Origin of the sequence: Serratia sp. 201, assembly GCF_037027545.1 — a bacterium.
GTDB lineage: Bacteria > Pseudomonadota > Gammaproteobacteria > Enterobacterales > Enterobacteriaceae > Serratia > Serratia bockelmannii.
Window position 1 is genome coordinate 661,409 of the sequence record NZ_JAXCHC010000001.1, and the last position, 109,094, is coordinate 770,502.

Consider the following 109,094-nt stretch of genomic DNA (forward strand, 5'->3'; position numbering starts at 1 on the left):
GCTGCTCGATCAGGGGCGCGTGGTGCAACAGGGCACGCCGCTGGCGCTGTTGACCGCCCCGGCCAACGACTTCGTGCGCGATTTCTTCGGGCGCAGCGATCGCGGCATCAAGCTGCTGTCGCTGGGTACGGTGGCGGAGCGGGTGCGGCCCGGCGTCGCTGGGGGCGAGCCGATCGCCGCCGCCATGAGCCTGCGCGAGGCGCTGTCGGTGTTCGTGGCGCGCGGCAGCGACTGCCTGCCGGTGGTGGATGAACGGGGCGAAGCGTTGGGGGTTCTGCACTTCCACGATCTGATCGCCGGGCAGGCGCTGTCATGAGCGGGCGCATCGGGCGCCTGCTGCGCGATCCGCTGCCCTGGACGTTGGCGCTGCTGTTGGCGCTGGTGTTCGGCATGGATCATCTGCGCGGCCTGTTCGCCGCCTGGTTCCCTGATTTGGAGCGGCCCATTTATCAGCAGGACAGCTTTATCGCGCTGGTGGGGGCGCACCTGTCGCTGGTGGCGATCTCCAGCCTGATCGCGGTGGTAATCGGCGTGGCGGCGGGCGTCGCTGTGACCCGACGCAGCGGCCGGGAGTTTCGTTCGCTGGTGGAAACGGTAGTGGCGGTGGGGCAGACCTTCCCGCCGGTGGCGGTGCTGGCGGTAGCGGTGCCGGTGATGGGCTTCAGCGAGCAGCCGGCGATCATTGCGTTGGTGCTGTACGGCCTGCTGCCGATCCTGCAGGGCACGCTGGCGGGCATCGAATCGGTACCGCCCGCCACGCGCGAGATCGCCCGCGGCGTGGGGATGAGCGCCTGGCAAATTCTGTGGCGGGTTGAACTGCCGCTGGCGGCGCCGGTGATTGTCGCCGGGATCCGCACGTCGGTGATCATTAACATCGGCACGGCGGCCATCGCTTCCACCGTCGGTACCAAAACGCTCGGTTCGCCGATCATCATCGGCCTGAGCGGGTTTAACACCGCCTATGTGATCCAGGGCGCGGCGGTCGTGGCGTTGTTGGCTATTATCACCGATATGCTGTTCGAACGTTGGGTGCGTTATCTCACCGCCTGGCGCCAGCAGACGCTGGCGACCACTCCGGCGGGGTAAGGGGGAAATGATGCAGGTGTCTCTACCGATGTACGGCGTTGGCCGGGAGCAGGCCGAATCCTTCTGGCAGGTCTTGCGCGGCAAGCTGCTGCGGCTGGGGTTGCCGGCGGCGCCGGAACGGCTTAGCTGGCCGGACGATCTGGCGCAACACTGGCGGCGCGAGGATCTGCTGCTCAGCCAAACCTGCGGTTATCCGTTGGTCAGCACCTTGCCGCAGGTGCAGCTAATCGGCACCTACCACTACCGGGTGGAAGGGTGCGACGGGCCGAATTACCGCAGCTGGCTGGTGGTGCGCGCGGACGATCCCGGCGAGCGGCTGGCGGATTTTCGCGGCCGAACGGCGGCGTATAACAGCACCGATTCCCAGTCCGGCTACAACGGCCTGCGCGCGCTGATCGCGCCGCTGGCGCAGGACGGGAAATTCTTCGGTGCGGCTATCGCCTCCGGCGCGCATTATCAGTCGCTGAAGCTGATCCGCAGCGGGCAGGCGGATATCGCCGCCATCGATTCCATCAGCATGGAACTGCTGCGCCGCGCGCAGCCACAGGCGCTGGAGGGACTGAAAATCATCGGCCGCACGGCGGCGGTGCCCGGTTTGCCGCTGATCACCGCAGCCGGCACGCCGCCGGAACAGGTGGACATCCTGCGCGCCGGCGCCCGAGCGATGCTGGATGAGGCGGTCAGCGACCGCCTGCTGATCGGCGATTTCAGCCTGGTGCCGCGCTCGGCCTACCAGATTATCACCGTGCTGGAGCAGCAGGCCGCCGCACAGGGCGTGACGGCGCTCTAGCCGCCGTTACAGCAGGCCGCCGCCGTCGATGTCGATCACGCTGCCGGTGACGAAACCGTTCTCCATCGCCAGCAGGTAACCCGCCGCGACGTCGGCCGCCTGGCCGATCCGGCCGACCGGCAGGCTGCCGCTTACGCGCTCGAACAGCGCCTGACGCTGCGCGGCGCTCATGCCGTCGTAGGCTTCGGTGGCGGTGATGCCGGGGCTGACCACGTTCACCCGCCGCGGCGCCAGCTCCTTCGCCAACTGTTTGCCGACCGCTTCCAGCGCGGCGTTGATGCCGGTTTTGATCAACTGACCGCCAAGGTATTTACGCGACAGTTGGCCGGAGGTCAGGGTGATGGAGCCCTGCGGCGCCAGCGTCGGCAGCGCCGCCTGCACCGCGCGCAAACTGCCCCAGAATTTGACGTTGAAGTCGGCCTGCGCCTGCTCAAAGGCAGTCTCCGCCAGCGGCTTCGCGTCCACCAACGGCCCGGCGGTGATCACCAAATGATCGAAAGCGCCGACGGCGGCAAACAGCGCATGTAGTGATGCTTCATCGGTCAGATCGGCCTGCATCAGATGCAGCGCGTCGTTTTTCTCCCCGGCGTGGGGAAGGCGACGTGAAGCCAGCACCACTTCAGCGCCGCGCACCGCCGCCGCGTAGGCCACCGCGGCGCCAATGCCGCTGGTGCCGCCCAGGATGACCAGCTTTTGTCGTTTCAGGGGGGAGTCGGGAATCGTCATGTTAAGGCCTCTTTTTAGGTAAGTTTCAACGGGATCTATCTTTCCTGATTGAAAATGAGGAAAAAAGCCCGCCTAATAGCAAACACTTGTAAATTAATATTAATAATTGATTGGGCTAAAAAGAGGGGAAATACATGACCTCATTTGTCGATCTCGAGGTGTTTGTCCGCACGGTGGACGGCGGCAGTTTTTCCGCCGCGGCGCGCTCGCTGGACATGACGCCGGCGGCGGCCAGCATCGCGGTGAAAAGGCTGGAGCAGCAGCTGGGCGCGCGGCTGCTGGTGCGTTCCACCCGCAGCCTGAGGTTGACGGAGGAGGGCGCCCGCTATCTCGACAGCGCGCGCCTGGCGCTGGGCGCGTTGGCCGAAGGAGAGCAGGCGATCCGCGAGAAGCATCAGGGGCTGTCCGGGGTACTGCAGATTTCCGCGCCGTCGGATTTTGGCCGCAATTTGCTGCTCTGCTGGCTGGATGAGTTCCGCCTGCAGCACCCGCATATTCAGCTGCAGCTCCTGATCAACGATCGGCAGGCCGATCTGTTTCGCGAACCGGTGGACGTGGCGCTCCGTTTCGGGCCGTTGGCCGACTCTTCGCTGGTGGCGCTGCCCATTTTGCCGCAGCACCGGCGGCTGATCTGCGCCAGCCCGGATTACCTGCGGCGGCATGGCGCGCCGCAAACGCCAGCCGATCTGGCCCGGCACAGCATTCTGGTGTATCAGCCCAGCGGCAAACGGCAGGTGGAATGGCGGCTATGGCGCGGTGAGGAACTGATCGAAGTACCGCTGAACGGCAGCTATTTTACCGATGACGGCGAAGTGGCGCGGCGCTGGGCGCTGGCCGGACACGGCGTGGTGCGCAAGTCGGCGATCGACGTGGTGGCCGACATTCGCGCCGGGCGGCTGGTGCAGCTGTTACCGGAATGGCGCAGCGACGCGGTGCCGATCAATCTGGTCTGCCCGCATCGCTCGCAGGTGTCGGAACGCGTCAGGCAGCTGCAGCGCTTTTTACAGCAGCGCTGTCAGCGTTGGATGGACGATCACTTGGCCTGAAGGGTTTCGGTTTGCGCCGGCGTGGCGGCGGTATCCCCGGCAGGCGCGCTTTCTTCATGCGGGGTGGTGGAACGGGTGTAGATGTTCAGCCCGGCGAGGAATACGCCGCCCAGAGAACCGAAGGCGCACAGGGCGATGACGATGAGGAACGCTTTTTTCAGCATAGGAATAATTTCGCAGGTTGCTTGGAACAGCGGGAATTATAGCCCCTTCGCCGGGTGAAACAAGAATCGTTTTTAACGGCGGCCCGCAGACCGCCCTTTGTGATCACCGCCGTTCGCAGTCGATGGCCTGTACGTTGGCCGGGCGGGCGAACAGGTATTTTCCCAGCGTCACCAGCACCACCGCCGCCACGATGATCACCAGCGCCAGCCACTCGCGCGGCGCCAGCGATTCACCGGCGAAACCGATGCCGAGCAGCACCGCCACCACCGGGTTGACGTAGGCGTAGCTGGTGGCGACCGCCGGGCGCACATTCTTCAACAAGAACATATAGGCGCTGATCGCCAGCATCGAGCCGAAGACAATCAAGTACCCGAGCGCCAGAAAGCCGCCGGTGCTCGGCATCTGAGCCAGGTGCTCGCCGCTCAGCCGGCTGGCGACCAATAACACCACGCCGGCGACCAGCATCTCCGCCGCGCCGGCCATCGGCCCGGCCGGCAGCGAGATGCGCGATCCCAATACCGAGCCAAAGGCCCAACTGGCCGACGCCAGCAAGATCAACAGCGCGCCGGTCGGGTTGCCCACCAGGTTGTTGCCGGTGTTGAGCAGCACGATGCCCACTAACCCGAGCGCAATACCGGCCCATTCCAGTTTGGTGTTGCGCATGCCCCACAGCAGGCTGAAGCAGAGGGTGAACAGCGGCACCGTCGCCACCATCACCGCGGCGATGCCGGACGGCACATGTTGGTGTTCCGCCACCGTCACCAGGCCGTTGCCTACCGCCAGCAACAGAATGCCAATGGCGCCGGCGGCCAGCCACTGCTTCGGCGTCGGCAGCGCGTGGCCGCGCCAGGCCAGGAAACTGAACAGCACGATGCCGGCAATCAGAAAGCGAATCCCGGCCATCATCAGCGGCGGCCACTGCGCGACGCCGAGGCGAATGACGAAATAGGTGGAACCCCAAACGATATATAACGTGAACAACGCCCCGATCAACGGCAGGACGCTACGGCTTTGTTGGCTAAGCATAGGGATGTGTTTTTGCAGGGATGATTATTATTAGAACGCTCAGTAAACCCGATTGGGCAACCGATAAGCAATGGCTTTCGGCATTATTTTTCCCGACTGCCGCAAGCCGTTCAGCTGTTCCGCCGCTTCCACTGCAGCCAACTGACGGCCGGCAGGTAAATCGACCAGCCGACGGCCAGCAACAGCAGCATGAACTCCGGCGGCACGCCGGGCAGTAACACGCCCAGCTTCCAGGAGACGGCGTAGGCGAAGGGACCGACGGCGGCGCCCAGCACCGCCAGCGGCCAGGGCGCCGCTCTGACCACGTCCAGCAGCCAATACCACCAGCAGCCGAAGCCGATCCACAGCGCGAGGGTCCAGAGCGGCAGGCCGTGTTGCCCGCTGTAGTGCAGCACGCCGCTGTAGCTCCATAGCCCATCCATGCCGATACCGCCCAGGGCAGCCAGAGCCGCGCCCTTACGGCGGGTGGCAGGGGTAAAGATCAGCGCCAGCGCCGCGCCGGCCAGCAGTAGGCCGTTGAGCCGATCGCGAGTCAGCAGCGCCAGCAGCCAGCAAACGCCCAGTCCCAGCGTCGCCAGCCAGAATCCGGCATGCGGCTTCTTCATCGTTCAACTCCCGTGGGGTTACTCTGCCGCTGCGCGCTTAGCGCCGACGGATTTGCCAAGCGGGCGCGAGGCCCGCTGTTTGCCTGAATGTTCGTTAATTCAACCTTAGAAGGGAAGGTGTGGGGTGCACAAGCAGAATAATCTGTACCGGTTGAAAACGTGGGCAAAAACCGGTGTTACAGGAGCGAAATCCGGTAGGCGCAGCGGCGCGAGCCGGCCAGAATGTGTTCGGCGCGCTCCACCTGCGCCTGCAGCACTTCGGTGAAGATACTCAGCTCCGCCCGGCAGAAGCCCTGGCAGACGGTGGCAGCGGCGCAGATCGGGCAGTGGTTTTCCACCAGCAGATAGGCACCGTCCTCCTCCTGGCGCCATTCGGCCATATACCCTTCGCGACAGCGGATCTCGGTCAGGCGTGCCACGCGCTCCTGCAGATCGGCGGCGCCAATCATCGCCTGCTTGTAGTTGATGCGGTTTTCCTGCTCGCGGGTTTCGATCAGCACGTCGAGCGCCTGTTCGCCCAGCTTGTCGCGCACGGTGCGCAGCAGCTGAACCGTCAGGTCCGCATGGGTATCGGGAAAGCGCGCATTGCCGGCCGAGGTCAAATGCCACAGCTGTACTGGGCGGCCTACGCCGCGCGTTTCCGCCACCGCTTCGACCAGCCCCTCTTTCGCCAGCTTGACGAACTGCTGGCGGGCCGCCTCACCGGTGGTGCCGAGCACCTTTCCTGCGTCAGAAGCTTGCTGCGGGCCGCGGGTTTTCAATAGCGTCAGCAAGCGGTCACTGACCGATTGTGCGGTCTTTCCGCTATTTTCCAAGTTTATTCTTGACATATTTCTCCGCCTCGCCCTAACTTATTCCAAGATAACTCTTGTTAAATTTAACGCAATCTTATGATCAACTCAATGCCATTCCTCTGAAAACAGGACGACAACCGTGATAACCCATGACGATAGCCGCTGGAGCGACCTTTTCTCTGGCAAAAATGCGGCCAGTGCGATCGCGCTCTCGCTCGGCGTGGCGCTGCATGCCATCAATATTCTGGTCGCCACCACCATCTTGCCCTCGGTGGTGCAGGATATCGGCGGGCTGGATCTCTATGCCTGGAACACCACGCTGTTCGTGGTGGCGTCTATCCTCGGCTCCGCGCTGTCGGCCCGCTTGCTCAGCGGCTACGGTGCGCGCAGCGCCTATCTGGTGGCTTCGCTGTTCTTCATCGCCGGGGCGGCGCTGTGCGCGCTGGCGCCGAGCATGCCGGTGATGCTGATCGGCCGCACGGTGCAGGGCTTTGGTGGCGGGCTGATCTTTGCGCTCTCCTACGCGATGATCAATCTGGTATTCGAGCAGCGGCTGTGGCCGCGCGCCATGGCGCTCATCTCGGCGATGTGGGGCATCGCCACCCTGGTGGGGCCGGCGGTAGGCGGTATTTTCGCCGAACTGAACGCCTGGCGCTGGGCCTTCGGCATTCTGCTGCCGATCATGGCGCTGTACGCCGCGTTTACCTTCCTGATCCTGCCCAAGGGCAAAGCGCAGCAGGCGGCCGCACCGTTGCCGACCGCACAGCTGCTGTTGCTGACCGTGGCGGTGCTGGTGGTGTCCGCCGGCAGCCTGGCGCACAGTGCCTGGATCAACCTGGCGGGCATCGCGCTCTCGCTGGTGCTGATGGCCTGGTTGCTGAAGCGCGAAGCGCACTCGCGCGCCCGCCTGTTGCCGCACGGCGCACTGCGGCGCGGCTCATCGCTGGCGGCATTGTACATCACGACCGCGTTGCTGGTGATCGGCATGACCAGCGAAATCTTCGTGCCTTATTTCCTGCAGCTGCTGCACGGCCAGTCGCCGCTGATCTCCGGCTATATCGCCGCCGCTATGGCCGCCGGTTGGACGTTGTCCGAGATCCTCAGCTCCGGCTGGCGCGGAGCGGGCATTCGCCGGGCGATCGTCAGCGGGCCGCTGTTCGTGCTGGTGGGCTTGCTGGCGCTGGCGATCCTGATGCCGATGCCGTCCGGCGGCCACTGGCAGGCGTTGGCGCCGATCGTCATTGCGCTGTTGCTGGTGGGATTCGGCATCGGCTTCGGTTGGCCGCACCTGCTGACGCGCATTTTGCAGGTGGCACCTGAAGCGGACAAAGATATCGCCGGCGCTTCAATTACCACGGTGCAGCTGTTCGCCACCGCATTCGGTGCGGCGCTGGCCGGGATGATCGCCAACCTGGCGGGGCTGAACGATCCGGGTGGCGCGACGGGCGCGGCATCGGCGGCGCGTTGGCTGTTCCTGGCGTTCGCGCTGGCGCCGCTGCTGGCGGTATTCAGCGCCTGGCGCTGCGCAGCGATCGCGCCGCCGGGGGCCGAGACGGGCAATTTTGTACAAAACCCGCCCTCGCGCGAGTGCTAGAATGCCTCTCATTCAGCGGAGGTAGGCAAGATGAAGGCGGAAGGCATAGCGCGCAAAGCATCCCGGGAGCAGGCTCATTTTATGCACGTCGACGATCTTGGCGGGCTGGAAGTGCTGCAGGCCACCTACCGCCGCCAAACCTTCTCGCGCCACAGCCATGAAGGCTTCTGCGTGGGCGTCATCGACGATGGCGCCCAGCGCTTCTACCGCACCGGCGGCGAACACGTGGCGCCGCTGGGCAGCATCATTCTGGTCAACGCCGACGATATTCATACTGGCAGTTCCGCCACCGAAGAGGGCTGGTCGTATCAGGCGATGTACCCGGCGCCGGAGCTACTGGCCTTTTTATCGCGCGATCTGAAAACCGGCGCCGGCGCGACGCCTTATTTTCCCAACCCGGTGGTGCACGACGTCGGCCTGGCTGGCCAGTTGCGCATGGCGTTCAGCCTGCTGCGCAGCGATGAGAACCGGCTGATGAAGGAGACCATGGTGTTCTCGGCGCTGACCTGGCTGATGCTGCGGCACGGCAAAAGCCGTATCGATCCTGCGCCGCAGAGCCGGGCGCAAAGCCAAGTGGCGCGGGTGAAAGCCTTTCTCGACGATTTCCCCGAGGCGGACATTTCGCTGCTGGAGCTGGCGGAGCGCGTGGCGCTCAGTCCTTATTACCTGCTGCGGCAGTTTCAGCAGGCCACCGGCCTGCCGCCGCACGCCTATCAAATTCAGGCGCGGCTGCGCAAGGCGCGCGGCATGCTGAAGGCCGGCAACAGCGTGCTGGACAGTGCGTTGAGCTGCGGCTTTCACGATCAAAGCCATTTCCACCGCCATTTTCGCAAGTCGATGGGCGTCACGCCGGGCGACTACGTCAAATCGCTGAAATAGCCGGGCAATCGGGTGCAATACCCGTGTACGCCTGCGCCGTAAGCTGGCTTCTTCAACTCAAGGAGAAGCCCATGACTGATTCAATCCCCCTCATCACGCCGCCCTCCGCCCGCCTGCGCCCCGCGCTGCAGGGCGGGGTGGCTATCTTGCCGCTGTGCCTGGCGGTGGTGCCGTGGGGAGTACTGGCGGGCTCGATGGCCCTGCAAAGCGGCCTGACGCCGGCGCAGGGCTGGGCATGTCGGCCATCGTGTTCGCCGGAGCGTCGCAGCTGGTGGCGATGGGCATGATCAAGGGCAGCGCCGGGCTGCTGGCGATCCTGCTGTCGACCTTTTTCGTCACCGCCCAGCATTTTCTTTACGCGCTGCGGCTGCGGGAGCGTATCGCGCCGCTGCCGTTGCGCTGGCGGCTGGCGCTGGGATTCTTGCTCACCGATGAACTGTTCGCGCTGACCGGCGAACAGACGCCGGCGCGTTTCAACCGCTGGTATGCGCTGGGCGCCGGGCTGACCTTTTACCTGTGCTGGTTTCTCTCCACGCTGCTTGGCATCGTGGCCGCCGGCAGCGCCGGCGATCTGGACGGTTACGGGTTGGATTTCTCCATCGCCGCCACCTTTATCGCCATCGTGGTGCCGCTGGTGCGCAGCCTGCCGGTGTTGGCCTGCGTGCTGACCGCGCTGCTGCTTTCCATCGTGTTGCACCATTTCCAGACGCCGGGCGCATTGGTGATCGCCACCGTGGCGGCGATGCTGGTCGGGCTGCTGTGCAGCGGGGGGCGCCGATGATCTGGCTGACGATCGTTTTGATGGGGCTGGTGGTGTTTTTCAACCGCTACTGTTTTCTGGCGCCCGGGTTGCCGCTGCGTCTGTCGCCGCGCGTTAAAACCCTGCTGAGCTTTTCCGTGCCGGCGGTGCTGACGGCGATCTGCGGGCCGATTGTCGCCTTCAGCGGCGACCAGCTGCGTGCCGCGCCGGATAACCCTTACCTGTGGGGGGCGGTGTTAGCGGTGATACTGGCGTTCTTTCTACGCAATATGCTGGCGGTGGTGTTGCTGAGCATGCTGATTTTCATCGCGCTGCGCGGCATTTTTTAAAATTCGCTTGCCATATCTCTAATTTGAGATTATTTCTCTTATATGGGATTTTTAAGCGGAGTATGAACGATGGATAACGGTTTGGAGATGGCCGACCTGAGGTTGGCGCAGCGGCTGGCGGATTTGCGCCAGCAGCGGGCGTGGTCGCTGGAGGAGTTGGCGCAGCGCACCGGCCTTAGCCGGGCGACGCTCTCGCGGGTGGAGCGCGCCGAGACCAGCCCGACGGCATCGTTGCTGAACCGGCTGTGCGCCGCCTACGGGTTAACCATGTCGCGCCTGTTGAGCGAAATCGAAGACGAACCGCCGGAGCTGCTGCGGCCGCCGCAACAGCCGGTGTGGGTCGATCGGGCCAGTGGTTTTCACCGTCGCTCCGTTTCCCCGCCCGGCGCATTGTATAAGGCCGAGTTTATCGAAGCCCGGCTGGATGCCGGCGCGCAGATCGATTACGACCTGCCGTCGATTCCAGCGCTGGAGCATCACCTCTGGCTGTTGTCCGGGCAGCTGGAATTGACCCTGGAAGGGCGCGTTTTCCGGCTGTCGCCCGGCGACTGCCTGCGCTACCGCCTGTTCGGCGCCTCCCGTTTCCATGTCCCCGGCGATGAGCCGGCCCATTACACGCTCGTTATCTGCAGGCCATAGCCATGATTGAATTGCAACAGTGGGACGCCGATGCGGCGCAAAGTGCCATGGCCGAGTTGGCCGAGATGCTGCACGCCAGCGTGGCGCACGGCGCCAGCATCGGTTTTGTCATGCCCTTTACGTTGGAACAGGCGCAGGCGTTTTGGCTGGGGCTGCTGCCGGCCCTGGTGCGGGGAGAGCGTGCGATGCTGGTGGCGCTCGAGAACGGTCGGCCGGTCGGCACCGTGCAGCTGCTGTTGGCGATGCCGGACAACGGCCGTCACCGGGCGGAAGTGGTCAAGCTGATGGTGCATCCGCAGGCGCGGCGGCAGGGCATCGCCCGGCTGTTGATGCAGGAAGTGCAGGCGCTGGCGGCGCGTCATCGGCGCAGCCTGTTGGTGCTGGACACCCTGAGCGGCAGCGCGGCGCAGGGATTGTACCGTCAATTGGGGTTCGAGGCGGCGGGCGATATCCCGCAATACGCCCGCGCCAGCGATGGCGGGGCGTTGGAGGCCACCTGCTATATGTACAAACTGCTGTGAGGCTTAGCGCCCGCGCCAGGCTTTGATCGCCTGTTGGCGCACCTGCAGCTTCTGCTGTGGCGTCAGCTTGTTGTAGTCGCGGGCCAGGCCGCTTTCCCAATCGCCGTACAGCGGGTTGGGCAGCACGATGAATTCGGTGCCGAACTTGTTCTGGTTCTCGCTGACGAACGCCCGGCGCTGCGCATTATCCTGGTGGTAAGTCGCGGCGCCGAAGTCGTTCAGGTTGTCGCCCGCGTACACCACGATGTCATAGCCGGCTTGTTTGATGGCGTAGAAGCGCGCCTGCTTATTGGAAGTGTCGGTACTGAGCAAGACGGTCTTTTCCGACATGCCGGTGAAGCCGAGTTTCTGCATGTTGGCCACCGTGGCAGCGTATTCGCTCTGCTTGCGGTTCGAGACGTAGAACATTGTTCCCTGATGAGCGTTAACGTAGCGGGCGAACGACACGGCACCCGGCACCGCGCCGGCCTGTTCGGCCTGCGTCCACTGGGCCCAGGTGGCGCCGTCGTACGGCTGGCCCTGCTGCGCCTGCCAGCCGGAGTAGGCGCTGTTGTCCAGCAGGGTTTCATCCAGATCGACCACCACCGCCTTTTTGCGGCCCGGTGCGGCCTTGGCCTGATCGAAGGCGCGCTGCGCGCTGTTGAACGCCTGATGCGCCAGCGCCTGGTATTCACCGGACTGTTGGAACCAGTTCACCGCCAGCACCGACTGATCCGCCAGCCGCTGCTGGGCCTGAGCGTCGGTATGCGGCGGCTGCGCGCAACCGGCCAGCGTCAGCAGCGCGACGCCAACTGCCGCGCCAAGGGTGAGTTTCCTTGCCTGTTTTCCTGCCATCGTTCTCTCTCTCGGTTTTAGTCTTGTGGGCTGTCCAGCAGCATATCCATCTCGAACTGGCGCAGGGGCTCCTGACGCCAGCCAAGATGCGTAAAGAAGGGGGCGGCCACCTCGGGCACAAAGACGTTGGCGGTCAGCGGCAAAGGGGCGAACTGCGCTTGCAGGGCGGCCAGCAAGGCGCGGGCATGCCCCTGACCGCGGTGCTGCGGGGGCACGTAGATCAGGCGCAGCCAGCAGTGCTCGGCGCCGGGCATCACCACGGCGTAGGCCTGACGATTGAGCGTATAGGCTCGCGGTGTGCCCGGCAGCTTGAACAGCGATTCGGGGGCAATCAGCCAGGGCAGGTCGGTGGCGCCTTCCGCCGTCAGGCAATGGCTGACGGTCAACGTATCGACCGCCTGCAGCACCGCCGTGCCTGGCGGCACTTCCGCCGGCGCCTGGTGGCCGGTCAGGGTGCGCACGATGCGCAGCCCGGCGCGATGGTACAGCGCCAGCGCGGCTTCGTTGCCTTCGATCACTTCCAGCGACAGCCGATGGTCGCCGCGCTGACGGGCATCCGCCACCACCCGCTGCATCAGCGCCTTACCCAGCCCCTGACCGCGCATCTCGGGGCGTATGGAAAAGGCCGCGACCCGGCTGTGTCGGCCGCGACGGGCGATCAGCGCCACCGCCACCGGTTCCTGGCGATGGGTGACGATCAAGCTGTCGTTCAGGCTGAGGTCTTCGGCGCCGAAGCGGGCGGCGAAGGCCGGCCCGTCGAGCACGAAGCGTACAATGTAGTTTTCAAAACAGTGGGTGAGGATATTGGCCAGCTCGTCGCTGCTGTAGCGCACGGCGTTGTGGAAGTCGAAGCGTCCGTCGTTGTGCATGGCTGATTCCGCTCGGGGGAAAGCTATACATGTAGACCCGTTTGTTTTGCAAGGCAAGCGGGGGGATTCGTTGGCGGGGAAAATAAAAACAAAAAAGCCGGACGCAGCCGCCCGGCGAAATAAAACTCTGGGTATCAAGTGACGCTAAAGTTTGCAGTGGTGGTTATTCATTCATCACATCAGAACTGGTAGGTCAGGGCGAGAACAACGACGTCGTCGTTTTTCAGGCCCAGCTTGTTGTCGTCATCGAGCTGGTTGATTTTATATTCGACATAAGTGGACATGTTTTTGTTGAAGTAATAGGTCGCCGCCACGTCGAAATATTTCACCAGATCGACATCGCCGATGCCTTCAATATCTTTGCCTTTCTGCTGAACGTAACCCAGCGATGGGCGCAGACCGAAGTCGAACTGATATTGCGCGACCAATTCAATCCCTTCCGCTTTATTGGCGAAGCCGCTAACGGAAGTCGAATTGTTATTGATGGTGGCGGTGCCGGAAATAGGCGCAATATTGCGGCTCTGCGAATAAGTCGCGGCCAGGTAGACGTTGTTGTTGTCGTATTTCAGACCACCGGCCCAGATATCGGCCTTGTCGCCTTTACCGAAGGTGCCCGCTTTTTGCGTGGCGGTGCGGTTGGAAGAGGCATAGGCGGCACCCACGCTCAGACCGTCGATGATTTCGTAGCTGGAGGAGAGGCCCCAACCGTCGCCGTTCGCCTTGCTGGCGGAGCGGCCGTCGTTTTCGTTCTTGCCCTGGTACTGCACGGCAAATTTCAGGCCGTCAACCAGACCGAAGAAGTTGTTATTACGGTAGGTGGCGACGCCGTTGGTGCGGCCGTTCATGAAGTTGTCGGTCTTGATATAAGCATCGTCGCCGAATTCAGGGATCATATCCGTCCAGGCGCCGACGTCGTAAATGATGCCGTAGTTGCGGCCGTAGTCAAAGGAGCCGAGATCCTTATATTTCAGACCGGCGAAGCCCAGACGCGTTTTGGTGTCTTTAGTGCCGTCGGATTCAGTATGGTTGGCGGCGATCTGATATTCCCACTGGCCGTAGCCGGTCAGCATATCGTTAATCTGAGTCGCGCCTTTAAAGCCGATGCGGACGTAAGTTTTATCACCGTCGTTGCCGGCATCATCGGAGAAATAATGCAGGGCTTTTACACGGCCGTAAAAATCGAGCTTGTTGCCGTCTTTATTGTAGATTTCTGCTGCCTGTGCCGCTTGCGCAAGTAAAAGTGCCGGAATAATAACGGCCAGAAGATTACGTTTCATGGGTTACCCTGCTTTATTCGATTGAAAGACGCTTATCATCAGTTGCATTGCTGTTTCACTGTGCCGCCTGATTGTTGGCGGCGGAGAATTTTTACCGTAGTAATGTGATCCATTTATGACAAAAAATTCATTTTCATGTCGAACGATTAAAAAAGTCGCGCAAAGGGTGAATTTTTTCTTCAGCCGACGGTCGGCGGCTGGTCTACAGTTATCGATACCTTGTTCCGCTGCGGGAGGAATCATGCACGATACTTATACTTTGTTCGGCACGCAGGGTTGCGGTTCGACGATCGTGGCCGCCGCGTTGGCGTTGACCGCGTTCCCCTGGGGCTATGAGGAGGTGGACTACACGCAGGACGGCCCGGAGCGCGATCGCCTGCTGGCGCTAAACCCGCTGGGCCAGGTGCCTACCTTGGTGTTGCCCAATGACGAAGTGATGACGGAGAGCGCGGCGATTATCCTGCTGCTGCACGATCGCGCACCGCATGCTGAACTGGCGCCGCCCGGCGGCTCGCCGCTGTTGCCGCGTTTTCTGCGCTGGCTGCTGTTCATTAACGCGGAGATTTACCCCACCTTCACCTATGCCGACCATCCGCAGCGCTGGCAGCCGCAGGCGGCGGGGGCGGAGCAGCTGAAAAATGCGGTGATGGATTATCGCGAGCGTTTATTGCAGCAGCTGAACGCCGCCGCCGGCGCAGCGGGCCCGTGGTTTCTCGGCAAGAGCTTCAGCGCGTTGGATCTGTACGTGGCGGTGATGTGCAACTGGCGGCCGGGCCGCGCATGGTTCCGGCAGCACTGCCCGCGGCTGTACGCCATCGCCGAACGGGTGGAGCAGCGGCCGGAGCTGAATGCGCTGCTGAGCGCCCATTTCGACGGCGTTGCCCCACTGGAATCGTGAAACCTCCCCGCTGCCCGGCGGGGAACCCTCCCGTTTTTCTGAATCGAGACTGCCGAAAATCCCGATTTTCACTCGCTGCGGCGGCGGGTAGCGTAAGGCTATCCGCAACTGACAGGAGAGTGTGATGCCATCAGAATCCCAGGCCGGGCAACAGGCGTTCGGCGATATTGCCCCCAAGCTGGCGCAGCTCAGCGACAACATATTGTTTGACGATGTCTGGCAGCGGCCAGAGCTGAGCCCGCGCGAGCGCAGCCTGATCACCGTCGCCGCGCTGGTGGCGCTCAACCGCGTGGAACAGCTGCCGTTTCACCTGCAGCTGGCGCAGCGCAACGGCGTGGCGCGTCAGCAACTGGCCGAGCTCATCACCCATCTGGCGTTCTACGCCGGCTGGCCTGCAGCGGCATCGGCCGTGGCGCGCCTGCGCGAGCTGGAACCGGAGGCGCCCCATGCCGTTTAGCCGCATCGCCCTGCATCAGGGCAAATCCGCTGACTACCTGCAAACCTTGTCCGACAGCCTGCATCAGGCGCTGGTAGAGGCGTTCGAGGTGCCGCCGACGGACAAATTTCAGGTGATCGATCAATACCGCCCCGGTGAGCTTATCTACGATCGCGACTATCTCGGCGGGCCGCGCAGCGCGGATTTCGTGCTGTTTTACATCACCGCCGGGCGGCCGCGCGACAGCGACACCAAGCGGCGTTTCTACCGACGGCTGGCGGCGTTGCTGATGGAAAAGCTGCGGCTGAACCCCGAGGATGTGATGGTGGTGATCGCCACCACCCAGTTGGACGAGTGGTCGTTCGGCGGTGGTCGCGTCTCGATGATCGAGCCGCAGGCGTAACTCGGGCTGACGTCGCCGGCGGTCTGTGGGACAATAGCGCCATCATTTCGTTTAGATAAGAGTTGAATGGCGCTCTCCTCCGCAGTTAAAGATCAGATTGGCCAGTGGTACAAAGCCCTGCAGCAGCAAATACCGGATTTCATTTCCCGCGCGCCCCAGCGTCAGATGATCGCCGAGGTGGCGAAGACGTTGGCCGGTGACTACCCGCGCCATCTGGCGATCGAGGCGCCGACCGGCGTCGGTAAAACGCTGTCTTATCTGATCCCGGGCATCGCCGTCGGGCGGGCGGAGAGCAAGCCGCTGGTGGTGAGCACCGCCAACGTGGCGCTACAGGACCAGATCTACAGCAAAGATTTGCCGCTGCTGAAGAAGATTATCCCCGATCTGAAATTTACCGGTGCCTTTGGCCGCGGGCGTTACGTCTGCCCGCGTAACCTGGCGGCGATGAGCACCGACGTCAGTCAACAGGGCGATCTGACGCTGTTCCTCGACGACGAACTGGCGCCGTCCAGCGGCGAAGAGCAGGCGCTGTGCCAGAAACTGACCAAGGCGTTGGCTCGCTTCGAGTGGGACGGGCTGCGCGATCACTATCAGCAGAGCATCGACGATCCGCTGTGGGCCAAGCTGAGCACCGACAAGGCCAACTGCCTGGGGCGCAACTGCCACTACATTCGCGAATGCCCGTTCTATATTGCCCGCAAAGAGATCGAGAGCGCCGACGTGGTGGTGGCCAACCACGCGCTGGTGATGGCGGCGCTGGAGACGGAATCGGTGCTGCCGAACCCGAAAGAATTGCTGCTGGTGCTGGACGAAGGCCATCATTTGCCTGAGGTGGCGCGCGACGCGCTGGAGATCGACGGGGAAATCACCGCGCTGTCGACCAACCTGCAGTTGGACATGATCGTGCGCCAGGTCGAGCAGTGCATGACGCAGTACCGGCCGAAGAATCCGCCGGGGCTGGCCAACAGCGAACGGCTGAAAAACCATTGCGAGGAGCTGCGCGAGCTGGTGCAGATCTTCGAGCATCAGGTCAGCGCCTACCTGCCCGGCGATAGCGTGGCGGCCGAGCACCGTTTTGAAATGGGCGAGCTGCCCGCGGAGATGGTGGAGAGCTGCGCACGGCTGTTTAAACTGACCGATGCATTACGCGGGCTGGCGGAGTTCGTGCTTAACGATCTTACCGAGCAGACCGGCAAGCACGACATCGTGCGTCTGCATCGCGCGATCATTCAGATGAGCCGCACGCTGGGCTATCTGGAGGCGATGAGCAAGCTGTGGCGGCTGGCGGCGCTCGACAAGTCGTCCAACGCGCCGATCTCCAAATGGGTCACGCGCGAGCTGCGCGATAACGTTACCCATCTGTATTTGCACTGCGTCGGCATCCGCGTCAGCGACCAGCTGGAGAAGCTGCTGTGGCGCAAGGTGCCGCACGTGGTGGTCACCTCGGCCACGCTGCGTTCACTGAACAGCTTCGCGCGTTTGCAGGAGATGAGCGGGCTGAGCGAGAAGGCCGGCGATCGCTTCGAAACGCTCTCTTCGCCGTTCAATCACGTCGAACAGGGCAAAATTGTCATTCCGCAGATGCGCTATGAACCGGCGCTCGCCAACGAGGCGGAGCACCTCGAGGAGATGGCGCGGTTTTTCCGCGCCGAGCAGGCGAGCGGCAAGCACAAAGGCATGCTGATCCTGTTCAGCAGCCACCGGGCGATGCAGACTTTCCTCAGCTACGTGACCGATCTGCGGCTGATGCTGCTGGTGCAGGGCGACCAGCCGCGCTACCGGCTGGTGGAAGAGCACCGCAAGCGGGTGGAGAAGGGCGTCGCCAGCGTGCTGGTGGGGCTGCAATCGTTCGCCGAAGGGCTGGATCTGAAAGGCGAACTGCTGACCCAGGTGCATATTCACAAAATCGCGTTCCCGCCGATCGACAGCCCGGTGATCATCACCGAAGGCGAGTGGCTGAAATCACTGAAGCGCTATCCGTTCGAAGTGCAGAGCCTGCCGAGCGCCTCGTTCAACCTGATCCAGCAGGTCGGCCGACTGATCCGCAGTAACCAATGCTACGGCGAGATCGTGATCTACGATCGCCGGCTGTTGACCAAAAACTACGGTTCGCGGCTGTTGGCGTCGCTGCCGGTGTTCCCGATTGAGCAGCGCGCGGTGCCGGAGGCCGACAAGGCGCATCTGGCGGCGCTGAAATCCGCCGCCGACGCGGCCAAAAAAGAGAAGAAGCGCGGCAACCCGTTCGCCCGCAAACGGCGGCGTTGATCAGAGCAGCGGCGGCAGGCGGCGCTTGACCGGCGTGGTTTTCACGATCGAGGTGTTGCTCTGCGCATGCTCGGCCAGCCGATCGAGGGTATGGTCGAGCTGTTCCATCGAGTGCGCCACCAGCCGCACGATAAAGCAGTCTTCGCCGGTCACCTTATCGCATTCGACCACTTCCGGGATCGCCTGAATCAGCTGCTCGACCTTCTTCAGCATGCCCGGCAGCGGCTTGATGCGCACCAGCGACTCGAAGGCATAGCCTACCGCCTGCAGATTGACGTTCAGGGTATAACCCTGGATCACGCCGCTTTCCTCCAGCCGCCGCAGTCTTTCCGACGTGCTCGGCGACGACAGCCCCACCTGCGCGCTCAGCGTCTTCAACGATGCACGCGCATCTTCCGCCAGAATGGTCAGGATTTGGCGATCGATATCATCCATAACGCCTCCGTTAGGTATTTTCTTTATTATAGCTGCGATAAAAAGGCAGTTAAGCATATCTGCCTTTTTTATGCTATGGAAAGCCGCCCCGCGAAGCCGCAAGCTATGTCTCTGGGCAAGCTTCGAGGAATGCAGAATGAATGCAGAGATAAAACGCGGATCGCTGGAGATGGCGGCGGCGATGTTGATTTCCGGCTCTATCGGCTGGTTTGTGTTGATGTCCGGCCAGCCGGTTATCAACGTGGTGTTTTGGCGCTGCGCGGTAGGCGCGCTGGTGCTGCTGGCGGTGTGCGGCGTACTGGGGCAGCTGCGACGCGATGCGCTGACGCGCGCCACGCTGCTGCTGGCGATCGCCGGCGGCGTCGCGCTGGTGATCAACTGGCTGCTGCTGTTTGCCGCCTATTCCTATGCCTCTATTTCCATCGCCACCGCGGTGTATAACACCCAGCCGTTTATGCTGGTAGGGCTGGGGGCGCTGTTTTTGGGGGAACGGCTGACCGCCCGCAAGCTGCTGTGGCTGGGGCTGGCGTTCGGCGGCATGATGCTGGTGGTGCTGGCGCAGCCGCGGCAGGCGGGGGAGCAGAGCCATTATCTGGCGGGCATCGCGCTGGCGCTCGGCGCGGCGTTTTTCTACGCCCTGATGGCGCTGGCGGCCAAGCGGCTGAAGGGCACGCCGCCGCATCTCATTGCGCTGATCCAGGTGACGGTAGGGGCGGTGATGCTGTTGCCGCTGGTGGATTTCCATGTTTCGGCTAGCGTTGGGCAGTGGGGGATGCTGGCGACGCTCGGCGTGCTGCACACCGGCCTGATGTACGTGTTGATGTACGGTGCGCTGCAGAAGCTGCCCACCAACCTGATCGGCTCGCTGTCGTTTATCTACCCGATCGCCGCCATGTTGGTGGATCGCCTGGCGTTTGGCCACCGCCTGTCGGCGTGGCAGCTGCTGGGCGCGGCGATCATCCTGCTGGCGGCGGCGGGCATGAACCTGCTGGGCGATCGGCGAGCGCGACTGCTGCCGGCCTCGGACGGCCGGCGCGCCGGCTGATGCTCAGTTCGGTTTTTTCAGCCGGCGCCATATGGTGGTGCGGCTGATCCCGAGCAACCGGGCGGCGGCGGCGTGGTCGCCCCCGCACCGCGCCAGGGCTTCGTGGGCGGAGATGGGCGCCGCCTGCGTCTCGGGCGGCGTGACCGCCGCCAGCTCCGGCAACAGCCACTGCAGCGTTTCACCGCTCGGCGCTGCGCCGGTGCTCAGCATCAGCGCTACCCGTTCCATCATGTTGCGCAGTTCGCGCAGGTTGCCGGGCCAGGCGTAATGGCTTAGCGCGGCGTAACAGCCGGCCAGGGCGGTGCGCAGCGGCTCCGTCAGCGGCACATCGAGCGCCGCCAGCGACTGTTTCAGAAAGTGTTCCGCCAGCATCGCAATATCGTCGCCGCGCGCCCGCAATGGCGGCAGCTGCAGCCGCAGGGCGCTCAGGCGATAAAACAGATCGGCGCGAAAACCGCCCCGTTGAATCGCCTGCTCCAGGCGGGTGTGGGTGGCGCTGATGACGCGAAAGTCGACCGTTACCGGCTGTTGCCCGCCCACCCGGGTGATAGTTTTCTCTTCCAGCGCGCGCAGCAGTCGCGTTTGCAGGTGCAGCGGCATTTCGCCGATCTCATCCAGAAACAGAGTGCCGCCGTTGGCGGTTTCCAGCAGCCCGCGTCGGCCGCCGCGCCGTGATCCGGTGAAGGCGCCTTCCTCATAGCCGAACAGTTCCGCCTCCAGCAGCGATTCGGCGATGGCGCCGCAGTTGATGGCGACGAACGGCGGCGTCGCCCCCCTGGACGGTGCGCCGCGCCGGGAAAAGTATTCGCGGTGGATTGCCTGCGCCGCCAGCTCTTTGCCAGTGCCGGTTTCTCCTTCAATTAATACCGCCGCCGGCGAGCGGGCGTACAGCATGATGGTGCGCCGGGTCTGCTCCATCTGCGGGGAGTCGCCCTGCAAATCGCCCAGCCCATAGCGTGGCTGCAGGGTATCGCGTGCGGCGTAATCGCCGCCGCGTTTGCCGCCGCTCAGCATCAGGCGCGTTACGTCCAGCGCATCGCTGAAGGCGGCGCGCAGGGTGGCGGCGGAATAGAGAAAAATGGCGGTGAGCCCGGCCTCTTCCGCCAGATCGCTGATGAGGCCGGCGCCGACCACCGCCTGAATACCGGCGGCTTTCAGCTCGGCGATCTGGCCGCGGGCGTCCTCTTCGGTGACGTAACTGCGCTGTTCCAGCGGCAGATCGAAGGTTTGCTGGAACTCCATCAGTGCGGGCAAAGGCGTTTTATAGGTGATGACGCCGATCCGATCGGCGGTTCTGCGCGCCTTGCTCAGCGCCTGCAGCAGGTCGAAGCCGCCGGGCTTGACCAGGATGACCGGCACCGACAGGCGACTTTTCAGGTAGGCGCCGTTGGAGCCGGCGGCGATGATGGCGTCGCACGGTTCGGTCGCCAGGCGTGCGCGGATGTGCTGCACCGCCTCCTCGAAGCCGAGACGGATCGGGGTGATGGTCGCCAGATGGTCGAACTCGAGGCTGATGTCCCGGAACAGATCGAACAGGCGGGTGATGGAGACGGTCCAGATCACCGGTTTGTCCGGCGCGCGGGATGTCGTGATGTGATCGCTCATGGTGGGTTACCGAATGGAAGTGGCTGCATTAGGTGTAGCCCGGTTTCAGTTATGTTTCAAATTTACTGTGTGAAACAACGATTGAAACGTTAACTGAAACGTTTTTTATCCCTTTGCCAGGCCAATGGCGCTGAATATGTTGTAACTCACTTATTTTTATCGTTTTTAATTTTTCCCCTCACCGAAGTGAAACCTGGCCCGCTCCTTGCTCTGTCTGTTTCATCTGGCTAATCGGAGAAAACGTCATGACGCTGCGCTCACCCGGGCTCGCCTTTCGTCAGGCCCTGAGTAAAGAAAAACCCCTGCAAATCGCCGGCGCGATCAACGCCAACCATGCCTTGCTGGCTCAGCGGGCCGGATTCCAGGCCATCTATCTTTCCGGCGGCGGTGTGGCGGCCGGTTCGCTGGGATTGCCGGACCTGGGCATTTCGACGCTGGACGATGTGTTGACCGATATTCGCCGCATCACCGACGTCTGCCCGCTGCCGCTGCTGGTGGATGTCGACAGCGGTTTCGGCGCTTCGGCGTTCAATGTCGCCCGCACGGTGCGCTCGGTGAGCAAGGCCGGGGCGGCGGCGCTGCATATCGAAGATCAGGTCGGCGCCAAGCGCTGCGGCCATCGGCCCAATAAGGCCATCGTCTCCACCGAAGAGATGGTGGATCGCATCAAGGCGGCGGTAGATGCGCGCAGCGATCCGGACTTCGTGATCATGGCGCGCACCGACGCGCTGGCGGTGGAGGGGCTGGAAGCGGCCATCGAGCGCGCTCAGGCTTACGTGGCGGCCGGGGCCGACATGCTGTTCCCGGAAGCGATCACCGAACTGGGCATGTACCGCCGTTTCGCCGAAGCGACGCAGGTGCCGATCCTCGCCAACATCACCGAATTCGGCGCGACGCCGCTGTTCACCACCGACGAGCTGCGCAGCGCTCGGGTGGATATGGCGCTGTATCCGCTGTCGGCCTTTCGGGCGATGAACCGGGCGGCGGAGCGGGTGTACCGCGCCCTGCGCGAGGAGGGCACGCAGAAAAGCGTCATCGACACCATGCAGACCCGCAACGAGCTGTACGAAAGCATCAACTACTATTTGTTCGAAGAGAAACTCGACGCTTTGTTCGCTCGCCAGCGCGACGAATAAGCGCCATTCACGCAGAAGCCAAATGAGGACAGTATGAGCCAAGCGATCCCCCCGCAAAGCCCGACTGGCGTTAAGCCGAAAAAATCCGTGGCGTTATCCGGCGTGCCCGCCGGAAATACCGCGCTGTGTTCCGTAGGGCGCAGCGGCAACGATCTGCACTACCGCGGTTACGATATCCTCGATCTCGCGCGCCACTGCGAGTTTGAAGAGGTCGCCCATCTGCTGATCCACGGCAAGTTGCCCAACCGCGACGAGCTGCAGGCCTATAAACACCGTCTCAAAGCGCTGCGCGGCCTGCCCGCCAGCGTGCGCACGGTGCTGGAGGCGCTGCCGGCGGCTTCGCATCCGATGGACGTGATGCGCACCGGCGTTTCGGCCCTTGGCTGCACGCTGCCGGAAAAAGAGCAGCACGGCGCGGCCGGCGCGCGCGACATTGCCGATCGGCTGCTGGCGTCGTTGGGATCGATGCTGCTCTACTGGTATCACTACAGCCACAACGGCGAGCGCATTCAGCCGGAGACCGACGACGATTCCATCGGCGGCCACTTTCTGCACCTGCTGCACGGCGAGGCGCCTTCTGCCAGCTGGGAGCAGGCGATGCACGCGTCATTGATCCTGTACGCCGAGCATGAGTTCAACGCCTCGACCTTCGCCGGCCGGGTGATCGCCGGCACCGGATCCGACGTCTATTCGGCGATCGTCGGCGCCATTGGCGCGCTGCGCGGGCCGAAGCACGGCGGCGCCAACGAGGTGTCGCTGGAGATCCAGCAACGCTATGAAACGCCGGACGAAGCGGAAGCCGACATTCGCCGCCGCATCGACAACAAAGAGGTGGTGATTGGCTTTGGGCACCCGGTGTACACCGTCTCCGATCCGCGCCATCAGGTGATCAAAGAGATCGCGCTGCGCCTGTCGCAGGAAGCGGGCGCGATGAAGCTGTATGACATCGCCGATCGGCTGGAAAGCGTGATGCGTGACACCAAAAAGATGTTCCCCAACCTCGACTGGTTCTCGGCGGTGTCTTACCACCAGCTGGGGGTGCCCACTGAAATGTTCACGCCTCTGTTTGTCATGGCGCGCGTCAGCGGCTGGTCGGCGCACATCATCGAGCAACGGCAGGACAACAAAATCATTCGCCCGTCCGCCAACTATACCGGGCCGGAAGCGCGGGCGTTCGTACCGCTGGATCAGCGCTGAGCGCCGGTCGTTATCGTGTCGTTTTCACTCTGGAGCCTTTGGAAATCATGATGCTTGAGTCTGCCAATACCCGCCGTCCGCCGTTCGATCGCGAAATGGTCGATATCGTCGATTATGTGATGAAAGAGGCCGTCGATAGCCCGGCGGCGTACCGCACCGCTCACTATTGCCTGCTCGACACCCTCGGCTGCGGGCTGGAGGCGCTGAGCTACCCGGCCTGCAAGAAACTGATGGGGCCGGTGGTGCCGGGCGCCGAGGTGCTGAACGGCAGCCGGGTGCCCGGCACCCGTTTCCAGCTGGATCCGGTGCAGGCGGCGTTCAATATCGGCGCCATGATCCGCTGGCTCGACTTCAACGACACCTGGCTGGCGGCGGAGTGGGGCCACCCGTCGGATAACCTGGGCGGGATCCTGGCGGTGGCCGATTGGCTCTCTCGCCAGGCGGTGGCGGCGGGCAAAGCGCCGCTGACCATGCGGCAGGTGCTGATCGCCATGATCAAGGCGCATGAGATCCAGGGCTGCCTGGCGCTGGAAAACGCCTTCAACCGGGTAGGGTTGGATCACGTGCTGCTGGTGAAGGTGGCGTCCACCGCGGTGGTGGCGCAGTTGCTCGGCCTGAGCCGCGAGGCGATCCTGAACGCGGTGTCGCTGGCGTGGGTGGACGGGCAGTCGCTGCGTACCTATCGCCACGCGCCGAACGCCGGCACCCGCAAATCCTGGGCAGCGGGGGATGCGACCGCCCGCGCGGTGCGGTTGGCGCTGATGGCCGCCACCGGCGAAATGGGCTACCCCTCGGCGCTGACGGCACCGACCTGGGGATTCTACGACGTCTCGTTTAACGGCAAACCTTTCCGCTTCCAGCGGCCGTACGGCGCGTATGTGATGGAGAACGTGCTGTTTAAAATTTCGTTCCCGGCGGAGTTCCATGCCCAGACCGCCGTGGAGGCGGCCATGACGCTGCACCGCCAGATGCAGGCCGCCGGCAAAACCGCCGCCGACATCGCCAGGGTGAGCATCCGCACCCACGAGGCTTGCCTGCGCATTATCGACAAGCAGGGGCCGCTGGATAACCCGGCGGATCGCGATCACTGCATTCAGTATATGGTGGCGATCCCGTTGCTGTTCGGCCGGCTGACGGCGGCGGATTACGAAGACCGGGTGGCCGAAGATCCGCGTATCGACGCATTGCGTAGCAAGATCCACTGCCATGAAGATCCCGCTTTCACGCGCGATTATCACGATCCGGAAAAGCGCTCGATCGCCAATGCGCTGACGGTGGAGTTCGCCGACGGCAGCCGTCTGGATGAGGTGGCGGTGGAGTATCCTATCGGCCATGCGCGGCGGCGCGAAGAGGGCATCCCGCTGCTGATCGAGAAGTTCAAAATCAACCTGGCGCGCCAGTTCCCAGCCCTGCAGCAGCAGCGCATTCTCGAGGTGTCGCTGGACCGCCAGCGGCTGGCGCAGATGCCGGTCAACGAGTATCTCGATTTGTGGGTGATCTGAGGTGAGCGGCGCTGACAAGCCACGTCGGCGTCGCTATGATGGACGCTCCATCCCCGTCCGTCTTCTTATCAGGTGATTCATGATTGATGCCGCAACGTTGTTGTTGTTTTCCGGTGCCTGTGTGGCGCTGGCGCTGACCCCCGGCCCGGATATGCTGCTGATCGCTTCGCGCAGCGTCAGCCAGGGGCGGCGCGCCGGTTTCGCTTCGCTGGCGGGCATTCAGCTCGGCACATACTGCCACGCGCTGGCGGCGGCGCTGGGGTTGTCGCAACTGTTCGTCGCGGTGCCGCTGGCTTACGACGCGGTGAGAATGTTGGGCGCCGCCTATCTGCTCTACCTGGCGTGGAAAACGCTGCGATCCGGCAGCAGTCTGCAGGCTTCTGCCGGGTTGCAGGCCGTGCCGACGGCGCGAATTTTCCGGCAGGGACTGTTCACCAACATCCTCAACCCGAAAATGGCGCTGTTCGTGCTGGCGCTGTTCCCGCAGTTTATCGATCCGCGTGCCGGCTCGGTGGTGGTACAGATGCTGGCGCTGGCGACGGTGCTGAATCTGGTGGGGTTGCTGATTAACGGCGGGGTGATCCTGGCGGTCAGCGGCATGAAAAGCCGCTTCGCCGGCCGCCGCTTCAGCGCCCGCTGGCCGAACTACCTGCTGAGCGGCGTATTCGCCGGGCTGGCCTGCAAACTCATTTTCGACAGCCGCCGCTAACCCTCGCGCAGCAGCGCTTCAAACGCCGCGCTGGCCGGTTCGTCCTGCAGCGCGCTGTACATCACCAACCGCAGGTGGTTCTCTTCGTCGACGATGAAAGAGGCGTGGTCAAAGGTGACCGGGCCGATTGCCGGGACGATGAAGCTGCGCCGCCCCTGGCAACGTCCGTGAATGTCATGCTGCCGCCAGAGCTGGCGGAATTGCGGCGATACCTGCTCCAGCGCCTGTACCCGTTGGCGCATCACCTCATCCTCCGGCGCACGGGCGTAGTCGCGGCGGAAGCTGGCCAGGATTTGCGGCGCCTGCGCCCGCCACTCCAGCAGGCGCGCATTGAGCTGCGGATCGGCAAACAGCATCCACAACATGTTGCGTTCTTGCGCCGGGCGATCGCCGATGGCGAACAGCCGCTGCGCCGCCGGATTCCAGGCGATGATGTCCCAACTCAGGTTCATGACGTAGGCCGGCCGCAGCGTCAAATCGTCCAGCAGGCGCCGCACCAACGGCGAAACCTGGCACCACTGATGCCCAACCGGCACCGGCGGGCGCTGATGCGCCAACAAGAACAGGTGGTAGCGGCCGGCGGCGTCGAGCTGCAGCACCCGCGCCAGATTTTCCAAAAACGTCACCGACGCATTGATTTCCCTGCCTTGCTCCAGCCAGGTGTACCAGGTGAGGCCGACGCCGGCCAGCGCCGCCACCTCCTCGCGCCGCAATCCCGGCGTGCGGCGGCGGCTGCCGCTCGGCAAGCCGACCGCCTCTGGCGACAGTTGTTCTCGTTTTTGCCGCAGAAAATCCCCCAGTTCGTGGCGGGTGCGTTCGAGGGTGCGTGGGGGCATGTCGGCCGTCCTGTTGCTGTCAGTAATAGTATAAATGGCTATATAGTAACAGTTTAAACCTTGTTCCATACTGCGGCCATCATAATCTCTGGAGGTGGTATGGAACATTCATTATCTGGTGAGCGGCGAGGGCTGCCCGGCCTGCCGGTGCTGCTGTTAGGCGGGTTCGTCACGGTGTTCGATCTGTTCGTGGTCAACGTGGCGGCGCCGGTGATCCAGCGGCAGTTCGCCGCCGATTTCGCCGGGGTCGGTTTGATCGTCGCCGGTTACGAGCTGGCGTTTGGGGTGCTGTTGATCGCCGGTGGGCGTCTGGGCGATCGCTTCGGGCGTCGGCGCTTGTTCAGCCTCGGCATGCTGGGATTCACGTTGAGCTCCCTGCTGTGCGGGCTGGCGGGATCGCTCGGCCTGCTGATCGCCGCGCGTATTCTGCAGGGGGCGACGGCGGCGCTGTTGTTCCCGCAAATTTACGCCTTGATGCGGGTGCTGTACGCGCCGCAACAGCGGCGACGCGCCTTCGCTTGGCTGGGCATGACGCTGGGATTGGCGGCGATCTTCGGCCAGATCCTCGGCGGATTTATCATCGAGGCTAACCTGTTCGGCAGCGGCTGGCGCATGATCTTTTTGATCAATTTGCCGATCGGCGCACTGGCGCTGTGGGCGGCGCGGCGCATTCCCGAATCGCGCGTGGCGCAGGCGCAGCGGCTGGACGGCGTTGGCCTGTGGCTGGCGGCGACCGGCCTGTCGCTGTTGTTGCTGCCGTTGCTGGAGGGGCCGGCGCGCGGCTGGCCGTGGTGGATAGCGCCGATGTTGGCGTTAGCGATGCTGACGCTGTGGGGCTTTCTGCGTTGGGAGCGCCGTCTGGCGCAGCGCGGTGATGATGCGGTGCTCGATCCGGCGCTGTTCCGTCAGGCGGGCTTCGCGCCGGGCATGGCGGTGGTGCTGGCGATTTATGCCACCGCCTCCTCGTTTTTCTTGTGTTTCGCACTGCTGCTGCAGGCGGGGGCGGGGCTGACGCCTTTTCAGGCGGGCAGCCTGTTCGCCCCGGCCAGCGCGGCCTTTATGCTGGCGTCGATGCTGGCGCCCCGGCTGGCGCTGCGTTGGGGCAATGGCGTACTGAGCGTGGGCGTGGCGATTTACGCCGCCGGGTTGGCGCTATTGATGGCGCAGGCGCTGTGGGGTGAGGCGCTGGCGCACCCTCTGCGGCTGCTGCCGGGGTTAGTGGTGCTGGGATTCGGTCAGGCGCTGAGCATGACGCCGCTGCTGAATCTGGTGCTGGGTTTGGCGCCGGAGCGGCAGGCGGGCATGGCGGCGGGTCTGGTTGCCACCGTGCAGCAGGTGGGGGGCGCGCTGGGCATCGTGGTCAGCGGCGTCGCTTTTGTACCGCTGTTGGCGAGCGGCGGCGCAGCGGAGCGCTATGCCCAGGCCTTTGCCGGCGCCATGGTATTTAATCTGTTGGCGATGGGCATCGCCCTGCTGTTGTTAAACCGGATCACTCGAAATACTCAGAAAGCGGATCTTAAGTAGGCCGCCGGCGGGTGCTTTACTGTTGTCATCATGAGAGAGCGATAAGGAGCCACACTGATGTTTCAACCCGCCACATTTCGCGAAGACAATCTGGATGCCCAACTGGCGCTGGTGCGCGCCCACCCGTTGGGGCTATTGGTCAGCCACGGCGAGCAGGGATTAACGGCCGATCCGCTGCCGTTTCTGGCCGATGTCGAACAGGGGCAGATCCGGCTGCGGGCGCACCTGTCGCGCGCCAACGCTCACTGGCGACGGCTGCAGCACGCGGCGGAATGCCTGGTGATTTTTCAGGGCGTGGAGGGCTATGTGTCGCCCGGCTGGTACCCGAGCAAGTGCCAGACCGGCAAAGTGGTGCCGACCTGGAACTACAGCATGGTGCAGCTGTATGGCGTGCCGACGGTGACGGACGATCCGGCCTGGCTGCGCCGCCAGCTGATCGACCTGACGGCACAACAGGAAGGGCGCCGCCCGGCGCCCTGGCGGCTCGACGACGCGCCGGCCAACTATATCGCCGCACAGCTTAAAGGCATCGTCGGTATCGAGATCGCCGTTACCCGGCGCGAAGGCAAATGGAAAATGAGCCAGAACCGCAGCGCCGACGATGCCGGCGGGGTGATCGCCGGGCTGCGCGAGGGCGATGACGCGCAGCGGCGACTGGCGGCGGAGGTTGAGCGGCGGCGCGGATAGGGTATGCTAACCGAAGAGTGAGCTGAGGGAACCTTCGGATGGATTACACCAAAATTATCAAAGAAATAGGCCGCGGCAAAAATCATGCGCGCGACCTGGACCGGCAGACCGCCTTTGAGCTGTATCAGGCGATGCTGGCCGGGGAGGTCCCCGAGCTGGAGCTGGGCGGCATTCTGATCGCACTGCGCATCAAGGGCGAAGCCGAAGAGGAGATGCTGGGCTTCTATCAGGCGATGCAGCAGCAGGTGTTGCCGCTGCAGGCGCCGCAGGGGCGGCCATTGCCGGTGGTGCTGCCGAGCTACAACGGCGCGCGCAAGCAGGCCAACCTGACGCCGCTGCTGGCGCTGCTGCTGGCGAAAGTGGGCCTGCCGGTGGTGGTGCACGGCGTGCTGGACGACAGCACCCGCGTGACCAGCGCCGAGATTTTCCGCGCTCTGGGGCTGCCGTGGTCGGAACAGGCTGCTCACGCCCAGCGGCGTCTCGATAACGGCGAGGCGGTATTCATGCCGGTTTCCACGTTGTCGGCGCCGTTGGCGCGGCAGCTCGGATTGCGTTGGCGCATGGGGGTGCGCAACAGCGCCCATACGCTGGCCAAGCTGGCGACGCCGTTCGGCGAACAGGATGCGCTGCGCCTCGCCAGCGTCTCTCACCCGGAGTATGTTGGCCGGGTGGCATCGTTTTTCCGCCAAATCGGCGCCCGCGGGCTGCTGATGCACGGCACCGAAGGTGAAGCCTACGCCAACCCGCTGCGCTGCCCGCAAATTCACCACATCGTCGGCGGCGAACAGCACGTATTGCTGGAGCGCACCTTGCAGGATGAAACGCCGGCATTGCCGGCGGCGAAAGACGCGGAAACCACCGCACGCTGGACCGAGCGCTGCCTGGCGGGCGAGGTGGCGATCCCGCAGGCCATCCAGCGGCAGGTCGCCTGTTGCCTGGTGGCCGCCGGCGAGAGCGAGACGCTCGAGCAGGGGCTGCAGCGCCTGCGTCAGGCCTAAGCGCGACTATACTGGGATATTTCCTCATCGGCTGAGAAGGACGGTTATGCAACAGGCTCTCGATTACTTCAATCAATTGAACCAGGATTACCTCGACGTTCACCGCGCCAAAGAAGAACTGTTCTGGCAAAACTACATGGGCACCGGCGATGAAGGCGTGTCGGCGCGCTTTTCCGCCGCGGAAAGCGCCTATAAGCGCTTTATCGCCGAACCGCGCCGGCTGGCCGAGATCCGCAATCTGCTGGCCGGATTGGAAACGCTGCCGCAGGAGGCGCAGCGCGATGCGCTGATCCACGGCCTGCAAGGCTGGCTGCGTTTCTTCGACTGTAACGCCATTGAAGATCCGCAGGCGCAGGCGTTGTTGGATCAGATCATTCACGCCGAGTCCGATCTCTACTCGCGCCGCAAGGGCTATCAGGTCACACATCTGAACGCCGACGGCCAGCGGGTGGCGGCCTCGCTCGGCGAGCTGCTGACCAACCAGGCGACCAACCCGAACGAAGACTACCGCCGCAGTTCGCAGCAGGCGCTGCGCGACCTGGAGCAATGGCTGCTGCATAACGGCCTGCCGGAGCTGATCGGCCTGCGCAACCGCTTTGCGCGCCAGATGGGCTATCGCAACTATTTCGACTACAAGGTGAACAAAACCGAGCGCATGACGCCGGAGCAGCTGTTCGCCATTCTGGATCGTTTCGAGCGGGAAACCCGCGAGGCCAACGCGCGCAGCCTGCAACAGCTGGCGGCCGACAAGGGCGGCCAGGCGCTGGAGCCGTGGAACGTACGCTTCGCCAGCGCCGGCGACGTCACCCGTCAACTGGATCCTTACTTCCCGTTTTCTCGTTCGCTGGAACGCTGGGTCGACAGCTTCAAACGCCTGCACATCGGCTTTGGCGGCGCCGAGATGAACCTCGATCTGCTGGTGCGCAAAGGCAAGTATGAGAACGGCTTTATGCACGGCCCGGTGCCGCCGTTTGTGCGCCAGGGGGAATGGGTGCCGGCGCGCATCAACTTCACCAGCCTGGCGCAGCCGGGGCAGGTGGGCAGCGGCGCTTACGGGCTCAACACCCTCTTCCACGAGGGCGGCCACGCGGCGCACTTCGCCAACATTCGCCAGAATGCGCCGTGCTTCTCGCAGGAGTTCCCACCGACCTCGATGGCCTATGCCGAAACCCAGTCGATGTTCTGCGACAGCCTGCTGGACGACGCCGACTGGCTGAAACGCTATGCGAAAAACGCCGCCGGCGAAGCGGTGCCTGATGCGCTGATCGAGGCCGGCATCGCGGCGCGCCAGCCGATGCGTGCGTTCAACGAACGCCACATCCTGCTGGTGCCGTACTTCGAGTGGGCGCTGTACCAGTGGGATGACGAGCAGCGCACGCCGGAAGCCATTACCGCGCTGGCGCGCGAGGTCGAGCAAAAGATCCTCGGCATCAGCGGCAGCCCGCGTCCGACGTTGGCGATCCCGCACCTGCTGTCGCTAGAATCCGCCTGTTCCTACCAGGGCTATCTGCTGGCGATGATGGCGGTAGAGCAAACCCGTCACTTCTTCCTGCAGCGCGACGGTTACCTGACGGACAACCCGGCCATTGGCCCGGATCTGGCGCAACACTACTGGTTGCCGGGCAACAGCGTCAGCCATGACGACACGCTGCGCAGCCTGACCGGCGAAGGGTTTAATCCTGACTATCTGGCGCAGGCCTGCAACCAGACGGTGGCACAGGCGTGGCATGAGGCGCAGCAGACGATGGCCGCCGCGGCCAAGCGCCCGCAGCCGCCGGCAGATTTCGATTTGCAGGCGCACATCCGGGTGGTGGATGGCGAGACGGTATTGGCGGACAACGCCGAGGGTGACGAGCGGATGTGCCGCGACTTCGCTGCGGCGATAGAGGCGCGCTTGCCTTAAGGCTGACAATAAAATCCACGCCGCGGCGTGGATTTTATTTAATGATAAAAACCGGGCGTTATTTTATTCGAAATAGACGTCGGGATTATCGGCCAGAGACACGAAGCTCTTGGTGTTTCTATCCAGCGTGCGAATTTCGCCGCTTTCGATGTCGTATACCCAGCCGTGTAGGCGCAGCCCACTGTTGCGCAGACCCACCGCCACAGAAGGGTGGGTTTTGATATTATTTAGCTGGGCTATGACGTTTTCTTCCACCATAGCGTTCACTTTGTCTGTTTCGCTATCCCAGGTTTTCTTCTCGACCACCGCTTTGGCCGCATCCGCGTAGTGCAGCCAGTGGGCAACGGCAGGCATGGGATCGAGGCACTGACAGGATGCGATAGCCTTCATGGCGCCACAGTTCGAGTGGCCACAAATCACGATATCAGTCACGCCCAGCGCCACCACCGCGTATTCGATAGTCGCAGAAACCCCACCCGGCTCCGGGCCAAAGGAAGGGACGATGTTACCGGCGTTACGGATAACGAAAAGCTGCCCAGGTTCTTGCTGCGTCACCAGCTCGGGCACCAGACGGCTGTCAGAACAGGAGATGAAAAGCGCTTTAGGATTTTGGCTGGAGGCCAGGCTGCGAAAGAGTTCCTTACGCTGCGGGAAAATCTCTTTCTGGAAACTGAGGAAACCTTCAATGATATGTTGCATACAACGCTCTCTGCATCTGTAGTCTGCGTAACATGATAATCATCCTCTCCCGTTAGTCCAGCAATGGGGTGGTAAAAAAATGTGTGCTTAACTGCCTGCAAACCCCATTAAATAAAGGGTTTCTGCCTGTTGGCGACGGTATTTTCCGGGTCGTTGACGCGTGGGTTGCTGACAAAGCGGACGATAGGAAAATTGCTGTCGTACCCATTCAGCGCTGACGTACGCGAACATAAAAAAAGCCCGCCGGGATGATATCCGGCGGGCTTTTGGACGTCTGGGGCGGCGATTATTTGTAGATAACCGCGGTGGCGTGCATCAGGTTATTGCCGCTGGTAGAGGTGATGGTGAAAGCCTTGGCGCCTACGGCATCGGCTTTGGCGGCCAGCTGAGAGGTCAGGCTGCTCAGGTCGGTTGCGCCGCTGGCGACGATCACGCCGGCTTTTTCGAATTGGGCGGCATCCTGGGCGCTGACGTGTTCAGCGGCAAAAGTGGTGAAAGAAACGGTGGCCAGAGCAATAGCAGCAGCAAAAGTTTTGATGGTTTTCATGTTCGTCATTCCTGTCAAAGTGAATTAGGGAGAAAGGGTTTGCCTTTCGATGGGCAGATTATTGCGCAGTGACAGGCGGGATGAAATCGGAGAGTGTTGATAGTTTTATTCAGATTTTTTGATTATTAATTCCCCCGTTTATCTTCTGCATAAACGGGGGAAACGATCAGCGTGACGGGCGCGTCAGATCGAAACGGTGCTGTTCGGAAATGCCGTAGTAGGCGGTCGGGCCGCCGGCGCGCAGGATAGGTTCGGCGGCGGCGGTCTGGTAGACGCCGTGTTCATCCAGCAGCGCCGGATCGAGATGCACCGCCACCACCTCGCCCAACACCAGCCAGGTCTCCACCTGTTCCCCGGCGGCGGTTTGCAGTTGGATGCATTGGGTCAGCCGGCATTCGAAGTTCACCGGGCTTTCGGCCACGCGCTCGGCTTTGACCCGGCGCCCGGGCAGCGGCGTGACGCCGGCGAAGGCGAATTCGTCCTCACCGCGCGGCAGGGTGATGGAACTGTTGTTCATCGCTTCCGCCAACGGGCGCGTCGCCAGGTTCCAAACGAACTCGCCGGTTTCTACGATATTCGCCACGCTGTCTTTCCAGCCGGTGCTGGCGAAACCGATGATCGGTGGGCGGTAGTTGAAGCAGTTGAAAAAGCTGTAGGGCGCCAGATTACGCAAGCCAGCGGCGCTGCGGGAAGAGATCCAGCCGATGGGGCGCGGGCCGACGATGGCGTTCAGCGGATCGTGCGGCAGGCCGTGGCCGGCGGCGGGTTCATAATAGTAACGAGATTCACGGCTCATGGGGGCCCCTGTGGCAATCGATGAAGCTTTCATTGTGCCGGGTTTCCCGCCGCTGCGCCATTGCGGGCCGGATGTGTTATCTTACGCGCCGGAAATCCCTTCAAGAGAGCCCGTCACGGTGGAAAAAAAGAAAACCTTCCCGCAGCAGAAAAGCGGCCTGCATCCGCGCAACCGTCATCGTTCGCGCTACGACTTCCCGGCGCTGATCGCCAGCTGCCCGGCGCTGGCGCCGTTCGTAAAACCGAACGCCTGGGGCGATGTCTCGGTGGATTTCGCCGATCCGGCGGCGGTGAAAATGCTCAACCGTGCGTTGCTGCAACACTTTTACGGCATCGAACACTGGGATATTCCGGCTGATTACCTGTGCCCGCCGATCCCCGGCCGCGCCGACTATCTGCACCACCTGGCGGATCTGCTGGCGACCAGCAACGGCGGCGAGATCCCGCGCGGCAAAGGCGTGGCGATCCTCGACGTCGGCGTCGGCGCCAACTGCATCTACCCGATCGTCGGCCTGCGCGAATACGGCTGGCGTTTCACCGGGTCTGAAATCGATCCGGTGTCGCTCAACGCGGCCAAGATGATCGTCGAGATGAACCCGACACTGCGCAATAGCGTGCGTCTGCGGCTGCAAAAACAGCCTGAGCTGATTTTTAGCGGCATCATCGGCGCGGCCGAGAAATTCGACGCCACCCTGTGCAACCCGCCGTTCCACGCGTCCGAGCAGGAAGCGCGCGCCAGCACCCGCCGCAAGCTGCATAAATTGGGCAAAGGGGAAGTGGCCGACAAGCCGGTGCAAAACTTCGGCGGCAAGAACAACGAGCTGTGGTGCGAAGGCGGCGAAGAAGCCTTTGTGCGCAAGATGGTGGAAGAGAGCGTCAGCAAGGCCAACAACTGCCTGTGGTTCACTTCGCTCATCTCGAAAAACACCACGCTGCCGGCCATTTATCATGCGCTGAAGGTGGCGGGCGCGGCCGAGGTGCGCACCATCGAGATGGCGCAAGGGCAGAAGATCAGCCGCTTCGTCGCCTGGACCTTCCACGACGCCGAGCAACAGGCCGCCTGGGCAGCCGAACGCTGGCGTTAATCTTCCCGGCGCCGGTTATCCTGCCGGCGCCGACAAAAATCCGCATTTTACCTTTCAATTTTCATCACTTACGTTATTCTCAATACAGTTTTCATAATAAAAATCTTAGGTTGTTGGTTTATTTAAATTCGAATAATTACTTTACTGAATAAATAAATTTAATCCGGTTAAGAGCAATAACCAGAAGGAGCGGCGCTGCCCGTTCCTTCCGCGATGGCACGTCTGCGTGTGGGCGCGGCATGTGGCCAGGAAAAATAAGAAAAGCGCCATCATCTGCCACAAGGACTACACCTTATGCTGTTACGATTCAGTCAGTTAACTACCCACAAAGGCGCCGAGCTGAGCGCGATAGAACACGCCGTTCCGATGATCGTATTTTCGCTCGACGGCACGGTCTTGCGCGCCAACGATCTTTTCCTCAGCACGCTGGGATTTCAACGCGATGACGTGATAGGTCAGCATCACCGTATTTTCTGCGATCCGAACTATGTCGCCAGCCCGTTATATCGCAAACATTGGGAGACGCTGAATAAAGGCCAACCCATCACGGACACCATAAAGCGCATCGCGAAAAACGGCGAGGCGGTGTGGCTGCAGGGCACCTATGCGCCGGTGCTGAATAAACAGGGTAAGGTGGTGGAAATCGTCAAGATCGCCAGCGAAGTGACCGAGCGAGTGACGCAGGCGCAGGAACACCGCAGCCTGCTGGCGGCGTTGAATCGCTCGATGGCGATGATTTCTTTCACGCCGCAGGGCACCATTGTCAGCGCCAACGACAATATGTTGGCGCTAATGGGCTATCGGCTGGAAGAGGCGTGTGGGCAGTCGCATGCGGTGCTGTGCCCGCCGGAGTTCGCCGCTTCCGACGATTATCGGCGGCATTGGCAGCGCCTGGCGCGCGGCGAGTTCATCACCGGGCGTTTTGAGCGCGTCAACCGGCGCGGTGAACGGGTATGGCTGGAGGCCAGCTATAACCCGATCCTCGACAACGACGGCCAGGTGGTGAAAGTGGTGAAGATTGCCCAGGACATCACCCGGCTGATGCAACAGCAGCAGCACGAAGAAGAGATGGTGCGTAACGCGCATCATCTGTCGCTTGACACCGATCGGCAGGCGGCGCAGGGTGCGGTCATCGTACAGCAGGCGGTGAAGGGCATGCAGCAGGTCGAAGCGGCGGCGCGCGAAACGTCGGACGTGGTCACCGAGCTCGGTAAGTGCTCTCAGCAGATCGGCACCATCGTCGAAGCCATTCGTAAAATCGCCTCCCAAACCAACCTGCTGGCGATTAACGCCTCCATCGAAGCCGCCCACGCCGGTGAGCACGGGCGCGGTTTTGCCGTGGTGGCCAACGAAGTGCGCACGCTGGCGGAGCAGTCGCGCAAGGCGGCGACCGAGATCGAACGCATGACCAAGTCTATCCAGCAGGGCGTAGCGGCGGCGATCGCCGGCATGGCGACCTGTGTGGAACAGGCTGGCGGCGGCGTGGCATTGACCCATGACGCCGGAGAAGTGATCAACCAGGTCAACATCGGCATGCACGACGTCGTGAAGCTGATGCAAGCATTTACGTCAGTGAAGCAGGGCGACGCGCTGCACTGAGTGTGCCGGGCGCCGCCCCTAAAAGCGGGGCGGCGTTTGCCTCTTCCTACCGATTCCTGCGCCGTTGAGCTGCGGTTCAATTTTATCGGTCTATGCTAGACTTGAAAATGAACGAACGTTCGTTCATTTGTTGATGTCAATTTGTGGCGCCAGGCGCCCCTTCACCGTTTCGGGAACTGACGATGGGAAATCGAGAAAAGATTGTCGAGGCCGCGCTGCACAGCTTTACCCATAAGGGATTTCACCAGACCAGCATGCGAGATATCGCGCAGGCAGCGGGCGTCAGCGTCGGCAACCTCTATAACCATTTTTCCGGCAAGGAGGCGTTGATCGGCGAAATTGCGCTGCTGGAAAACGGCATATTCGCCGAGTTCGCCGCCGGATTGCGGGCCGACAGAACGCGGCCGAAACAGGCGCTGTCGGCCTTTTTCACCGCCTATCACGCCTTTGTCGCCGAGCCGGCCAATGTGCAACTGTCGGCGGAGATCGTGGCGGAGGTGGCACGCAACCCGGCGTTGGCCGAGCCGTTCAGCGCCAACCAGCGGCAACTGATTGAGGCGCTGGCGACGACGATCGCCGAGGCTCAGCAAACCGGTGAGATCGCGGCGGCGATAGCGCCGTTACCGCTCGCGCAGCTGGTGCTGGACGTGATCGAAAGCCAGGCCTGGCGGCAGGCGATCTTTGCGTCGCCTGCGCCGGAGGAGACCGCGCCGGTGCGGCTGTTGGAGCAGCTGCTCTACCGCCAACCCTAGACGAGGTTGATATGTTGCATATTGATCCTTATCGCGACGCTGATCGCCTGCAAACGGCGGCGCTGATCTACGCCGCGTTCAGCGACAAGTTTCAGCGCGCGCGCCGTCTCAGCGCCCGCCTTCAGTGGCGTCTGTTCTATCGGCTGTGGAGTTGGCAGCAAAGCGGCAGCCGGGAGCGCAGCTTCGTGGTGAAGCAAGATGAACAGGTGGTGGCGGCCTTTGCGCTCAATGCGGCCGCTGGCGAGAACAACGTCGGGCTGCGTCCGCGCACCTTGCCGATTTGGCGGCTGTGCCGCCGCTATGGCTGGCTGAACGTTTGGCGCATGTATCTGCAAATTGCGGTGCTGCAGCACACTCCGGCGGCCGGTGAGCTGTATCTCTCTTACCTGGCGGTGGCCGAGAACCAGCGCGGTAAAGGGGTGGGCAGGCGGCTGCTGCAGTGGATGAACGACTACGCCGCCGAACAAGGCACAGGCCGGCGTCTGAGCCTGCACGTCAGCCGGCGCAACGTGGATGCGCAGCGTCTGTACCGGCGCTGCGGCTTTCAGGTGCGGCGCGAAGAGCATTACGCCTCGCTGGGCTTACTGTTCGGCCAGGCCGATTGGATATTGATGGAGAAACGCAACGGGGAGGCGACGTGCGCAAAATAGGGCTGTGCCTCGTGGCGCTGGTTTTGGCGGCGTTTGGCTGGGTGATTTACGTCAACGACTTTCGCTTTGTCACCGAACCGGTCGTGGTGACCGCCGGCGGCAACCGGTTGACCGGCACGCTGGTGTTGCCGCAGCATGCGCCGATCAAGCCCGGTATCGTGGTGTTCGTGCACGGCGATGGGCCGGCTAACGCCAGCCGCGACGAAGGCTATTACGGCATTTGGGAGGCGATGGCGCAGCAGGGCTATGCGGTTTTATCCTTCGATAAGCCGGGCGTTGGCGGCTCCGGCGGCAACTGGCTGCATCAGACCATGGCGGATCGCGCACGGGAAACCGCCGATATCATCGACTGGGCCCGGCGGGACGGGCGCTTCGATGCGCGCTGCGTGGGGCTCTGGGGCACCAGCCAGGCGGGGTGGGTGATGCCGGAGGTGGCGCGTTTGCGCCCCGACATCGCCTTCACGCTGGCGTTGGCGCCGGCGATCAACTGGCTGCGGCAAGGGCGTTATAACACCCGGGCAGCGATGGTGGCGGCAGGGGACAATGAAGCGTCGATCGCCGCGCGCGAGGCGCACTGGCGCCACATTCAAACGCTGCTCGAACAACCGGACGGCTACGCGCAGTACCGCCGTGAGTATGGCGCCACCGCCGCATTGAGCGCCGACCGCTGGCGCTTTATTCGCGCCAACATGGCCAGCGATGCGACGGCGGGATTACGAAATTTCAACACGCCGGTACACCTGATACTGGGCGGGCGTGACGTCAACGTGGACGCGGACGAAACCGAGCGCGTTTATCGGCAAACGGTCCCGGCCTCGCTGTTGACGGTGACGCGCATCGACGAAGCCGACCACGTGATGATCAAACCGCTGTTCGCGCGCCATCCGTGGCTGATCAACGTGGTGGGCCTGTTTGCGCCGCGCTCGGTGCAATACGATGCCTACCGACAGGACGTGGCGGCCTTCCTGGCCGCTCAGCCCTGCGGGCGCGGGCGCTAACCTCAGATCGCCGCGGGCGGCGCCTGTTCTTCGTGCGGCTGCGGCGCGCGGGAGATCTGCATAGCCTGTTGCGGCATGCCGATACCGGCCCGATCGAAATGGATTTTCACCAGCCGGTCGAGGGCGTATTGCACCACCCACTGTTTCAGCGCCTGCGTGCGCACCGTCACGCGGGTGGTGAACGAGCGATCGCCCAGCGCCACCACGCCGTTGAAGACCGGCTCGCCAATCAGGAAATGCTTCACCTGTTCATCCTGCTTCAGCGCCTCGATGGCCTGATGGAGCACCTCATTGACCCGATCGATGTCCTCGTCGCGGCTGACGGTGTAGTTGGCGCGATACACCCCGAACTCACGCGCATAGTTGGCCAGCGTGGTGATCGAAGAGTACGGCACGATGTGATAGACGCCGTAGTCGTCGCGCAGGCCGATCGAGCGGATGGTCATGCGCTCCACGGTGCCGGTGATGCCGCTGACGGTGACATATTCGCCGGTGTTCATGCCGTTTTCAAACTGGATGAACACGCCGGTGATCACGTCTTTCACCAGCGTCTGGGCACCGAAGCTGATGGCCAGCCCCAGCGCGCCGGCGCCCGCCAGCAGCGGCGCGATGTTCAGCCCGACCTGCGACAGTACGATCATCACGGTGATGGTGCTGATAACGATAGCCAGCACGTTGCGAAACAGCGTCAGCAACGTGCGTTCACGCGCGCTCGGCCGCACGCCGTTGCTCAGTTCCAGCGCCAGGCGGTGTTCGATGATGCTGGCCATCAGCGTCCAACTGAAGACGGCGATCAGCAGGATCAGCAGGATATGCACCAGCCCGCCGAGCGTCCGCTGGCCATTTTCGCTGCCCGCCCACTGGTACAGGTTGATCAGGTGCCAGGCGTCGAGCAGAAACAGCGTCACCGCCAGCACCACCATCACCCGCAGTATCTTCAACCCGTTGGGGATGTAGGAGTTGATGCGCCGCTCGAGCATCGGATAGCGCAGATTGACGTCGGTCGGCAGCGAAATGCGGCGGAAAATCCAGCGGGTCAGCATGCCGGACAGCAGGGCGCCGACGCCGACCACCAGCAGGCTTTTCACCGTGGCGCTCATCATAAAGCGTAGGCTGTTGCCGATGTCGAACTGGGACAGCACGAACAACACCAGAAAATAGGCGATCGCCAGCAGGTGCCAGATATGCCCCAGGCCGCGCAGGATCACGCTGAAAAACGCCATCGACCGTTCGGCCAGCAGGTTGATCTGTTGCTGTATCGGTTTGCGGTTGTGCAGGATCAGCCAAATGGCGTACAGCGTCAGCGCCAGCATCACCACCAGGTTGACGGCGGCGGCGGCCGGGTAGCTTATTTGTACCGCCACCACCGGCACCACCACCATCAGGCCATAGCCGATCAGGCCGCTGAGCCAGGCGAGGCGCGTGTTCCAGTAGCGTGCGCTCCGGTCGCTGAAGGGGAAGGGACGCAGGTAGTCGAAGTTAGGGGCGAAAATCAGCCGCAGCACCGCCTTGAAAAATTCAATCACCGCGAAGGCGCTGAGAAACAGGGTCTGCAGCCGCAGAATGGTGGCGCTGTCGGCGTGGACGTGGCGGGCGAACAGATTGCCCGCCGCCAGCGCCAGCAGCAGCACCAGCAGATCGACGGCGAAAGCGCCGAGAATGGCGGCGGGGCGCTTATACCACGGGCCGCGCTGCAGCCGCGCATTGTGCCCCCAACTGCCCATGCGTTTGTACAGCGGCGCGATCAACCGCCGGATCAGGTGGAACAGCGCAAAGGTGACCGCCACTGTCAGCAGAAAGTAGCCCAGCGCGCGGAAAAAGCCGGCGGGATTGAAAACGCGCTTCGGGCCGGAGTCGATCAGCTTTTGCAGCGCGCCGAGCTTCTGGTTAAAGGTGCCGATGCCTTCCTGCGCCAGCGAGTTCAGGCTGTCGCTCAGCGTGGCTGGCGTCGATTCCTCCGACGTTGCCGGCGCTGCGGCGGGGGCGTCGCCGGCGGTCTGTTTCAGGTGATTGATGAGTTCCGCGCGCGCTTTGTCGTCTTGCAGCAGATCGGCCAGCGCGGCGTAGGCGGCCTTCTGCTGCTCGCTCTTGTCGGCGGGCGCAGGCGGCGCGTTTTGCGCCAGCGCCGGTGGTGCGAAGACGCTCAGGGTCAGCAACAGCAGCAGGAAAAGCAGGTGTTCTCGCAGATGAGAACCTCGTCGGGAGTATGCGTTTGGCGGCATTGTTCCTCTCTTTGGCGTTCTGTGATCGGCGGATGTCAGAGCAATACGATGAAAACAATGAATATAGTAGGAAAGGAAACGCGATGGGGCGTGGGAACGCGTGCGGAATGAAAGCGGCGGGCGCGTGGCGCGCCCGCCGTTAAACCGCCAGGATCAGGAAACGTGCTGCAGGAACTCCTGCAGACGCGGGCTTGGCGGATGGTTGATCAGGTCGTGCGGGTTGCCGTCTTCGGCAATCCGGCCCTTATCGATAAAGATCAGGCGCGACGCCACTTTTTCGGCAAAGCCGACTTCGTGGGTGACGATGACCATCGTCATGCCTTCCTCGGCCAGATCCTGCATCACCTTCAGCACTTCGTGGCGCAGCTCCGGATCGAGCGCAGAGGTCGGCTCGTCGAACAGCATCATTTTCGGCTTCACCGCCAGCGCGCGCGCAATGGCCACGCGCTGCTGCTGGCCGCCCGACAGTTCGGACGGGTAGTGGTGGGCGCGCTCCGCCAAACCGACCTTAGCCAGCAGCTCGCGCGCCAGCTTTTCCGCATCGGACTTCTTCGCGCCGCGCACGCGGATCGGGCCAAAGGCGACGTTTTCCAGCGCCGTCAGGTGCGGGAATAGGTAGAACTGCTGGAATACCATGCCGGCTTCCTGGCGGATCAACCGATCGTCCACTTTCGGATCGTTGGCTTTTAGGCCATCGACGATCAGATCGCCGCTGGTCACCTCTTCCAGCTTGTTGATGCAGCGCAGCAGGGTGGATTTGCCAGAGCCGGATGGCCCGATGATCACCACCACTTCGCCTTTGTCGATCTTCAAATCGATGTTGTGCAGCACCTGGGTTTGGCCAAAATGCTTGGAGACGTTTTTAAATTCAATCACAGGATTTTCATCCTTCTTTCCAGACGACGCAGCACGAAGCTCAGCACCAGGGTAATAATCAGGTAGATAACCGCCACGGCGCTCCAGATTTCCAGCGCGCGGAAGTTACCGGCAATAATTTCCTGACCCTGACGGGTCAGCTCCGCCACGCCGATCACGATGAACAGCGAGGTGTCTTTGATGCTGATGATCCACTGGTTGCCCAGCGGCGGCAGCATGCGACGCAGCGCCAGCGGCATAATGACGTAGCGGATGGTTTCGCGGCGCGACAGGCCGAGCGCCAGGCCGGCTTCGCGGAAACCGTTATGAATCGACAGCACCGCGCCGCGGGTGATTTCCGCGATGTAGGCGCCGGAGTTGATCATGATGGTCACCACCGCCGCGGTGAACGGATCGATGCGCAAATCGGTGAACGCCATCGGCAGGGCGAAGTAGATGAACATCACCTGTACCACGATCGGCGTGCCGCGGATCACTTCGATAAACACCAACGCGATGTGGTTGGCGATCCATCCGCCGTAGGTGCGGGCAAAGCCGGCGACGAGGCCGATGATCAGGCCGCCAATCAGACCGAGGACCGAAATCCACAGGGTCATTTTGGCGCCCTCTAACAAGATAGGAATGGCGGGCCAGATGGCGCTCCAGTCGAACTGCATGATATTTCTCCCGGTGATCCCAAACGTGGGTATCAGATACAACGAAGCGCAGGGGGTTAAGCGACCCCCTGTGCTTAAGTTAATAGCTTGCCAAATTCACAGCTTACTTAGGTTCGGTACCGAACCACTTCTTGTAGATTTCGTTATAGGTGCCGTTCTCGCGCAGGGTTTTCAGCGCGCCGTTCACCTTCTCGCGCAGCTCGTCGCTGCCTTTAGGGAAGGCGATGCCATACTGCTGCGCTTCCAGCGAATCGCCGACGGTTTTGAACTTGCCGGCGCCGGCCGTCTTGATGAAGTATAGGATGTTTGGCGTGTCGTGCAGCACCGCATCGGCGCGCTTGGTGCCCAGCTCCATGTAGGCGTTGTCGATGTTAGGGAACTGACGCAGATCCTTGGTTTTGATGTGCTGCTTGGCGTAATCCACCGAACCGGTGCCGCTCTTCACCGCCACCACTTTACCATTTAGATCGTCGATGCTTTTCACGCTGTTGTTGTCGGCATTGACCATCACCAGCAGGCCGCTCTTGTAGTAGCCGTCGGAGAAGTCGATAGCTTTCTTGCGCTCATCGGTGATGGTGATGCCGGCCAGCGCCAGATCGACGTTTTTGGTCTGCAGCGCCGGAATGATGCCGCCGAAGTCCATCGGTTTCAGGGTGTAGTCCAGCTTCAGCTCTTTGGCGACAGCCGCCCACAGATCGATGTCGAAGCCGACGTATTTGTCGCCTTGTTTGAACTCAAAAGGAACGAAAGCGGTGTCGGTGGCAACCACCAGTTTGTCTGCTGCGTGGGAACTTACGGCAAAGGCCAGAGAGAGTGCGGCCAGGGAGACTTTAAAAATCGACTTCATGAGAGGAATTCCTGTACAGGTTGCGGATTACCCATTTTTTATATTGCAGTTGGTGCCATGAAAAAATCGTGCCATGTTTTCAACTACTATAAAAACAAATAGTTACTTCGTGATGTTGTGCCGAAAAGGCGAATTGTTATGGTTGTGCACCACAATGAGTCACCGAAATGGTGCGTAAGAATTATCTTGGTGCACGGGGCTATCATTAACCAAATTTTGGCTGTGAAACAACCGTTCTTTAACGTTTTTGCTTCAATATTGATAACTAACTCTAACTTTCATGATGCACCGACGGTGCAAGCGGGGGCCGCGAGAGGAGAAAAAGGGGAGCAGATAATGCTAACGCAACTGGCTGTCTTTGCTGCCGCGCCGGTTGTACAGGCTATTGGCCGCGTGTTTTTTGTCTTGTTCTGCCTGGCAGGCGAGACAAAAACGCACGCCTGTTAACGCCTTGCGGCGCGCTTCCGGGATCGGTTCTCCGCATTCCTGGCAATAGCGTTCGCTCTCGCCATGCCCGAGCGCATCACGCGCACGCTGCACCGCATCGTCGACGGTGGAGTCAATCTGATCTTGTACGGCGCCGTCTGCCGCCCAGCCGCTGGCCATCATCACCTCCTAACAAGGGAACCCTACCGTTTAATATGGGCCGTTTTTTGCACAATTCAACGACCGCGCAAAAGAAAACAGGCCGGGCGAAGCCCAGCCTGTTCTGCCCGGCACGACGGGCGGTCTGCAACGCGTTGCGGCGTTATTCGATATTGGATTCGATGAACCACAGGAACTTGTCCAGATCGCGCGATGCGGCGGTGAACATGTCGGCGGTGTCTTCATCTTCCACTTCGGTAATGGCCTTACGGATGTCATTCGCCACCGCGCCGTAGCGATCGGCCAGCGCTTTCAGGTGTTCTTGCACGCTGTGGATATTGGTCGGATAGCTTTTCAGCGGCGTCTGATCGTTAACGACCTGTACGGTGCCCAGCGCCACGCCGCCCAGTTGCACTACGCGCTCGGCGAAGGTGTCCTGATGCTCGATGATGGCGGTACGGAAGCCGTCCAGCATTTCATGAACCGCGATGAAGTTCGCACCGCGCATGTTCCAGTGCGCCTGTTTGGTGATCAACGAAAGATCGATAAATTGCACGACCTGATGGTTCAGCGCCTTGATGGCGGCCAGTTTGACTTTTTCGTCCAGATCGTTACGGGTATACAGCAGATCAGAAGATTTCGTTTTCACCAGTTTAGCGGTACTCATATCAGATATCCTCTTGATTAGTCGTTGTCCTATTTCGTTACGGGATCAATTATAGCAGGGGTATTTATTTTTGCCGTACGAAAATGGCTATTGCACAAATAGGCTTGGTCTAATGTCAATATTTTAATTTGGTTTGTGTTTCTATGTAATGCAATGAATTTAATTGCTATTTTTATTTTTTTGTTATTGTTTTGGTTAGTGACGATTTATCCCTGTTATCTTATTTTCTGCGGATAGGCTGATTCGACTAAATATCCATATTGTTATCGTGCTGTTAATTGTAAGCCTATTCAGATTGATAGCCGTAATTGATGCGGTTAAAGTAAGGGAATTATCCCAGTTTTTATTGGCGAGTGATGAAAATTAACGTCGTCGGCACCAGCGGCAGCGGTAAAAGCACCCTGGCGCGTCAATTGGCGGAACGGCTTGACGTTCCCTATATCGAGATGGACAGCCTGTATTGGCGGCCCGAGTGGCAGGGTACGCCCGATGACGCGTTCCTGGCGCGGTTAGAGCAGACGCTGGCCGAAGCGGGAGGAGGCTGGGTGCTGGACGGCAACTACAGCCGCACGCAACCGATTAAGTGGCGCGAAGTCGATTATATCCTGTGGTTGGACTACGGCTTCTGCCGCACGCTGTGGCAGGCCGTGCGCCGGGCGTGCCGACGCGCGGCCAGCAAACGTGAGCTGTGGCCGGGCACCGGCAATCGTGAAAGTTTCCGCCGTTCTTTCTTCAGCCGTGAGTCGATCGTGCTCTGGACGATCCGCACTTACTCGAAGAACCGGCGAAAATACCTGGCGGAGATGGCCCGTACCGATGTAGGGCGCCATTTCAAGCGCTTGCGCTCTCCCCGCCAGGCCGCCGATTTTCTACGGGCGCTGCCGCAGGGTCACAGCAGTAGGCGGTGATGGATCCTCACCACCGCTTTCTTGATGTGCTGCGGGCGCTGCCACAGGCAGCCGGTCTTGTGCGGTTCCATCTGGAAAAAGATCGCGAACATACCGTGCGTCATGTGCAGCGTTTGCGGGTGGCGTTTGATGTCCAGCAGCAGCAGATCGCTATTTTCCGCGTGGGGGTGTTCACGATGCCCGTTGCCCGCCAGGCCGTATTCGATTCGCTCTTCACCGCTGATCAGCAGATGCAGCGCGATGTATTCCTGATGCATTTCGGCGCGCTTTTCCGCCGCCGGCGCGGTGGTCAGCGTCATCACGTCCATAAAGATGTTGTCGCCGTCTATCGGGTGATGCCCCAGCGCCAGTTCGGGCAGGTCGCATCGGCGCAACTCGGTCAGGGTTGAAACCAGCGCCGGCGCGAGTCCGCGGCCGAAGCGTGGGTTGAACAGGCTGTTGTGAATCACTGTTATTCTCCATGTGAGCGAAAGTCCAAAGAGCCTGCGATACAGGCTAAGGGGAAGTATGCCGACTTGTCACGAGGAAAACAGTTAACCCGCCTGCATTCCGACGTTGCGGTCTGCAGGCGGGTCGGGCGATCAGGAAAGGCTTTCGAGGCGAGGTTTGGGGCGAATGGTGAGGGCGGAGCCCATGGAGGCGGCGATGATCGCCGCCAGCGCCAGCCATTGCACGCCGCTCAGGTGTTCGCCGAGGAACAGCATGCCGGATAACGCCGCCATCGCCGGTTCCAGGCTCATCAAGGTGCCGAAGGTGCGCGCCGGAATTTTGGGCAGCGCGATGATCTCCAGCGAATAAGGCAGCGCGGTGGAGAGGATGGCTACCGCCAGGGCTATCGGCAGAATCTCAACGTTGAACAGCACGCTGCCGGTTTGCCAGGCGCCGATCGGGCAGAACACCAACGCGGCGATCAGCGAGCCGAGCGCTACCGTGCCGGGGCCGTGATCGCCGCCGGCCTTCTGGCCGAAGATGATATAGACCGCCCAGCAGGCGCCGGCGCCGAGCGCGCAGGCGGCACCGAAAGGATCGATCCCGCCCACGCCGTGGCCGAGCGGCAGCAGGAACCATAGCCCGGCGATCGCCAATGCCACCCAGAGGAAGTCAATCGGCCGCCGCGAGGAGAACATGGCCACCGCCAGCGGGCCGGTAAACTCCAGCGCCACGGCGATGCCGAGCGGCACGGTGCGCAGCGACAGGTAGAACAGGTAGTTCATCGCGCCGAGCGACAGGCCGTAAATCAGCAGCGGCAAGCGGCTGCCGGCGGCGATGCGCATACGCCATGGGCGGAAGATAATGAACAGAATCAGGGTGCCGATGAAAAGACGCAGCGTCGTAATGCCTTCCGCACCCACGATCGGGAACAGGCTTTTGGCCAACGAGGCACCGCTCTGGATAGACACCATGGCGATGATTAACAGACAGATAGGCAGCAGCGCGGAGGGCGCTCTGCCGGAAGTAGATAACGACATCCTTAACGGGCCTTTTTTGCGCCGTTCCTCAGCCTTGAGAAAACGGTCGAAACGGGGATGCGAGCAGTGTAAATGAAATGGCGAAAATCTGTCTGAGAAAAGCGCGTATCGCGGTGAAATCCGCCGATCCTCGGATGAGATAAGGTGAATTTGGTCAAAAAGTGCGCTTTTTCTTAAGAATTATCTGGATATTAAATTGGTGATTTTTGTCACAGAAAGCCGTAGAATATGGCCGAAAATAGAGCGAAAAGAAGCAGATACACTGTTCTTGAAATCTTCTGTTACACGATATAAAGCATTAGACACTCATTTCAAGGCAGAGTTTCACGCTAATTTTTGTTATATTTTCAAAGCATGAACAAATGGATGTACTTAATAATAAAACGCGTTTGAGGTGGTTATGAAAAAAATTGCATGTCTTTCCGCAGTAGCAGCTTGCGTATTAGCAGTTAGCGCAGGTACCGCATTCGCTGGTCAGAGCACCGTATCCGCTGGCTATGCGCAGGGTGATTTCCAAGGCGTTGCTAACAAAGCCGACGGTTTCAACCTGAAATACCGTTACGAGTTCGACAACAACCCACTGGGCGTAATCGGTTCCTTTACCCACCTGGAAAAGGACGGTTCTCAGGACGGTTTCTACAACAAAGCTCAGTACAACTCTATCTCTGCCGGTCCAGCATACCGCATCAATGACTGGGCGAGCATCTACGGTCTGGTTGGCCTGGGTTACGGTAAATTCACTACCAACGCTCAGAACGGTACTTCTCGTCACGATACCGCTGACTACGGCTTCACCTACGGTGCCGGTCTGCAGTTCAACCCAATCGAGAACGTTGCCCTGGATGTCGGTTACGAGCAGAACCGCATTCGTAGCGTTGACGTTGGCACCTGGAACGTTGGCGTAGGCTACCGCTTCTAAGTGTGTTCGTGCCTGAGGGCATGAACCTGCGGCAGCTTTTGTCGCACCGATAAAAAATCCGCCTCCGGGCGGATTTTTTTTATCTGTTATCGGCTGCCGCGCCCCGTCGGCTGTGTCGAAAAGCGCGCGCTGCGGGCATCGCGTTCATAGCCTTGCGGTTCGGTCAACAACCCGTACAGCTCGGGGCGGCGTCCGTAAATCCAGCGGCGGCCGGTGCTGAGCGGGATCAGCGTCAGATCGAGATCGGCGCTGACCAGCCGGTCTTCCGCCGCCCAGGTCTCCGCTACGATGCGGCCGTAAGGATCGAGGATCATCGCGTTGCCGGTGCGTATTTCATCGTCATCTCGGCCCACGCCGTTGCTGAACAGCAAGAACAGCCCGTTGTCGTGAGCGCGCGACGGCAGCCAGCGCATTAGCCAGCCGCGGCCGTGTTCGCCGCGAAAGGCGGCTTCTATCGCCTGCGGATCTTCCACCCGCCGCTGCCACAGCGCCTGCGGGATTGGCTTCATGCCGTGCGGGCTGCGCGAATGGGTGCCGCCGGTCTGGTGCGGGGCCATCAGCACGTCCGCGCCCAGCAGCGCCGTTGCGCGCACATTCTCCACCAGATTGTTGTCCCAGCAGATCAATACGCCCACGCGTACGCCCCAGGGGGTATCGAACACCGTATAGCGGTCGCCGCTGGCGATAGCCGGGTGCTCGAAGGCGTGCAGTTTGCGGTGCACATGCAGTTCGCCGTCCGGCAGACAAACGGCATAGGCGTTGTAACACCGGCCATCATCGCCCAGCTCGATCAGCCCGACGCCAATCGCCATGTTGTAACGCTCAGCCAGCGGGCGAATGCGCGCCAGCGAAGGGCTGCTCACGATCGGCTCCGCCAGCGCCCGCACTTCGGCGTCGGACAGATGGCGCACGTGCCAATAGCCGGTGACGCACATTTCCGGGAAGGCCAGCAGCTGTACCTGCTGCTCGGCCGCCTGAGCGATAAAGCGCTCCATGGTCGACAGGTTGTAATTTTTATCGTTGGCGCGATGCTGGAATTGCACCGTGGCGGCGCGTAATGAGATGGTCATGGTGTCTCTCCGGTTAGGGTCTGCGTTGATTACAGCAGGCGAATTGATTACTGTATAATCAATTAAATTCCCTATTCGATAACTTAATGGAATGGATATAAAACAACTGCGCGCCCTGGTGGCGCTGGCCGAACAGGGCAACTATCGTCAGGCGGCGAGCCGGCTATGCATCAGCCAACCGGCGCTGAGCAAGCAAATTCAGGCGCTGGAAACCCAGCTCGGCGTTCGATTGTTCGAGCGTGGCCGACAGGGGGCGGTGCTCACCGCCGGCGGGCAGCGGCTCTACCCGGAGGCGCAGGTGCTGGTGGCGCAGTACCAGCAGTTTCAGCAGCGCGCTCGGCGGGTGGCGCTCGGAGAAGCGGGGCGGCTGTCGCTGGGATTTGGCCTTTCCAGTTTTCATCTGGCACCGCAGCTGGTGGCCGCCTTTCGCCAACGGTTCCCCGAGGTAGCGATCGGCCTGGAAGACTTGCCGTCCGAACGCCAGTATCAGCTGTTGCTGCAGGGAGAGTTGCAGGCGGGGTTCGTGCGCTTGCCGGTCAATACGCCGCTGTGCGGCGTCGCGTTGTTGAGCGATCGGTTGGTGCTGGCTGCGCCGGGTGCGCTGGCGCTACGTGCCGACGACCTGATGGCGCGTTTCAATCAGCTGCCGCTGTTGCAGTTGACGCCGAAACGTGGGCGCGGGCTGAGCGATCAGTCGCTGCGGTTTATCGCCGCTCACCGGTTGACGCCGAACGTGGTGCAGCAGGCCGGTGATATCCAAACGTTGTTGGCGCTGGTCGCCGCCGGCGTCGGTGTCGCGCTGCTGCCGCACAGCATCACGCATATCGCGCCGGCCGGCATCGACATTTTACCGCTGAGCGGCGAGGAGACGGAGTGGCAGGTCGGTATCGCCTGGGATCCGCAGCGCACCGACGCGCTGCGGGACAACTTCATTCAGACGGCGTTGGCGGTGCAACGCGCTTAGGCATTCAAAGCGGGCAATGCATCACCACGATCGGGCTCTGGTGATACTCGCTGCGGTGGCTTTCGCTGAAGCCGACCTTTTTCGCCAACGCCAGCGAAGCCTGGTTTTCAGGCGAGATGATGCAGACGGTTTTTTCCCCCGGCAGGTGCGTTTTCCCCCAGGCCAGCGCCGCCCGCAGCGCCTCGGTGGCATAGCCTTTGCCGTGCGCCGAACTCACCAGCGTCCAGCCCATCTCCGGCGCATCGAGCGCTGGGGTGATGTCGCGCAGGAAGTCGGAGAAGCCGATGCTGCCGAGATACTCGCCGCTCTGTTTGTCACGCACCGCCCAATACCCGTACCCCAACAGCGCCCAGTGGCCGACGTAGCGCATCAGGCGCCCCCAGGAGTCTTCTCGGTCGCGCGGGGTGCCGCCGATATAGCGTACCACCAGCGGATCGGCCCACAGAGCGGCCAGCGAGTCGAAGTCGTCCAGCGTGTGTGCGTCCAGCCGCAGGCGTTCGGTGACAAGCGTTGGCGCGGTGTTGATTACGGTCATGTTGCTGCTCCTGCACAGGGTGAAAGGCGATGAAAAACAACGGCGTTCAGTATGCCAGAGAAATCACACCGCCAGCCACAATAGCCAGGTGAACAGAAAGCCGCTCAGACCGAGCAGGGTGGTCAGCACCGTCCAGGTCTTCAGGCCATCGGCCACCGACAGCCCCAAATAGCGCGTGACGATCCAAAAACCGGAGTCGTTGACGTGGGAAAGCCCCAACCCGCCAAAACAGGTCGCCAACGTCACCAGCACCAGCTGCAGCTGATTCAGCCCGCTGACCGCTTCCGACAACAGGCCACCGGTGGTCAGGATCGCCACGGTGGCGGAACCCTGTGAAGCGCGCAGCGCCAGCGAAATGATAAAGGCGGCGGGTACCAGCGGCAGGCCGATGGCCGTCAGTACTTCGGCCAGCGCCTTGCCGACGCCGGATTCCACCAGCACCTTGCCGAACACGCCGCCCGCGCCAGTCACCAGGATCACCACCGCGGCGGTCGGCAGCGCGGCGCCCATCACGTCGCTGGCGTGTTGCAGGCTCCAGCCGCGGCGCAGCGCCAGGAAATAGAAGGCCAGCAGCAGGGCTATCATCAGCGCCACCGCCGGCGAGCCCAGCAGAGACAGCGCATCGCGCAGCGCCGAACCAGCCGGCAACAGCGTGGCGGAGACGGTGCCGAGCATGATGATGGCGATCGGGATGACGATCAGCGCCGCCACCAGGCCGGCGCCAGGCGGGTTGATGCGATCGCTGAGGGGCGCTTGCCCTTCCGGACGCGGCTCCGGCGCCGCCAGCTGCAGCTGTTCCAGCACCTCTATCGATAATGGATAGGTTTTGCGGTTGAGGTAGTTGGCGGCGAAATAGCCGATCACGCCGACCGGGATACAGATCGCGAGGCCGATGATGGTCAGCCAACCGATGTCGGCGTTGAGCAAGCCGGCGGCGGCGACCGGGCCGGGGTGTGGCGGTAGCGCGACGTGTACCGTCAACATCACGCCGGCCATCGGCAGGCCGAACTTCAGCGGTGACACTTTGGCGACCTTGGCGAAGCCGTAAATAATCGGCGCCAGAATGATAAAGCCGACGTCGAAGAACACCGGAATGCCGAGGATAAATGCAGCGAGGGTCAGCGCGGCGACGGTATGTTTCGGCCCCAGCCCCTGGCTGAAGTGCTGCGCCAGCGACTCGGCGCCGCCTGAGTGTTCGATCATGCGCCCGAGCATCGCCCCCAGACCGATGATGATGGTCACCGAGCCGAGCACGCCGCCCATCCCGGCGGTCATTACTTTCATCACTTCACCGGTCGGAATGCCGCTGGCCAACGCCACCAGCAGACTGACCACCAACAGCGCGACAAAGGGCTGCACCTTCGCCTTAATCACCATCAATAACAGCAGCACCACGCCGAGTACGGCAATCAGCAACAGCAGAGAGGTAGACATGAAAAAGCCTTTCGTTGGGTAAGCGTTGGCACCGCGATCGCCGCGAGGCGATACGGGTGCGTTTCATTGTTATAAAATCGATTTCCTGGTGTCGGCGTGCGGCTTTAGCGGTAAGGCTTCAGCCAGCCGAGCCCGGCGGCGGTGTCGCCGCGCGGGCGGTATTCGCAACCGATCCAGCCCTGATAGCCGAGCGCATCCAGCTTGTCGAACAGCCACGGGTAATTCAGTTCGCCCTCGTCAGGCTCATGGCGATCCGGCACCGAGGCTATCTGGATATGCGCGTAGCGCCCGGCCAGCGTCTCCAGCAGCCCGCTGATATTGCCGTCCACCAACTGCGCGTGGAAAAAGTCGAACTGAATGAACACGTTCGGTCTTTCGATCGCCGCCACCGCTTCCGCCGCCTGATGTTGACTGGCGAACAGGTAGTCGGGCTTGACCGGCGGGCTGAGCGCTTCGATCAGCACCTTGACGCCGTGCGGGGCGAAGGCGTCGGCGGCATAGCGCGCATTGGCGATAAAGGTGTCGAGATAACGCTGTCGATCAGCGCCCGCGGGCACTACGCCGGCCATCAGGTGCACGCAGGGGCAGGAAAGGGCGATGGCGTAGGCCAGCGCGCGATCGATATCGGCGCGCGCATCCCGCTCGCGGCCCGGCAGCGCCGCCAGCCCCCACTCACCGGTGGCGGCATCACCGGGCGCGGTGTTGAACAGCACTTGTTGCAGGCCGTGTTCGCGCAGCTTCTCGGCCAACAGCTCCGCGGGATGCTCGTAAGGGAACAGGAATTCCACCGCGTTGAAGCCCTGTGCGGCAGCGGCGGCGAAGCGATCGAGGAATGGCACCTCAGTAAACATCATCGACAAATTGGCGGCAAATTTAGGCATGGTTCAGCTCCGTAATTCGGCAATTTCATCATCGGTCAAATAGCGGATCGGACGATCGCCGAGGGTGAAGATCAGTCGCGCCGCATCTTCCATCTCTTCGGCATTGTCCGCCGCCGCTCGCAGGTCTTTACCGGTCACCACCGGCCCGTGGTTGGCCAGCAAAAAGGCACGGTGGGTCGGCGCCAGGCGGGCCAGATCCTGTGCCAGCCTTTCGTCGCCGGGCCGGTAGTAAGGCACCACCGGCACCTTGCCGACGCGCATCACCACATAGGGGGTGAACGGTTTGATGGCGTTGTCGGCGTCCAGCCCCTGCAGGCAAGAGAGCGCCGTGAGGTAGGTGCAATGCAAGTGCACGACCGCTTTGCATTCCGGGTTGTTCAGATAGAGCGCCCGATGAAAGCTGATCTCTTTCGACGGTTTGTCGCCGGAGAGCCAGTCGCCGTTCAGGCTCACTTTAGACAGGCGGTCGGCCTGCAACTCGCCGAGACAGGAGCCGGTCGGCGTCGCCAGCAGCGCGCCGTCCGGCAGCAACAGTGAGAGGTTGCCGGCAGAGCCGGTGGCGTAGCCGCGTTGGAAAAACGAGGCGCCCAGGCGCACCATCTCTTCACGCGCCTGCTGTTCGGTGGTCATGCTCATACTGAAAACTCCGTTTGCGCGCGTGAGAAGAAGGCTTCATCGCCAAAATTGCCTGATTTCAACGCCAGGGAAATGGCCCGATCGCTGGCGCGCACCCAGGGAACGCCGGGGGAAATGCTGGGGCCGATATGGAAGCCGCGAATGCCCAGCGCCTGCGTGACCACGCCGGAGGTTTCGCCGCCGGCGACGATAAAGCGGTTGAACCCCAACTGATGCAGTTGCATCACCAGTTCGGCGAACAAGGCTTCTACCGCTTCGCTGGCGGCGGCGCCATGCCGTTGTTGCGTTTGCTGCAGCGACTCCGGCGATGCAGTGGCGTAGATCAGCGGGGCAAGCGCTTCCCCGGCATGGCGCTGCGCCCAATGCGCCAACTCGGCGGCGTAGGCCGCTCGCGCCTGCGGATCGAGACAGCGGCCGATATCGATGGCCTGCGCCGCCGCGCGTTCACGGTAGTGCGCCACCTGCCGGTTGGTCATCACAGAACACGAGCCCGACAGCACCGCCGCTTTTTCCCCCTGCGGCGCACCGGCCGCCTCTGCCGAACGTTCGCCATTCTGCGCCCATTGACGCGCCAGGCCGATCGCCAGGCCCGAACCGCCGGTCACCAGCTTCATCGTTTTCAACGCTTCACCCTGGGTGAGCAGATGCCGTTCGTTGAGCGTATCCAGCACTGCGTAGCGCACGCCGTCCTGCGCCAATTGCTGCAGCTTCTCGCTGACCGCCTCGGCGCCGCGATCCATTTCTGCCGCCGTCACCAACCCACAGCGTCCGGTGGCCTGGGATTCCATCAGGCGAAGCAGGTTGCTGTCGGTCATTGGTGTGACCGGGTGATGACGCATGCCGGATTCAGACAACAGCTGTTCCCCGACAAACAGGTGGCCCTGATAGACCGTGCGGCCGTTTACCGGCAACGCCGGTGAGACAACCGTGAAATTTTCTCCCAGCGCGGCGAGCAGAGCATCGGTCACCGGGCCGATATTGCCCTGTGCGGTGCTGTCGAAGGTGGAGCAGTACTTGAAGTAGAAGTGACGGCAGCCCTGTTCTTGCAGCCAGGCCAGCGCCTGCAACGACTGTTCGACCGCCTGCTCTGCCGGGCAGGAACGCGATTTCAGGCTAATGACCGCCGCCTGTGCGTTTATTTGCGTTTCGTCTTGCGGCACGCCATTCAGCTGCACCGTCGGCAGGCCATTTTGCACCAGAAAACTGGCGATGTCGGTCGCGCCGGTAAAGTCATCCGCGATTACGCCAAGCAGCATCAGAGCGCCTCCTTTTTTTGCGGCAAATCAATGCCGGCAAAGATTTTGATTACCGCACTGTCGTCTTCTTTACCGTAGCCGGCGTTGCTGGCGGCGGTAAACATGGTGAAGGCGGTGGAGGCCAGCGGCAGCGGGAAATGCAGCGCCTTGGCGGTATCCGCCACCAGCCCCAGATCCTTGACGAAGATATCCACCGCCGATTTGGGCGTATAGTCGCCGTCGACCACGTGGCGCATGCGATTTTCGAACATCCAGGAGTTGCCGGCGGCGTGGGTGACCACGTCGTACATCACGTCCAGCGGGATGCCGGCGCGGGCGGCCAGCGCCATGGCTTCCGCGCCGGCGGCGATGTGTACGCCAGCCAACAGCTGGTGGATGATTTTTACCGTCGCGCCAAGGCCGATCGTTTCGCCGATGCGGTAAACCTTGCCGGCGATGGCGTCCAGCACGGGTTGCAGGCGCTCGAAGGTGGCGTCTGCGCCGGCGGCCATCACCGTCATCTGGCCTTCCTCTGCCTTGGCCGCTCCGCCGGAAACCGGCGCATCCAGCATCGGCAGCCCGTAGTCCAGCAGCCGTTGCTCGATCTGTTTGGCGTCATCGGCGGAAATGGTCGAACAGACCATCACCGCGGTGCCCGGCTTGAGCTTTGGCGCCAGGCCTTGTTCGCCGAACAGGATCTGCTTCACCTGGGCGGCGTTCACCACCAGCAGCAGCACGGCGTCCAACTCGGCGGCGAAGTCGCACGCGCTGGAGGACGTTTGCTTAGCGCCGGCCTGTTGCAGCGCCGCCAGTGCCTGCGGATTCAGGTCCGCCCCGTAGGTGGTCAATCCGGCGCGGAGGCACGAGCGCGCCGCGCCCATGCCCATCGCCCCCAGCCCGATGACGCAAACGGCATAATTCCCTGGGTGTGTCATACTGCACTCCTGTTAATTTTAGTGATAATTTGTTTTGTTGTGTTAAATGTAAGCGCTTAGTGGCCGTTTATCCGCGATCGATATCACAATAATTAACAATGTGTGAAACGAATTTTTCGGGTGATTTCTGGTCCGTATCAACATTACTATTATGTTTTTAAATAAGATTATGTTTACCTGACCTAACTGCGCTCGCCGTCACGCCGCGAAAAATTAGGGCTATCGGCGAACGAAAATTGACGTAAAATCACAATTATTATCACCGCAGCAACGAGAGGGAACCGTGATACCTGTAGAACGCCATCAACAAATTCTTGCGCTGGTATCCGAACGCGGCGTCGTCAGCATTGCCGAGCTGACCGAACGGCTGGGGGTGTCGCACATGACGATCCGCCGCGATTTGCAAAAGCTGGAGGAACAGGGCGCGGTGCAGTCGGTCTCGGGCGGCGTGCAGGCGCCTGAGCGGGTGGCAAGCGAACCTTCGCACCAGGCCAAAGAAGGGATGTTCAGCCGGCAGAAAATCGCCATTGGCCGGCTGGCGGCGCGGCAAATTCCCGCCAACAGCTGTATTTATCTGGATGCTGGTACCACCACGCTGGCGCTGGCGAAACAGATCGGTGAACGTGAAGATTTGACGGTGGTGACCAACGACTTTGTCATCGCCGGGTTCCTGATAGAGCATAGCCAGTGCCGAATCATCCACACCGGCGGCACCGTGTGCCGGGAAAACCGTTCCTGCGTTGGCGAAGCGGCGGCGCAGGCGCTGCGCGGTCTGTTTATCGATCTGGCGTTTATCTCCGCCTCTTCGTGGAGCATGCGCGGCCTGTCGACGCCGAACGAAGACAAGGTGATGGTGAAGAAGGCCATCGTCGAGGCCAGCCGCCGCCGCATTCTGCTCAGCGATACGTCCAAATACGGCAAGGTCGCGACCTACCTGGCGCTGCCGATTGCTGCCTTTGACGCTGTCATTACCGACGAGGGGTTGCCCGCCGCCGCGCGGGAGGCCATTGAGCAAGCGGGGATTGCATTGCTGACGGCGGGAGAAGAAGAATAAGGACGAACCGGAATCAGGATGAAAGTTCGGTATCGATGCTACGTGCGGGCGGTTCACTGGCTTCAACGCCGCCGCGTTCACGCCATTCGCGGCGCCTTTGTTCAGCCCATTCTTCGTGGAAGGCTTGCATCTCTTTTTGGTGCCGTTCCTTCATGCTCATAGGGATTGGGTGGGATTCTGCCGTTAACAGGCGGGATTTCGATGACATATAATCCGTCCTCAATAAGCGCTTGGTTGTACAAATAATGTACGCGATGCGCGTGTTTTTTCAAGAGCGAGTCGTAAATTCTGGCTAGCGCTGGCCTGAGCGGTACGCTGAAAACCAATCCTCCGTGACAGGTCGCGCATTGATCTCCCTCACATCAATATCCATGATAAAATCCTTTTTACTATTATTTTTCCTATAGTTATCCCCTTTGTGACGAACAGATTATTAACCGCGGCGGAGACGATCCTCCAGCCGCCGATGAAAGTTGTGCGCAGCGCCGCGCAAAACTAAATGCCGCTGAACCAGTTGTAGCCCTGATCTTCCCAATACCCGCCTGGATTGACGTCGCTGACGAAGATCGCGGCGATATGTTTGGCGTTTTTGAACCCCAGTTTGGTCGGCACGCGCAGCCGCAACGGGTAGCCATAGTCAGCCGGCAGCGCCTTGCCGCCGAAATCCAGCGCCAAGATGGTCTGCGGGTGCAGCGCGGTGGCCATGTCGAGGCTGGCGTAGTAACGATCGGCGCATTTGAAGCCGACGTAACCGGCATTCAGATCCGCGCCGACGTGCTGCAGAAAGGTGCGCAGCGGCACGCCTCCCCATTGACCAATGGCGCTCCAGCCCTCAATGCAGATCAGACGCGTGATCTGGCTTTGCTGCGGCAGCCGCTGCAGCTGTTCCAGCGTCCAGGGGGCTTTTTTCTCCACCTTCCCCGCGACCTCAAGCCGGTAGCCGGCGAGATCGATCTCGGGGACGTTGTATTCCGGGTAAAACGCGTTGAAGGGGAAAGGGTGGGTGATCTGGTCCGGCCGGTAAGTTTGCGCCAGCCGCTGGCCGCTGAACAGCCAGGCCTGCACCCGGTCGTTCCAGCGTGACATGGCCCACAGCACCTTATCCACCCGATCGCCGTCTTGCAGGTTGCAACCGGTGAGCATGGCGATGCCGCCCAGTGTCAGCCCGGAGCGCAACATCAGGCGGCGCTGCAGATTGACCAGCTGCTTTTTTTGGTCCGGTTCCAGTTTTGGCGCGGTTGCCCGCGGTTTTTTCTCATTCATGTTTGCCACCCGTTATCATCGCCCACAGGGTTTTGGGCACGACAGCCACCATAAAGACGTGGATCGCCACAAACAGGCCAATGCCGGCCATGGCGAAGAAATGCACGTAGCGCGCGAAATCGAAGCCGCCAAACAGGGCGACCAATCCCTGCAGCTGAACCGGCTTCCAAATCGCCAGGCCGGACAGCACCAGTAATAGCCCCAGCGCCAGTACGCCGAGGTACATCAGTTTCTGAATGGCGTTATAGCGGCCATGCCGGTGGCGCAGGCGCAGCGTCAACGCCAGCCAGATATCCTGCCGCAGCGCGCCGAGGCGAAGCGGCAACAGATCGCGGCGAAAATGACCGCTGAACAGGCTCCACAACAGATAGCAGACGGCGTTGAGCGCCAATAGCCACATCACCGCCAAATGCCAACCAATCGCGCCGCCCAGCCAACCGCCCAGCGTCATCTGCGGCGGAAAGCGGAAATCGAACAGCGGCGAGGCGTTGTAGATTTCCCAACCGCTCATGAACATGCACACCATGGCGAACAGGTTGATCCAATGAGTGATTCGAACCGGCCAGCGATGCACCGGCGGCGACGCGTTGGTCTTCATGGCTTTCCTCCGGTTACATCGGCGGCACAGTGCCGTCTTTGCCGGCGGAAATGCGGGTGGCGATGCGTTCGCCCTTATCGTCGGCGGCGGAGAACAGCACGATGTGCACGCCCGGTTTCAGCAGGCTCAGATCGCCCGGATCCAGCGTCACGATCGGCACGTCTTCCGGCACGACGACGGTTTTCTGCTGGTTGCCGTAGGTGACGGTCAGGGTGCGGCCGTTGGATTTCACCAGTTTACCGACGGTGCCGTTGGTCATGGTGTCCACTTTGCCGTCGGCGGATTCCCAGGCCGAGTGCCCTTCGCCGGTGCCGCGCAGGCTGGCGGCGAACACGTGCACTTCCAGCGCTTTGAGCGTGCCGTCCGGCTGCGGCACGGCGGCGGTGCCGATAAAGCTGTCCGGTTTGATATCGTCCAGCGTGGCTTTGGAAACGCTGAGCACTTTGGTCTGATCGTTCAGCTTGACGCTGAGTGTCTCGCCCTTGCGGTCGGTCAGCTGCAGATTGCCGTCGGCAACCTGCGTGATGGTGCCGCGCAGCGGCGCAATCACCTTGCCCGGCGGTTGGGCGGCGGCGGCCAATCCGCTGGAAAGCAGTAACGTGGACAACAGTAAACCGGCTATACGATGACGGGTAATCATAACGTTCTCCTGAAATGAGTTTGCCGGTTAAGCATGGTTGACCTACTGGGTCAGCGCCATGGCCGTTTGATGACATTAATGTCATCAAGTTTGTCCGCCGAAGCTGCTAGTATTTTTGCAGACGTAACGAGGTGGTGAGCATGCGAATACTGGTAGTTGAAGACGATATCGGCACAGGGGATTACCTGAAGAAAGGGCTGGGGGAAGCGGGCTACGGCGTCGATTTGGCGCGCACCGGCACCGACGGGCTGTTTCGCGCGTTGGAGCAGGACTACGATGCGATCGTGCTCGATGTGATGCTGCCGGGGCTGGATGGTTGGCAGATCATCGAGGTATTGCGCAAGAAAAGCGACGTGCCGATCCTGTTTCTCACCGCCCGTGATGGCGTGCAGGATCGCATCCACGGCCTGGAGCTGGGCGCGGACGACTATCTTATCAAGCCGTTTTCCTTTACCGAGCTGGTGCTGCGTTTACGCACCTTGCTGCGCCGCGGGCCGGCGCGCGAAGCCGATCATTACGCTATCGCCGATCTGCAGCTGGACGTGCTGCGCCGCCGGGCGGTGCGCCAGGATCAGGTGATCCCGTTGACCAACAAGGAATTCATGCTGCTGCACCTGCTGGTGCGGCGCGAGGGCGAAGTGCTGTCGCGTACGCAGATCGCCTCTCAGGTGTGGGACATGAATTTTGACAGCGACACCAATGTGGTTGACGTGGCGATCAAACGCCTGCGCGCCAAAATCGACCGGCCGTTCGACGTCAAGCTGATCCACAGCGTGCGCGGCATCGGCTATGTCTGCGAGCCACGCTCGTGAGCGGGCGCACGTCACGTCGGCCGGTGTCGCTGACGCTGCGCACCGCTACGCTGTTCGCGCTGGTGGCCGCGTTGGCGGTGAGCGGGACAGGCGGGTATCTGTTTAGCGCCATGCGCCAGGAAATGACGCTGCGCAGCGATCTGCAGGTGACCGGGCGCGTAGAGTATTTCCGCCATTTACTGGGGCAGCGCTTTCCTTTGGCGCGCCTGACCGCCAATAACGGCCTGTTTGAAAACATGCTGGGCAATGAACAGGACGTGCTGATTTTCCAAATCCCGGGGCAAAAACCGCTCATCAACGTGAACCCCGCCGGGGTGATTTTGCCGCCGATCGCGCCGACGCCGGCCGGCCAGTCGCAGACGTTGGCCGCCATACGCGGCGGAGAAACGGCGCAGGGGGTGCCGCTGCGCGCTGCTTCGGCGATGGTGCGTCTGGAAGACGGCAGCCTGTTGCAGATCTCCGCCGCGCATGTGATGGCCAACGAGCAGAAGATGCTGGCGCGTTACCTGTGGCGCATCGTCGCGGCGGTCGCGGTGGCTTTCCTGCTGATTGCGCTGCTGGGCTATGGGGTCATGCGGCGGGGATTGAAGCCGTTATGGCGCATGGCGGCGCAGGCGTCGCAGATTGCGCCCAATACGCTGTCGACACGCCTCAGCGAGCAGGGGGCGCCGAAGGAGTTGCAGCAGCTGACCCGTTCGTTCAATGCGATGCTCGATCGGTTGAATGAAGGCTATCAGCGGCTGACGCAATTTTCCGCCGATCTGGCCCATGAGATCCGCACGCCGGTAGGGGCGTTGATGGGCCAGTGCCAGGTGGCGCTTTACCAGCCCCGCAGCGTGGAGGAGTACGAAACCCTGCTGTCGAACAATATGGATGAGCTGGAGCGCATTTCCCGCATGGTGGAAAATATCCTGTTTCTGGCGCGCGCCGGCGAAGCGCAGTCTGCGCTGAACTACAGCCGCCTGGAGGTGGCGACCGAGCTGCGGCGGGTGGCGGATTACTTCGAAGGGCTGGCGGAAGAGCGCGGCATTGCGTTGAGCTGCGAAGGGGAAGGCGCGCTGGAGGCGGACGCGATGTTGTTCCAGCGGGCGCTGAGCAACCTGGTGGCCAACGCGGTACGTTATGCCGACGAAAACAGCCTGATCGTCCTGCGGGCTGAACGGCGCGCCGATGCCTGGTGGGTGCAGGTCATCAATCAGGGGCAGCCGATCGCGCCGGCACAGTTGGAAAAATTGTTCGATCGTTTCTATCGCGCCGATCCCGCACGCAGCGCCGGCAATCATGCCAGTGGGCTGGGGCTGTCTATCGTGCGCGCCATCATGACGCTGCACGGCGGTGAGGTGCGCGCCGAATGTATCGGGCGCGCGCCTGTCGCCAACATCCTCTTCAGCCTGCGGTTCCCGATCGCACAATAACCGTTGTGTCGTGTTAACGCGGCGGAATGGCGAAGCGGAAGCAGGCGCCGCTTTGCGCTTGTTCGATCAGCTGAATATCGCTGTCGTGCAGCTGCAGAATACGCCGCACGATCATCAACCCCAGTCCGCCGGAAGGGCGCCGGGCGCCGCTCAGGACAGACGGGCGCACGAACAGATCGGCGCGCAGCGTCTGCGGAATGCCGGGGCCGCTGTCGCTGACCTGGACCATGACCCGATCGTCCTGCCGCCACAGCCGCACGCCGATGTCGCCGCCGGGCGGCGTATGGCGAATGGCGTTGTCCAACAGGTTGGTCAGCACCCGCTCAATCATGCTGAGATCGGCGAACACCGGCGGAATGCCGGGAGCGATGTCGGCGTGCAGCCGCTGGTTGCGCGCCTCTGCCGCCAGCTCGAACTTCTGGAACACGTCCTGCAACAGCTCGCTGAGGGAGAAGGGCTCTTTCTGCGGCTTCACCACGCCATACTCTAATCGAGCCAGCTCGAACAGCTCCTGCGCCAGCTTGCCCACCTTGCGGCTTTGCGCCAGCGCGATCTCCAGATAGCGCCGCCGATCGGCTTCGCTCAGGGTGGCGGCCTTAACCGACAGCGTCTCCAGATAGCCGTGCAGCGAAGTGAGCGGGGTGCGCAGATCGTGCGAGACGTTGGCGATGAATTCACGCCGCAGCCGATCCTGCTGCGCCAGCGTTTGCCACTGTTCGGCCAGGCGCTGCGCCATGCGGTGGAAGGCCTGTTGCAGCTGGCTGACTTCGTCGCGCCCGGCCCGTACCGCCGGCAGCGCCGCGTAGGCCTGCACCGCTTCGATGCCGCCGCTGTCCAGCGCGCTGACCTGCCGGGTCAGGCGACGGATCGGGCGCGTTACCCAATAAAACGCGAAACCGCCGGCCAGCAGGCTGAACAGCACCATCAACCCAGAAGTCCACAGCGCCATCCTGACCGCCGAGTTGAACTGGGCGTTGCTGGCCAGCGCCGTGTACTCTTCGCCGAGCAGGACCACGTACAGATAGCCTTCGACCCGGCCGTCGACCTTCAGCGGCGCGACGCTGAACACCTTGCGCCCGTCCGCGCTGCGCGGATCGTCGCCATACACCGGCATCTGCGCGCCATCGAGCAGCGCCTGCAGCGGCGCCAGCGCGACCCGCTGCCGCTTCAGATGCCCGGCCGGCGCGGCATTGCCGATAATCGCGCCCTGTTTGTCGAGCAGGTAAACCTCCACGCTGGGGTTCACCGCCATCAGCTGGTCGAACAGGGTATGCACCGCCTGCGGATCCGGCCCGTTCACCCCCAGCAGCGGATTGCTGTCGGCGATATGCTGCGCCAGGTTGCCGGACAGGCGCTGGATCACCGCCTGGCTGTACTGGGTGCTGCTGCGTACCTGCATCCAGCCGGAAAAGGCGCAGCCGATGACGATCAGCAGCGTGAAGATCAGCGTGAGGCGTTGCGCTAACGTCAGGTTTTTCATGGCTCACTCATGCGGCGTGGCCGCGAATTTATAGCCCATGCCCCACACCGTGAGGATGCGCTCGGGTTCTGCCGGGTTGCGCTCGATCTTGATGCGCAGCCGGTTGATATGGGTGTTGACGGTGTGCTCATACCCTTCGTGCTGATAGCCCCAAACCTGATTCAACAGGCTGAGGCGCGAGAACACCTGGCCCGGATGGCGGGCGAAAAAATACAGCAGGTCGAATTCGCGCGGCGTCAGCTCGACCGGTTGTTGGTGCAGGTGCACCTCGCGGGCGATGGGGTCGATGGTCAGATCGTTGAAGCTGAGCACGCCGGCGTCCATGCGCAGGTTACGGCTCATGGCCTCCTGGCGGCGAAACAGCGCCTTGACTCGTGCCACCAGCTCCAGCATGGAGAAGGGTTTGGCCAGATAGTCATCGGCGCCCAGCTCCAGCCCCAACACGCGGTGCACCTCGCTGGAGCGCGCGCTGGTGATGATGATCGGTGTGTAGCGCGTCATGGTGCGCGCCCGGCGGCAAATCTCCAATCCGTCCACGCCCGGCAGCATCAGATCGAGGATGAGGGCATCCCAGCCGCCCTGTTCCAGCATCGCCATGCCCCGGTTGCCGTCGGCGGCGTGGCTGATGGCGTAACCCTCGTCACGCAGATGCAGCTGCAGCAGCTCGGCGATGTCGCCGTCGTCCTCGACGATCAAAATTCGTTTTGGCTTTTCCATTCTCATTACCGCTGATTGCCCGATCCTCTCTGAAGTCTACACAACCCCCACCGGTGGAGTTATCACATTTTATTTAACTTTGCGTGAGGTCTTGGGGAACAAATCCGGGGAATACTCGGCTCATCGCATCGTTAGCTGGCAGGAATCGTTATGAGCCTCACCCTCACTCCGGAACAACGACAGACCGTACACCCGCTGTGGCTGCGGTTGACGCATTGGCTGAATGCGCTGGCGATGCTGATCATGGTGACCAGCGGCTGGCGCATCTACAACGCTTCGCCGCTGTTCAACTTCAGCTTTTTCAACGAGCTGACGCTCGGGGGCTGGTTGGGCGGCGCGCTGCAGTGGCACTTTGCCGGCATGTGGCTGTTTGGCATCAACGGGCTGTGCTACCTGCTGCTGAACCTCACCAGCGGGCGCTTCAAACGCAAATATTGGCCGCTCAGCCCGAAGCAGTTTCTCGCCGATGTCGGCGCGGCGCTGCGCGGCAGGCTGCAGCACGCCGACCTGCGCCACTACAACATGGTGCAGCGCGTGGCCTATCTGTCGGTGATGATCCTCGGCGTGCTGAGCGCGCTGTCCGGGCTGGTGCTGTGGAAATCGGTGCAGTTTCCGCTGCTGCGCACGCTGCTCGGCGGCTATGAGGCGGCGCGCTATATCCACTTTTTCGCCATGTCTGCGCTGGTGGTCTTCGTCGCGATCCATCTGGTGATGGTGGCGCTGGTGCCGCGGACGCTGCTGGCCATGCTGCGCGGGCGTTAAGGAGTTCACGATGAAAAAGGATAAACAGATCATGACGATCGGCGAAGGGCAGGCGATCGTCAAAGAAGCGCAGCGGCTGTTGAGCGCGCCTTCGCGCCGCCGCTTTTTGCGCAATGGCCTGACGCTGGGCGGCATCGCCATGCTCACCGGCTGCGATCTCAGCGACAACGCCAACGTCGAGCAGGCGCTAAGCCGCATGTCGCGCCTCAATGATCGGGTGCAGGGCTGGCTGTTCAACGGCGATCGCCTGGCGCCGGTCTACCCGGAATCGATGATCACCCGGCCGTTCCCGTTCAACGCCTTTTACGCCGAGGAGGACGCGCCGGACATCAACGGCGACGACTATCGGCTGGAAGTGGCGGGGTTGGTGCAGGACAAGCGCGCCTGGAGCCTGCCGCAGCTGCATCGGATGGCGCAGGTCAGCCAGGTGACGCGCCATATTTGCGTTGAGGGTTGGAGCGCCATCGGCAAGTGGGGCGGTGTGCCGTTCGCCACCTTTCTCAAGGCGATCGGCGCGGATCTGAGCGCCCGCTACGTCAGCTTCAAATGCGCCGATGACTACTACACCAGCATCGACATGGCCACCGCGCTGCATCCGCAGACGATTATCGCGCTGACCTACGACGGCCAGATCTTGCCGCGCAAGTACGGCTATCCGATGAAGCTGCGCATGCCGACCAAGCTGGGCTACAAGAATCCGAAGCACATTCAGGTGATCGAGGTCACCAACCACTTCCCGGGCGGTTACTGGGAAGATCAGGGTTACAACTGGTTTGGCGGCAGCTGAGGCGGCCGCCGGCCATTCTCCGGCACTCCGGTGCCTTTGACATGACGGAAGGAAATACCATGAAAAAGTTATTCGCAATCATGATGTGTAGCGCGCTGATGCTGGGTGTGGCCGGCGCCAACGCCGCGGACGGCATGAGCAAAGACGCGATGAAAAAGGACGGCATGAGCCAGATGTCGCACGACGGCATGGCGAAAGATGGGATGAAGAAAGAGTGCATGGGCAAGGCGTGCATGAAGAAAGACAAGATGGGGAAAGACGCCATGAAAAAGGATGGCATGGCGAAAGACGGTATGGCCAAAGATGGCATGAAGAAAGACGAGATGAAAAAGGACGCGATGGGGCAGTAAGCCGCCGCACCCCGCGGTCGCAAGCGGCAAACCGCGGCGGCCGCGGGCAACATAAGGAGAGAGGATGATGCTGGCGACATGGCTGCGGCGCTTTCGGCGCTCGAACGGGGACGTTATCTTTATGCGTGCGGCGTTGGTGGTGATCTTCGCCGCCTTCGGCTACGCCAAATGGTTTGATTACGAAGCGCAGGGGTTAGTGCCTCTGATCGGTAACAGCCCGCTGCTGAGCTGGATGCATCAGGCGTTCGGCATTCGCGGCGCCAGTTATGCATTGGGCGTCGCCGAATGGAGCTTCGGTTTACTGTTGCTGGCGGGGTTCTGGTCGCGGCGGCTGGGTTTGCTGGGGGCGATCGGATCGACGGTGACCTACCTGACCACGCTGACGCTGATCTTTTCCACGCCGGGTGCCTGGGAGCCCTCCGCCGGCGGTTTTCCCGCCATGGCCGGGGCCACCAGTTTTTTAATTAAGGATCTGGTGTTGCTGGCCGGTTCCCTGGTGCTGCTGAAGGCCGATTTACCGGCCGAGCAGGCATAAAAAAGGGCGTAGCCTGGCTACGCCCTGTGGTTATTTCTCGGCCATCACATATCCGGGAAGGTCAGGGTGCCCCCCGGCGCTTCGCGATGAATGTGCAGGAAGTTCAGGTGCTTCTCGTACTGGTCGAGGATATCGCCAATCACCTGTTCCTTGCTGTAGTCCATCAGGTCGTTGCCCTGTGTGCCTTCCATCAGGAAGGTTTCCAGCCGGTAGTAGTGCGATTTACCGGAGCGGGCGCGGTAGGTGAAGCCCGGCACCGAGTAGCGCATCGGCCAGATCTGATAGATGAAGTTCTGTTCCTCGCCCAGGTGCACCAGCAGTTCCAGGTGGTTCAGGCGCTCGTCTTCGGTCGGCGGCACTTCGCTGAACTCCACTTTCGCGCCGCGCAACTCCAGCTCGCGCGCCACGTCCTGCATCGCCGGGCGGCAGACCTTATCCAGCATTTTCTGCGTGTACTGCGTGCCCGGGTAGTTCATCACCCGCGACAGACGCTGTTTCCAATTGAGCACATCGTGGCTGGAGACCGGCACCGGCGCCAGGGTGCTGAGCGCGCTGGCCTTGCGGTAGTCTTCCACCCGCAGCGATTTATACAGCCCGGCCATCACGAAGAAGATCACGAAGCTGAACGGCAGGCCCATGATCACCGTGGTTTTCTGCAGCGCCGGTACGCCGTCGGTCATCAGCATGCCGATGGTCAGCAGGCCGATGGCCACCGACCAGAAAATCCGCAGCCAGTTCGGTGCATCATTATTGATATCGGCCAGGCGCGAGGTGAAGTTACCCAGCACCAGCGAGCCAGAGTCCGCCGAGGTGACGTAGAACAGCAGGCCGGTGATGGTGGCCACCGAGGCGCTGAAGGTGAAGCCGGGGTATTGCGCCAGCAGGCTGTAGAAGCCGCGCTCCGGGAACTGCATCACTTCCTGAGCAAACTCGGCGTTGCCGTGGATGATCTGGTACAGCGCGCTGTTGCCGAAGATAGACAGCCACAGCAGGGTGAACACGAACGGAATGATCAGCGTGCCGACCACGAACTGGCGAATGGTGCGCCCGCGCGAGATGCGCGCCAGGAACAGGCCGACGAACGGCGACCACGCCACCCACCAGGCCCAGAAGAACAGCGTCCAGTTGTTCATCCACTCCACCGGCCGATCGAAGGCGAAGCTGTTGAGCGTCATGCCCATAAAACGGTTGACGTAATCGCCGACGTTGAGCACCAGCGCGTTGAGCAGGAACTCGGTGTCGCCAAAGAACAGCACGAACAAGATCAGGCCAAGCGCCAGCAGCACGTTCAGCTCGGACAGGATGCGGATGCCCTTGTTGACGCCCGAGGTGACCGAGATGGTGGCCATGATCACCGACAGCAGGATCAGCGAGCCCTGCACCGTCAGGTTTTCCGGGATCTCGAACAGCACCTTGAGGCCGTAGTTGAGCTGCACCACGCCAATGCCCAGCGTGGTGGCGATGCCGAAGATGGTGCCGAGCACCGCGGCGATGTCCACGCTGTGGCCGATCGGGCCGTTGATGCGTTTACCGAAGATCGGGTACAGCGCCGATCGGATGGTCAGCGGCAGATTGTAGCGATAGCTGAAGTAGCCGAGGGCGATGCCCATCAGCGCATACATCGACCAGCCTGTCAGGCCGTAGTGGAACAGCGTCCAGACCATCGCCTGGCGTGCGGCCTCCAGCGTTTGCGCGTCGCCTTCCGGCGGCATCATGTACTGGGTCACCGGCTCGGCGACTGAGAAGAACATCAGGTCGATGCCGATGCCGGCGGCGAACAGCATTGCCGCCCAGCTCATCAGGCTGAACTCCGGCTTGGACTGTTCCGGCCCGAGTTTGATCGAACCGAAGCGCGAAGCGGCGATAAACACCACGAACACGATGTACAGCGTCGCCGCCAGCAGGTAGTACCAACCGAAGGTGGTCGACACCCAATTCAGCGTGCGGGTGATCCACTGCCCGGAGAAGTCGGTAAAAAAGATGGTCATCAGCGAGAAGGCCAGGATCAGCCCCGCCGAGGTGAAGAAAACCACAGGGTTGAGGCGGTCCTGCTGCGGTTTGGAGGAGGTTTCGCGTGTTGTCATCGTCATCCTCTGAACTGAGTAAAATCGTGCCGCTCCGCATTTCGGGGCGCGTTGGCGCCGCCGGAAAACGGGCGAATGAAGGCGGCGACCATCCCCATGGGAATGGCCTGAAAAACGCCGCTTTCGCCTGTTGCTGAAGCACCGGAGCGCTTCGTGGCGGGAACCGCTTACAGCCACTGATTTTGGTCAGATTCGTTAATTACCTCACAAAAATCAGCCAGTTCCACAACCAGATAGTACAAATTTTTAACCAGGCGGCAATAAAATATATGCAATTTTTATTGAACGTTCAATCAAAAAAAAGTTTAATAGTCCTCATGATGACCTGAATCACGGGCGAAACGGCAGTGAAATTTGCCCGCTGAGATAAGGCCGAAGTCGGTTTTGTGAGAGTCGAAATATGCCAAAGGTAGGAATGCAGCCAATCAGAAGGCAGCAGTTGATTGATGCCACGCTCGCCGCGGTAAACGAAGTGGGAATGCATGACGCCACCATCGCGCAGATCGCGCGGCGGGCCGGCGTTTCCAACGGCATCATCAGCCATTATTTCAAGGACAAGAACGGCCTGCTGGAAGCCACGATGCGCTATCTGATCAGCCATCTGGGCGAGGCGGTGAAGCTGCGGTTGCAGGCGCTGACCGATAACAGCCCGGCGGCGCGGCTGCAGGCGATCGTCGCCGGCAACTTCGACGACAGCCAGATCAACAGCGCGGCGATGAAGACCTGGCTGGCCTTTTGGGCCAGCAGCCTGCACCAGCCGCAGCTCAACCGGCTGCAACAGGTGAACGGCCGCCGGCTTTATTCCAACCTGTGCGCCGAGTTTCGCCGCGTTATGCCGCAGCCGCAGGCGCGGTTGGCGGCCAAGGGGCTGGCGGCGCTGATCGATGGGCTGTGGCTGCGCAGCGCGCTGCGCGGCTCGGCGTTCAATCAGTCGCAGGCGTTGACGCTCACGACCGAATACATCACGTTCCAACTCCGGGGGCAGACGCCGCCCGGAGGCTAACTCAAGGAGATCCTATGTCCCGTTTTGGCTTGCAGAAGCTCTATATTCATGGCGCCTATGTAGACAGCACCGCTGGAAAAACCTTCAACGCCATTAACCCGGCGAACGGCGAAGTTCTGGCTGAAGTCCAGTCCGCCGGCGCTGAAGACGTCGATCGTGCGGTGGCCAGCGCGGCCAGCGGGCAGAAAGTGTGGGCGGCGATGACGGCGATGGCGCGTTCGCGCATCCTGCGTCGCGCGGTGGATATTCTGCGCGAGCGCAACGATGAGCTGGCGGCGCTGGAAACGCTGGATACCGGTAAAGCGATGTCGGAAACCACCGCGGTGGACATCGTCACCGGCGCCGATGTGCTGGAGTATTATGCCGGCCTGATCCCGGCCATTGAAGGCGAACAGATCCCGCTGCGCGACACTTCGTTCGTTTACACCCGCCGCGAACCGCTGGGCGTGGTGGCCGGCATCGGCGCCTGGAACTACCCGATTCAAATCGCGCTGTGGAAGTCCGCGCCGGCGCTGGCGGCGGGCAACGCGATGATCTTCAAGCCGAGTGAAGTTACGTCGTTGACGGCGTTGAAGCTGGCGGAAATCTACACCGAAGCCGGCCTGCCGGACGGCGTATTCAACGTGGTGACCGGCAGCGGTGCGGAGGTGGGGCAGTACCTGACCGACCATCCGGGCATCGCCAAAGTCTCTTTCACCGGCGGGGTGAAAACCGGCAAGAAGGTGATGGCCAACGCGTCGGGTTCGACGCTGAAGGAAGTCACCATGGAGCTGGGCGGCAAGTCGCCGCTGATTATCTTCGACGACGCCGATCTGGATCGCGCCGCCGATATCGCCATGATGGCCAACTTCTACAGCTCCGGCCAGGTGTGCACTAACGGCACCCGCGTCTTTGTGCCGGCGGCGCTGCAGGCGCAGTTTGAGGCGAAGATCCTCGAACGCGTGAAGCGCATTCGCCTCGGCGATCCGACCGATCCGCAGACCAACTTCGGGCCGCTGGTCAGCTTCGCGCACATGGAGTCGGTGCTGCGCTTTATCGAAAGCGGTAAGAACAGCGGCGCGCGCCTGCTGTGCGGCGGCGAACGCGTCACCCATGGCGAATTCGGCAAGGGCGCTTATGTGGCGCCGACGGTATTCAGCGACTGCCGCGACGACATGGAAATCGTGCGTGAGGAGATCTTCGGGCCGGTGATGAGCATTCTCAGCTACCAGAGCGAAGAGGAAGTGGTGCGCCGCGCCAACGACACCACCTTCGGCCTGGCCGCGGGCGTGGTGACCCACGATCTGGCCCGCGCACACCGCGTGATTCATCAGTTGGAAGCCGGCATTTGCTGGATCAACACCTGGGGCGAGTCGGCGGCGGAAATGCCGGTCGGCGGCTATAAGCAGTCCGGCGTCGGCCGCGAAAACGGCCTGACCACGCTGGAGCACTACACCCAGATCAAATCGGTGCAGGTCGAGCTGGGCGAATACGCCTCGGTATTCTGATCTTCCCGTCGCCTTTCGAGCCGCAGCCGCGTTGGCTGCGGCCGACACTCCTCGAGAGCCAAATACACCGCCTGCTTCGGATCAGCGCTTCGCGTTTTCGCATCGTGCAGGCCTATAAAGTAAGGAGATAATGAATGGAATTTGACTACATCATTATCGGTGCCGGTTCCGCCGGCAACGTGTTAGCCACCCGATTGACCGAGGACGCCGACGTCAGCGTGCTGCTGCTGGAAGCCGGCGGCCCGGATTACCGGATGGATTTCCGTACTCAGATGCCGGCCGCGCTGGCGTTTCCGCTGCAGGGCCGCCGCTATAACTGGGCGTATGAAACCGATCCTGAGCCGCACATGAACAACCGCCGGATGGAATGCGGCCGCGGCAAAGGGCTGGGCGGTTCGTCCCTGATCAACGGCATGTGTTATATTCGCGGCAACGCGATGGATTTCGACAACTGGGCCAAGGCGCCGGGTCTGGAAGACTGGACCTATCTGGACTGCCTGCCGTATTTCCGCAAGGCGGAAACGCGCGATATCGGCCCGAACGATTACCACGGCGGCGATGGCCCGGTGAGCGTCACCACGCCGAAGGCCGGTAACAACGAACTGTTCCACGCCATGGTGGAAGCCGGCGTGCAGGCGGGCTATCCGCGCACCGACGATCTGAACGGTTACCAGCAGGAAGGCTTCGGCCCGATGGATCGCACCGTGACCCCGAAAGGGCGCCGCGCTAGCACCGCCCGCGGTTATCTGGATCAGGCGCGTTCGCGGCCGAACCTGAAAATCGTCACCCATGCGCTGACCGACCATATCGTGTTCGACGGCAAGCGCGCAGTGGGTGTCAACTATCTGCAGGGCGACAGCAATCAACTGACCTATGCCAAAGCGCGCCGCGAAGTGCTGCTGTGCGCCGGCGCCATCGCCTCGCCGCAAATTCTGCAGCGTTCGGGCGTCGGCCCGGCGGCGCTGCTGAAAAGCCTGGACATCAACGTGGTGCACGATCTGCCGGGCGTCGGAGAAAACCTGCAGGACCACCTGGAGATGTACCTGCAATACGCCTGCAAGAAACCGGTGTCGCTGTACCCGGCGCTGCAATGGTTTAACCAGCCGAAGATCGGTGCGGAGTGGCTGTTCAACGGCACCGGCGTCGGCGCCAGCAACCAGTTCGAGGCCGGCGGCTTCATCCGCAGCCGCGCAGAGTTCGCCTGGCCGAACATTCAGTATCACTTCCTGCCGGTGGCGATTAACTATAACGGCAGCAACGCGGTGAAAGAGCACGGCTTCCAGGCGCACGTCGGCTCGATGCGTTCGCCGAGCCGCGGCCGGGTGCAGGTGAAATCGAAAGATCCGCGTCAGCACCCGAGCATTCTGTTCAACTACATGGCGACTGAACAGGATTGGCAGGAGTTCCGCGACGCTATCCGCATCACGCGCGAAATCATGGCGCAGCCGGCCCTGGACGAATACCGTGGCCGCGAGATAAGCCCAGGGCCGGACGTGCAGACCGACGAACAGCTGGACGCCTTTGTGCGCGAGCACGCCGAAACCGCCTTCCACCCGTCCTGCTCGTGCAAGATGGGCGAGGATGAGATGGCGGTGGTCGACGGCCAGGGCCGGGTGCACGGCATGGAAGGATTGCGGGTGGTGGATGCGTCGATTATGCCGCTGATCATCACCGGCAACCTGAACGCCACCACCATCATGATCGCCGAAAAGATCGCCGACCGCATTCGACAGCGTGCGCCGCTGCCGCGTAGCACCGCCGACTACTACGTCGCCGGCGATGCGCCGGTGCGCAAGCAGTAACCGACACGCCCTCTCGCCGTTGAGGGGGAGGGCCGCCGTAGCAAGCAACCCCTCTCCATATGCTCTTCCCCAAGGCGAGGGGGCAACTCTCTTTTTATTCCTTATCCCATCATGCCGCCGGCAGCGAGATTGCCTGATCGAAACTGTTGGGCGTCGCCATGCGCCACATGCGGGCGTAGAACTCGCTTTTGATCTCCGGCTGCAGCAGCGCGCCCGGCTCCAGGTAGTAATAGATATCGGCGTATACCTTGATCTCGGTCGGCGTGATGCGGCGCAGCATATGGTGCGAGGTCAGCTGCTCCGGGCGGCTGACGCCGGCCGCCGCCAGCATGTCCGCCAGCGCTTTCACCGTATTTTGATGGAAGTGATAGACGCGCTCCGCCTTGTTCGGCACCACCAACGCCTTCTGACGCAGCGGATCTTGCGTCGCGACGCCGGTCGGGCAGTGGTTGGTGTGGCAGCTTTGCGACTGGATGCAGCCGACGGCGAACATGAAGCCGCGCGCCGAGTTCACCCAGTCGGCGCCGAGCACCAGTACGCTGGCGATGTCAAAGGCGCTGATGATCTTGCCGCTGGCGCCAATCTTGATTTGGTCGCGCAGGCCGCAGCCCACCAGCGTGTTATGCACGAACAGCAGCCCTTCGCGCAGCGGCATACCCATATAGTTGGAGAGTTCGAGCGGGGCGGCGCCGGTGCCGCCTTCCTTGCCGTCCACCACGATGAAGTCCGGCAGAATGCGGGTGTGCAGCATCGCCTTGACGATGGCGACGAACTCCCACGGGTGGCCGATGCACAGCTTGAAACCGACCGGTTTGCCGCCTGACAGCTCGCGCAGCTGTTGGATGAACTGCATCATTTCCAGCGGGGTGGTGAAGGCGCTGTGCGAAGCCGGCGAGATGCAATCGACGCCTTCCGGCACGCCGCGGGTGGCGGCGATTTCCGCATCCACCTTCTTCGCCGGCAGAATGCCGCCGTGGCCGGGTTTAGCGCCCTGGCTGAGCTTGATTTCAATCATTTTCACCTGCGGGCTTTGCGCCTGTTCGGCAAAGCGGCGCGGATCGAAATGGCCGTCGGCGGTGCGGCAGCCGAAATAGCCGCTGCCCAGCTCCCACACCAAATCGCCGTTGTTTTCGCGGTGATAGCGGCTGATGCTGCCCTCGCCGGTGTCGTGGTAGAAGTTGCCTTTGGCCGCGCCGAGGTTGAGCGCGCGGATGGCGTTGGCGGAGAGCGCGCCGAAGCTCATCGCCGAAATGTTGAAGATTGACGCGGAGTAGGGCTGGCGGCAGTCGGCGCCGCCGATGGTGACGCGAAAACTGGTCGGATCGGCGGCTTCCACCGGCCGCATGGAATGGCCGATGCACTCATAGCCGGTTTGGTACACATCCAGCAGGGTGCCGAACGGCTTGTCGCCCATCTCGTTTTTCGCTCGGCGATACACCAGCGTGCGCTGGGTGCGCGAAAACGGGATCTCTTCATTGTCCTGCTCGAGGAAATACTGGCGCAGTTCCGGGCGGATGAACTCGAAGAAGAAGCGCAAGCGACCGATGATCGGGTAGTTGCGGCAAATGGCGTGGCGTTGCTGCGTGAGATCGTAGATACCCAGCACCATCAGGCAACCGCAGGCCAGGGCCGTCAGCCAGAACCACGGATGATTGTGCATCATGATCAAGAAAACCAGGGTGAGCAAGATGCTCAGCACAAAGCAGGTATAGCGGCTGAATAAGGACGACTTCATAACATCTCCTGATGTTTATTTTAATCCACACGACATGACTCACGGATAATCCGTGTGCAAATCGTAACCAACAGGAGGGGATGTTGTGTGTCTGTTGCTGCTTTGTCGCCAGTTGTTACATTAATTTAACGTGGCGGAAGGGGGGCGGGTTGCCGCGCGGCGAACCGCGCAACAAGCCTGGGTATTTATTTGCCGGCGACGAAGATGGTGCTCATGCTGCGCAGCCGCAGTTTTTTCATCGCGCTGTATTTCTGCGAGAAGATGGTTTTCGGGTGCGTGCCGCGCTTTTCCGCAATGTGCAGCAGGCTGTCGCCACGCAGCAGGTTGAAGATCACGTCGCTTTCCGCCGGACTGAGCTCGCGGGTTTTCTGCACCCGGATACCGCCCGGTTCCTTGCTTTCCAGCAGCCGCTGGATTTTTTCCTGCAGCGAATAAAGCGGAATGCGGGTGGAGACCAACTCGACGGAAATCCCCAGGATCGACAACAGTTTCACTACCCGCTCGTCGTCATAAAACACCAGCAGGCGCGTCTTGCTGTTGTACTGCTGATGCAGGGACACCAGGCTTTCGATCACGTTGACGCTCTGTTCCAGGTTTTGCGAGGTGAAAATCAGCGCAATATCGTGCTTGGTGATCTTCTCTGCTTTGGCGCCGCCGTGCATGAAATCGGAAAACAGGCGGATATCGTACGCGCCGTAGTGTTTCTTTAGCAGCACCGACAGGCCAACATAGCTGTACTTACACTCACTAATCACAAGAACGTTGTTTTTAGACATAGGGCAAACACCAATACCGAGTTAAAAGTATTCAGCTGTAAGAAGCGAGTTCAAATCCTTGATGCTGGATTCCTTCCACAGCTTTCCCTGCAGTGCGTAATATGGCATTTCATCCAGCCATTTCTTGTGTTCGGGAGTTTCAACTCCTTCGATAATTACCTTGTAATGATTAAGGTAAAAAAAGCGCAGTAACGCGCGCATCAAGCCCTCGCCGCCGGACTTTTTCATGAAGTCCCAAAGCAGAAAACGGTCGAGCTTAACGAAGCGGAACTGGCTGTTGTACAACGCGGAAAAACCCGCATAGCCAGAACCAAAATCATCGAGCCAAAATGAATAACTATTCAATGACGGATCGCCGTGCACGCGATCTTTCACCAGCCGGGTTGAATTCTCGCTGATCTCAAAATGAATACAGCGCAGGGCATTAATTCTTTCGGCAAAGTGAGTATTCGCCAGCGATTGCAGGGAATAATCGTCAACATTCAAAGTGGCTATCACTTGGTTTTCATGAAACCAGTGTTTGTATTTATCGATCAGATTGATCTGATCCATCAAAATCTCAATCCGGGTGGCGCTGTCGGCGTGACGAAAGAACTGTTCAGGAGAAAAATGGGCGTATTCGCTATTAAACGTAAAGCGAGACAGACATTCAACGGCCAGCAATTGTCCCGATTTCGCGAACATTGGCTGAAAAACATAATTAATGCCGTTATTTTTCTCTCTGAAAGAACCGCTCATTTCCCAATCCTTGGATTGATATTTAACTTGTTGATTTTAAATGCTTAAAAAGAAAGTTACTCCAAGTTTATTGGTAAATTTCTTATTTAAAACGTCAGGATGGCCGAAGCGTGTCGACAGACCATTGAACGCGTAATTCGTGCCAAATTCCAAACGTCGCAATATGTTACTAAATGTAAATATTTGGGATAATATTCTGATTTTCAGGCCTTAATGCAAAATCTTGAACTCTGAAGCTTTCCCAAACACAGATTATTCCTATTCATATGAATCGTCAACATCGATCGATAGGTATCCTCCGATAGTTTATTCCTATCAAGAGGGGCCTTATGAATGTTTTAAACGATTTAACATTAAGAATATGCTTAGTCTATATTTCGTCCGGCAATGGATTCATCGGGCTTCATTCCTGACAAGGAGTAGCATCGCTGAATGTACTTTATAAGCGTATTAATTCATCGAGAGTCTAAATATGAAAATCTCTAAACTGTCTGCTGTATTGGCATTGGCTGTAAGCACTGCTGCTATTTCTTCTTTCTCTGCTCAAGCTGCTGACGGGACTATTACTTTCAACGGTAAAGTGACTGACCAAACTTGTACTATCAGCACCCCAGGCGGTAAAGATTTCACCGTAACTCTGCCAACTGTTTCTGCTTCTACTCTGGCAACTCAGAGCGCAACTGCTGGCCGTACTCCGTTCGCGATCAACCTGACCAAATGCTCTAAAGGCCAGGTAGCTACTTATTTCGAACCGGGCGCTACTGTTGATTTCAATACTGGCCGTCTGAACAACCAGGCGCAGACTGATGCTGCAACTAACGTGCAGATCCAGCTTCTGGGCAGCAACAACCAATTCCTGCCTATCCTGGCTGCTGGTGCTAATGGTGCGCAGAATAACTCCCAGTGGGTTACCGTTGCTAACGAAGGCGACTCTGCTGACCTGAACTACTACGCTGAATATTACGCTACCAACGCTGCCGGCGCTGGTGATGTGACTTCTAGCGTTCAGTACACCATCATTTACCAGTAAGTAATATTTCTTTAAGTAATATTCTTATTCGGGTGGGGGAGTTATGCCCCCACCGTTTTCCCTTACCGTAGCGATAAGATAATGAAGAACTCATTTAAAAAATACAGCATATTGCTGAGCGCCATGCTTTTCAGTAGCAGCGTTTTTTCCAGTGTCATTATTAACGGTACTCGTATTATTTATCCGGGAAAGCAACGGGAAGTTACCGTCCAATTATCAAATAATGGTGCTTCACCGGCACTTATTCAGTCTTGGATTGATGAAGGCGACGCAAAAACCACACCAGAAAACAGCAAAGCGCCATTTATCGTTTCACCGCCAATCAGCCGTGTTGAACCGGCTACCGGCCAAGCGCTGCGCGTTTCATTGACCACGGCGAGTTTGCCGCAAGACAAAGAATCCTTGTTTTGGTTGAACGTACTGGAGATCCCGCCAGCACCAACCGGGGCAAACAATGGCGCACCTGAAAACTTTTTACAGGTGGCATTCCGTACCCGCGTAAAACTGCTGTATCGGCCGACCGGTCTGGCGGGAGAAGCGAATGATGCGCCGGAAAAACTGCAGTGGAGCTTCAGCGCTGGGGGCGTCAGCGTGAAAAACCCAACGCCGTACTATGTGTCATTTACCGAGATTAATGCTGTCGTGAACCAAAAACGTGTGCCGTTGGCCCCGCACGGCGACATGCTGGCACCCGGACAGGAAAAGACATTGTCGTTCTCCGGCGACAGCGCGCGCATTGCTGACATTGCCTACACCACTATTAATGATTTTGGCGGACGCGTGTCCCGTACTAAGAATAAGCAAAAGTAACTCTTGGAACAGAGCCTCAGGCCCAGAGCAATTTATTTCAGAGGGCGAGCTTAATTTGGTAAAGGAATGCTTTATATGAAAGAGTTACCTATCTCTGCAGCTGTTAAAATGGCGCTGTCCAATTATAAATCGATTCTGCTGTTAACCGGTAGCGCGCTCTGTCTGGCGGCCCCTGCGACGTCTTGGGCGGAGGGGGTTGCCGATAGCAAAAAGCCGGCAGCACCGGTTGAAGCGACTTTTAACAGCAGCTTCCTGATTGGGGAAGCGCAGGGCGTGGATCTTTCACGCTTCCGTGATGGTAACCCGATCTTGGCGGGAAAATATTCGCTCGACGTGTATGTGAACGGCGAGTGGAAAGGCAAAAAAAGTATCGACTTTAAAAACGTGCCGGGGAAAAACAGCGCCGATACCTGTTTTAGCTTACTGTCGTTGGATGAGTTCGGTGTGGATACCGCCACAATGAGCGGGGATCCTGCCGTTAATACCGAGACGTGCAAAACGCTGACTCAATGGGTACCGGAAGCCTATTACCGCTTGGACACCAGTACGCTGCGCATGGATATCAGCATCCCTCAGGCGGCGCTGCGCCGCAGCGCTCGCGGTTATGTCGATCCGCGCTTCTGGGATCGCGGTATTACCGCCGGCAGCCTGTCGTATAATTTCAATGCGTTCAATACCCACAGCTCTGCCAACGGCAGCAACTCCGATTCAACTAATGCATATTTAACGTTGAATGCCGGGTTAAACGTGGCGGGTTGGCAGCTGCGTCACGATTCCAACGTGAACTGGCGTTCTAACGACAGCACCCATTGGCAAAACACCGCGACTTACGCGCAGCGGGCAATGCCGTCTATCCGCGGCATGCTGACGTTGGGCGACAGTTACACCAGCGGTGATTTCTTCAACTCCATCGGTTTTCGCGGCGTGCAGATCGCCACGGACGATCGCATGCTGCCTGATTCATTGAACGGGTATGCGCCGGTTGTGCGTGGGGTCGCGCAAAGCAACGCCCTGGTGGAAGTACGTCAGAATAACCAGCTGATCTACCAAACTACCGTCGCTCCGGGCGAGTTCATCATCAACGATCTCTACCCTACGGGTTACGGCGGCGATCTGAATGTCACCATTAACGAGGCCGACGGCAGCAAACGCCAGTTCAGCGTTCCCTATGCTTCGGTAGCGCAGATGCTTCGTCCAGGTATTCAGCGTTATGCCATCACTGCGGGTCGAGTACGCGATGATAATTTAAGCAAGGAACCCGACATGTTCCAGGCGACTTATCAGCGCGGTTTTACCAACATTCTTACGGGATACACAGGCGGGATCGTCAGCGATGGCTATGGTGCAGTGCTGGTGGGCAGCGCGGTCGCGACACCGGTTGGCGCATTTGCGCTGGACGTCACGCAGTCCAATACCCGCTTGAAGCAGGGCGACCAATCAGGCCAGAGCTATAAGCTCAGCTATAGCAAGTTGATGACCGAAACCAACACCAACTTCACGATCGCTGCTTATCGCTATTCGACTTCCGGCTACCTCTCTTTGCAGGATGCCGTCTACTCCCGTGACAATGAGCGCAAGGGTTTAAGCGCAGATGCGGTTAACCGCCAGCGTAGCGAATACCAGCTGACGCTGAACCAAGGGCTGGGCGACAATTACGGTTCCTTGTACATCACCGGTTCGGTACGCGACTACTGGAACCGTGGCGGGAGCACCAAGCAGTACCAGGTGGGCTATAACAACTATTATGGTCGTGTGACCTATGGCCTTTCCGCCATGCGCACCTCGGATATGTATAACCGAGATGAGACTCGTTATTACCTGACACTGTCGATTCCATTCAGCGTCGGTTCGCAAACCCTGAGCCTGAACAGTTCACTGGGCTACACCGACAACGGTTACGACAGCAGCCGTGTGGGCATGAATGGTTCAACCGGCGAAGACAACAACATCAGCTATAGCGCTACGTTAGCCAACGATCGTTCAGGCGGCACCAACAGCAGCGTGAGCGGTGAATACCGTAGCCGTTTCGCCACGATGAACGGGTCCTACAGCTATGGTAAAGATTACCGTCAGTCGTCGATCGGTGCATCGGGCAGCGTGGTTGCCCATAGCGGCGGCGTCACGCTGACACCGCAACGCGGACAGACCATGGTGCTGGTGGAAGCGCCAGACGCCGCTGGCGCGATTGTGACCAACTCGCCAGGCGTTCGTATCGATGACAACGGTTATGCTGTGGTTCCTTATGTTGCACCATATCGCATGACGAGCGTAACGCTCGATCCGAGCGGCATGTCACGCGATGTTGAATTGGAAAGCAGCAGCCAACAGGTTGCGCCATATGCCGGCGCGGTTGCCCGGTTGGAATTCAAAACAACGAAAGGCCAGGCATTGATCATTCATGCGCTCGGCCCTGATGGCAACGCGCTGCCGTTTGGCGCTGAAGTGCTGGATACCCGTAATCAGGTGGTCGGCATTGTTGGGCAGGGCAGTCGCATCTACTTGCGTACCGAAGCTAAGAAAGGTTTGTTGCAGATTAAGTGGGGCACACAGCCAACGCAGCAGTGCTCTGTCAGCTATAGCGCCAAGGCGCAAAGCAATAATCCTGACTACGAAATTATTGAAGCGAGTTGCAAATGATAAAGTTTACGCGTGTTCCACCGCTGAATAAAGCGCCAGCGAAATGCCTGATGCTGCTCGGACTGCTGATGGCGGGCGGCCAGAGCGCTTACGCCGCCTGTTACGTTAATAATGGTTACAAGGCGCAGGTGATCAACATGAAGCTTGGGCGCGTGCTGGTTACGCCAAGCAGCCAGGTTGGAGACACCTTGGTCACCGGTCAGTTCGCGATTAACCCGGTCTCCGGTTATGGTCGTTGTTATAACGGCGGTAGCGCGATTGGGCAGATCCTCCAGGGCAGCCGGACGAGCTTCAGCAATGTATGGAGCACCAATATTCCAGGTATCGGGATTCGTTTATACCGTGAAGCGGGGACAATAAGTACTTATTATCCCCACACGTTGGCATTACGGGGTAATACAACCGTCAACCTGAATGGCGGTTACTTTAAGATCGACATTGTGAAAACCGCCGCGCAAACCGGCACCGGCCAACTGGTCCCAGGCAAGTACACGACTTACTATATGGATGGTTCCGGTCAGGGATTGCCGATGCTGGAATCGATCGTCGATGCCAACAGCCTGACGATCGTGACGTCGACTTGCAACGTGGACAGCGGTTCCAAGAACAAGGTGGTTAATCTGGATACTGTCACTGCAGCCTCGTTTGGCGGCGTAGGTTCAACGCAGGGTGAAAAAGCATTTGATATCAATATCAATTGCGTTGGCGGCGTTGGTGAGGATCTGTTGCCAGGCAGTGCGGGACAAGGGATCGTCAATGTGCGTTTTGACTATACGCAGGATGCTTCCAATGCACCTGGGGTGATCAAATCCGAGCCTGGCGCCAACACAGCATCCGGTGTTGCCGTCCAGCTGTTGACCGGCAATACGACCCAGCCGATCAAAAATGGCGATGCGGTCAATGCCGGACGTACCATTCCCAACCAGGCCAATACCTTAACGCTGCCGCTGAAGGCACGCTACTATCGCACCGGTTCGACGATTAAAGGCGGCAATATCAAGTCGACCGCCACCTTTACCATCGAGTACAACTAAGTCGCGTTCCGACGAAAAAGCCAATGGGTTTTATCCATTGGCTTTTTTGCGTTATCGATTAACGCAGCCCCATCCAGCTGGTGCAAACGCCTTCCGGCGGTTTGCCGGCGTACCAGCGTGGCAGCGTGGGGGCATCATGGTGCGATTCAGCCTGCGCCTCTATCGGCTGTGCCGGCCACTCCGCAACATCCCAGCGGGTGGTACGGCGATACACCGCCGGGGTTTTACCGAACTGTTTCTTGAAGGCGCGTGAGAACGAAGGCTGAGAATCGAAATGGTATTGCAGGGCGATATCCAGGATCGGACGCGGGGTGGAGCGCAGCGCCTGCGCCGCCTGCGACAGGCGCCGCTCGCGGATATAGCTGCCGAGCGCGTGGCCGGTGGTGCTGCGGAACATGCGCTGCAGGTGCCATTTGGAGTAGCCCGACTTGGCGGCGACGTTATCCAGCAGCAGCGGTTGGTCCAGATGAGTTTCAATCCAGTCTAGTAAATCGTGAATGATATTGACGCGATCCATGGTTTTAGTTCTCCCGCAAAAACGACATTCAGGTCACAGTGACTTAGCTTAATTATCCAAGAATATACTTTGATAATAGGCGTGAGTGCGCCGTTACGCAAGGGTAAACCGGGGGTAAAAAGGTGGCCAAAAATGCTCTTTGAACGGCAGGGGGATAAAAGAAAGGCCGCATAAAGCGGCCTTATCAGTAGGAAGCGATGGAAAATCAGTTAGTTTCCGGTTTCACTTCAATGTAGTTCAGACCCAGCACGCTGCTGGTGTAACCGCGGATCTTGTTGGTCATCTCGATATCGCCGTTCAGCTTGTGGCCGTAAGACGGAATGATCTCTTTCAGCTTGCTCTGCCATTCCGGCGTCGCCACTTTGTCTTTGAACACGGTTTCCATCAGATGCAGCATGATCGGCGCAGCGGTAGAAGCGCCCGGCGAAGCACCCAGCAGAGCGGCGATGCTGCCGTCTTCAGAGCTGACGACTTCGGTGCCGAACTGCAGCACGCCGCCTTTATCCGCGTCTTTCTTGATGATCTGTACGCGCTGGCCTGCGGTCCACAGCTTCCAGTCTGCCTGCTTGGCGTCCGGGAAGTACTCTTTCAACGCGGCGAAGCGATCGTCGTCGTTCATCATCAGCTGGCCGACCAGGTATTTCACCAGATCGAAGTTATCCAGACCGACGTGGGTCATCGGCATCAGGTTCGAGGTGCTCAGCGAGTGCATCAGATCGAACAGCGAACCGTTCTTCAGGAACTTGCTGGAGAAGGTGGCGAACGGCCCGAACAGCAGCACGCGCTTGCCGTCCAGCATGCGGGTATCCAGGTGCGGCACGGACATCGGCGGCGAACCTACGCTGGCCAGGCCATACACTTTGGCCAGGTGCTGGTTGGCGATCTCCGGGTTGGTAGTGACCAGGAACTGGCCGCCGACCGGGAAGCCGCCGTAGCCGTCGGCTTCTGGGATGCCGGATTTCTGCAGCAGGGTCAGGGACGCGCCGCCTGCGCCGATGAACACGAACTTGGCGTTAACGGTGGTTTCTTTACCGTCGCGGTTCAGATCGGCAACGGTCACGCTCCAGGTTTGGTCGGCGTTGCGCTTAATGTCGCGCACTTCGTGGCTCAGGTTCAGCTTGAACTTGTCGCTGGCGCTCAGCGCGTCAACCAACTGGTGGGTGATCACGCCGAAGTTGACGTCGGTACCCAGCGGCATGCGGGTCGCGGCGATTTTCTGCGCCGGATCGCGGCCGTTCATCACCAGCGGCGCCCACTGCTTGATTTGCGCAGGGTCTTCGGAATATTCCATGCCGCGGAACAGGGTGCTGTGCTGCAGCGCCGCGTAGCGTTTACGCAGGAAGTTGACGTTGTCGTCACCCCACACGAAGCTCATGTGCGGCACGCTGTTAATGAAGGATTTCGGATCTTTCAGGACAGCGTTTTTCACCTGATAAGACCAGAATTGGCGAGAGATTTCGAAAGACTCGTTGACCTTCACCGCCTTGCTGATGTCGATGGTGCCATCGGCTTTTTCCGGCGTGTAGTTCATTTCGCTAAAGGCGGAGTGGCCGGTACCGGCGTTGTTCCAGCCGTTGGAGCTCTCTTCCGCCACGCCGTTCATGCGCTCGTACATGTCGATGGTCCAGGTCGGCTCCAGCTCATGCAGATAGGTACCCAAAGTGGCGCTCATGATGCCGCCGCCGATCAACACCACGTCGACGGTTTTATTCTTCTCTTCAGCCGCCGCCTGCTGCGTAACGCTAAACAGGCTGAGACTGAAAATCAGGACGAGTAATTTTCTCATTGAATTAAATCTCTTGTGTGTAAATTCTACTCATTGCAGGTGAAAGAATTTAGCGGGAGTTACCCTGGAAAATAATGAAGCCGACCGCCCGGCGTGAGCCGATAGGCAGCGATAATGCCTTTTTGTTAATAGGGTATTTAACGAAAAGTGAACTATTGCAGGCCGTCCGGATGCAAATTGATCGGTTCACGTTACTGGCGGGGTATTATTGTTTGCGAGAATGTTAAAAACTACTTTTGTAACTAAAAAAAATGAATATAAGCAAAAATAGGGCGGTTGCTGTCGCAGGAATAAACAGAGAGGGAAGAAAGGCTGTATAACCGCGTTATTTTAAGGGGTTAATTGTCACGCAATTAAACGTTATTTCGTTATCACACAATAATTGCGGTTAAATTGCAAATACCTATCGGTAACCAATCATAAATGGCCGCCGTTGCGAGCGGCCATCGTTCAGCTGGCGGTTACTTGATGCCCATCGCATCGCGCATGGTGAAGAACAGATCGGTCTGATCGGTCAATCCCACCACGTTGGCGGCGTGCGGGCCGTAGGCCGCGACGCGCAACTGAGTGCCGGTATGCCCCTGCGACTCTTCTTCCGAGTTGCCGTAGCTGAGGGTCATCGGTGCGCCGTCTTTGGTGGTCAGTATCTGGGTCAGGCCCGGCGCTTTGGCGTTGGCGGCGACGATCTGGCTGGAGTGCGCGTGGTCGGCGGTGACGATCACCAGCGTGTTGCCGTCGGCGCGGGCGAAGGCCAGCGCTTTTTGCACCGCTTCGTCCAGATCGACGGTTTCGCCAATCTGCCCACACGGGTTGGCGGCGTGATCCTGCTTATCGATCGACGCCCCCTCTACCTGCAGGAAGAAGCCATTCGGGTTGTCTTTCAGCAGCGCGATCGCTTTGTCGGTCATCGCCGCCAGCGTTGGCGTGGCTGCGGTGCGCGCCGGGTTGTTTTCACAGGTTACTGCCGGTTTATCGAGGTTGCCGTGGTAGCTGGCTTTCGGCCCCAGCCAGCGCACCGGCATGTTGCCGTCGGCAAACAGGCCCAGCAGCGGTTTTTGCTGATTGGCCAGGGTAACGGCCTGCAGTTCATCTGCGTTGCTCACCCACTGATAACCCTGCGCCGCCGCCTGGTCCTTCAGCGATTTTCCTTGCCATTCGCCGCTTTTCGCCAGTTGGTTGAAAGACTTCGCGCCACCGCCGAGCGTGACGTCGGCGCGGGTTTTCAGCAGTTGCTCGGTGATCGAGCCGCGGCCGCCGTTTTCCAGCGCGTTAGCGGCACATTTTTCGCTGGTTTCCTCCGGGCCGTAGCATTTGCGCGAGGTGACGTGCGACACCAGCGCCGCCGGCGTGGCGTCTTGCAGTTCGGCGGTGGAGACGTTGCCGGTGGCCTTGCCGGCCGCCTTGGCTATCTCCAGCAGCGTTGGTTGGTCTTTGCCGTTCACGTCTACGCCGAGCGCGCCGTTATAGGTTTTCACCCCGGTGGCCCAGGCGGTGGCCGAGGCGGCGGAGTCGGTCACGTAATCCGGTTTGTGGGTTTTCTTGTCCAGCGAGTAGTGGGTGTATTGCCCGGTCAGCGGCAGGGCGTCGATGCCCTTGAAGTAACCGCCTGCGCCTTCAGCGTAGTTGCGCGCGGCGGTGATCTCGGAATCCCCCATGCCGTCGCCGATCAGCAGGATCACGTTTTTCACCGTTTTGTCCGACAGCGACGCCTTCAGCGCGGCGGTCTGATCGCCGGCCAGGCGACGGGCGCCGCCCGGCTCGGTGAGGGTGCCGCGCGCGGCGCGCTCGGTCAGGCCATCGGCATTGGCCGAGGTTTCCGCCGCGATGGCGGAGGAACAGAGCAGGGCGGACAGCACGGCGCCGGCGATCAGGGATACAGCAGGTTGCATGGGTAAGCTCCTTGTCGTAATACAACAATGTAAATAACATCAAATTGTTACGAAAGGAGAGTAGAGCAGAGGGATGACAATTTTATGACAATGAAAGACGGGACGGTCCGATGGCCATCCCGTGTGACGATCAGGCCGCGCGCGCCGGGATAGCGAGCCCACGCTGCACCGCCGGCCGCGCTAAACCGCGCTCCAGCCACTGCGCGACGCGCGGGAAGCTGTCGAACTCCACCAGGTCGCGGGCCTCATAGAAGCCGATCAGGTTGCGCACCCAGCCCAGCAGCGAGATATCGGCGATGGTGTAGTCTGCGCCCATGATCCAGTCACGGCCCTCCAGGCGCGTTTCCAACACACCAAGCAGGCGTTTCGATTCGTTTTTGTAACGCTCCAGCGGCCGCTTGTCTTCATATTCGCGCCCGGCGAATTTATGGAAGAAACCGAGCTGGCCGAACATCGGGCCGACGGCGGCCATCTGGAAGAACACCCACTGAATGGTTTCATAACGCTGGGCTGGATCCTGCGGCAGGAAGCGGCCGCTCTTTTCTGCCAGGTAGAGCAGAATGGCACCGGATTCGAACAGCGGCAGCGGCCGGCCGCCGGGGCCGTCGGGATCGATGATCGCCGGGATCTTGCCGTTCGGATTCAGCGCCAGGAATTCCGGCGTCCAGGTTTCGTTGTTGCCGATGTCGATTAGGTGCGCTTCATAAGGCAGGCCGATCTCTTCCAGCATGATGGAGACTTTGACGCCGTTCGGCGTCGGCAGAGAGTAGAGCTGCAGCCATTCCGGATGCTGAGCCGGCCAGCGTTTGACGATCGGGAATTGGGTGGAATCGAGCATGGAAACTCCTCGGGTTGGCGGGGTCGCTTAAGCGTACCCCTAGAGTATTGCAGTAAAACTACCCTGTCGCCGGGTTACACCGTGAGGTCAAAATGTGCGGCCAGCGCTTTTTTACCGGCGGGGGTCAGCTGCAGCTCGCGGCTGTCGAGCCGGCGAAGGATCCAGCCGCGTTGGATAAAGGCGGCCAACAGCGCGGCGCCCAGCGCGCCGCCGAGGTGAGATCGGCGCTCGCTCCAGTCCAGACAGCCGCAGGCGAAGCGGCGGCGAGTGGGCGCGGGAGAGCAATCGACGCCCAGCCGCGTCAGCGCGGCCTGACCGGCGTCGCTTAATCGGTAGTCTTCTTCACCGGCCAGCCAGTTCAGCGCATGCAGCCGATCGTGCAGCTTCACCGCTACCTCGCCCGCCATATGGTCGTAGCAGGTGCGAGCATATTGCAGCGTGGTGGGCGTGCTGCTTTTCACCGACGGGCGCGGTACGCCCGCCAGCGCCATCAGGCCTTCCAGCGCTGCGGCCACCGGTTGCCCGGCCAGCCGGAAATAGCGGTAGCGCCCCTGTTTGACGCAGGCGATCAGCCGCTGCTCCAGCAGTTTCGCCAGATGCGCGCTGGCGGTGGACGGGGCAACCTCGACCGCCGCGCTGAGCTCGGTGGCGGTGTAGGCGCGCCCGTCCATCAACAGGCACAGCATGCGCGCCCGGGTGCGGTCGGCGATGGCGGCGCTCAGCGCCGCTAAACGATCTTCAATGTCGATGTTATGCATACTTCGAGGTTAGACGAAGTATGACTGCGCGTCCATCGCTAACCTGTGGTTATCGCACTCTGGTGCAGTGCGTCTGCGTTTGCTGGATATTGATGAGCGGGCGTTGGAATCGGTGCGGTGGCGCCATTCTTACCATGCGCGCGTACCGGAATTTTACCGTGAGAGGAGACGATAATGATCGCCGTGATTTTTGAACTGCAGGCCGCTGATGGGCAGCGCGATACCTATCTGGCGCTGGCGGCGGAGCTGAAGCCGCTGCTGGCGCAGATCGACGGATTCATTTCCATCGAGCGCTTTCAAAGCCTGGCCGATCCTGCGCGCCTGCTGTCGCTCTCCTTCTGGCGCGACGAGGCGGCGGTGCAGCAGTGGCGCAATCTCGAGCAGCATCGCGCGGCACAGGCGCGCGGCCGTGGCGAGGTGCTGGCGCAGTACCGGCTGCGGGTGGCGGAGGTGGTGCGGGATTACGGGCTGGAGAGACGCGACCAGGCGCCGCAGGATAGCCGTTGCTATCACCGCACCTGAAAAAAGCCCGCTGACGGCGGGCTTTCACCCGTTTATTTCGCTTCGCTGCCCACCTTCATCGCCCCGGCGTAGCGGGCGCCCATTCCCCAGGCGGCGCCGTGGTCGCGGGCGATCTGCAATACGCCCCCCGCCGTGGCCTTGCGGCTCCAGTCCTGCTGCCATTCCAGCATCAACGCCACCCAGTTGATAGGGGTGGCGCCTGCTTGTACCAGGCGCTGCATGGCGTTGTTTTGACTATCTGGCGTAATGTCGCCGGTGACGTCCGACAATATGTAGACCTCATACCCCTCGCCCAGAGCGGACAGCGCCGGCAGCATCACGCAGCTGGCGGTCCACAGCCCGCCGATGATGATTTTCTTGCGGCCGGATTGTTTGATCAGATCCACCACGCGCCGATCCTGCCAGACGTTGATGGCGGTGCGATCGTACACCTGCAGATCCGGGCGTGCCTGCGTCACCTGCTGGAATACTGGCCCGGCGAAGCTTTTGGCGTTGGCCGAGGCCAGAATGGTCGGCACGTTGAACACCTTGGCGGCCTTGGCGATGCCGGCGGCGTTATTCACCAGGTTGGTTTGATCGATAGAGGAAATGGTCATGCCGAACATGTCCTGCAGATCGACCAGCAGCAACAGGCTGTTGTCGGCGGTCAGCGGTTGCACATAACCCGCCTGGCGGCTATCGGCGGCGGGGGATTGCGCCAGCGCGGCGACGGGGGCGGTGGCGGCGCTCAGGCCGAGCATCAGGGCGATTAGGGTCTTTTTCATTATTAACTCCATGATTATCAGTAGATTAAATTCACGTCCCACTCAGGGAAGCGGTTGAATGAAGTCTACTGATATTTATTTGGTTAATAATCTATGGTTTATTGAATTAATAATTAACCTGAAGGACGTAATATGGACGTGCTACTGACGATGCGCGCCTTTCGCCGCGTGGTTGAGCGCAACAGTTTCTATAAGGCGGCGGAGGATCTGGCGATCACGCCGGCGGCATTGAGCAAGCAGATTAAGCAGTTGGAAAGTCGGTTGGGGACGCTGTTGCTGGTGCGCACCACCCGCAGCATGAGCCTGACCGAAGCCGGGCAGCTCTATTACCAGGAAGCCTGCCGGTTGCTTGGCGAGTTCGACGCGCTGGAGCAGACGGTTGCCGCCAGCGCGCAGCAGGTCTCCGGCACGCTGCGGGTCAATGCGCCGCTCTCGTTCGGCCTGACGGTGCTGTCGCCGCTGCTGCCGCCGTTTATGCAACGTTATCCGCAGCTGCAGGTGGAACTGACGCTGGACGACAGGGTATTGGACGTGGTGGCGGCCGGTTTCGATATTTCCTTGCGCATTCGCCGCCGACTGCCGGATTCTTCCCTCAGCGCCCGGGCGCTGGGTGACGTGCACCAGCGAATTTGCGCCGCGCCCGGCTATTTGGCGCAGCACGGCGTGCCGCAAACGCCCAATGAATTGCCGCGGCACAGCTGTCTGGCCTATTCCCTGGCGGAAAAACCGGGGCAGTGGCAGTTCACCGCCGGCGAGGAGAGCCTGAGCGTGACGTTCACTCCCCGGCTGATCGCCAACAACAGCCTGATGCTGCGGGATATGCTGGTGGCGGGACTGGGCATCGGTTCGCTGCCGTCGTTTGTGGCGGATCCCGAGATTGCTGCCGGCAGACTGGTGCAGCTGTTCCCTGAACAGATTGCCGACGTGCATCAGGTCTTCGCGGTTTACCCGACGCGCCGGCATGTGCAGCAGAAAGTGAGTTTATTCACCGAGTTTGTGCGAGAACAGGGATTGATGACGGCGAATTGACAACGGTGCACGGTTGTCATATTCATTAGCTATGAAAAAATCCTACCGCCCATTCGCGCAAATTATTATCACCCTTCTCCAGAGGGTGGGATAGCGCGTGTGTCGCCAATAAAAACCCGCCGGCAGGCGGGTTTTTTTATCCCCTTCCGGCAACGACCGGAGAACGTCATGCAAACCTACCCTGCAGTTTTACACCTGATGTGCGGCAAGGCCGGCGCAGGCAAATCGACGCTGGCGCAGAGTTTGGCGCAGCAACCGCAAACGCTGTTGCTGAGCGAAGATGCGTGGCTGGCGACGCTGTATGAACAGGAGATGGCCAGTCTGCAAGACTACGCGCGCTGTTCCGACCGGTTGCGGCGGGCGCTGGGCGGGCACCTCGTTCAGCTGCTGCGCGGCGGTTGGTCCGTGGCGCTCGATTTTCCGATGAATACGCCGGACAGGCGGCGCTGGGCCAAAGCCTTGGCGGAGGAGGCCGGCGTCGCACACTGCCTGCACTTTCTCGATGTCAGCCATGCGCAGTGCCTGAGCCGGATAACGCTGAGAAATGCGCGCGGCGAGCACCCGTTTGCCCTGAGCGAAGCGGAGTTTGAGCGCCTGGCGCAGTACTTTGTTCCCCCGGCGGAAGAGGAAGGGATGACCGTCTTGCGTTATGGCGAACGGGACTGAAAACCGGCGCCATGACGGCGCCGGCAACAGGGTTAGGCTTCGGCGTTAAACGCGTTGTGGAAGGTGACCTCCGCGCACGGCAGCGCGCCCTGGAAGGCGATGGCGCGGAAGTAGTCTTGCGGCACGCCCGGCAGGGCCAGCGCGCACTGCGCCTGGAAGCCGAAACGGCCGTAATAGTTCGGATCGCCCAGCACTACGCAGCCTGCGGCGCCGCGTTCCTGCAGCTCGGCCAGCAGCCGGCGGATCAGCCGGCTACCGATCCCCTGGCTCTGATAGGCCGGCAGCACCGACACCGGCGCCAGCCCGTACCACCCGGCGGCGCCGTTGCTGAGCACGATCGGCGAGACGGACGCGTGCCCGATCGGTGTGCCATTGTGCTCGGCGACCAGCGACAGGGTGAGAGCGCCTGCCGCGCGCAGCGCGCTGACGATAAACTGCTCGGTGTGGCTGCTGTGTTCGGCATGCAGGAACGCGGCGGCGGTCAGGGTGGTGATGGCGCCGACGTCGGCCGGCGTTTCGTGGCGTAACGTGATGTTCATGGTTGTATCCTGATTAAATAAGGCTGTGCCAACCGGGCTGCCTGCCCGGCCGGCATCGATGATTAACGGTTATCCAGCTGCGCCCGCACGGCCTTGAGCCCGGCAAAGGTGACGCGATAAGGGCGCCCCTGGCGAGAGAGGATCAGGCGTTTGGTTTTGAGCTTGGTGAAGACGGCCAGCGAGCAGTCGGCCAGGCCGAGCCCTTCGCGGGTGTAGCATTCGACGTGGGTGACGCGACCGGCGTCGTTGCGGGTGAAGGCGATATAGCCGCCTTTGGCCAACACGTGCAGCACGCGTTGTTCCGCTTTGGAAATGTTCATGTTGGGAGATCCTGTAATAACCCCAGATACGCGCATCCCCGCGCAAACGCGCGTCGGATACGTCAGAGTCCCTCGCCATACGGCAAGGAAGCGACTATCGGGTGGTTACAATCTCCAACATACAGGCCTCGGGCAGTGAAAAACGCCAGGGCGGCGTTTAAGCGCAGTTAATGTAGCCAATGGCCGGTTGGCTGTCAATTTGCCGGCAGCGCGGGCCGCCGGCGAAAGGCCAATTAGAAAGGCTTGGTTGGCAGGTATTTGCCGTCCAGGGTGATCACCGCGCGTTCGCCGCCGTCCGGATCGGCGACCTTCTTGATATCCAGCTTGAAGTTGATGGCGCTGATGATGCCGTCGCCAAACTGCTCGTGCACCAGCGCTTTCAGCGTGGAACCGTAAACCTGCAGCATTTCATAGAAGCGATAAATGGTCGGATCGGTTGGCACGCCGCCGGGAATGCTGCCGCGCAGCGGGATGGTTTGCAGCAGCAGCACCGCTTCTTCGTCCAGCCCCAGCTTGGCCGCTACCGTGCGCGCCGCCGGTTCCGGCAGCGCATGCTGCCCCAGCAGGGCGGCGGTGACAAACGCCAGGCTGAGACCGGTGCCCTCGGCCAGCGCTTCGAACGTCAGATTATGGCGGATCTTGGCGGCCATGATGTTGTCGGTGAGCGCTTCGCGCGGGGCGGTGTTGTGCAGAGAGTGTGTCATGTTGACTCCTTTTGTGGGCTTAAAAACGGGCGATCGCCGGGGTGGCGGTCACCTCGGGATGGGTGGCGAGCGGCACGAAGCGGCGGGTTTCGCCGTCCAGCGCCTCGATAGCGCCGCTGGCGATGTCATAGACCCAGCCGTGCAGCGCCAGGCGGCCCTGATCCAGCGCCAGGGCGACGGAAGGGTGCGTTTTGATGTTGTTGAGCTGGGCGATGACGTTTTCGCGCACCATCGATGCGACCCGGGCTGCGTCGGAGGCGTGCGGATAAGCCTGGTTGACCGCCTTGGCGGAATCGGCGTAACGCAGCCAGCCGGCGACCGTCGGCAGGTGATCCAGACACTGGCAGGTGGCGATGGCGGTCATCGCGCCGCAGTCGGAATGGCCGCAGATCACGATGTCTTCTACGTCCAGCGCAGCGACGGCGTACTCGACCGAGGCGGTCACCCCGCCGGGTTCGGGGCCAAAAGAAGGCACGATGTTACCGGCGTTGCGGATCACGAACAGATCGCCCGGCTCGCGCTGGGTGACCAGCTCCGGCACCAGGCGGCTGTCGGAACATGAGATAAACAGGGTGCGCGGGTTTTGGCGGGTCGCCAACTGCTGAAACAGCGCCGTGCGTTCAACAAAGGCTTCGCGCTGGAACTTCAGGAAGCCTTCAATCACCTCTTTCATCCGTTTCTCCATTGGGTGTCGTTATGCGATGGCGGCATGATGAACGCTTCTGGCTATAGGGTCTAAGACCCATTTATAATGCTGGCTATAGGTTTTACTAATAGCTGGGGCGCTATGCTGCTGCGACACATCCGTTATTTTCTGGCCGTTGCCGAACAGGGCAACTTCACCCGCGCCGCCGAAGCGTTGCACGTCTCGCAACCGACGTTGTCCCAGCAGATCAAGCAGTTGGAAGACGCACTGGGAGCGCCGTTGTTCGATCGCAGTGGCAGAGCCGTGCGCCTGACCGACGCCGGTGAGGCGTGGATGCGCTATGCGCGGCTGGCGCTGCAGGATTTGGACGCCGGCGCGCGGGCGATCCATGACGTGGCGACGCTGGCGCGCGGCCATTTGCGGCTGGCGATGACGCCAACCTTCACCGCCTATCTGGTGGGGCCGACGATCGATGCGTTCTACCGCCGCTACCCGGGGATTACCCTGAGCATTGAGGAGATGGCGCAAGAGCGGATCGAGGCGCTGCTGGCGCAGGATCGGCTGGACCTGGGGATCGCCTTCGAGATGGCGCAGTCGGCGGAGGTAGAAGCCACGCCGTTGTTCAGCGAGACGCTGGAGCTGATGGTCGGCGCCGATCATCCCCTGGCGGCGCATCGCCGTCCGCTGAGGCTGGCGGAGTGGCAACATCTGCCGCTGGCTTTGCTGAGTGGCGACTTCGCCACGCGGCAGTTTATCGATCGCTACTGCACACAGTTGGGATTTCGGCCGCAGGTGGCGGTGGAGGCCAATGCGCTGGGCGCCATCGTCGAGATCGTGCGGCGCGGGCAGCTTGCCACGCTGCTGCCAGCCGCCATTGCGCGCGAGAACCGGCAGTTGAAAAAAGTGGCGTTGGCCAACGCCATGCCGGTGCGACAGGCGGTATGGCTGCAGCGCAAAGGCGCTTACCGCAGCGCCGCCGCGCAGGCGTTTATCGCCGTTTTGCAGCAACAGGGCGTTACGCCAACGCACTCCAGCGCTGCGTCATCCCCAGCAGATGCACCAGCCCGAAGCCGAGGCAAATCAGCGAGCTGACGACGATAAAACGCTGGCTGCGGCCAGTATCACGCAGGGCGAAAGGGCCGGCGACGCCGCGCAGCAGGTAGATAAAGGTGATGATAAACAGCGCGGGCCGCAGCAGCGGCAGCGGCGCGATCAGGCCCGCGCCGGACAGCGCGTACAGCGCCCAAATAAACAGAACCAGCGCGATACCGGCGGTGACGACGGCCGGGAACTTTTTACCCGCTTCCGCCGCCTTAATGAAGCGATCGCCGGCGCCGCACAGCCGATAGCCGCGCGGCCCGGCGGCGATCACCCAAATATGCAGCAGGGCGGCGATGGTGCTCAGCGCGGCGCCGATCAGCAGTGCGGTGTTATAGAGGTGTGGCACGGTAAGGCTTCCCTGTCAGAAACGTGATTGGCATGAAGCGTAGACCAGAAAAGACGAATTAACCGAACGCAACAGGGAAGAGGAGCAAGTGATGAGAGTGGCGACAGGCATGCTGAGCGTATTGGCGCTGTGGAGCGGGCTGGCGATGGCGCAATCTGCAGCGCTGACGCTGCCGCGGGAGGATGGTTCGAGTATTCATTACTATCTGGACGCTGCGGTGCCCGGGCAATCGTCGGCGGCGCTGTTGGTGATCCTGCAAGGTTCGGATTGCAACAGCGTGCGGCATATCCGCCTGGTCACGCCGATGCGGCAGGTGTTACCCGCCGCAGACCTGCTGACGGTGGAGAAATACGGCATCGACGACACCTTGCCGTACCGCGAAGAGGTGCCGCGGCAGGATTGCCCGGACGCTTTCGTGCAGCATGATACGCCGCAGCGGCGGGTGAGCGATGTCACCCAGGTGCTGCAGGCGGTGAGTGCGCGCAACGGCTATCAAAAGGTCGCGGTGCTGGGGGGCAGCGAAGGGGCGGTGATCGCCAATCTGGTGACGGCCTCCTCGGGCCTGGTTGACGCCACCCTGGCGTTCAGCGGCGGCGGACGCTGGTTTATTGACGATGTGCGCCACAGCGTGGCCGACGCGCCAAAAGAAGAGAAAGCCGGGCTGAACGCATTTTTACAGCAGGTGCTGACGGCGCCGCCGTTCCCCCTGAACGCCAGCGATCATGGCTATGCCTGGTGGCATGCTGAACATCGATCAGCTTGCCACCCTGCGCAGCATCAAGACGCCGGTGCTGATCGTGCAGGGTGACCAGGATCGCGCCGTTTCGCCGGGAGCGGTCGGGAAAATGATCGCCGAGCTGCGGGCCGACGGCAAAACGAATATCACTTACCTGAATTATCCGGCTTTAGACCATGTGATGCGGCGCGAAAATGGCGAGAGTGAAATGACGCGGGTGGTGGCGGATATGCGCGCGTGGCTGGAGAAGCAGCTGCGCTGAGCGTCGGTATTAGGACAAACTATGTAATAATTGACGCGAGTTTCTTTGGACTGAGTGATCTGCTGCTCAATTGAACACAATGTTATTTAATCAGGGCTTCCGTCGTGTATTTTTTTAACCGCAAACCTGAAAATGACATACCCTAAGAAAACTCCCGCTATTGATATCGCAACCCACAGATACTTCAAACTGTCGTCGGAATAAAACATGAACCAGGCAATGGCTAACAGCGAGAGGGCCACAACGCCGCACCCAATGCCCTGAATAATTCTGGATAAAGCCGCCAGCATAAAGTTCTTCATACGTTAACCTTTGCAAAAAAGTACTGACAAATTTGGCTTAATTTCTTTCGATCTCTTTCCCAAACCGAGACGGCATCCTCGAATGGTCGGACTTTGTTTTCTAACAGAAAGTACAGCAGATCGAGGTTTCCCAGGCGTCTGAGTTGATCTTACATCCGTGAGTTTCTTGCCCTCAAGTCGCGTGATGTATAGACAGAGCGCGATATGCTTGCTCCAGCGGTGAGAATTGAGCCAACGGCAACACCCGAGACAAGCCGTGGGATGATTTGTTTAGAGAATATATATCCCATGTTTGCGGTGGCTAACTGATTAAAGGCGAATTTGCCGATGAGTTTGCCTGATTTTCTTATGGTCATGTCCTTAACATCTTCAAACTTGACCTTACTGGCGAAGTTTTCGATGAAGATATGAGCCACTTTCTCGATGCTCGCTTTATTGGCCAGGCCTGACTTGATGAGTCTGATAAATCGCTCTTTATCTTGCGAGTTTAGCCATCTGTTTTCAGTATCAATATAGTCGTAGCCCAGGTAGTAGAAATCGACCGGTACGCTGATAAAACCTTGTGCAAACCCGCGCACTAAATTGCTGTCAATGTTTACGGCATCCGCCATGTCGTTGGCTATCTGCTTTACGCTTTTCATAGAAATCCTTTTCAATATGAACCGCCGAATCTAGCAGACTTTTTGTACGCAAGCCAATGCCCACCGGCAAACGGCACCAGCCTGACGCTCAAAATGTCACCGAAACTTCCCGCGATCTCTGCACCCCGTTGTGGCATAATGCGCGCCAAATCACATTCCCTATGTATAAAGAGCGAGCGCTGTGTTAAGCACTAACAACATCACCATGCAGTTCGGCAGTAAGCCGTTGTTTGAAAACATCTCTGTTAAATTCGGCGGCGGCAACCGTTACGGCCTGATCGGCGCCAACGGCTGCGGCAAGTCCACCTTTATGAAAATCCTCGGCGGCGATCTGGTGCCGAGCGGCGGCAACGTGTTCCTCGATCCGAACGAGCGCCTGGGTAAACTGCGTCAGGATCAGTTCGCCTTCGAGCAGTACAGCGTGCTGGACACCGTGATCATGGGTCACACCGAACTGTGGGCGGTGAAGGAAGAGCGCGACCGCATCTACGCATTGGCGGAGATGAGCGAAGAAGACGGCTATAAAGTAGCCGACCTGGAAGTGGCCTACGGCGAAATGGACGGTTATACCGCCGAAGCGCGTGCCGGCGAACTGCTGCTTGGCGTGGGCATTCCGGTGGAACAGCACTATGGCCCGATGAGCGAAATCGCGCCGGGCTTCAAGCTGCGTGTGTTGCTGGCGCAGGCGCTGTTCTCCGATCCGGAAATCCTGCTGCTCGACGAACCGACCAACAACCTGGACATCGACACCATTCGTTGGCTGGAGCAGGTGCTGAACGAACGCAACAGCACCATGATCATCATCTCGCACGACCGTCACTTCCTGAACATGGTCTGCACCCACATGGCGGATCTGGACTACGGCGAGCTGCGCGTCTACCCGGGCAACTACGACGAATACATGACCGCCGCCACCCAGGCGCGTGAGCGTTTGATGGCGGACAACGCTAAGAAGAAAGCGCAGATCAGCGAGCTGCAATCGTTCGTCAGCCGCTTTAGCGCCAACGCCTCCAAATCCAAGCAGGCCACGTCGCGCGCCCGCCAGATCGACAAGATCCAGCTGGAAGAGGTGAAAGCCTCCAGCCGCCAGAACCCGTTCATCCGTTTCGAGCAGGACAAAAAGCTGTTCCGTAACGCATTGGAAGTGGAAGCGCTCACCAAGGGCTTCGACGAAGGCCCGCTGTTCAACAAGCTGAACCTGATGGTGGAAGTGGGCGAGAAGGTCGCGGTGCTGGGTGCCAACGGCATCGGTAAAACCACCCTGCTGAAAACGCTGGTGGGCGACGCGCAGCCGGACAGCGGCACCGTGAAGTGGTCGGAAAATGCCCGTATCGGTTATTACGCGCAGGATCACGAATACGAGTTCGACGACACCCTGACCGTGTTCGACTGGATGAGCCAGTGGAAGCAGGAAAAAGACGACGAGCAGGCGGTGCGCAGTGTGCTGGGCCGTTTGCTGTTCAGCCAGGACGACATCAAGAAGCGCGTGAAGGTGCTATCCGGTGGTGAGAAGGGCCGCATGCTGTTCGGCAAGCTGATGATGCAGCGCCCGAATATTCTGGTGATGGACGAACCGACCAACCACCTGGATATGGAATCCATCGAATCGCTGAACATGGCGCTGGAGATGTACGAAGGCACGCTGATCTTCGTCTCCCACGACCGTGAGTTCGTCAGCTCGCTGGCGACCCGGATTCTGGAAATCACCCCGAACAAGGTGATCGACTTTACCGGCAACTACGAAGACTATCTGCGCAGCCAGGGCATCGTGTAACCCTCGCGGTAACGCATCAGGGCGGGAATTATCCCGCCCTTTTTTTATCCGTCATTCCCCGCCGCACACCTCGCAGTGCGGATCCTTCGGCAGCTTCACCTCGCGGAACTGCATGCTCATCGCATCGAACATCAACAGCTTGCCGCGCAGCGGCTGACCATAGTCGGCCAGCAGCTTGATGGCTTCCATCGCCTGCAGGGTGCCGATGGTGCCGACCAGCGGCGCCATCACGCCTGCTTCGACGCAGGTGAGGGCGCTGTCGCCGAACAGCCGGCTCAGGCAGCGGTAGCAGGGCTCGCCCGGCTGATAGGTGAATACGCTGAGCTGGCCTTCCATACGGATCGCCGCGCCGGAAACCAGCGGCTTGCGCTGTGCGTGGCACAGGCGATTCAGGGCGTCGCGCGCCGCCACGTTGTCGGTGCAGTCGAGCACCAGATCGCAGGCGGCGATCTCTGCCGCGATCGCGTCATCTTCCAGACGGCCGTCGATGGCGTCGATGCGAATATGCGGATTGATGGCGCTCAGTTCCTGCCTGGCGGAGGCGACTTTGCTCTGGCCGATGCGATCGTCGCGGTGCAGGATCTGGCGCTGCAGGTTGGAGAGCGAGACGGTGTCGAAATCCACCAGCACCAGATGGCCGACGCCGGCCGCCGCCAGATATGGCGCGGCGGCGCAGCCCAGCCCGCCCAGCCCGGCGATCAGCACGCGGGCGGCCTTCAGCTTCTCCTGGCCGTCGAAGTCAAAGCCGCGCAGCACGATCTGGCGGTTGTAGCGCAGCGCTTCGGCGTCGGTCAATTCCGGCAGCATGTTCAGCTCCTCAGCAGGGCGTTGAACGGCTCGATCTCCACCGTTTCGCCTACCGCCACCGAACCGCGTTCGCGCTCCAGCACGATGAAACAGTTGCCCTGGCTGTAGGAGCTGAAGACGTGCGAGCCCTGGTGGCCGGTGGTGCTGACCTCCAGTTCGCCCGCGGCGTTGCTGCTGAACACCCCGCGCTGGAAATCGAGGCGGCCCGGCGATTTCTTCAGCGGGGTTAGCGCCCGTGCGCGCAGGCGCGGCGGCAGGCGCCAGTCACTGTGACCGGCCAGCTTCGCCAGCAGCGGTTGCACCAGTTGGTAGAAGGTCAGGGCGGCGGAAACCGGGTTGCCCGGCAGGCCGCAGAACCAGGCGTGGCCCAGTTTGCCGAAGGCGAACGGTTTGCCGGGTTTGATCGCCAGCTTCCAGAAGCTGACCTGGCCCAGTTCGTCGAGCATCTGTTTGGTGTAGTCGGCCTCGCCGACCGAGACGCCGCCGCTGCTGATCACTACGTCGGCCTGGCTGTCCGCCTGTGTGAAGGCGTCGCGCAGCGCATCGCGATCGTCGCGGATAATGCCGAGATCGAGCACTTCGCAGCCCATCTGCTCCAGCATCAGGCGCACCGCGAAGCGGTTGGTATCATAGATTTGGCCCGCCTGCAGCGGCTGGCCGACCGGCTGCAGCTCGTCGCCGGTGGAGAACACCGCCACCTTCAGCTTACGCATTACCTGCACTTCGGCGACCCCGAGCGAGGCCAGCAGCGGCAGCTGCGCGGCGCCCAGCTTCACGCCGGCCGGCAACACGCTGGCGCCTTGGCGAATGTCTTCACCCGCCAGACGGATATTCTGGCCGGCTTCAACCGGGGCGGTAAAACGCACGCCCTGCTCGCTCACTTCTGCCTGCTCCTGCATGATCACCGCGTCCGCCCCGGCCGGGATCGGCGCGCCGGTCATGATGCGCACGCAGCTGTTGGCCGGCCATTGGCCGTCGAACGGCGCGCCGGCGAAGGCTTTCCCGGCGACCGGCAGCGGCGCATTGGCCGCCAGATCGGCGAGGCGCACCGCATAGCCGTCCATCGCCGAGTTGGCGAACGGCGGCACGTCGAGCGGCGAGACCACCGGCGCGGCGGTGATGCGGCCGGCGGCGGCGGTCAGGGCGACGGATTCGGTCTGCTGCAGCGGGGCGATCTGCCCGAGCATTTTTTCCAGCGCTTGCTCCAGGGAGATGAGATCGGAAGTATGGCAATGATCCATAAGGGGAACTCCGTAATCAGGGTGCGCATTGATAGCGACAAAGTGCGGGTATTATGGCAGAGAACGCCGGGGGGGAGAACGGGTTATGCCCGCCATCTTTCGCACTGCGCCGGAAGCGCGAACGGGTATAAACTGGGTAAAACAGAGGAGAATCATGATGCATAAACAGGTTATCGAGTTCTGGTTCGACGAGATCGAACCGGTGATGTGGTTTAAAAAGGACGACGATTTCGATCGTCTGCTGCACAGCCGTTTTGGCGAAATCTGGCGGGCGGCGGCGGCGGGGGAGCTGGCGCACTGGCGCGACACTATCGAGGGGCGTCTGGCGGAGGTGATCGTGCTCGATCAGTTCAGCCGCAACCTGTTCCGCGGCACGCCGCAGTCGTTCGCCTGCGATGGCATGGCACTGGTCCTGGCGCAAGAGGCGATCCGCAGCGGCGAGTGCGAACGGCTGAGCCGCGAGCAGCGAGGTTTTCTCTATCTGCCGTTCATGCATTCGGAATCGCCACTGATCCACCAACAGGCGCTGGTGCTGTATACCGAGCTCAATAACGGTGACCAGTTGGAGTTCGAGCTGCGGCATAAGGCGATCATCGATCGTTTCGGCCGCTACCCGCATCGCAATGCGATATTGGGGCGCACCAGCACCCCGGAAGAAGAGGCCTTTTTACGGCAGCCCGGCTCGGGTTTTTAATCGTTGGATTATCTGCGCCCGGCCGGGTAAAAACAGCAGGCCGGGCGCCGCAATAAGCGTGACTCAGCGCGAACGTTTATTTCATTACGCTCTACCGCTATTTCCTCTCGCGAAATTACCAATAATCCCAGTCATACTATCAGCGGCTTACTGCTTTTTATAACCTGCTGTTTTTATTCCAATAAGATATTTCAAGGTGCGAAACGGTCTAAGCGGACTACGCTAAAAGCGGGACGTGGACGTTATGCTGTACTTCCACTGTAGGACTAAATAGAGTCGAAAAGACTGAATAATAATGATACCGCGCTCAGCTTATTCGCTGTGCAACGGCGGGATTAACACAGGGTGTCAGGCAAATGAGCAAACCAGTGATTGCCATTCATGGCGGCGCGGGCGCAATTACCCGGGCGGCGCTGAGTGCGGAAAAAGAACGGCAGTATATCCAGGCGCTGTCCGAGATCGTGGCCGCCGGGCAGGCGGTATTGGCACAGGGCGGCAGCGCGCTGGACGCGGTGACCGAAGCGGTGCGGCTGCTGGAGGAGTGCCCGCTGTTCAACGCCGGCAAAGGCTCGGTGTTTACCCATCAGGGCACCCACGAGCTGGACGCCTGCGTGATGGACGGCCGCACCTGCGACGCCGGCGCTGTCGCCGGCGTCAGCCATATCCGCAACCCGGTGCTGGCGGCGCGCGCGGTGCTGGAAAACAGCGAACACGTGCTGTTTGCCGCCGAAGGCGCCGAGAAGTTTGCCGCCGCCCACGGACTGGAAATGGTTACTCCCGACTTCTTCTTTACCCAAGAACGCTTTGATCAGCTGCACCGCGCCCAGGCGGAGCAGGGCCGGGTATTGCTCGATCACGACGGCGCGGCACGGGCCGGCGATCCGCTCGATCCCGATCGCAAATTCGGCACCGTCGGCGCGGTGGCGCTGGATGCGCTGGGCAACCTTGCCGCCGCCACCTCCACCGGAGGCATGACCAACAAGCAGGCAGGGCGAGTGGGCGACACGCCGATTATCGGCGCCGGTTGCTATGCCAACAACGCCACCGTGGCGGTCTCCAGCACCGGCACCGGCGAGATTTTCATGCGCGGCGTGGCGGCCTATGACGTCTCCGCCCTGATCGAATACGGCGGCCTCAGTCTGCAGGCGGCCAGCGATCGGGTGGTGATGGAGAAACTGCCTGCACTGGGCGGCAGCGGCGGCATGATCGCCGTCGATCGCCACGGCAATATCGCGCTGCCGTTTAACTGCGAGGGGATGTATCGCGGTTTTGGTTATGTCGGCGATGCGCCGTCCGTCGGGATTTATCGCTAAGCGTTCACCGGGAGGGTGTATGACCGACGTTTCATTCCGGCCCGCCGGCGACGAATTGTCATTGCCGCCGCAGCGGGTGCTGACGGTGCGCGATCTGAGCATCAGTTTTCCTCAAGTGGACGGCGCCGTGGAAGCGGTGCGCAACCTGTCGTTCGATCTCGATCGCGGCGAGACGCTGGCGATCGTCGGCGAGTCCGGCTCTGGTAAATCGGTCACTTCGCTGGGGCTAATGCGTCTGGTGGAGCAGGGCGGTGGGCGCATCGTCAGCGGCGCCATGACGCTGCGCCGGCGCGACGGCGCGTTGCTCGATCTGGCGCATGCCTCGCAGAGCACGCTGCGCACGGTGCGCGGCGCCGACATGGCGATGATCTTCCAGGAGCCGATGACCTCGCTCAACCCGGTATTTCCGGTCGGCGAGCAGATCGCCGAATCGCTGCGCCTGCATCAGGGCATGGACCACCGCAGCGCGCGTCAGGAGGCGCTGCGCATGCTCGATCTGGTGCGCATTCCGGAGGCCAAAGAGGTGCTGGGGCGCTACCCGCATCAGCTTTCCGGCGGCATGCGCCAGCGGGTGATGATCGCTATGGCGCTCTCTTGCAAGCCGGCGTTGCTGATTGCCGATGAACCCACTACCGCCCTCGACGTCACCATTCAGGCGCAGATCCTGCAGCTGATCCGCGTGCTGCAACAGGAGATGCAGATGGGGGTGATCTTCATCACTCACGACATGGGCGTGGTGGCAGAGATAGCCGACCGGGTGCTGGTGATGCGCCGCGGCGAGCAGGTGGAACAGAATCGGGTGCGTGAATTATTCGCCGCGCCGCAACAGGCCTATACCCGGGCGCTGCTGGCGGCGGTGCCGAAGCTGGGGGAGATGGCCGATCGGCCGCTGCCGGCGAAGTTTCCGCTGGCGGATGGCGAGGGGGATACGGCGCCGCAGGATACCGTGCCGCCAGACGCTGCGCCGATCCTGCGGGTGGAGCATCTGGTCACGCGTTTTGATCTGCGCAGCGGGTTGTTCAATCGGGTCACTCGCCGGGTGCACGCGGTAGAAAACGTCAGTTTCGATCTTTACCCTGGCGAGACGCTGGGGCTGGTGGGCGAGTCCGGCTGCGGCAAGTCCACCACCGGGCGCGCTTTGCTGAAGCTGGTGGACAGCCAGAGCGGCACCATCACCTTCGCCGGGCGGCGGATAGACCAATTGAAGGGGCCGGCGCTGCAGCACCTGCGGCGCGATATTCAGTTCATCTTTCAAGATCCTTACGCCTCGCTCGATCCGCGCCTGACGGTCGGTTTCTCCATCATGGAGCCGCTGTTGGTGCACAACGTGATGCGCGGCCGTGAGGCGGAACGGCGGGTGGCCTGGCTGCTGGAACGCGTCGGTCTGCAGCCGGAGCATGCGCGCCGCTATCCGCACGAATTTTCCGGCGGCCAGCGCCAACGCATCTGCATCGCGCGCGCGCTGGCGCTGAACCCGAAAGTGGTGATCGCCGATGAAGCGGTCTCGGCGCTGGACGTGTCGATTCAGGCGCAGATCGTCAATCTGCTGCTCGATCTGCAGCGTGAGTTCGGCATCGCTTTTCTGTTCATTTCACACGACATGGCGGTGGTGGAGCGTATCAGCCACCGGGTGGCGGTGATGTACCTCGGGCAAATTGTCGAGATCGGCCCGCGGCAGGCGGTATTCGACAATCCGCAGCACCCCTATACCCGCAAGTTGATGGCGGCAGTGCCGGTAGCCGATCCCGCTCATGCCCACAAACGGCAGCCGCTGCCGGCCGATGAGATCCCTAGCCCAGTGCGCGCACTGGGCGATGAACCCGTTACCGCACCGCTGGTGCAGGTTGGCGCCGGGCACTTTGTCGCCCGCCACCCGATCGCCGGTGCTTTTTAAAGACCTCAGGAGAGACAAGCGACATGAAGCACACATTCAAACGCAATGCGCTGTTGGCCGCCATACTGCTGGCGGCGGGAACCGGCCCGGTTTGGGCGGCGAAGGACGCGGTGATTGCCGTGGCGTCCAATTTCACCACTCTTGATCCTTACGACGCCAACGACACGCTGTCGCAGGCGGTGGCCAAGTCTTTCTATCAGGGGTTGTTCGGCTTCGACAAGGACATGAAGCTGGTGAACGTGCTGGCGGACAGCTATGAGGTCAGCAAAGACGGCCTGACCTATACCGTCAAACTGCGTCAGGGCATTAAATTCCACGACGGCACCGCGTTCAACGCCGAGGCGGTGAAGGCCAACCTCGATCGCGCCAGTAACCCGGACAGCCACCTCAAGCGCTACAACCTGTTCAAGATGATCGACAAAACCGAGGCGGTGGACGCCAATACGGTGAAGATCGTGCTGAAGGCGCCGTTCTCGGCGTTCGTCAACAATCTGGCGCACCCGGCGGCGGCGATCATCTCCCCGGCGGCGCTGAAGCAATACGGCAAAGAGATCGGTTTCCACCCGGTCGGCACCGGGCCGTATCAGTTCGTGACCTGGAACCAGACCGATTTCGTCAAGGTGAAGAAGTTCGACGGCTACTGGCAGCCGGGGCTGCCGAAGCTCGACAGCATCACCTGGCGCCCGGTGGTGGATAACAACACCCGCGCGGCGATGCTGCAGACCGGCGAGGCGACCTTCGCCTTCCCGATCCCTTACGAGCAGGCCAAGGTGCTGGAGGGCAACGCCAAGCTGGACGTGGTGGCTGCGCCGTCGATCCTGCAGCGTTACATCAGCATGAACGTCACTCAAAAGCCGTTCGACAACCCGAAGGTGCGCCAGGCGCTCAACTACGCGATTAACAAGGACGCGCTGATCAAGGTGGCGTTCGCCGGTTATGCGGTGCCGGCGGAAGGGCCGGTGCCGCCGGCCATCGATTTCGCCGCCCGTTACAAGCCGTGGCCGTACGATCCGGCCAAGGCGCGCGAGCTGTTGAAAGAGGCCGGCTACCCGAACGGCTTCACCACCACGCTGTGGTCGTCCCACAACCACAGCACCGCGCAGAAAGTGCTGCAGTTCACCCAACAGCAGCTGGCGCAGGTGGGGGTGAAAGTGACGGTGACGGCGATGGATGCCGGGCAGCGCGCGGCGCAGGTGGAGAGCGTCGGGGTGAAAGACACCGGCGTGCGGCTGTTCTACACCGGCTGGTCGGCCTCGACCGGGGAAGCGGACTGGGCGCTGTCGCCGCTGTTCTCCACCCAGGCGGCGCCACCGAAGCAGTTCAACACCGCGTTCTACAGCAACCCGCAGGTGGACAAGGATCTGACCGACGCGCTGGCGACCACCGATCGCGCCGAGAAGCAGAAACTGTATCAGGACGCACAGGATCGCATCTGGGCCGACGCGCCCTGGATCTTCCTGGCGACCGAACGTCTGTTGTCGGCCAACAGCAAACAGCTGAGCGGCTTCTACGTGATGCCGGATACCTCGTTCAACTTTGATAACGCCGATCTGAAATAAGGCGCCCATCCCCGCCTGCGGCCAGACGGCGGCAGGTGGGGGAAGGAATGAGATGCTCAATTATTTTCTGAAACGACTGCTGGGCCTGATCCCGACGCTGCTGATCGTGGCGGTGCTGGTGTTCCTGTTCGTCCACCTGCTGCCGGGCGATCCGGCGCGGCTGGCGGCGGGGCCGGAGGCCGACGAGGCGGTGGTGCAGCTGGTGCGCAAGGATCTGGGGTTGGATAAGCCGCTGCCGCAGCAGTTCGCGCACTTTTTCGTCAACGCGCTGCGGGGCGACTTCGGCATCTCGATGGTGTCCAAGCGCCCGGTGAGCGAAGAGATCGCCTCGCGCTTTATGCCGACCTTCTGGCTGACCGTCGCCAGCATGCTGTGGGCGGTAGCGTTCGGCCTGGCGATCGGCGTGGTGTCGGCGGTGTGGCGTAACCGTTGGCCGGATCGTCTCGGCATGACGCTGGCGGTATCGGGGATCTCGTTCCCGGCCTTTGCGCTCGGCATGCTGCTGATGCAGGTGTTCTCGGTCGAGCTGGGGTGGCTGCCGACGGTGGGCGCCGACAGCTGGCGGCACTACATTCTGCCTTCTATCACCTTGGGGGCGGCGGTGGCGGCGGTGATGGCGCGTTTTACCCGCGCTTCGTTCGTCGAGGTGTTGCAGGAGGACTACATGCGCACCGCGCGCGCCAAGGGCGTTCGGGAAAGCGTGGTGGTGATGAAGCACGGCCTGCGCAACGCGATGATCCCGGTAGTGACCATGATGGGGCTGCAGTTCGGCTTCCTGCTCGGCGGTTCGATCGTGGTGGAGAAGGTGTTCAACTGGCCGGGGCTGGGGCGCTTGCTGGTGGACTCGGTGGAGATGCGCGATTACCCGGTGATCCAGGCCGAGGTGCTGCTGTTCTCGCTGGAGTTCATCCTGATCAACCTGCTGGTGGATATGTTGTACGCGGCGATCAACCCGGCGATTCGTTACCAATGAGGAGGCGGCATGATTAAGCATTGGCGGCGCAACGCCGCACTGAAGGCGATGCCGCTTATCGACCCCAACGCGGTACGCACGCCGTGGGGCGAGTTTTGGCGGCGTTTTCGCCGCCAGCGGGCGGCGCTGGTCGCCGGCCTGTTGGTGCTGCTGCTGATTGCGGCGGCGCTGCTGGCGCCTTATCTGGCGCCGTTCGATGCGGAAAACTATTTCGATTACGACCGGCTGAACGAAGGGCCTTCGCTGATGCACTGGCTGGGGGTGGATTCCCTCGGACGCGATATTTTCAGCCGCATCCTGATGGGCGCGCGCATTTCGCTGGCGGCCGGGGTGTTCTCGGTGCTGGCGGGCGGGGCGATCGGCACCCTGCTGGGGCTGCTGGCCGGTTACTATGAAGGCTGGTGGGATCGCCTCACCATGCGCGTCTGCGACGTGCTGTTCGCGTTTCCCGGCATTTTGCTGGCGATCGGCGTGGTGGCGATCATGGGCAGCGGCATGGCCAACGTGATCGTCGCGGTGGCGATCTTTAGCATTCCGGCCTTCGCCCGCCTGGTGCGCGGCAATACGCTGGTGCTGAAGCACCTGACCTATATCGAGTCGGCGCGCAGCATCGGCGCCTCGGACTGGACCATCATCCTGCGGCACATCCTGCCAGGCACCCTGTCTTCGATCGTGGTCTATTTCACCCTGCGCATCGGCACCTCGATCATCACCGCCGCCAGCCTGTCGTTTTTGGGCCTGGGCGCCCAGCCGCCGACGCCGGAGTGGGGGGCGATGCTCAACGAAGCGCGCGCCGATATGGTGATCGCGCCGCACGTGGCGATCTTCCCCAGCCTGGCGATATTCATCACCGTGCTGGCGTTCAACCTGTTGGGCGACGGATTGCGCGACGCACTCGATCCCAAATTGAAGGGGTGAGGGCATCGCTGAATTGGCATACCCCTGTTTTACGAGTATAATTGATGAAAATTTGACCCGTGTATATTACAGGGATGAGGTATGGATATGGCAAATAGCAATGTGACGAAAAAGACAGTCAACGTAACCATCGATCGCGATCTTTTCCAGCGCGCAAAATCCCTGGGCGTCAATGTGTCATCCGTATTGACGGACGCATTGAGCGTCCGCGTCAGGGATATTGAGATTCAACAGTGGCGCGAGCAAAATCGCGCGGCGTTAGAAGAACTTAATCGTATCACTGAAGAAAATGGTTTGTTGTCTGATGAATATCGGACATTTTAAATATGCAATTTACCGTATATGACAATACGTATCCGGCATCAGCCTATCCCTACTTACTGGACGTTCAAAGCGATCTTATTGATGTCCTCTCGACCCGGTTAATGATCCCCCTTTATGCTTTGGATAACGTCAGGGTTAAAATTTCTGCACGTTTATGCCCGGAGATTGAGGTCAACGGCGAAAAGTTTCTTGTTATGACGCATGAGATGGCTGCCGTACGTATTTCGCAGATTGGGAAGGCCGTTGGTAATGTCAATGAGCACAGGAATCAAATTAAAGCCGCTATCGATTTTCTGATTGATGGCTTTTGAATAAATCCGGACGGGTTAATAACCGCCCGGATTTTTTTATTAGCGGAACAGGTGCTCGGCGTGGAAGCGCAGGTGATCTTCCACGAAGGTGGCGATGGTGAAGTAGCTGTGATCGTACCCCGGCTGAATGCGCAGCGTCAGCGGCCAGTCGCGCTGGCGCGCCAGCTCGGCCAGCCGCGCCGGCTGCAGCTGATCGGCCAGGAACTGGTCGTCATCGCCCTGGTCGATCAGGACCGGCATTTTTTCCGCGCCGCTGGCCAGCAGATGGCAGCTGTCGTACTGCAGCCACTGGCTCTCGTCGCTGCCCAGATAGGCGGTGAACGCCTTGCGACCCCACGGCACCTGGCACGGGTTGACGATCGGCGCGAACGCCGATACCGAGCGGAAGCGCTGCGGATTGCGAAATGCCATCATCAGCGCGCCGTGGCCGCCCATCGAGTGGCCGAAGATCGACTGACGATCGCTGACGCTGAAGTGCTGTTCGATCAGCGCCGGCAGTTCGGCGCTGATGTAGTCGTACATGCGGAAGTGGCGATCCCACGGCGCCTGGGTGGCGTTCAGGTAGAACCCGGCGCCCTGGCCCAGATCGTAACCTTCGTCGTTCGGCACCTCGTCACCGCGCGGGCTGGTATCCGGCATCACCAGCACCAGGCCCAGCTCGGCGGCGATGCGCTGCGCGCCGGCTTTCAACGTGAAGTTCTCGTCGTTGCAGGTCAGCCCCGAGAGCCAGTACAGCACCGGCGGCGGGTTGTCATCGCGCGGCGGCGGCAGGTAGATGCTGAATGTCATGTTGCAATTCAGGCTCTGCGCCGCGTGGCGATAACGCTGTTGCCAGCCGCCGAACATGCGGTGCTCTTCGAGAAGTTCCAATGACAGCGTCATCTCTGCCTCCTGGCTTATTTGTCGAAGTGGATGACGGAACGGATCGATTTGCCTTCGTGCATCAAATCGAACGCTTCGTTGATCTGCTCCAGCCCCATGGTGTGGGTGATAAAGTCGTTCAGCGCGAATTCGCCGTCCAGATAGCGCTCGACGATGCCCGGCAGCTGCGAACGGCCCTTGACGCCGCCGAATGCCGAGCCGCGCCAGACGCGGCCGGTGACCAGCTGGAACGGCCGGGTCGAGATTTCTTCGCCGGCGCCCGCGACGCCGATGATCACCGATTCACCCCAGCCCTTGTGGCAGCACTCCAACGCGGAACGCATCACGTTGACGTTGCCGATGCACTCGAAGGAGAAGTCGACGCCGCCGTCGGTCAGCTCGACGATCACGTCCTGAATCGGTTTGTCATAGTCTTTCGGGTTGATCAGATCGGTAGCGCCCAGCTTGCGCGCCAGATCGAACTTGCTGGTGTTGATGTCGATGCCGATGATGCGGCCCGCGCCGGCCATCTGCGCGCCGATGATCGCCGACAGGCCGATGCCGCCCAGGCCGAAGATCGCCACGGTGTCGCCCGGCTGCACTTTGGCGGTGTTCATCACCGCACCCATGCCGGTGGTGACGCCACAGCCCAGCAGGCACACTTCTTCCAGCGGCGCTTCCTTGTTGATTTTCGCCAGTGAAATCTCCGGCACCACGGTGTATTCGGAGAAGGTGGAAGTGCCCATGTAGTGGAAGATCGGCTTGCCGTCCTTGAAGAAGCGGGTGGTGCCGTCCGGCATCAGGCCTTTACCCTGGGTGGCGCGGATCGCCTGGCACAGGTTGGTCTTGCCGGATTTACAGAATTTGCACTCGCCGCACTCCGGGGTGTAGAGCGGGATCACGTGATCGCCGACCGCCACGCTGGTGACGCCTTCACCGACCGCTTCCACCACGCCGCCGCCCTCGTGGCCGAGGATTGCCGGGAACACGCCTTCCGGATCTTTGCCGGACAGGGTGTAGGCGTCGG

The 109,094-nt window shown here is 61.0% G+C and carries 115 protein-coding genes and 1 pseudogene (2 of these 116 running past the window's edge); 60 read left to right on the forward strand and 56 right to left on the reverse strand.

All coding sequences use genetic code 11. The features are described 5' to 3' along the window. The 3 genes in view from WA302_RS03640 to WA302_RS03650 are tightly spaced (at most 28 nt apart) and all read left to right on the forward strand, a layout consistent with a single transcriptional unit that may run on beyond the window. Positions 1–316, forward strand: partial view of an ABC transporter ATP-binding protein gene (locus WA302_RS03640; protein WP_089195657.1) — the 3' portion only. The gene continues 620 nt to the left of window position 1, outside the view; the window shows 316 of its 936 coding nt (coding positions 621–936); the start codon falls outside the window, past its left edge; it ends in the stop codon at positions 314–316. Then, positions 313–1,086 carry an ABC transporter permease gene (locus tag WA302_RS03645; RefSeq protein ID WP_025302044.1) on the forward strand — a complete coding sequence of 258 codons (774 nt, stop codon included), beginning with the start codon at positions 313–315 and terminating at the stop codon, positions 1,084–1,086. The genes WA302_RS03640 and WA302_RS03645 overlap by 4 nt, the downstream gene beginning before the upstream one ends. Before the next feature lie 28 nt (positions 1,087–1,114). Continuing rightward, complete coding sequence (locus WA302_RS03650) at positions 1,115–1,876, forward strand: phosphate/phosphite/phosphonate ABC transporter substrate-binding protein (protein WP_080352622.1); 762 nt, start codon at positions 1,115–1,117, stop codon at positions 1,874–1,876. Between the two features lie 6 nt (positions 1,877–1,882). On the opposite strand, the gene WA302_RS03655 is transcribed toward WA302_RS03650, so the two are convergent. Continuing rightward, on the reverse strand, positions 1,883–2,602 hold the full coding sequence (locus WA302_RS03655) for an SDR family oxidoreductase (protein ID WP_261456160.1): 720 nt from the start codon (positions 2,600–2,602) through the stop codon (positions 1,883–1,885). Positions 2,603–2,736: 134 nt separating this feature from the next. Here WA302_RS03655 and WA302_RS03660 point away from each other — a divergent pair, with 134 nt between their 5' ends. Then, complete coding sequence (locus tag WA302_RS03660; protein WP_261456161.1) at positions 2,737–3,648, forward strand: LysR family transcriptional regulator; 912 nt, start codon at positions 2,737–2,739, stop codon at positions 3,646–3,648. Here the strand turns inward: WA302_RS03660 and WA302_RS03665 are convergent. From WA302_RS03665 to WA302_RS03680, 4 genes are all read right to left on the reverse strand, one after another. Continuing rightward, positions 3,636–3,812, reverse strand: coding sequence for a hypothetical protein (locus WA302_RS03665; RefSeq protein ID WP_162837922.1), 177 nt, complete (start codon positions 3,810–3,812; stop codon positions 3,636–3,638). The two genes, WA302_RS03660 and WA302_RS03665, sit on opposite strands and share 13 nt — an antisense overlap. 103 nt (positions 3,813–3,915) lie before the next feature. Further along, the gene (gene yedA / locus WA302_RS03670) at positions 3,916–4,839 is read right to left on the reverse strand and encodes a drug/metabolite exporter YedA (RefSeq protein ID WP_025302048.1); all 924 of its coding nucleotides are present in this window, start codon (positions 4,837–4,839) and stop codon (positions 3,916–3,918) included. 110 nt (positions 4,840–4,949) lie between these two features. Continuing rightward, positions 4,950–5,444, reverse strand: a complete 495-nt coding sequence (locus WA302_RS03675; RefSeq protein ID WP_025302049.1) for a DUF2878 domain-containing protein — start codon at positions 5,442–5,444, stop codon at positions 4,950–4,952. Between the two features lie 176 nt (positions 5,445–5,620). Then, entirely contained in the window at positions 5,621–6,274 is a 654-nt protein-coding gene (locus tag WA302_RS03680) for a helix-turn-helix transcriptional regulator (RefSeq protein WP_025302050.1), read from the reverse strand. Between the two features lie 103 nt (positions 6,275–6,377). On the opposite strand from WA302_RS03680, the gene WA302_RS03685 reads away from it, so the two are divergent. The 6 genes and pseudogenes from WA302_RS03685 (at position 6,378) to WA302_RS03710 (ending at position 10,960) form a co-directional block, all read left to right on the forward strand. Next, positions 6,378–7,832 carry an MFS transporter gene (locus WA302_RS03685; protein ID WP_025302051.1) on the forward strand — a complete coding sequence of 485 codons (1,455 nt, stop codon included), beginning with the start codon at positions 6,378–6,380 and terminating at the stop codon, positions 7,830–7,832. Between the two features lie 30 nt (positions 7,833–7,862). Continuing rightward, a complete protein-coding gene (locus WA302_RS03690; RefSeq protein ID WP_151429128.1) occupies positions 7,863–8,711 on the forward strand; it encodes a helix-turn-helix transcriptional regulator in 849 nt (282 codons plus the stop codon). 71 nt (positions 8,712–8,782) lie between these two features. After that, positions 8,783–9,492, forward strand: a pseudogene (locus WA302_RS03695) (AzlC family ABC transporter permease). Then, the gene (locus tag WA302_RS03700; protein ID WP_025302054.1) at positions 9,489–9,800 is read left to right on the forward strand and encodes an AzlD domain-containing protein; all 312 of its coding nucleotides are present in this window, start codon (positions 9,489–9,491) and stop codon (positions 9,798–9,800) included. The pseudogene WA302_RS03695 and the gene WA302_RS03700 overlap by 4 nt, the downstream one beginning before the upstream one ends. A gap of 69 nt (positions 9,801–9,869) precedes the next feature. Further along, a complete protein-coding gene (locus WA302_RS03705; RefSeq protein WP_049295242.1) occupies positions 9,870–10,439 on the forward strand; it encodes a helix-turn-helix domain-containing protein in 570 nt (189 codons plus the stop codon). A 2-nt stretch (positions 10,440–10,441) separates the two neighbouring features. Then, positions 10,442–10,960, forward strand: coding sequence for a GNAT family N-acetyltransferase (locus tag WA302_RS03710; protein WP_043137032.1), 519 nt, complete (start codon positions 10,442–10,444; stop codon positions 10,958–10,960). Between the two features lie 3 nt (positions 10,961–10,963). Here WA302_RS03710 and WA302_RS03715 read toward each other — a convergent pair whose 3' ends face one another. The 3 genes from WA302_RS03715 to ompC all read right to left on the reverse strand — a co-directional run bounded on the left by WA302_RS03715 (position 10,964) and on the right by ompC (position 13,940). Further along, entirely contained in the window at positions 10,964–11,794 is an 831-nt protein-coding gene (locus tag WA302_RS03715) for a 5'-nucleotidase, lipoprotein e(P4) family (RefSeq protein WP_336062953.1), read from the reverse strand. Positions 11,795–11,811: 17 nt separating this feature from the next. Continuing rightward, complete coding sequence (locus tag WA302_RS03720) at positions 11,812–12,663, reverse strand: GNAT family N-acetyltransferase (protein WP_197790576.1); 852 nt, start codon at positions 12,661–12,663, stop codon at positions 11,812–11,814. Positions 12,664–12,842: 179 nt separating this feature from the next. Next, the gene (gene ompC / locus WA302_RS03725; RefSeq protein ID WP_025302059.1) at positions 12,843–13,940 is read right to left on the reverse strand and encodes a porin OmpC; all 1,098 of its coding nucleotides are present in this window, start codon (positions 13,938–13,940) and stop codon (positions 12,843–12,845) included. Positions 13,941–14,181: 241 nt separating this feature from the next. On the opposite strand from ompC, the gene WA302_RS03730 reads away from it, so the two are divergent. From WA302_RS03730 to dinG, 4 genes are all read left to right on the forward strand, one after another. Continuing rightward, a complete protein-coding gene (locus tag WA302_RS03730) occupies positions 14,182–14,838 on the forward strand; it encodes a glutathione S-transferase family protein (protein WP_025302060.1) in 657 nt (218 codons plus the stop codon). A gap of 124 nt (positions 14,839–14,962) precedes the next feature. Further along, entirely contained in the window at positions 14,963–15,295 is a 333-nt protein-coding gene (locus tag WA302_RS03735; protein ID WP_025302061.1) for a carboxymuconolactone decarboxylase family protein, read from the forward strand. Continuing rightward, positions 15,285–15,677, forward strand: a complete 393-nt coding sequence (locus tag WA302_RS03740; RefSeq protein ID WP_089195663.1) for a tautomerase family protein — start codon at positions 15,285–15,287, stop codon at positions 15,675–15,677. Before WA302_RS03735 ends, WA302_RS03740 begins: the two co-directional genes overlap by 11 nt. A 66-nt stretch (positions 15,678–15,743) precedes the next feature. Next, the gene (dinG, locus tag WA302_RS03745; protein WP_025302063.1) at positions 15,744–17,942 is read left to right on the forward strand and encodes an ATP-dependent DNA helicase DinG; all 2,199 of its coding nucleotides are present in this window, start codon (positions 15,744–15,746) and stop codon (positions 17,940–17,942) included. Here dinG and WA302_RS03750 read toward each other — a convergent pair whose 3' ends face one another. After that, positions 17,943–18,377, reverse strand: coding sequence for an Lrp/AsnC family transcriptional regulator (locus tag WA302_RS03750; RefSeq protein ID WP_025302064.1), 435 nt, complete (start codon positions 18,375–18,377; stop codon positions 17,943–17,945). It lies immediately after the preceding gene. 136 nt (positions 18,378–18,513) lie between these two features. Between WA302_RS03750 and WA302_RS03755 the strand changes: the two genes are divergently transcribed. Beyond that, a complete protein-coding gene (locus WA302_RS03755) occupies positions 18,514–19,422 on the forward strand; it encodes a DMT family transporter (RefSeq protein ID WP_025302065.1) in 909 nt (302 codons plus the stop codon). A 3-nt stretch (positions 19,423–19,425) separates the two neighbouring features. Here the strand turns inward: WA302_RS03755 and prpR are convergent, their stop codons facing one another. Then, positions 19,426–21,027 (reverse strand): propionate catabolism operon regulatory protein PrpR, encoded by a 1,602-nt coding sequence (gene prpR, locus WA302_RS03760; RefSeq protein WP_336062963.1) that lies wholly within the window; start codon positions 21,025–21,027, stop codon positions 19,426–19,428. 245 nt (positions 21,028–21,272) lie between these two features. Between prpR and prpB the strand changes: the two genes are divergently transcribed. The 4 genes from prpB to WA302_RS03780 all read left to right on the forward strand — a co-directional run bounded on the left by prpB (position 21,273) and on the right by WA302_RS03780 (position 25,571). Next, positions 21,273–22,163, forward strand: coding sequence for a methylisocitrate lyase (gene prpB, locus WA302_RS03765; RefSeq protein WP_016928535.1), 891 nt, complete (start codon positions 21,273–21,275; stop codon positions 22,161–22,163). 33 nt (positions 22,164–22,196) lie between these two features. Next, a complete protein-coding gene (gene prpC / locus WA302_RS03770; protein WP_049208902.1) occupies positions 22,197–23,360 on the forward strand; it encodes a bifunctional 2-methylcitrate synthase/citrate synthase in 1,164 nt (387 codons plus the stop codon). A gap of 50 nt (positions 23,361–23,410) precedes the next feature. Beyond that, positions 23,411–24,862, forward strand: a complete 1,452-nt coding sequence (locus tag WA302_RS03775; RefSeq protein ID WP_049208991.1) for a bifunctional 2-methylcitrate dehydratase/aconitate hydratase — start codon at positions 23,411–23,413, stop codon at positions 24,860–24,862. 79 nt (positions 24,863–24,941) lie between these two features. After that, on the forward strand, positions 24,942–25,571 hold the full coding sequence (locus WA302_RS03780; protein WP_025302070.1) for a LysE family translocator: 630 nt from the start codon (positions 24,942–24,944) through the stop codon (positions 25,569–25,571). Here WA302_RS03780 and WA302_RS03785 read toward each other — a convergent pair. Continuing rightward, a complete protein-coding gene (locus WA302_RS03785) occupies positions 25,568–26,407 on the reverse strand; it encodes a helix-turn-helix transcriptional regulator (protein WP_301479805.1) in 840 nt (279 codons plus the stop codon). The two genes, WA302_RS03780 and WA302_RS03785, sit on opposite strands and share 4 nt — an antisense overlap. 99 nt (positions 26,408–26,506) lie before the next feature. Here WA302_RS03785 and WA302_RS03790 point away from each other — a divergent pair, with 99 nt between their 5' ends. The 4 genes from WA302_RS03790 to WA302_RS03805 are packed head-to-tail and all read left to right on the forward strand — an operon-like array spanning position 26,507 to position 31,519. Continuing rightward, positions 26,507–27,931 carry an MFS transporter gene (locus WA302_RS03790; RefSeq protein ID WP_301479807.1) on the forward strand — a complete coding sequence of 475 codons (1,425 nt, stop codon included), beginning with the start codon at positions 26,507–26,509 and terminating at the stop codon, positions 27,929–27,931. Positions 27,932–27,988: 57 nt separating this feature from the next. Next, positions 27,989–28,618, forward strand: coding sequence for an FMN-binding negative transcriptional regulator (locus WA302_RS03795; protein WP_301479809.1), 630 nt, complete (start codon positions 27,989–27,991; stop codon positions 28,616–28,618). 38 nt (positions 28,619–28,656) lie between these two features. After that, the gene (ybiB, locus tag WA302_RS03800) at positions 28,657–29,616 is read left to right on the forward strand and encodes a DNA-binding protein YbiB (RefSeq protein ID WP_043137073.1); all 960 of its coding nucleotides are present in this window, start codon (positions 28,657–28,659) and stop codon (positions 29,614–29,616) included. Between the two features lie 46 nt (positions 29,617–29,662). Next, positions 29,663–31,519, forward strand: coding sequence for a M3 family metallopeptidase (locus tag WA302_RS03805; protein WP_025302075.1), 1,857 nt, complete (start codon positions 29,663–29,665; stop codon positions 31,517–31,519). A 63-nt stretch (positions 31,520–31,582) separates the two neighbouring features. Here WA302_RS03805 and WA302_RS03810 read toward each other — a convergent pair whose 3' ends face one another. The 3 genes from WA302_RS03810 to WA302_RS03820 form a co-directional block, all read right to left on the reverse strand. Then, positions 31,583–32,218, reverse strand: a complete 636-nt coding sequence (locus WA302_RS03810; RefSeq protein ID WP_025302076.1) for a carbonic anhydrase — start codon at positions 32,216–32,218, stop codon at positions 31,583–31,585. Between the two features lie 286 nt (positions 32,219–32,504). Further along, positions 32,505–32,765: a multiple stress resistance protein BhsA gene (bhsA, locus tag WA302_RS03815; RefSeq protein ID WP_025302077.1), complete on the reverse strand. Its 261-nt coding sequence runs from the start codon at positions 32,763–32,765 to the stop codon at positions 32,505–32,507. A 166-nt stretch (positions 32,766–32,931) separates the two neighbouring features. Next, a complete protein-coding gene (locus tag WA302_RS03820) occupies positions 32,932–33,561 on the reverse strand; it encodes a flavin reductase family protein (protein WP_025302078.1) in 630 nt (209 codons plus the stop codon). A gap of 118 nt (positions 33,562–33,679) precedes the next feature. Here WA302_RS03820 and rlmF point away from each other — a divergent pair, with 118 nt between their 5' ends. The 5 genes from rlmF (at position 33,680) to WA302_RS03845 (ending at position 38,644) form a co-directional block, all read left to right on the forward strand. Further along, on the forward strand, positions 33,680–34,645 hold the full coding sequence (rlmF, locus tag WA302_RS03825) for a 23S rRNA (adenine(1618)-N(6))-methyltransferase RlmF (RefSeq protein WP_167325058.1): 966 nt from the start codon (positions 33,680–33,682) through the stop codon (positions 34,643–34,645). Positions 34,646–34,939: 294 nt separating this feature from the next. Next, positions 34,940–36,244: a methyl-accepting chemotaxis protein gene (locus WA302_RS03830; protein ID WP_060432706.1), complete on the forward strand. Its 1,305-nt coding sequence runs from the start codon at positions 34,940–34,942 to the stop codon at positions 36,242–36,244. Between the two features lie 182 nt (positions 36,245–36,426). Continuing rightward, positions 36,427–36,996 carry a TetR/AcrR family transcriptional regulator gene (locus WA302_RS03835; RefSeq protein ID WP_025302081.1) on the forward strand — a complete coding sequence of 190 codons (570 nt, stop codon included), beginning with the start codon at positions 36,427–36,429 and terminating at the stop codon, positions 36,994–36,996. A gap of 11 nt (positions 36,997–37,007) precedes the next feature. Continuing rightward, positions 37,008–37,646, forward strand: a complete 639-nt coding sequence (locus WA302_RS03840; protein WP_025302082.1) for a GNAT family N-acetyltransferase — start codon at positions 37,008–37,010, stop codon at positions 37,644–37,646. Then, positions 37,634–38,644: an alpha/beta hydrolase family protein gene (locus WA302_RS03845; protein ID WP_025302083.1), complete on the forward strand. Its 1,011-nt coding sequence runs from the start codon at positions 37,634–37,636 to the stop codon at positions 38,642–38,644. The genes WA302_RS03840 and WA302_RS03845 overlap by 13 nt, the downstream gene beginning before the upstream one ends. Positions 38,645–38,646: 2 nt before the next feature. On the opposite strand, the gene ybiO is transcribed toward WA302_RS03845, so the two are convergent. The 6 genes from ybiO to dps all read right to left on the reverse strand — a co-directional run bounded on the left by ybiO (position 38,647) and on the right by dps (position 44,497). Then, on the reverse strand, positions 38,647–40,866 hold the full coding sequence (ybiO, locus tag WA302_RS03850; RefSeq protein WP_053085973.1) for a mechanosensitive channel protein: 2,220 nt from the start codon (positions 40,864–40,866) through the stop codon (positions 38,647–38,649). Between the two features lie 153 nt (positions 40,867–41,019). After that, positions 41,020–41,742, reverse strand: coding sequence for a glutamine ABC transporter ATP-binding protein GlnQ (gene glnQ, locus WA302_RS03855; protein ID WP_004939230.1), 723 nt, complete (start codon positions 41,740–41,742; stop codon positions 41,020–41,022). Then, positions 41,739–42,398 (reverse strand): glutamine ABC transporter permease GlnP, encoded by a 660-nt coding sequence (gene glnP / locus WA302_RS03860; RefSeq protein ID WP_004939229.1) that lies wholly within the window; start codon positions 42,396–42,398, stop codon positions 41,739–41,741. The genes glnQ and glnP overlap by 4 nt, the downstream gene beginning before the upstream one ends. Before the next feature lie 103 nt (positions 42,399–42,501). After that, positions 42,502–43,245, reverse strand: coding sequence for a glutamine ABC transporter substrate-binding protein GlnH (gene glnH / locus WA302_RS03865; RefSeq protein WP_004939223.1), 744 nt, complete (start codon positions 43,243–43,245; stop codon positions 42,502–42,504). Between the two features lie 339 nt (positions 43,246–43,584). After that, positions 43,585–43,851, reverse strand: a complete 267-nt coding sequence (locus WA302_RS03870; protein WP_049208895.1) for a DksA/TraR family C4-type zinc finger protein — start codon at positions 43,849–43,851, stop codon at positions 43,585–43,587. 142 nt (positions 43,852–43,993) lie between these two features. Beyond that, a complete protein-coding gene (dps, locus tag WA302_RS03875; RefSeq protein ID WP_025302086.1) occupies positions 43,994–44,497 on the reverse strand; it encodes a DNA starvation/stationary phase protection protein Dps in 504 nt (167 codons plus the stop codon). A gap of 356 nt (positions 44,498–44,853) precedes the next feature. Here dps and WA302_RS03880 point away from each other — a divergent pair, with 356 nt between their 5' ends. Beyond that, positions 44,854–45,405: an AAA family ATPase gene (locus tag WA302_RS03880; protein ID WP_025302087.1), complete on the forward strand. Its 552-nt coding sequence runs from the start codon at positions 44,854–44,856 to the stop codon at positions 45,403–45,405. On the opposite strand, the gene nanQ is transcribed toward WA302_RS03880, so the two are convergent. Both nanQ and rhtA read right to left on the reverse strand, forming a co-directional pair. Further along, positions 45,387–45,854: an N-acetylneuraminate anomerase gene (nanQ, locus tag WA302_RS03885; protein WP_060432710.1), complete on the reverse strand. Its 468-nt coding sequence runs from the start codon at positions 45,852–45,854 to the stop codon at positions 45,387–45,389. The two genes, WA302_RS03880 and nanQ, sit on opposite strands and share 19 nt — an antisense overlap. Positions 45,855–45,986: 132 nt before the next feature. Beyond that, a complete protein-coding gene (gene rhtA / locus WA302_RS03890) occupies positions 45,987–46,874 on the reverse strand; it encodes a threonine/homoserine exporter RhtA (RefSeq protein ID WP_025302089.1) in 888 nt (295 codons plus the stop codon). Positions 46,875–47,274: 400 nt separating this feature from the next. Here rhtA and ompX point away from each other — a divergent pair, with 400 nt between their 5' ends. Continuing rightward, entirely contained in the window at positions 47,275–47,793 is a 519-nt protein-coding gene (gene ompX / locus WA302_RS03895) for an outer membrane protein OmpX (RefSeq protein ID WP_019454480.1), read from the forward strand. A gap of 86 nt (positions 47,794–47,879) precedes the next feature. Here the strand turns inward: ompX and WA302_RS03900 are convergent, their stop codons facing one another. Then, positions 47,880–48,863 carry a nitrilase family protein gene (locus tag WA302_RS03900; RefSeq protein ID WP_060432711.1) on the reverse strand — a complete coding sequence of 328 codons (984 nt, stop codon included), beginning with the start codon at positions 48,861–48,863 and terminating at the stop codon, positions 47,880–47,882. 91 nt (positions 48,864–48,954) lie between these two features. Between WA302_RS03900 and WA302_RS03905 the strand changes: the two genes are divergently transcribed. Further along, positions 48,955–49,827: a LysR family transcriptional regulator gene (locus tag WA302_RS03905; protein ID WP_043137104.1), complete on the forward strand. Its 873-nt coding sequence runs from the start codon at positions 48,955–48,957 to the stop codon at positions 49,825–49,827. A 4-nt stretch (positions 49,828–49,831) separates the two neighbouring features. On the opposite strand, the gene WA302_RS03910 is transcribed toward WA302_RS03905, so the two are convergent. The 6 genes from WA302_RS03910 to ltnD all read right to left on the reverse strand — a co-directional run bounded on the left by WA302_RS03910 (position 49,832) and on the right by ltnD (position 55,483). Then, positions 49,832–50,362 (reverse strand): GNAT family N-acetyltransferase, encoded by a 531-nt coding sequence (locus WA302_RS03910; RefSeq protein WP_025302092.1) that lies wholly within the window; start codon positions 50,360–50,362, stop codon positions 49,832–49,834. A 63-nt stretch (positions 50,363–50,425) separates the two neighbouring features. Further along, positions 50,426–51,796 (reverse strand): GntP family transporter, encoded by a 1,371-nt coding sequence (locus tag WA302_RS03915; protein WP_197822211.1) that lies wholly within the window; start codon positions 51,794–51,796, stop codon positions 50,426–50,428. A 104-nt stretch (positions 51,797–51,900) separates the two neighbouring features. Next, positions 51,901–52,677, reverse strand: coding sequence for a 2-oxo-tetronate isomerase (gene otnI / locus WA302_RS03920; RefSeq protein ID WP_025302094.1), 777 nt, complete (start codon positions 52,675–52,677; stop codon positions 51,901–51,903). A 3-nt stretch (positions 52,678–52,680) separates the two neighbouring features. Continuing rightward, entirely contained in the window at positions 52,681–53,313 is a 633-nt protein-coding gene (otnC, locus tag WA302_RS03925; protein ID WP_038629064.1) for a 3-oxo-tetronate 4-phosphate decarboxylase, read from the reverse strand. Beyond that, entirely contained in the window at positions 53,310–54,569 is a 1,260-nt protein-coding gene (gene otnK / locus WA302_RS03930; RefSeq protein ID WP_080350748.1) for a 3-oxo-tetronate kinase, read from the reverse strand. The genes otnC and otnK overlap by 4 nt, the downstream gene beginning before the upstream one ends. After that, positions 54,569–55,483 (reverse strand): L-threonate dehydrogenase, encoded by a 915-nt coding sequence (gene ltnD / locus WA302_RS03935; protein WP_089180685.1) that lies wholly within the window; start codon positions 55,481–55,483, stop codon positions 54,569–54,571. Before ltnD ends, otnK begins: the two co-directional genes overlap by 1 nt. Before the next feature lie 283 nt (positions 55,484–55,766). Between ltnD and ygbI the strand changes: the two genes are divergently transcribed. Further along, positions 55,767–56,537, forward strand: coding sequence for a DNA-binding transcriptional repressor YgbI (ygbI, locus tag WA302_RS03940; RefSeq protein ID WP_025302098.1), 771 nt, complete (start codon positions 55,767–55,769; stop codon positions 56,535–56,537). A gap of 13 nt (positions 56,538–56,550) precedes the next feature. Here ygbI and WA302_RS03945 read toward each other — a convergent pair whose 3' ends face one another. The 4 genes from WA302_RS03945 to WA302_RS03960 all read right to left on the reverse strand — a co-directional run bounded on the left by WA302_RS03945 (position 56,551) and on the right by WA302_RS03960 (position 59,038). Next, positions 56,551–56,745 (reverse strand): hypothetical protein, encoded by a 195-nt coding sequence (locus tag WA302_RS03945; protein WP_154219752.1) that lies wholly within the window; start codon positions 56,743–56,745, stop codon positions 56,551–56,553. A gap of 287 nt (positions 56,746–57,032) precedes the next feature. Further along, positions 57,033–57,800, reverse strand: coding sequence for a molybdopterin-dependent oxidoreductase (locus WA302_RS03950; RefSeq protein WP_025302099.1), 768 nt, complete (start codon positions 57,798–57,800; stop codon positions 57,033–57,035). Then, positions 57,793–58,398, reverse strand: a complete 606-nt coding sequence (locus tag WA302_RS03955) for a cytochrome b/b6 domain-containing protein (protein ID WP_049203409.1) — start codon at positions 58,396–58,398, stop codon at positions 57,793–57,795. The genes WA302_RS03950 and WA302_RS03955 overlap by 8 nt, the downstream gene beginning before the upstream one ends. Before the next feature lie 13 nt (positions 58,399–58,411). After that, a complete protein-coding gene (locus tag WA302_RS03960) occupies positions 58,412–59,038 on the reverse strand; it encodes a hypothetical protein (protein WP_025302101.1) in 627 nt (208 codons plus the stop codon). 140 nt (positions 59,039–59,178) lie between these two features. Between WA302_RS03960 and WA302_RS03965 the strand changes: the two genes are divergently transcribed. Both WA302_RS03965 and WA302_RS03970 read left to right on the forward strand, forming a co-directional pair. Further along, a complete protein-coding gene (locus tag WA302_RS03965) occupies positions 59,179–59,850 on the forward strand; it encodes a heavy metal response regulator transcription factor (protein WP_021504273.1) in 672 nt (223 codons plus the stop codon). Then, positions 59,847–61,265: a heavy metal sensor histidine kinase gene (locus tag WA302_RS03970; protein ID WP_197822213.1), complete on the forward strand. Its 1,419-nt coding sequence runs from the start codon at positions 59,847–59,849 to the stop codon at positions 61,263–61,265. Before WA302_RS03965 ends, WA302_RS03970 begins: the two co-directional genes overlap by 4 nt. Before the next feature lie 13 nt (positions 61,266–61,278). Here the strand turns inward: WA302_RS03970 and WA302_RS03975 are convergent, their stop codons facing one another. Then, positions 61,279–62,745 (reverse strand): sensor histidine kinase, encoded by a 1,467-nt coding sequence (locus tag WA302_RS03975; protein WP_049208889.1) that lies wholly within the window; start codon positions 62,743–62,745, stop codon positions 61,279–61,281. A gap of 3 nt (positions 62,746–62,748) precedes the next feature. Beyond that, positions 62,749–63,462, reverse strand: a complete 714-nt coding sequence (locus tag WA302_RS03980) for a response regulator transcription factor (protein ID WP_049295257.1) — start codon at positions 63,460–63,462, stop codon at positions 62,749–62,751. Between the two features lie 150 nt (positions 63,463–63,612). On the opposite strand from WA302_RS03980, the gene WA302_RS03985 reads away from it, so the two are divergent. From WA302_RS03985 to WA302_RS04000, 4 genes are all read left to right on the forward strand, one after another. Further along, positions 63,613–64,224: a cytochrome b/b6 domain-containing protein gene (locus WA302_RS03985; RefSeq protein WP_197822215.1), complete on the forward strand. Its 612-nt coding sequence runs from the start codon at positions 63,613–63,615 to the stop codon at positions 64,222–64,224. A 10-nt stretch (positions 64,225–64,234) separates the two neighbouring features. Beyond that, positions 64,235–65,011, forward strand: a complete 777-nt coding sequence (locus WA302_RS03990; RefSeq protein WP_049295259.1) for a molybdopterin-dependent oxidoreductase — start codon at positions 64,235–64,237, stop codon at positions 65,009–65,011. A 59-nt stretch (positions 65,012–65,070) separates the two neighbouring features. Next, positions 65,071–65,361, forward strand: a complete 291-nt coding sequence (locus WA302_RS03995) for a pentapeptide MXKDX repeat protein (RefSeq protein WP_142590617.1) — start codon at positions 65,071–65,073, stop codon at positions 65,359–65,361. A 64-nt stretch (positions 65,362–65,425) separates the two neighbouring features. Further along, a complete protein-coding gene (locus WA302_RS04000; protein WP_004939115.1) occupies positions 65,426–65,896 on the forward strand; it encodes a YkgB family protein in 471 nt (156 codons plus the stop codon). 44 nt (positions 65,897–65,940) lie between these two features. Here WA302_RS04000 and WA302_RS04005 read toward each other — a convergent pair whose 3' ends face one another. After that, complete coding sequence (locus WA302_RS04005) at positions 65,941–67,980, reverse strand: choline transporter (RefSeq protein ID WP_004939112.1); 2,040 nt, start codon at positions 67,978–67,980, stop codon at positions 65,941–65,943. A gap of 400 nt (positions 67,981–68,380) precedes the next feature. Here WA302_RS04005 and betI point away from each other — a divergent pair, with 400 nt between their 5' ends. The 3 genes from betI (at position 68,381) to betA (ending at position 72,272) form a co-directional block, all read left to right on the forward strand. After that, a complete protein-coding gene (gene betI / locus WA302_RS04010; RefSeq protein ID WP_025302109.1) occupies positions 68,381–68,983 on the forward strand; it encodes a transcriptional regulator BetI in 603 nt (200 codons plus the stop codon). Positions 68,984–68,997: 14 nt separating this feature from the next. Next, a complete protein-coding gene (betB, locus tag WA302_RS04015) occupies positions 68,998–70,470 on the forward strand; it encodes a betaine-aldehyde dehydrogenase (protein WP_016928486.1) in 1,473 nt (490 codons plus the stop codon). 134 nt (positions 70,471–70,604) lie between these two features. Next, positions 70,605–72,272, forward strand: coding sequence for a choline dehydrogenase (gene betA, locus WA302_RS04020; protein ID WP_049208885.1), 1,668 nt, complete (start codon positions 70,605–70,607; stop codon positions 72,270–72,272). Positions 72,273–72,381: 109 nt separating this feature from the next. Here betA and WA302_RS04025 read toward each other — a convergent pair whose 3' ends face one another. The 3 genes from WA302_RS04025 to WA302_RS04035 form a co-directional block, all read right to left on the reverse strand. After that, positions 72,382–74,007, reverse strand: a complete 1,626-nt coding sequence (locus WA302_RS04025; RefSeq protein ID WP_261456163.1) for an FMN-binding glutamate synthase family protein — start codon at positions 74,005–74,007, stop codon at positions 72,382–72,384. Positions 74,008–74,192: 185 nt separating this feature from the next. Beyond that, on the reverse strand, positions 74,193–74,783 hold the full coding sequence (locus WA302_RS04030) for a LuxR family transcriptional regulator (RefSeq protein ID WP_004939094.1): 591 nt from the start codon (positions 74,781–74,783) through the stop codon (positions 74,193–74,195). 21 nt (positions 74,784–74,804) lie between these two features. Then, positions 74,805–75,521, reverse strand: a complete 717-nt coding sequence (locus WA302_RS04035; RefSeq protein ID WP_016928483.1) for an EAL domain-containing protein — start codon at positions 75,519–75,521, stop codon at positions 74,805–74,807. A gap of 472 nt (positions 75,522–75,993) precedes the next feature. Here WA302_RS04035 and WA302_RS04040 point away from each other — a divergent pair, with 472 nt between their 5' ends. The 4 genes from WA302_RS04040 (at position 75,994) to WA302_RS04055 (ending at position 81,032) form a co-directional block, all read left to right on the forward strand. Continuing rightward, positions 75,994–76,551, forward strand: coding sequence for a fimbrial protein (locus WA302_RS04040; protein ID WP_041034152.1), 558 nt, complete (start codon positions 75,994–75,996; stop codon positions 76,549–76,551). A gap of 81 nt (positions 76,552–76,632) precedes the next feature. Next, positions 76,633–77,361: a fimbrial biogenesis chaperone gene (locus tag WA302_RS04045; RefSeq protein ID WP_025302114.1), complete on the forward strand. Its 729-nt coding sequence runs from the start codon at positions 76,633–76,635 to the stop codon at positions 77,359–77,361. Between the two features lie 75 nt (positions 77,362–77,436). Continuing rightward, positions 77,437–79,998 (forward strand): fimbria/pilus outer membrane usher protein, encoded by a 2,562-nt coding sequence (locus WA302_RS04050; protein ID WP_025302115.1) that lies wholly within the window; start codon positions 77,437–77,439, stop codon positions 79,996–79,998. Then, on the forward strand, positions 79,995–81,032 hold the full coding sequence (locus WA302_RS04055; RefSeq protein WP_025302116.1) for a fimbrial protein: 1,038 nt from the start codon (positions 79,995–79,997) through the stop codon (positions 81,030–81,032). The genes WA302_RS04050 and WA302_RS04055 overlap by 4 nt, the downstream gene beginning before the upstream one ends. Before the next feature lie 58 nt (positions 81,033–81,090). Here WA302_RS04055 and WA302_RS04060 read toward each other — a convergent pair whose 3' ends face one another. The 5 genes from WA302_RS04060 to WA302_RS04080 form a co-directional block, all read right to left on the reverse strand. Beyond that, complete coding sequence (locus WA302_RS04060) at positions 81,091–81,549, reverse strand: helix-turn-helix domain-containing protein (protein WP_025302117.1); 459 nt, start codon at positions 81,547–81,549, stop codon at positions 81,091–81,093. A 205-nt stretch (positions 81,550–81,754) separates the two neighbouring features. Next, on the reverse strand, positions 81,755–83,335 hold the full coding sequence (gene mqo / locus WA302_RS04065; protein ID WP_049203423.1) for a malate dehydrogenase (quinone): 1,581 nt from the start codon (positions 83,333–83,335) through the stop codon (positions 81,755–81,757). A gap of 461 nt (positions 83,336–83,796) precedes the next feature. Continuing rightward, positions 83,797–85,224 carry an alkaline phosphatase gene (gene phoA / locus WA302_RS04070; protein ID WP_060432724.1) on the reverse strand — a complete coding sequence of 476 codons (1,428 nt, stop codon included), beginning with the start codon at positions 85,222–85,224 and terminating at the stop codon, positions 83,797–83,799. A 130-nt stretch (positions 85,225–85,354) separates the two neighbouring features. Beyond that, positions 85,355–86,062 (reverse strand): glutathione S-transferase N-terminal domain-containing protein, encoded by a 708-nt coding sequence (locus WA302_RS04075; RefSeq protein WP_025302120.1) that lies wholly within the window; start codon positions 86,060–86,062, stop codon positions 85,355–85,357. A 74-nt stretch (positions 86,063–86,136) separates the two neighbouring features. Next, positions 86,137–86,820, reverse strand: a complete 684-nt coding sequence (locus tag WA302_RS04080; RefSeq protein ID WP_025302121.1) for an ArsR/SmtB family transcription factor — start codon at positions 86,818–86,820, stop codon at positions 86,137–86,139. Between the two features lie 174 nt (positions 86,821–86,994). Here WA302_RS04080 and WA302_RS04085 point away from each other — a divergent pair, with 174 nt between their 5' ends. Then, positions 86,995–87,342: an antibiotic biosynthesis monooxygenase family protein gene (locus WA302_RS04085; protein WP_025302122.1), complete on the forward strand. Its 348-nt coding sequence runs from the start codon at positions 86,995–86,997 to the stop codon at positions 87,340–87,342. Positions 87,343–87,374: 32 nt separating this feature from the next. Here WA302_RS04085 and WA302_RS04090 read toward each other — a convergent pair whose 3' ends face one another. After that, on the reverse strand, positions 87,375–88,106 hold the full coding sequence (locus WA302_RS04090) for an isochorismatase family protein (RefSeq protein ID WP_025302123.1): 732 nt from the start codon (positions 88,104–88,106) through the stop codon (positions 87,375–87,377). A gap of 132 nt (positions 88,107–88,238) precedes the next feature. Between WA302_RS04090 and WA302_RS04095 the strand changes: the two genes are divergently transcribed. Together WA302_RS04095 and WA302_RS04100 are read left to right on the forward strand one after the other, a co-directional pair. After that, complete coding sequence (locus WA302_RS04095; RefSeq protein ID WP_025302124.1) at positions 88,239–89,135, forward strand: LysR family transcriptional regulator; 897 nt, start codon at positions 88,239–88,241, stop codon at positions 89,133–89,135. Between the two features lie 168 nt (positions 89,136–89,303). Beyond that, complete coding sequence (locus WA302_RS04100) at positions 89,304–89,801, forward strand: AAA family ATPase (protein WP_049295266.1); 498 nt, start codon at positions 89,304–89,306, stop codon at positions 89,799–89,801. A 32-nt stretch (positions 89,802–89,833) separates the two neighbouring features. On the opposite strand, the gene WA302_RS04105 is transcribed toward WA302_RS04100, so the two are convergent. From WA302_RS04105 to WA302_RS04120, 4 genes are all read right to left on the reverse strand, one after another. Continuing rightward, positions 89,834–90,340 carry a GNAT family N-acetyltransferase gene (locus WA302_RS04105; protein ID WP_197835464.1) on the reverse strand — a complete coding sequence of 169 codons (507 nt, stop codon included), beginning with the start codon at positions 90,338–90,340 and terminating at the stop codon, positions 89,834–89,836. Between the two features lie 62 nt (positions 90,341–90,402). Continuing rightward, positions 90,403–90,660: a YjhX family toxin gene (locus WA302_RS04110; RefSeq protein WP_004939031.1), complete on the reverse strand. Its 258-nt coding sequence runs from the start codon at positions 90,658–90,660 to the stop codon at positions 90,403–90,405. Positions 90,661–90,893: 233 nt separating this feature from the next. Next, positions 90,894–91,364, reverse strand: coding sequence for a cyanase (cynS, locus tag WA302_RS04115; RefSeq protein WP_261456164.1), 471 nt, complete (start codon positions 91,362–91,364; stop codon positions 90,894–90,896). A gap of 19 nt (positions 91,365–91,383) precedes the next feature. Continuing rightward, positions 91,384–92,037, reverse strand: coding sequence for a carbonic anhydrase (locus tag WA302_RS04120; protein WP_261456165.1), 654 nt, complete (start codon positions 92,035–92,037; stop codon positions 91,384–91,386). Between the two features lie 114 nt (positions 92,038–92,151). Between WA302_RS04120 and cynR the strand changes: the two genes are divergently transcribed. Then, a complete protein-coding gene (gene cynR, locus WA302_RS04125; protein WP_043143408.1) occupies positions 92,152–93,102 on the forward strand; it encodes a transcriptional regulator CynR in 951 nt (316 codons plus the stop codon). Here cynR and WA302_RS04130 read toward each other — a convergent pair. Beyond that, positions 93,026–93,457, reverse strand: coding sequence for a hypothetical protein (locus tag WA302_RS04130; RefSeq protein WP_043143410.1), 432 nt, complete (start codon positions 93,455–93,457; stop codon positions 93,026–93,028). The two genes, cynR and WA302_RS04130, sit on opposite strands and share 77 nt — an antisense overlap. Before the next feature lie 91 nt (positions 93,458–93,548). Between WA302_RS04130 and WA302_RS04135 the strand changes: the two genes are divergently transcribed. Beyond that, complete coding sequence (locus WA302_RS04135) at positions 93,549–94,265, forward strand: hypothetical protein (RefSeq protein ID WP_193402636.1); 717 nt, start codon at positions 93,549–93,551, stop codon at positions 94,263–94,265. Then, positions 94,198–94,455, forward strand: coding sequence for an alpha/beta hydrolase family protein (locus WA302_RS04140; protein WP_193402635.1), 258 nt, complete (start codon positions 94,198–94,200; stop codon positions 94,453–94,455). Before WA302_RS04135 ends, WA302_RS04140 begins: the two co-directional genes overlap by 68 nt. A gap of 86 nt (positions 94,456–94,541) precedes the next feature. On the opposite strand, the gene WA302_RS04145 is transcribed toward WA302_RS04140, so the two are convergent. Continuing rightward, positions 94,542–94,757: a hypothetical protein gene (locus tag WA302_RS04145; protein WP_060444247.1), complete on the reverse strand. Its 216-nt coding sequence runs from the start codon at positions 94,755–94,757 to the stop codon at positions 94,542–94,544. 149 nt (positions 94,758–94,906) lie between these two features. Beyond that, positions 94,907–95,398, reverse strand: coding sequence for a hypothetical protein (locus WA302_RS04150; protein WP_261456166.1), 492 nt, complete (start codon positions 95,396–95,398; stop codon positions 94,907–94,909). Between the two features lie 181 nt (positions 95,399–95,579). Between WA302_RS04150 and WA302_RS04155 the strand changes: the two genes are divergently transcribed. Continuing rightward, a complete protein-coding gene (locus WA302_RS04155) occupies positions 95,580–97,172 on the forward strand; it encodes an ABC-F family ATPase (protein WP_025302134.1) in 1,593 nt (530 codons plus the stop codon). Positions 97,173–97,223: 51 nt separating this feature from the next. Here the strand turns inward: WA302_RS04155 and moeB are convergent, their stop codons facing one another. Together moeB and moeA are read right to left on the reverse strand one after the other, a co-directional pair. Continuing rightward, on the reverse strand, positions 97,224–97,979 hold the full coding sequence (moeB, locus tag WA302_RS04160) for a molybdopterin-synthase adenylyltransferase MoeB (protein ID WP_193402634.1): 756 nt from the start codon (positions 97,977–97,979) through the stop codon (positions 97,224–97,226). Positions 97,980–97,981: 2 nt separating this feature from the next. Beyond that, positions 97,982–99,220, reverse strand: a complete 1,239-nt coding sequence (gene moeA / locus WA302_RS04165; RefSeq protein ID WP_193402633.1) for a molybdopterin molybdotransferase MoeA — start codon at positions 99,218–99,220, stop codon at positions 97,982–97,984. Between the two features lie 157 nt (positions 99,221–99,377). Between moeA and WA302_RS04170 the strand changes: the two genes are divergently transcribed. The 8 genes from WA302_RS04170 to WA302_RS04205 all read left to right on the forward strand — a co-directional run bounded on the left by WA302_RS04170 (position 99,378) and on the right by WA302_RS04205 (position 107,206). Further along, complete coding sequence (locus WA302_RS04170) at positions 99,378–99,914, forward strand: DUF924 family protein (protein ID WP_049295271.1); 537 nt, start codon at positions 99,378–99,380, stop codon at positions 99,912–99,914. Between the two features lie 356 nt (positions 99,915–100,270). After that, positions 100,271–101,227 carry an isoaspartyl peptidase/L-asparaginase family protein gene (locus WA302_RS04175; protein ID WP_089180700.1) on the forward strand — a complete coding sequence of 319 codons (957 nt, stop codon included), beginning with the start codon at positions 100,271–100,273 and terminating at the stop codon, positions 101,225–101,227. Between the two features lie 19 nt (positions 101,228–101,246). After that, positions 101,247–103,121 (forward strand): dipeptide ABC transporter ATP-binding protein, encoded by a 1,875-nt coding sequence (locus tag WA302_RS04180; protein WP_261456167.1) that lies wholly within the window; start codon positions 101,247–101,249, stop codon positions 103,119–103,121. Positions 103,122–103,144: 23 nt separating this feature from the next. Next, positions 103,145–104,680, forward strand: a complete 1,536-nt coding sequence (gene gsiB / locus WA302_RS04185; protein WP_025302140.1) for a glutathione ABC transporter substrate-binding protein GsiB — start codon at positions 103,145–103,147, stop codon at positions 104,678–104,680. A 52-nt stretch (positions 104,681–104,732) separates the two neighbouring features. After that, a complete protein-coding gene (gsiC, locus tag WA302_RS04190) occupies positions 104,733–105,653 on the forward strand; it encodes a glutathione ABC transporter permease GsiC (protein ID WP_025302141.1) in 921 nt (306 codons plus the stop codon). 9 nt (positions 105,654–105,662) lie between these two features. Next, positions 105,663–106,571: a glutathione ABC transporter permease GsiD gene (gene gsiD, locus WA302_RS04195; protein ID WP_169540348.1), complete on the forward strand. Its 909-nt coding sequence runs from the start codon at positions 105,663–105,665 to the stop codon at positions 106,569–106,571. Positions 106,572–106,652: 81 nt separating this feature from the next. Then, positions 106,653–106,895, forward strand: a complete 243-nt coding sequence (locus tag WA302_RS04200) for a type II toxin-antitoxin system CcdA family antitoxin (RefSeq protein WP_079449478.1) — start codon at positions 106,653–106,655, stop codon at positions 106,893–106,895. Positions 106,896–106,897: 2 nt separating this feature from the next. Then, positions 106,898–107,206: a CcdB family protein gene (locus tag WA302_RS04205; RefSeq protein WP_025302144.1), complete on the forward strand. Its 309-nt coding sequence runs from the start codon at positions 106,898–106,900 to the stop codon at positions 107,204–107,206. A gap of 39 nt (positions 107,207–107,245) precedes the next feature. On the opposite strand, the gene fghA is transcribed toward WA302_RS04205, so the two are convergent. Together fghA and WA302_RS04215 are read right to left on the reverse strand one after the other, a co-directional pair. Further along, positions 107,246–108,088: an S-formylglutathione hydrolase gene (gene fghA / locus WA302_RS04210; protein WP_015377214.1), complete on the reverse strand. Its 843-nt coding sequence runs from the start codon at positions 108,086–108,088 to the stop codon at positions 107,246–107,248. 14 nt (positions 108,089–108,102) lie between these two features. After that, positions 108,103–109,094, reverse strand: the 3' portion of a protein-coding gene (locus WA302_RS04215; RefSeq protein WP_043142415.1) for an S-(hydroxymethyl)glutathione dehydrogenase/class III alcohol dehydrogenase. 133 nt of this gene lie beyond the right edge of the window; only the last 992 of its 1,125 coding nucleotides appear in the window; the start codon falls outside the window, past its right edge; it ends in the stop codon at positions 108,103–108,105.

Excerpts from the sequence above, each read along its gene's own strand:
- WA302_RS03990 (WP_049295259.1), top strand. The coding sequence starts at position 64,235 with ATGAAAAAGGATAAACAGATCATGACGATCGGCGAAGGGCAGGCGATC.
- cynS (WP_261456164.1), bottom strand. The coding sequence starts at position 91,364 with ATGACACACTCTCTGCACAACACCGCCCCGCGCGAAGCGCTCACCGAC.
- WA302_RS03960 (WP_025302101.1), bottom strand. The coding sequence starts at position 59,038 with ATGATTACCCGTCATCGTATAGCCGGTTTACTGTTGTCCACGTTACTG.
- WA302_RS03675 (WP_025302049.1), bottom strand. The coding sequence starts at position 5,444 with ATGAAGAAGCCGCATGCCGGATTCTGGCTGGCGACGCTGGGACTGGGC.
- WA302_RS04200 (WP_079449478.1), top strand. The coding sequence starts at position 106,653 with ATGGATATGGCAAATAGCAATGTGACGAAAAAGACAGTCAACGTAACC.
- WA302_RS03810 (WP_025302076.1), bottom strand. The coding sequence starts at position 32,218 with ATGCAACATATCATTGAAGGTTTCCTCAGTTTCCAGAAAGAGATTTTC.
- otnC (WP_038629064.1), bottom strand. The coding sequence starts at position 53,313 with ATGAGCATGACCACCGAACAGCAGGCGCGTGAAGAGATGGTGCGCCTG.
- WA302_RS03985 (WP_197822215.1), top strand. The coding sequence starts at position 63,613 with ATGAGCCTCACCCTCACTCCGGAACAACGACAGACCGTACACCCGCTG.
- WA302_RS04140 (WP_193402635.1), top strand. The coding sequence starts at position 94,198 with ATGCTGAACATCGATCAGCTTGCCACCCTGCGCAGCATCAAGACGCCG.
- dps (WP_025302086.1), bottom strand. The coding sequence starts at position 44,497 with ATGAGTACCGCTAAACTGGTGAAAACGAAATCTTCTGATCTGCTGTAT.
- WA302_RS04175 (WP_089180700.1), top strand. The coding sequence starts at position 100,271 with ATGAGCAAACCAGTGATTGCCATTCATGGCGGCGCGGGCGCAATTACC.
- WA302_RS04180 (WP_261456167.1), top strand. The coding sequence starts at position 101,247 with ATGACCGACGTTTCATTCCGGCCCGCCGGCGACGAATTGTCATTGCCG.
- WA302_RS04150 (WP_261456166.1), bottom strand. The coding sequence starts at position 95,398 with ATGAAAAGCGTAAAGCAGATAGCCAACGACATGGCGGATGCCGTAAAC.
- WA302_RS04135 (WP_193402636.1), top strand. The coding sequence starts at position 93,549 with ATGAGAGTGGCGACAGGCATGCTGAGCGTATTGGCGCTGTGGAGCGGG.
- WA302_RS04005 (WP_004939112.1), bottom strand. The coding sequence starts at position 67,980 with ATGACAACACGCGAAACCTCCTCCAAACCGCAGCAGGACCGCCTCAAC.
- WA302_RS03665 (WP_162837922.1), bottom strand. The coding sequence starts at position 3,812 with ATGCTGAAAAAAGCGTTCCTCATCGTCATCGCCCTGTGCGCCTTCGGT.
- WA302_RS03955 (WP_049203409.1), bottom strand. The coding sequence starts at position 58,398 with ATGAAGACCAACGCGTCGCCGCCGGTGCATCGCTGGCCGGTTCGAATC.
- WA302_RS03840 (WP_025302082.1), top strand. The coding sequence starts at position 37,008 with ATGTTGCATATTGATCCTTATCGCGACGCTGATCGCCTGCAAACGGCG.
- yedA (WP_025302048.1), bottom strand. The coding sequence starts at position 4,839 with ATGCTTAGCCAACAAAGCCGTAGCGTCCTGCCGTTGATCGGGGCGTTG.
- ompX (WP_019454480.1), top strand. The coding sequence starts at position 47,275 with ATGAAAAAAATTGCATGTCTTTCCGCAGTAGCAGCTTGCGTATTAGCA.
- otnK (WP_080350748.1), bottom strand. The coding sequence starts at position 54,569 with ATGCTGCTTGGCGTAATCGCGGATGACTTTACCGGCGCGACCGACATC.
- WA302_RS03690 (WP_151429128.1), top strand. The coding sequence starts at position 7,863 with ATGAAGGCGGAAGGCATAGCGCGCAAAGCATCCCGGGAGCAGGCTCAT.
- WA302_RS03965 (WP_021504273.1), top strand. The coding sequence starts at position 59,179 with ATGCGAATACTGGTAGTTGAAGACGATATCGGCACAGGGGATTACCTG.
- betA (WP_049208885.1), top strand. The coding sequence starts at position 70,605 with ATGGAATTTGACTACATCATTATCGGTGCCGGTTCCGCCGGCAACGTG.
- gsiC (WP_025302141.1), top strand. The coding sequence starts at position 104,733 with ATGCTCAATTATTTTCTGAAACGACTGCTGGGCCTGATCCCGACGCTG.
- WA302_RS03910 (WP_025302092.1), bottom strand. The coding sequence starts at position 50,362 with ATGACCGTAATCAACACCGCGCCAACGCTTGTCACCGAACGCCTGCGG.
- moeB (WP_193402634.1), bottom strand. The coding sequence starts at position 97,979 with ATGCTGCCGGAATTGACCGACGCCGAAGCGCTGCGCTACAACCGCCAG.
- ybiO (WP_053085973.1), bottom strand. The coding sequence starts at position 40,866 with ATGCCGCCAAACGCATACTCCCGACGAGGTTCTCATCTGCGAGAACAC.
- WA302_RS03785 (WP_301479805.1), bottom strand. The coding sequence starts at position 26,407 with ATGCCCCCACGCACCCTCGAACGCACCCGCCACGAACTGGGGGATTTT.
- WA302_RS03705 (WP_049295242.1), top strand. The coding sequence starts at position 9,870 with ATGGATAACGGTTTGGAGATGGCCGACCTGAGGTTGGCGCAGCGGCTG.
- ltnD (WP_089180685.1), bottom strand. The coding sequence starts at position 55,483 with ATGACACACCCAGGGAATTATGCCGTTTGCGTCATCGGGCTGGGGGCG.
- WA302_RS03790 (WP_301479807.1), top strand. The coding sequence starts at position 26,507 with ATGGAACATTCATTATCTGGTGAGCGGCGAGGGCTGCCCGGCCTGCCG.
- WA302_RS03880 (WP_025302087.1), top strand. The coding sequence starts at position 44,854 with ATGAAAATTAACGTCGTCGGCACCAGCGGCAGCGGTAAAAGCACCCTG.
- moeA (WP_193402633.1), bottom strand. The coding sequence starts at position 99,220 with ATGGATCATTGCCATACTTCCGATCTCATCTCCCTGGAGCAAGCGCTG.
- WA302_RS03750 (WP_025302064.1), bottom strand. The coding sequence starts at position 18,377 with ATGGATGATATCGATCGCCAAATCCTGACCATTCTGGCGGAAGATGCG.
- WA302_RS03680 (WP_025302050.1), bottom strand. The coding sequence starts at position 6,274 with ATGTCAAGAATAAACTTGGAAAATAGCGGAAAGACCGCACAATCGGTC.
- WA302_RS03870 (WP_049208895.1), bottom strand. The coding sequence starts at position 43,851 with ATGGCCAGCGGCTGGGCGGCAGACGGCGCCGTACAAGATCAGATTGAC.
- glnH (WP_004939223.1), bottom strand. The coding sequence starts at position 43,245 with ATGAAGTCGATTTTTAAAGTCTCCCTGGCCGCACTCTCTCTGGCCTTT.
- WA302_RS03715 (WP_336062953.1), bottom strand. The coding sequence starts at position 11,794 with ATGGCAGGAAAACAGGCAAGGAAACTCACCCTTGGCGCGGCAGTTGGC.
- prpR (WP_336062963.1), bottom strand. The coding sequence starts at position 21,027 with ATGAGCGATCACATCACGACATCCCGCGCGCCGGACAAACCGGTGATC.
- WA302_RS03995 (WP_142590617.1), top strand. The coding sequence starts at position 65,071 with ATGAAAAAGTTATTCGCAATCATGATGTGTAGCGCGCTGATGCTGGGT.
- gsiB (WP_025302140.1), top strand. The coding sequence starts at position 103,145 with ATGAAGCACACATTCAAACGCAATGCGCTGTTGGCCGCCATACTGCTG.
- WA302_RS03780 (WP_025302070.1), top strand. The coding sequence starts at position 24,942 with ATGATTGATGCCGCAACGTTGTTGTTGTTTTCCGGTGCCTGTGTGGCG.
- WA302_RS03645 (WP_025302044.1), top strand. The coding sequence starts at position 313 with ATGAGCGGGCGCATCGGGCGCCTGCTGCGCGATCCGCTGCCCTGGACG.
- dinG (WP_025302063.1), top strand. The coding sequence starts at position 15,744 with ATGGCGCTCTCCTCCGCAGTTAAAGATCAGATTGGCCAGTGGTACAAA.
- WA302_RS03945 (WP_154219752.1), bottom strand. The coding sequence starts at position 56,745 with ATGTCATCGAAATCCCGCCTGTTAACGGCAGAATCCCACCCAATCCCT.
- otnI (WP_025302094.1), bottom strand. The coding sequence starts at position 52,677 with ATGCCTAAATTTGCCGCCAATTTGTCGATGATGTTTACTGAGGTGCCA.
- WA302_RS03740 (WP_089195663.1), top strand. The coding sequence starts at position 15,285 with ATGCCGTTTAGCCGCATCGCCCTGCATCAGGGCAAATCCGCTGACTAC.
- WA302_RS03820 (WP_025302078.1), bottom strand. The coding sequence starts at position 33,561 with ATGAGCCGTGAATCTCGTTACTATTATGAACCCGCCGCCGGCCACGGC.
- WA302_RS04040 (WP_041034152.1), top strand. The coding sequence starts at position 75,994 with ATGAAAATCTCTAAACTGTCTGCTGTATTGGCATTGGCTGTAAGCACT.
- WA302_RS04055 (WP_025302116.1), top strand. The coding sequence starts at position 79,995 with ATGATAAAGTTTACGCGTGTTCCACCGCTGAATAAAGCGCCAGCGAAA.
- WA302_RS03755 (WP_025302065.1), top strand. The coding sequence starts at position 18,514 with ATGAATGCAGAGATAAAACGCGGATCGCTGGAGATGGCGGCGGCGATG.
- WA302_RS04045 (WP_025302114.1), top strand. The coding sequence starts at position 76,633 with ATGAAGAACTCATTTAAAAAATACAGCATATTGCTGAGCGCCATGCTT.
- WA302_RS03720 (WP_197790576.1), bottom strand. The coding sequence starts at position 12,663 with ATGCACAACGACGGACGCTTCGACTTCCACAACGCCGTGCGCTACAGC.
- bhsA (WP_025302077.1), bottom strand. The coding sequence starts at position 32,765 with ATGAAAACCATCAAAACTTTTGCTGCTGCTATTGCTCTGGCCACCGTT.
- WA302_RS04145 (WP_060444247.1), bottom strand. The coding sequence starts at position 94,757 with ATGAAGAACTTTATGCTGGCGGCTTTATCCAGAATTATTCAGGGCATT.
- WA302_RS04110 (WP_004939031.1), bottom strand. The coding sequence starts at position 90,660 with ATGAACATTTCCAAAGCGGAACAACGCGTGCTGCACGTGTTGGCCAAA.
- WA302_RS03710 (WP_043137032.1), top strand. The coding sequence starts at position 10,442 with ATGATTGAATTGCAACAGTGGGACGCCGATGCGGCGCAAAGTGCCATG.
- WA302_RS03830 (WP_060432706.1), top strand. The coding sequence starts at position 34,940 with ATGCTGTTACGATTCAGTCAGTTAACTACCCACAAAGGCGCCGAGCTG.
- WA302_RS04075 (WP_025302120.1), bottom strand. The coding sequence starts at position 86,062 with ATGCTCGATTCCACCCAATTCCCGATCGTCAAACGCTGGCCGGCTCAG.
- gsiD (WP_169540348.1), top strand. The coding sequence starts at position 105,663 with ATGATTAAGCATTGGCGGCGCAACGCCGCACTGAAGGCGATGCCGCTT.
- WA302_RS03805 (WP_025302075.1), top strand. The coding sequence starts at position 29,663 with ATGCAACAGGCTCTCGATTACTTCAATCAATTGAACCAGGATTACCTC.
- cynR (WP_043143408.1), top strand. The coding sequence starts at position 92,152 with ATGCTGCTGCGACACATCCGTTATTTTCTGGCCGTTGCCGAACAGGGC.
- WA302_RS04100 (WP_049295266.1), top strand. The coding sequence starts at position 89,304 with ATGCAAACCTACCCTGCAGTTTTACACCTGATGTGCGGCAAGGCCGGC.
- WA302_RS04000 (WP_004939115.1), top strand. The coding sequence starts at position 65,426 with ATGATGCTGGCGACATGGCTGCGGCGCTTTCGGCGCTCGAACGGGGAC.
- WA302_RS04025 (WP_261456163.1), bottom strand. The coding sequence starts at position 74,007 with ATGAAGTCGTCCTTATTCAGCCGCTATACCTGCTTTGTGCTGAGCATC.
- WA302_RS03730 (WP_025302060.1), top strand. The coding sequence starts at position 14,182 with ATGCACGATACTTATACTTTGTTCGGCACGCAGGGTTGCGGTTCGACG.
- WA302_RS03735 (WP_025302061.1), top strand. The coding sequence starts at position 14,963 with ATGCCATCAGAATCCCAGGCCGGGCAACAGGCGTTCGGCGATATTGCC.
- WA302_RS03650 (WP_080352622.1), top strand. The coding sequence starts at position 1,115 with ATGTACGGCGTTGGCCGGGAGCAGGCCGAATCCTTCTGGCAGGTCTTG.
- rhtA (WP_025302089.1), bottom strand. The coding sequence starts at position 46,874 with ATGTCGTTATCTACTTCCGGCAGAGCGCCCTCCGCGCTGCTGCCTATC.
- WA302_RS04205 (WP_025302144.1), top strand. The coding sequence starts at position 106,898 with ATGCAATTTACCGTATATGACAATACGTATCCGGCATCAGCCTATCCC.
- WA302_RS04060 (WP_025302117.1), bottom strand. The coding sequence starts at position 81,549 with ATGGATCGCGTCAATATCATTCACGATTTACTAGACTGGATTGAAACT.
- phoA (WP_060432724.1), bottom strand. The coding sequence starts at position 85,224 with ATGCAACCTGCTGTATCCCTGATCGCCGGCGCCGTGCTGTCCGCCCTG.
- WA302_RS04120 (WP_261456165.1), bottom strand. The coding sequence starts at position 92,037 with ATGAAAGAGGTGATTGAAGGCTTCCTGAAGTTCCAGCGCGAAGCCTTT.
- WA302_RS03775 (WP_049208991.1), top strand. The coding sequence starts at position 23,411 with ATGCTTGAGTCTGCCAATACCCGCCGTCCGCCGTTCGATCGCGAAATG.
- WA302_RS04035 (WP_016928483.1), bottom strand. The coding sequence starts at position 75,521 with ATGAGCGGTTCTTTCAGAGAGAAAAATAACGGCATTAATTATGTTTTT.
- WA302_RS03660 (WP_261456161.1), top strand. The coding sequence starts at position 2,737 with ATGACCTCATTTGTCGATCTCGAGGTGTTTGTCCGCACGGTGGACGGC.
- WA302_RS04085 (WP_025302122.1), top strand. The coding sequence starts at position 86,995 with ATGATCGCCGTGATTTTTGAACTGCAGGCCGCTGATGGGCAGCGCGAT.
- WA302_RS03950 (WP_025302099.1), bottom strand. The coding sequence starts at position 57,800 with ATGAATGAGAAAAAACCGCGGGCAACCGCGCCAAAACTGGAACCGGAC.
- WA302_RS04080 (WP_025302121.1), bottom strand. The coding sequence starts at position 86,820 with ATGCATAACATCGACATTGAAGATCGTTTAGCGGCGCTGAGCGCCGCC.
- WA302_RS03975 (WP_049208889.1), bottom strand. The coding sequence starts at position 62,745 with ATGAAAAACCTGACGTTAGCGCAACGCCTCACGCTGATCTTCACGCTG.
- WA302_RS03655 (WP_261456160.1), bottom strand. The coding sequence starts at position 2,602 with ATGACGATTCCCGACTCCCCCCTGAAACGACAAAAGCTGGTCATCCTG.
- WA302_RS03700 (WP_025302054.1), top strand. The coding sequence starts at position 9,489 with ATGATCTGGCTGACGATCGTTTTGATGGGGCTGGTGGTGTTTTTCAAC.
- fghA (WP_015377214.1), bottom strand. The coding sequence starts at position 108,088 with ATGACGCTGTCATTGGAACTTCTCGAAGAGCACCGCATGTTCGGCGGC.
- WA302_RS03900 (WP_060432711.1), bottom strand. The coding sequence starts at position 48,863 with ATGACCATCTCATTACGCGCCGCCACGGTGCAATTCCAGCATCGCGCC.
- prpC (WP_049208902.1), top strand. The coding sequence starts at position 22,197 with ATGAGCCAAGCGATCCCCCCGCAAAGCCCGACTGGCGTTAAGCCGAAA.
- prpB (WP_016928535.1), top strand. The coding sequence starts at position 21,273 with ATGACGCTGCGCTCACCCGGGCTCGCCTTTCGTCAGGCCCTGAGTAAA.
- betB (WP_016928486.1), top strand. The coding sequence starts at position 68,998 with ATGTCCCGTTTTGGCTTGCAGAAGCTCTATATTCATGGCGCCTATGTA.
- WA302_RS04095 (WP_025302124.1), top strand. The coding sequence starts at position 88,239 with ATGGACGTGCTACTGACGATGCGCGCCTTTCGCCGCGTGGTTGAGCGC.
- WA302_RS04090 (WP_025302123.1), bottom strand. The coding sequence starts at position 88,106 with ATGAAAAAGACCCTAATCGCCCTGATGCTCGGCCTGAGCGCCGCCACC.
- mqo (WP_049203423.1), bottom strand. The coding sequence starts at position 83,335 with ATGAGAAAATTACTCGTCCTGATTTTCAGTCTCAGCCTGTTTAGCGTT.
- betI (WP_025302109.1), top strand. The coding sequence starts at position 68,381 with ATGCCAAAGGTAGGAATGCAGCCAATCAGAAGGCAGCAGTTGATTGAT.
- WA302_RS03795 (WP_301479809.1), top strand. The coding sequence starts at position 27,989 with ATGTTTCAACCCGCCACATTTCGCGAAGACAATCTGGATGCCCAACTG.
- WA302_RS03980 (WP_049295257.1), bottom strand. The coding sequence starts at position 63,462 with ATGGAAAAGCCAAAACGAATTTTGATCGTCGAGGACGACGGCGACATC.
- WA302_RS03905 (WP_043137104.1), top strand. The coding sequence starts at position 48,955 with ATGGATATAAAACAACTGCGCGCCCTGGTGGCGCTGGCCGAACAGGGC.
- WA302_RS04105 (WP_197835464.1), bottom strand. The coding sequence starts at position 90,340 with ATGAACATCACGTTACGCCACGAAACGCCGGCCGACGTCGGCGCCATC.
- glnP (WP_004939229.1), bottom strand. The coding sequence starts at position 42,398 with ATGCAGTTCGACTGGAGCGCCATCTGGCCCGCCATTCCTATCTTGTTA.
- WA302_RS04030 (WP_004939094.1), bottom strand. The coding sequence starts at position 74,783 with ATGTCTAAAAACAACGTTCTTGTGATTAGTGAGTGTAAGTACAGCTAT.
- WA302_RS04050 (WP_025302115.1), top strand. The coding sequence starts at position 77,437 with ATGAAAGAGTTACCTATCTCTGCAGCTGTTAAAATGGCGCTGTCCAAT.
- ybiB (WP_043137073.1), top strand. The coding sequence starts at position 28,657 with ATGGATTACACCAAAATTATCAAAGAAATAGGCCGCGGCAAAAATCAT.
- WA302_RS03835 (WP_025302081.1), top strand. The coding sequence starts at position 36,427 with ATGGGAAATCGAGAAAAGATTGTCGAGGCCGCGCTGCACAGCTTTACC.
- ompC (WP_025302059.1), bottom strand. The coding sequence starts at position 13,940 with ATGAAACGTAATCTTCTGGCCGTTATTATTCCGGCACTTTTACTTGCG.
- WA302_RS03915 (WP_197822211.1), bottom strand. The coding sequence starts at position 51,796 with ATGTCTACCTCTCTGCTGTTGCTGATTGCCGTACTCGGCGTGGTGCTG.
- WA302_RS04170 (WP_049295271.1), top strand. The coding sequence starts at position 99,378 with ATGCATAAACAGGTTATCGAGTTCTGGTTCGACGAGATCGAACCGGTG.